The organism is Lacrimispora sp. (genome assembly GCF_046972725.1).
Taxonomy (GTDB): domain Bacteria; phylum Bacillota; class Clostridia; order Lachnospirales; family Lachnospiraceae; genus Lacrimispora.
Genome location: NZ_JBKVXF010000002.1, coordinates 230,686 through 346,028, shown reverse-complemented (window position 1 = coordinate 346,028; position 115,343 = coordinate 230,686). Strand labels below are relative to the sequence as shown.

Genomic DNA, 115,343 nt, shown 5'->3' with positions numbered 1-115,343 from the left:
ACATGATTGCAACGCCTTCGGTTACGTCATTGGCACCGTAGCAGTTTACCTTTGCTCTTAAGCCTTCAGAATAGGATTTTCTGAAAAGTTCTTTGACTTCTCCTGAGTAGTAATCCATCTCTGTTTCTACATATGTAAATCCGTTGATTCTGGAAATAATCTGAGCCGCATCTTTTCCCAGACCATTTAAGATAACTCTTAACGGTTTCTGGCGCACCTTGTTTGCTTTTTCAGCAATTCCGATCGCACCTTCTGCTGCTGCAAAGGATTCATGGCCTGCAAGAAAACAGAAACACTCTGTATTCTCTTCCAAAAGCATCTTTCCCAAGTTTCCATGGCCAAGACCTACCTTACGCTGGTCTGCAACAGAACCTGGGATACAGAATGCCTGAAGACCCTCGCCGATTGCTGCTGCTGCATCTGCTGCTTTTCTGCAGCCCTTCTTGATTGCGATTGCAGCACCAACGGTATAAGCCCAGCAAGCGTTTTCAAAACAGATTGGCTGGATTTTCTTTACCTGCTCATATACATCAAGACCTGCATCTTTTGTAATCTTTTCCGCTTCTTCAATAGAAGCAATACCATAGCTATTTAACACAGAATTGATTTTGTCAATTCTTCTCTCATATGATTCAAATAATGCCATTACCTTGTCCTCCTTATTATTGGCCAATATCTTCGCTTAGATAACCGGAAACCAAATGTCTCCCGTCCAACCGATTATTCGTGTCTTGGGTCAATGATCTTTACAGCGTCAGCTACACGGCCGTACTGTCCTTTTGCCTTTTCCCAAGCGGTATTCGGATCATCACCCTTCTTGATAAAGTCGGTCATCTTTCCAAGGCTTACAAACTGATAGCCAATGATCTGATCTTCATCATCAAGAGCAATACCAGTTACATAACCTTCTGCCATTTCCAAATAACGAGGACCTTTCTTTAAAGTACCATACATGGTTCCAACCTGTGAACGAAGGCCTTTTCCCAAGTCTTCCAGGCCCGCACCTACTGGAAGACCATCTTCTGAAAATGCACTCTGAGTTCTGCCGTATGCGATCTGTAAGAACAGTTCTCTCATAGCAGTGTTGATTGCATCACAAACAAGGTCTGTATTTAACGCTTCTAAAACAGTTAAACCTGGCATAATTTCTGCTGCCATAGCTGCAGAATGTGTCATACCGGAGCAACCGATTGTCTCTATTAATGCTTCCTGGATAATACCCTCTTTTACATTAAGAGTCAGCTTGCATGCACCCTGCTGTGGAGCACACCAGCCAACGCCATGTGTCAAACCGGAGATATCTTTAACTTCTTTAGATTTTACCCATTTCGCTTCTTCTGGGATTGGAGCAGCGCCGTGATGAACGCCCTGTGCCACTATGCACATCTCTTCTACTTCCTGTGAATAAATCATGTTAAAACTCCTTTCGAATAAGTAATAATTGTGAAAAGTACTTTGTTAAATATATCACATCATACTTGATTACATTTTCTCATATAATGTCGAATTCCGCAAGTGTTTTTTGTTCCAAACAAAAACCGGAAAACGGGATTTCTATTACTCCGCTTTCCGGTTTTTTATATTATATGTAACTTATACAATCCTTCTGACCGATAAAATAGTACGATAAGTGGCTGTTCCTACTTTAATTCCTGTCTTGGGAGTGCTTGCATGGACGATCTGTCCATTGCCGATATAAATGGCTATATGTCCTGCATAACAAATCAAGTCTCCCGGCTGCGCTTCTGAGTAGGGCACCTCCCTGCCTGCGGAACGCTGCTGTGTGGATGTTCTTGGCAGATTGTAACCAAAATGTCTGTAAACACCTTGTACAAACCCAGAACAGTCTGCACCGCCAGTCAGGCTGGTACCTCCAAAGACATAGGGATTTCCTAAAAACTGAAGTCCGTAATCTGCAATGGCTCGTCCCTGAGCGGTTCCGCCGCTGCTTTTTGAAGCGGAAGGGCCAGAATATTTGTTGCTGGCACTGGAGGATCTTCCAGTGGTTGAAGCGGCTTTCTTCCTCGCATCTGCTTCTGCCTTTTTCCGGGCTTCCTCTGCGGCTTTCTTTCTTGCTTCTTCTGCCTTCGCCTTTTTGATCTCTTCATTCTTCTTGGCTACAGTCTTCGCATATACAGCAGCATCCTGCTTTGCCTGTGCCAGCTGGCTGTCAAAATTGGAAACTTCCTTTTTCTTCTTGCTGATAAGAGTTTCAAGCTGGTCCTGCTGTTCTTTATATTCCAGCTTCATGCCTTCCATCTCGGCCTTGTCCTCTTCAAGGTCATCCTTGTAGTCAGCAACCTTCTGTTTGGTTTCCTGAAAGTTTACTAACATCTTACGGTCATAAGTATAAATGCCTTCCACATACTCCGCTTTATTGAGAAGATCAGACATGTTTTTTACATGTAGAAAAATATCCAGATATTCGGTATCTCCTTTTTCATACATATACTGAATTCTCTTTTTCATGGCATCATACTGTTTTTCTTCTTCTTTCTTTGCTTCTTCATAGTCGGCTTCTGCCTGTTTGATCTCAGCTTCTTTATTTGCCATATCATTTTCAAGAACCGTAATATCTGACAAAAGTGCGGTCAGATCGGAGGTAAGCTTGGTGACCTGGCTTTGAGCTTCACTTTTCTTGCTTTCCGCTTCCTTGGCTTTTTGATTCGCCTCTTCCATCTTTTTTTGTGCTTCCAGCTTTTCCTTCTCGGCCTTTGAGGTCGCATAAGCCGGGACGGTCTGGCTGAAAACCATCATTCCTATCATCATACTGAAAAAAAACTTTCGAAGTACCTTGGCATTCTTTTTTGCATCATTCATGAGTATTTTTCGTTTCATCATCAGTTCCTTTTCACCGTATTTTCTACTCTATATGTTAACGTAAAACAGGGGTATAATTCAAGTCCTATTTTATAAATTTTAGACTTTTTTTATATTTGAATGAAACTGGACCACAGGCCTTTTACCTTTTGAAAGCTTTTTTGAAACCAGAAGAAAACAAAAGAAAAATAATATTCCTTTTATTATGCTGGAGATAGCAATTGCCCACCAGATTCCATCAAGCCCCAGGGAAGTATTGCTTAAAATTATGGCAAGAGGAATTCTTGCGGAAGTAAACAAAATACTGATGACGGAGCATAACAAGGTTCTTCCCAACCCGGAAAGAGCTCCGATGGTCGTTAGTTCGATACACATGAACATCTGTGACACTCCAAGAATCACCAGATAACGGACCCCCAACGGAATTACATCCGCCTCATGTATGAACACTCCAAATATCTGAGAAGGCAGGAAAATCAACAATGCAGTGCACAATAATCCCCATACTGCCATCAACCTGACTGCTGTGGCATATCCTTTCTTTACCCTATGATACTGCCCTGCTCCGTAATTCTGTCCGATAAAAGAATTGATGGCGGCTGCAAAGCCATCGGCTGTCATCCAGGAGATGGATTCAATCTGATTTCCCACCCGGAGAACCGCCACTGCCGTATCTCCAAATCCAGCCACAAACCGGGTCAGTATCATGGATATGCTGGTATAAATCAGATTTTGTATGGAGGCAGGAAGCCCAATTCTAATGATCTCTTTCCTGTAATCCCAGGAAAGGCGCTGAAATATCTTAACTTTATCAAAGAGCAAACGGTCTTTTCGTAAGAACAATAAAAATACCAGAGTAACAATAAGCTGAGCCAGTACGGTGGCTATCGCAGATCCTGCCACTCCAAAGCCCTTCCATGGACCAAATCCAAATATCAGCAAGGGATTCAGCACAATATTCAAAACCAGTCCCACAACATTGGCAAATAACGGAGTCCTGCTGTCCCCCATTGCAGTCATGATCCCGGTAATTATCGCATTTAAGAAAGAGAAAAAAATAAGCCCGCAGGTAATCTTTAAATAGATCTGGGCATTATTGACAATAGAAGCATGCTTTAATCCAAAAAAACCAATCAAAGGCTTTGCCCCAAAAAATGAAACCGCTCCAAAAAGAAGAGCGAATAGAATTCCCATCTGCAAAGCGGCAGATGCGTATCTTGCTGCCTCTTCCGGCCTTTTGCTGCCTAAAGCATGGGCAACCTTAACCTGACCTCCCATTCTGGCAAGCGCAGACACTCCCTGAGAGAGCCAGACATACATACCGGCAGCCCCTACGGCAGCAACCGCATCAGATCCCACAAATCCAAGCCAGGCCATATCCGTTAAGTTATACGCCATCTGCAGCATGGCAGTAACCATAATGGGAAGAGCAAGTCCTGTTAAAGAGGAGAAAATATTTCCGTTCAGTAAATCAACTTTTTTGTTCATAAATAGCTGTACTCCGTTTCAAAAAAAGGCCGCCAGACGGCGGCCCTCTTTAAATATATTAATTATTCTTTTGCAGAAAGGTATTCATGAATGCCTCTTGCACCGGCACGTCCGGCTTCCATTGCAAGAATTACAGTTGCAGCTCCAGTTACCGCATCTCCGCCTGCATAGACCCCTTCCTTGCTGGTCTTTCCAGTAGCTTCCTCAGCAATGATGCATCTGCGCTTATTGATTTCCAGTCCTTTGGTTGTATTGGAAATCAAAGGATTCGGTGATGTTCCCAAAGACATGATCACCGTATCTACATCGATGACAAATTCAGATCCTTCTACCTCTACCGGTCTTCTTCTTCCAGAGGCATCCGCTTCGCCAAGTTCCATTCTTACACACTTCATTCCATTGACCCAGCCCTTTTCATCGGTAAGGATCTCAACCGGATTCGTAAGCAGATCAAAGATAATGCCTTCTTCTTTTGCATGGTGCACTTCTTCGGCTCTGGCAGGAAGCTCTGCTTCACTTCTTCTATATACAACATGAACTTCTGCGCCAAGACGAAGAGCAGTTCTGGCCGCATCCATGGCTACGTTTCCGCCGCCTACAACTGCAACCTTTTTGCCTGCTGCGATGGGCGTATCATAATCATCACGGAATGCCTTCATCAAATTGCTTCTGGTTAAATATTCATTGGCTGAGAATACACCGTTTGCATTCTCTCCAGGGATTCCCATGAACATGGGAAGACCAGCTCCTGAACCAATGAACACAGCCTGATAGCCTTCTTCTTCAAAAAGTTCATCAATGGTGACTGATTTACCTACAATTACATTCGTTTCAATGGTTACACCAAGTTTTCTAACATTATCGATCTCCGGCTGAACAACGCCCGCTTTTGGAAGACGGAATTCCGGAATCCCATAAGTCAAAACACCACCTGGCTCATGCAGTGCTTCAAAGATCGTAACTTCATAACCCAGCTTCGCAAGATCTCCTGCACAGGTAAGTCCCGATGGGCCGGAACCTATAACAGCAACTTTCTTACCGTTTTTCTTTTTCGGAGCTTCCGGCACGATACCGTGCTCTCTGGACCAGTCTGCTACAAAGCGCTCCAGCTTTCCGATGGAGATCGGTTCCCCTTTGATTCCACGGATACATACGCCTTCACACTGGCTCTCCTGGGGGCATACACGTCCGCATACTGCCGGAAGTGCGGAAGACTGTGCGATAACTTTCGCTGCTGCTTCTATATTGCCTTCTTCCACTTCTTTGATAAATCCCGGAATGTTTATGGATACAGGGCAGCCGGCTACGCATCTTGGATTCTTACACTTGATGCAGCGGGCTGCTTCTTCTCTGGCTTCTTCTTCATTATAACCCAGACAAACTTCTTCAAAGTTCGTTGCTCTTACCTTTGGATCCTGTTCTCTTACAGGTACTTTCTTTAAAACGTCCATTACTCTTCACCTCCACATTGACCACAGCCGCCATGATGGGTATCCCCTTCAATTGCTTTTAAAATAGAGCGGCCTTCCTCCGACTTATACATCGTCTGACGCTTCATGGCTTCATCAAAGTTCACCAAATGTCCGTCAAATTCAGGTCCGTCTACACAGGCAAACTTCACTTCACCGCCAACCGTGATCCGGCAGGCACCGCACATACCTGTTCCGTCTACCATGATCGGGTTCAAGCTTACAATGGTTGGTATCTCTAACTCCTTTGTTAAAAGACAGACGAACTTCATCATGATCATCGGTCCAATGGCTACGCACACATCGTACTTTTTCCCCTGGTTCTGTACCAGGTCCTTGATCACTTCTGTAACCATTCCTTTTCTTTCATAGGAACCATCGTCTGTGGTAACGTATAAATTACCTGCCTGTTCTCTCATTTCTTTTTCAAGAATAAGAAGATTCTTAGTTTTAGAACCGATGATAACGTCAACATCAATGCCGTGTGACTTCATCCATTTCACCTGTGGATAAACTGGAGCGGTTCCAACACCACCGGCTACAAATAAGAACTTTTTCTTCTTTAATTCTTCTATATCTTCATGGACAAATTCAGATGGGTTACCCAAAGGCCCTACCACATCTTCAAAGCTGTCACCGGCTTTTAAAACGGCCATCTTTTCCGTACTGGAACCCACGGTCTGAAATACAATTGTAATCGATCCTTTTTCACGATCATAATCACAAATAGTCAGGGGAATCCTCTCCCCTCTGTCATCCACCTTAACGATAACAAATTCACCAGGCTGGCAGGCTTTGGCAATCCGAGGTGCTTCCACATCCATCAGATAGATCTTGTCAGCTAACATCTCCGCTTTTAAAATCCTATACATCTTTATCCTCCTAAAGTCTTCATGAATATACCCGTACCCCTTTACAGAGCGCTTTTGATACGTTCCGGTCCGTGCTACTTCTATCATCTTACCATTTTTAAAGAACAAAGACAATATGTTTAAAAAATATCATTAAATTTTTAACAAACATTTTTTCTGGATTTTATACCATATTTTTTCTTTGGTACATGCGAAACGTATAGCACAAGTCAAAATAAGTCTGTTCTTCACTCTCTGCTGTCAGTGCCCATCCCCTATCTTCATCCAGATTTGGGAAATGAGTATCCGCACTGTAAAGATAATCAATATATGTTACATGCGCCGTATTGCAATATGGCAGAAACTGTTCGTAGATGCTCTGGCCGCCAATAATAAAGCAATCTTCTTTCCGGTACTTTTTCAGTTCCTCCATAACCTCCAAAAGACTGTGGCAGATAAGGGCACCTTTTGCTTTATAATCCTGATTTCTGGTCAGCACAATATTGGTTCTTCCATATAAGGGCTGCTTTCCCGGAAGACTTTCCAGGGTTTTTCTTCCCATTACAATTACTTTTCCAAGGGTTTCCTCCCGGAAAAGCTTTTTGTCTTCCGGAATGGAAACGAGCAGCTGGCCCTGATTGCCGATGGACCACTGTTTATCCACTGCAACAATAAGATTCATAAGCCGATTTATCCTTTCCTTTACTTATTCTTCTGCAAGAATCAATTCCTTTGCGTATGGAAGACCTTCGATCCAGCTGCAGAATGTGTGCCATTCCAAAAGCTTGTGGTTCTTCCTTGCAAAATACATATTGATCAGCGTTTCATAATTCAAAGTGCATGTCCGCATCTGATTGTAGCTGGAAGGAAGAAGCTGGATCATGTCATACCAGTCTTCTTTGCTTTTTGTCTCCAGATAACGGAGACGGATCTTCTCAAGCTCAGCAACTACCGTATCCATAAATAAAAGAGTCTGCTCCGTCATATGATCATGACTGAAATCATTCCGTTCAAAAGGCTTGCTGTGAATCTTATGCATGGTGCTGGTTGAGTTTGCTACCGTTGATACCTTATAAGTATCATATTCCTTCCACCAGTACAGGGGAGCCGTAATATCCACAGATACGATTATCTGGCGGATGTATTTGCGGTGGTCACTTCCTGCTTTCCTGAGCCTTCTGGCCAGTCCCAGATCTTTGGGGCCCAATATGTAATTTCCTTCTTCATCGTAGCTGCTGTCCATACGGTCCCAACTGTTCATTGGGTTTCTCGCTCCACGGATCGCATTCTCTATATTCATTACGCTGCTTCTCTCACATTTTAACATCGTATCGTTCCTTTCTATGGGTGAACTCTTGTTTGCTGCACCATATATTATAGAATAGATTCCTTGTTTCGTCCATTCCTTTGTAGCAGCAGAAGTATATCATTAAATGATTCAATAACCCTTCCCGTCCAAATCAAGAAAAATCCTGCTTCCCTTTTCATTCTTCTTTACTATAATCTTTTTTCCGATCTGTTCTTTTAATTCGGTCACATGAGAAATAATACCGATCAACCGGCGCTCCCCTGCCAGTTCTCTCAGTATGCGCACTGCTTTCATTCTGGATTCCTCATCAAGGGAACCAAAACCTTCGTCAATAAAAAGGGCATCCATGGATACGTTCCCTGCGGTTCTCTGTATGATATCTGACATACCAAGTGCCATGGCAAGCGCTGCCATAAAAGATTCTCCGCCGGAAAGAGTTTTTACATCACGCACCCTGCCCGTTGCCATACTGTATACATCAAGATCCAGACCTACCTCTCCCTGCTTTCCAAGGGCCTCAAATTCTCTGCATTTAAGCAGGAACTGCCCATCCGTCATCTCGTTTAACCTACGGTTGGCCGCCTGTATCATCTGGTTGAAATACTGCCGCTGAACATAGGTCTGAAAATCAAGACTGACAGTTAATTTTCCGTTGGCCGTCCGGTAAAGGTTATGATAAAGCCCATATTCTTCTTCCAGCCGCTCTCTCTCCTTCCACAGACGGTTCAGCGTTTCGTAAGCCTGTTTCATCTTGCTGCAGATACCGGCAACTGCAGACTCCTCTTTTTGCAGAAGCTGCTGCTTTTCTTGAAGAGCCTCTGCTTTTTCTCTCCACGGAAGAAGATCGATTCTTTCCCGCCCTTTTGTCTGTTTTCGATATTCTTCCAAAATGGTTCGGCTCCTTAAAAGGTCATTTTCATACTTCCCAATTTCTTTTTCCCATGCTTCCATGATATGTGCCGGCTGTTTCGCTTCCTGATATGCTTCTTCGCTTTCAAAGCCCATGGCCTTTAACGCTTCCTTATAATCATCTGCTGCCTGCTTTGCAAGCAGGTTTCTGGATTCCAGGTTCTCCATTTCTGAAGAAAGACGGCCGGTTCTTTCTTTCACTTCTTCTGTAGCCCGGCGGTATTGTTCATTCACAGAATCTGCAGACCTTTGAAGTTCACTGATCCTGTTCTGGAGCATTTTTATGTGATTAGCAGCTTCTTTTTCTTCCGGATACGGCAGCCGTTCTTTTAATTGATTGACCTGCACCAGAGATGCGGCGGCTTTTAAATTCCTTTCCTGCCAGAAGTTTCTTGCCTCCTCTATTTTGGGTTCCAGTTCATCCAGTTTTTTTCGGTCGGCTTTTAAATTCTCCAAAAGCTCATTGAGACGTTGACCGGCTTCCTGGGATGCCTTTTCACGTTCTCTCACTTGAATCAGCAAATACTTTCCCTGATTTATTTCCTCCGTCAGCCGGTTTTCCAACTGATGAAAAGAAGAATCGTCTTCCAGCCACTTTTTCATTTCTTTTTTTATGTATTCTTCCTGGTGCCGGCAGTTTTCCAATGCCTTAATGCTGGCTTCCACTGCCGTCGAACGGAGGCCATCCGCCCGGTTTCTGGCTGTTTTGGCCTGTTCTACCATATCCTGAGTAACTGGGTCATGAGATAAGCTGGCTTTTTGCGGATGATGGGTGGAGCCGCACACCGGACATGGATTTCCTTCCATTAAAGTATCTGCCATAATTCCTGCCTGAAGTGCCAGAAACACATTATATCTGTCATTGTAAATTTCTTCGGCCTGCATATAGTTCTTTTGTGCTTTTGCCGCTGCTGCCTGACACTGTTCGGCATTCATCTGCGCCTTTAAATAATCCGTCCAGGCGGATTGGAGATTCTCCATTGCCTGCTGCCGTTCTGTGAGTTCATGCTTTTTTTGAATCACTTCCGGCAGTTCATTTGCCTGTTTCTCCAATGCCTCCTTTCCGGCTTCATGAAGGGCAATCCGGTTTTTGCATTCCGTAAGCTCTGCTTCATACCGCTTTAATAAGGTGACGGCCTCTCTTTCTTCCTTTTTTAACTGCTCATATGCCTTCCATTCCTCTTTCCATCTGGCATAAAGAGGCATGGCTTCCTGCAGCCGGTTGATACTTGCCTGAAGACCGGGAATTTCCCTGTCCGCTGTTTTCTTTCGGTTTTCTGCTTCTGCCCTGACTGTTTCAAGCCCCTGAATGAGAGATTCCAGTTCCCTTTTTAACAGCTCCGTCCTATGATAGGCGCTTTCATATTCCCTCTTCTTTTCAGCCGCTTGCCTGGCCGCTCCGCTTATCTTCTCCGCCAGTCCGGCTTTTTTTAAGCGTTCCTTTTTTTGATGCCATAACTCCTTTTGGTCCTCCAAAAGCATTACTCGGTTCTGGGCTTCCCCCAGTACATCAAATAACTTATTGGTCTCTTCGGCAAGGCTTAGATGGCCTTTTGTCTCCAACAGCAGGTTTCCTGTTTCTTCCTGCTTCTTATGAAGCTTTTGTTCCTTTTCCTGTATTTCTTCTAAAACCTGATTTAAAAACTCTTTGATTTTCTCTGTCTTTGTTTCTTTAAATTCCAAAAGCTCCTGCCATTCGGAAAAATATTTACTATCCTCCAGAAATTCCATATGCTTCAGCTCATGAATACAAAGCATTCTGTTATCTTCCAGCTTTCCGTAATAGAAATGATTCTTTTCTTTTAATTTCATCTGGATCCGGCTGAAGATACCTGTATTGAATATCCTGGAAAAAATTTCTTTTCGTTCCTTTGATGACGCATGAAGCAGCTTTAGATAATCTCCCTGGGCGATCATGGCAATCTGGGAAAACTGATTCTGGTCCACACCAATGATCTCCTGAAGTTTTAAGTTGATATCCCTTATATTTCCCGGATATTCCGATCCGTCAGGAAGAAACAGGGCAGCTTTTGCAGGGACCAGCACCCCCGTATACTCTCCGTTTTTATTCTTTCTCTTGCTGATTCTGGTGTAAGAAGGACTTCTGTTTATCTCATAGACCTTCCCCCGCTCAGAAAACACGAAAGAAACACAGGTTTCCTCATTCTCTGAAGCATACTGACTCCGCATCATGGATGGCTCCCGCCTTTGACCGCTGGTTTCTCCGAAAAGGGCAAAGGATATGGCGTCAAATATAGTGGTCTTTCCCGCCCCTGTATCTCCGGTAATCAGAAAGATGCCATGACTGATCGTTTCAAAATCCACGATTTCCGTTCCTCCGTATGAACCGAAGGCGGACATGACCAGTTTCAGTGGTTTCATAAGCCTTCCTCCTCCTTTGCTTCCTGGACGATTTCCTCCATAACCTTCTGAACCGCCGGTGTCATCTCTTCATTCCTTATGGCTTTGTAAAACTGCCGGAAGGCTTCTAAGGGATTTAAAACAGGAACCATATCGCCTTGTTCCGTAAGAATCCTTCTGGTCCGTTCATTGTCCACCCGAAGTTCCAGCAAATGGTCGTAAACTTCCTCCAGACGTTCTCTGATACGGTATGGTTCCTCATCATCTGTCAGGGTAATGCTCACAAAATCGTGTCTTTTATCCTCTGTTGCCCGCTCCAGAAGCTCCACAAGACTTCCCCGTTCCCGCCTGACATCCTGAATTCCTGAAAGAGGAAGAAACTCTAATTCAGGAGCATCTCCTTTTTTATTTAAAGTTACCACTGTGATTGATTTTTTGTGGTGTTCCTCACTGACAGAGTATTTATAGGGGGTTCCGCAATAGCGGATGGTATCTTGCAGTACCTTTTGGGAACCGTGGATATGACCCAAAGCTGCATAATCAAATTTAGATAAAACCGAAGCATCTACCCGGTCCAGGCCGCCTGCCATAATCACGGCCTGCTCGGATTCACAGGTCTCCGGGTCTTTTCCGCTTCCTGTATAAAACTGGTGGGACAAAATCACATTTCTCTCTTTTTCATCTATCATTTCCCGTTCAAGGACTGCCCGTACTGCACTTTCATATCCATCCGGCGGATTTTCCACTAATAGCTGCCGGACATATCCGGGCTTTAAAAACGGTAACAGATAAAAGTTGACGGGTCCATATTCATCCTGCAAAACCACCTTTTTTAAATGTTCCTCCGGACGTTTGGGCGGAAACACGGATAAATGAATGCTGTGTTTTTCTAAGAATGAACCGGCATAAGAAAGCCGTTCCGGAGAGTCGTGATTTCCTGCTATGATAAGGACCGTAATCTTCGGTTTTATTTCTGAGAGAGCATCCAGAAAATTGCCGAAGATGGTATACGCTTCTCCAGACGGCACTGTTTTGTCGTAGATATCTCCGCAAATCAGAACTGCCTCCGGATGAATCTTATCTGCATAATCCACGATCTGCTTTAATACCGCTTCCTGATTTTCCTTCAGGCTCCGTCCAATCAATTGTTTTCCTATATGTAAATCAGACAAATGAAAAAATTTCATGCTTCCTCCTTCTCACTTGGTTTTTTTCATAATAACACAGTTACCGGCCATTGAATAGAAGGAGACAAATTTAAAGAGGCAAAAATGAATGCTTCCACTTTCGCCCCTTCAACCGGTTAATTCTGTGTTTCAATGATTCTATTTAAAAGCTCGCCCAGCCCTGGTGTAAAACTTACCCGGACAATTTCTTCAAGATCCCTGGCCTGCTGCATCTCTTCCGGTGTTAATTCAGTTATGGTCACTCCTTTTTCCACCAACTCTTTCATAAGCCTTGCTTCCTCTTCTACAATGGCAGCCTTATTCCATTCGGAAGCTCTCCGCCCCGCCTCTAAAAGGATCTTTTGATCTTCTTCGCTTAAAGCATTCCATTTTTCTTCTGCCATCAAAACAATTCCCGGGCTGTAAGCATGCCCGGTCAATAAGTAATAAGGTGCAATCTCATAAAATTTATTGGACATATAGGCGGTTAAAGGATTTTCCGCTCCTTCTACATTGCCATGAATCAAAGCATCCTTTAACTCATTGTAGGGCATGGGAATCGGACGTGCCCCCAGGGCAGAAAGAATGTCCATCACAAGAACCGATTCCGGAACACGGATTCTCATTCCTTTTAAATCCTCTAACCCGTTTATCTGTCTCGTGCTAAATAAATTCCTCGCACCCTCATCCGTATAAAACAGGCCCATCATATTAGCACCAACCTCTGTACCTTCTGACAGGAATGCCTGGCCAAGTTCTTCATCCTCTAAAACTTTCCACATTCCCTCACGGCTGTTAAAAACGTAAGGAAGAGCAAACAGATTGAGATTTTTAAATCCATATCCGGTCAGCGCATTGGTATTGGCACGGTACATATCAATGTTTCTGCCGCCTCTGCGCAGATCTCTCAATGATGTTCTTTCATCACCCAAAGCATGATTGGGATAGATCTCAATATTGATACGTCCATTCGACAGCTCATCCACATATTCAGCAAATTTATATCCGGTTCGGGTATTAATATTATCTTCCCCGTTGACTTCCCCATAACGAAACGTCAGCTCCGGAGTCTGGTATCTGGTAGCAGCAGCCGCTGCTTCTGCTGTGGCCTGGGCTTCCTTTGCCGCATTGGTCTCAGCCGATGACCCTTCTGCTTTTTTATTGTCTTTGCCTGAATTATAACTGCAGCCCGTAAGACTCACCGCAAGGGCTGTCACAAGCATAATCATCATAAACCGCTTCATGTTCATTCCTCCTGTACCTTAATACAGGTAGTCTTTCCATGAACTGCCTCATTTATTTATTCTTTAATTACTTTTCTATTTTAAAAAATCTCAAGGAAGGAATGCCCATACTTCTCCACCTTAAATTCTCCCACTCCGGATACGGAAAGCATTTCTTCTTTTGTCTTTGGCTTTATAACAGCCATATGTAACAGGGTTTTATCTGAAAATACGATATAAGGGGGGACTTTTTCCTCTTTGGCGATTTTCATACGCAGATTTCTCAGCTTTTCAAAAATGATTTCATCTTCTTTTGTAAGCTCTGCAGCTGCACTGCTAGATTTTTTTATTTTTTTGCTGCCTTTTTCTTTTGATGCAGGCTCCTGCTCCTTTGCCATCTTCATGACTATGGTTTCCTGATCTTTCTGTATGGTTTCTGATTGCTCCGTCAGTTTTACGATGGCATATTCATCGTTGGTTACCGCCAGGTAATCATTTAAAAGCAAATGATTCATGACCTGCCGGAGCTTATAGGAAGGAACCTTTGAAAGGGAGCCGTAATAAGGGTTTTTATCCATCTGGTAATTACGGATCTTCACAGTGTTGGCCCCATGGACGGTATCAATGATAACTGTAGTGCCATAACGCTGTCTGCTTGACTCCACACAGCCAATCAAAGCCTTGGAAATTGCCGTCACATCCACAGATTCAAACTGGCTTAAACAATTGGAACAATTGCCGCAATAGTTCTCGCCATATTCCCCAAAGTACCTTAAAATATAATCTCTTAAGCATTCATTGGTATAGGAATAAAATGTCATCTTTTTAAGCCTTTCCCGGTCACGTTCTATTACGATCCGCCGGGTCAGAGGATCAAGCTCCTGGTTGTCCTGATTATTATCCACAAACATCTGATTGGTCATTACATCCTGCCCGCTGTACAAAAGAATACATTCTCCCGGTTCTCCGTCTCTGGAGCAGCGGCCGACTTCCTGATAATAGGATTCCAGATTCTTCGGCATATTATAATGGATGACAAATCTTACATTTGATTTATCGATTCCCATACCGAATGCATTGGTTGCCACCATAATGGGATTTCTGTCAAAGATAAAATCATCCTGGTTCTTTCTTCGTTCTGCGTCACTTAGTCCCGCATGATATCTGGTTGCTGAAAATCCATCTACATTCAGCTTATCGCACACTTCCTCCACCAGCTTTCTGGTCAGACAGTATATGATTCCGCACTGGCCCGGATGGCATTCCACATAATTTTTCAGGGTGGCATACTTATCCTTTGGAGTCTGCACGCCCAGATACAGATTGGGCCTGTCATAACCGGTGGATACGATCACCGGTTCACGCAGCATCAGAATATCGATCACATCTTCCCGAACCTCTTTGGTTGCAGTGGCAGTAAATGCGCTGATCACCGGCCTCTCCTGAAGCTTTTCTACAAAATTCAGGATCTTTAAATAACTTGGCCTGAAATCCTGTCCCCACTGGGAGACACAATGGGCCTCATCAACCGCAATCATGGAAATCTTCGTGTGAAGCGCAAAATCTAAAAACTCGTCCGTCATAAGACGTTCCGGTGCTACATAAATAATGGGATATCGCCCTTCCCTTGCATAGCTAAGGGCCTTATAGTACTGATTTGCAGTCAGAGAACTGTTAAGATATGCGGCGTGAATGCCTGCCTGATTGAGAGTTGTTACCTGGTCCTTCATAAGGGATATCAAAGGGGATATGACCAGTGTGATTCCTTCCATCATAAGAGCCGGAATTTGAAAACACAGAGACTTTCCCGAGCCGGTGGGCATAATTCCAAGGGCATCTTTTCCTTCCAGAATCCCGTCAATGAGCTGCTCCTGGCCTTCCCGGAAACAATCGTAACCGAAATAATGCTTTAGTGCTTGAAATTTATCCATATATCGTTTATTTTTTGCTCCTTATCCTTTGCATTTTCTTTTATTATACCACTCCTATTTGGATTTTGCTACGCCAAACAGAAAAAGACCTGGCAAGAATTCCATGATTTTGATCCCTTCCAAGTCTTTTTCTATTATTTTATAATTTTACGATCCAGTAATTTCATGGGACTTTTCATATAGGTGGCAAGCTACCCAGTGCCCTGGTTCTGCTTCTTTCAAAGAGGGTGGTTCATGCCTGCATCTCTCCATACAGCTTTGACAGCGGTTTTTAAATTTGCAGCCTCCCTCTGTCCGTTTCTGGACGCCGCTTTCTATTACAATTTCATCCAGAGCATTTACCGTAGGATCAGGCGGAAGTATGGAGGAAATCAGCATTTTCGTATATGGGTGCAGCGGTTTTTTATAAAGAGCAGCCGAATCCGAAGTTTCCAGAATACTTCCCAGATATAAGACGCCGATCCGGTCACACAGTTTCTGGACAACCTGCAGCTGGTGACTGATGAATAAGTAAGTCAGTCCATACTGATCCTGAAGTTCCTCCAGCAAATGAATGATCTGAGCCTGCAGGGAAACGTCAAGGGCTGAGATCGGTTCATCACATACAACAAATTCCGGCTGTACCGATAAGGCACGGGCAATGGATATTCGCTGCCTTTGCCCACCGCTGAATTCATGTGGATATTTATAAAGATCAACCTTTTTTAATCCAACCACTTCAATCAGTTTTTCCGCTTTTTCCTTTCTTTCTGCGGCCGTATAAAGTCTGTGGATTTCCATGGGTTCGCAAATGATCTCCCGAATGGTGTGGCTTGGATCAAGAGAGGAATAGGGGTCCTGAAAAACAGACTGCATCTTTTTGCGGTAAGGAAGCATCTGGCTCTCTTTTCTGTGGCCGATTTCCGTTCCCTGATAATAGATCTCTCCTCCGGTGGGCGTATAGTACCGAAGAATCGCTTTCCCGATGGTGGATTTCCCGCTGCCGGATTCTCCCACCAGCCCAAAGGTCTCTCCTTTTTTTATGGTAAAGCTCACTTTATCAACCGCTTTTAAGCAGTCCGAATGAAAGGAAAACAATTTGGAGGATTTCTGCTTAAAATGAAGTTCTAAGTCTTTTACTTCTATTAATGTTTCTCCCATTTTTCACTTTCTCCTTTTCTATGGCACCGGATATAATGGGACTCATGACCCTGATAAAATTCAGGAAGGCTTTGCTCGCACCGCTTATCTGCTTTACTGCACCGATTCAGAAACGGACATAAATCCCCTTCCTTATCATAAACCGGTTTTTCCAAGAAGGGGACAAATGGCTCATCTCCTACTTTGGGCATACTTGCGATCAGCGCCTGTGTATATGGGTGATACGGATGAAAAAAGATATCCTCTGCCCCTCCCTCTTCTACCACGTATCCGCCGCACATGACAGCAATCCTGCTGCACATCTGTGCAACAACTCCAAGATCATGAGTAATCAAAATTACACTCATTCCAGAGCTTTTTTGTATTTTTTTTAACAAACTTAGAATCTGAGCCTGAATGGTCACATCAAGAGCCGTGGTGAGTTCATCTGCAATCATCAGCTTCGGACTGCTGCTGATAGCCATTGCTATCATAACACGCTGGCGCATTCCTCCGGATAACTCATGGGGATAGCTTTTTAAGTGTTTTTCCGGATCATTGATGCCAACTGCCGCCAGTAATTCAATGGCACGCGCTTTTGCCTGCGACCTTGTCATCTTTTGGTTGCGGCGAAGCAACTCTATCAGCTTGTTCCCAATCGTATAGACCGGATTTAATGCAGAAAGGGAGTCCTGAAAAACAATGGATATTTCCCTGCCTCTGACTGCCTGAAGTTCTTTTTCACTTTGATTTAAGAGATCTCTCCCCTCAAACTGAATCAAACCGCCATTTATTCTTCCGTTTTTCGGTAATAGTCTTAGAATACTTTTGGCAGCTACGCTTTTGCCGCTTCCAGACTCTCCCACAATCCCGAAAAATTCCCCTTTTTTTATGTGGAAACCGGCATTTTTTACTGCTTTCGTCTCACCAGATTCACTGTAAAACGATACCGCTAAATCTTCGACTTTCAATAATGTATCCATGGTGATCCTCCTATTTAGGTTCAAATATTTTTCTTGTTACCTCACCCAGATAATTAAAGCTGATGACGGTAAGCAGTATAAGAAGACCTGGAAAAAAAGCAAGGTAGGGAGCTGTTGCAATATATCCTTGGGCTTTGCTTAGCATGCTTCCCCAGGAGGCTGTGGGCGGAACGATTCCAAGACCGAAAAAGCTGAGCGCCGATTCCATTAAAATTGCATTTGCAATGTTCATGGTAGCTGAAACAATGATGGTAGGCATGATGTTTGGAATAATATGCTGAAAAATGATATGCCTTCTTTTCTGACCGGAAATCCTGGAATAGATGACATATTCCCGCTGGTTCAGGGAAATTGTCTCTCCCCGGACAATACGGGCAATATTCATCCATGTCAGAAAACCGATGATAAATATCACATTTTTGATTCCCGGCTCAAAATAAGCATTCATTACCACCATGATCAAAAAGGTTGGCAGGCTCATAAGAGCATCTACAAGACGCATTAGAACCGCATCGGTTTTCCCACCGATAAACCCGCTGACTGACCCGACTGCAACGCCTATAGAGGTTGACAAGATCATGGACAGAAAGCCAACCAAAAGGGAAGATCTTCCTCCGTAAAGACACCTTGCAAAATAATCTCTTCCCATATCATCGGTGCCAAAGGGATGCCTAAAACCAGGAGCCGCCAGCCGGTTCGTAACACTGATCGCGTTAGGGTCTACAGGATAAAGAAATGCAAACGCAGAAAACAGAGTAAACAGGACAATTACTGCTGCGCCAAGGACTGCCAGCCGGTTGGTTTTAAAACCTGTTTTTAAATTTTTTAATAGATTCTCTCTCATTTGTCTGTCTCCTTAGTAGTTTGCTTTCCGAATCCTCGGATCAAAAACAGCATAAAGAATATCAGCCAGCAGATTCCCAATCACCACAAGGAGTGCAGTGAACATGGTAATTCCCATGATCAGAGGATAATCAAACTGGGTAACGGCAGTAACTGCAAGCTGTCCGATCCCCGGCCAGGCAAAAACCTGCTCGGTAATGATTGCACCGGATACCAGAGACTGCACGCTCATTCCCAGTACGGTGATCATAGGGAGAATGGCATTCTTTAGTACATGCCGGAAAAGAATGCCAGACCCCTTCATGCCATATGCCTTTTGGACCATGACATAATCGGAGGATAATTCAGTTATGGTGCTGCTTCTGAGATACTGAATGTATTGTGCGGAATTTACAAAGGTAAGCACCGCACAAGGCATGATCAGATGTAAAAGCAGATCCGAAAACGAGGTGACACCTTCACTGTGCATCCCAATGCTTGGAAGAATCCTCTTATTTACACTGAATACGTAAATGAGAAGAATCCCAAACCAGAAGGTAGGTACTGAAATCCCGGCATAACACAGGATGCTTGTTATTTTATCGAACAATCCGTTCTTACGCTTTGCAGCATAAAGCCCCAGAAAAACGGAGATCAGGAATCCAAGAACCATACTGGTTCCCATTAATATAGCAGTTGCTGGCAAGCGTTCGAGAATCTGGGACAGTACCGGACGGTTATTCATAAGTGAATTACCAAAATTGCCATGAAGTATTTTAATAAGCCAGATAAAATACTGCTCATAAAGCGGTTTGTTCAGTCCAAGGCTTTCCCTCAGACTTTCGATATACTGTTCACTCATATTTGGTTCCACATAGATTAAAACCGGGTCTCCGGGTGCTGCTTTTACCAAAATAAAACATATGACTGAAACAATGAACATGGTTAAAATACATTGAAAAAGACGGCTTGCTGCTTTTTTCATGGTCTGCCTCCGAAACTAAGAACCTTATTTTTAAAAATTAGTGCTTATATCCATGATTTATTGCCCTGATGTGGTGTATATCTGGGAATAATCATAATAAATTGTTTTCAGAATGGCCTTATCAAATCCTTTGAAGGCATTATCCACTGCATAAAATCCATTGGAGTATGCAATCGGATAAATATACATATTATCATTGATCAACGTCTGAATATCTCCATATATTTTGGTACGTTCTGTTTCGTCAGAAACTGTATTGCCCTTCTGCCATAAATCATCCAGCCCACTATCTTTTATGCGGGAGTAGTTCGAGCGGCTGTCAGAAGAGGCGATATCAGAATATAGGCTGGGCTCTTCTCCTAATGTATAGTAATGAAGGACAAGATCAAAATCCGTGGAATCCGTTTCCTGTATTTTATTTTTAAAGGTTGATTCATCCATAGGTTTTAGGTTGATCGTAACACCTGCTTCAGCGAGCTTTGACTGGATATACAGTGCTTCGTTTTCCATTGTTTTATTTGTGGAAATGTACATGATATTCAAGCTTAAGTTACTATGTCCTGATTCCTGCAGTAACTGTTTTGCTTTCGCCTGGTCATTGTCGTATTTCGTCAGATCATCTTTGTAATATAAGGTATCCGGAGTCAGTATGGAATAGGCAGGCGTCGCAAACTTCGAGGAAGTAAATGCAAATTGTGTTAGTTCTTCTTTATTAAGTGCATAGCTGATCGCCTGACGTACCCGCACATCCTGCAGCGCAGCATTATTCTGATTCATAAATAATGCATTGACACGGCCAGAGTTATAGGAGTAGATGGTTACATTTTTATAACCAGATACCGTCTCATATTCTTCCGGACTGATCAGGCGGGCGTTGATATCTCCGCTTGCTAACGCTGCATTTGCTGAGTTAGCATCCTTTACAATCTTAAAGGTGATGCTGTCAAGATATACCGGATTAAACCAGTCGTCAAATCGTTCCACTTTAAAATATTGTCCTGACTTATATTCCGTAAATTTAAACGGGCCGCTGCCTACCGGACGATTGTTTAAATCGCTGGAACCGATGTCTTTTACACCGTCATATATGTGTTTGGGTATGCAGTAAATCTGGCTTAACCCTCCTAAGAATCCGGCAGAGGAAGCAGGAAGCTTGATTTTAACCGTTAAATCATCTACCTTTTCTGCTTCAATGGGCTTGCCGTCGATCATACCGTAGGAAGAATAGGGTACCTTTTGATCAGGATCAACCAGAACCTGCAAGGTAAATACCACATCGTCAGCTGTAATCGGCTGTCCGTCATGCCACTTTAAGTCTTTCTTTAAAGTCAGGGTGAACTCACTGCTGTCATCGTTTGAAACTACATGTTCAGAAATGCCGTTTCCATAATATATCTTCCCGCCTACAATTTCAAAAAATGGGCTGTAAAGCGCCTGCTGCATATCAAAACTTGTCTGATCCACCACAAACAATGGATTCACATTCTGAGGGTCTGCAGTCTCTGAAATTATAATATTTCCGCCTTTTGTAATCGCAGATGGGTCAGTGCCAGCTGATTTGCTTTCAATACTTACTTCATTGCCTGCTGCAGCTGCAGCAGAGCCATCAACTGGCTTTGTTTGAGAACTATTGCTGCAGGCTGTTGTCAGCATCGCTGCGGCAAATAGTATTGTTAATATCTTTTTCTTCATTTTTTCCTTGTATGATAATTAGGAAGTTAATTATCACACGTTCCTTTCTTTTTAATATCGTGGTTATAATACATTCAGATACTGTGGACTTTTGATTTTTTCCTGTAGCTTTGACTACTCAACTGGAGTGTATTGCCGCTACCTTTATCTGAATTGTTTATATGCTGGATGTACCGGAGCACTTTGTTCCAATGAGTACTTATTTCAATCAAGTCTACGATGATAATCGCTGGTGGATATCACGGTATCAGATCTTACGAAAGGGAGGTACAACCTCATGATTTACGTTGGTATTGATATTGCCAAACTTAACCATTTCGCCGCTGCCGTTTCTTCGGAGGGCGAGATACTCATTGAGCCGTTCAAATTCACTAATGACGCTGATGGCTTCCAACTGCTGATTTCCAAAATCGAATCATTCGATAAGGACAGCACCATCATCGGTCTTGAGTCCACGGCACACTACGGTGACAACCTTGTTCGATACCTTGTTGCCAATCTTTACAAAGTGTGTGTTCTCAACCCTATTAAGACGTCTCAGATGCGAAAGAACAACATTCGCAAAACTAAGACAGATAAGGTCGACACTTACGTTATTGCTAAAACTCTAATGATGCAGGATTCCTTACGGTTCGTCAGCTTCTATGATCTTGATCTGATGGACTTAAAAGCTCTTGGACGCTTTCGCCAGAAAACGATAAAACAGCGAACCCGCCTTAAAATCCAACTGACAACCTATGTTGATCAGGTCTTCCCGGAATTGCAATACTTCTTTAAATCCGGTCTGCATCAGAATGCTGTCTATGCCCTTCTTAATGAAGCACCTTCTCCTAACAAGATTGCTTCCATGCATATGACTCATCTGGCAAATCTGCTCAAAGTGAAGTCTCATGGTCACTTTACAAAGGAGCAGGCCAAAGAATTAAGAGTTCTGGCACAGAAGTCTGTCGGTGCAAACGACAGCGCTATATCTATTCAGATAACCCAGACCATTCAACAAATCGAGTTACTGGATAGCCAATTAAATAAGATTGAAGCAGAGATGACGGACATCATGAATTTCAATGAATCAGTCATCATGACCATTCCTGGTATCGGATACATAAATGGCGGAATGATTCTTGGTGAAATAGGTGATATTCACCGTTTCTTAAGTCCTAACAAGCTGCTTGCTTTTGCTGGTTTAGATCCGTCCGTATATCAGTCTGGAAACTTTCAGGCTAAACGAACTCGTATGTCCAAACGTGGCTCTCGTGTACTGCGATATGCCTTAGTAAATGCAGCTTGGAACGTTGTAAGAAACAACGACACCTTCAAGGCTTATTATGATGCCAAGAGGGCAGAAGGCCGAACTCACTATAATGCCCTTGGGCACTGTTCCGGCAAGTTAGTCAGAATCATCTGGAAGATGCTCACTGACGAAGTTGAATTTAACCTCGAATAAGAGGTCTGTATACCAATATCGATAGATTTTGAAAAAGCACCCTCAGGGAGCTCTATTAAAGTTACCCTATTTTACCATCGATACGAAATAGAATTTTTTGCTAATTTATGATTGACTTTTCATAGCTGGTCTCCCGTTGGCATTAGATGGACTATATCGATAATATCCGTTTAATCAAATGCCCCTGTTTGTTTTATATTCCGCGCAGATATAAAACCTATATCTACACATATTTAGTATGTTAATAGATATTATCAAACTTGAACTGGAAAGTCAATATGAATGGGGGAAACTTTATGAAGGAGATTATTTACATTCTGAAAGATAAACAGTTAAATAAAGAAGAAAGCAAAAGCGCTGCAAACATAATAGTATGCGGCGCTCTGCTTTTATAAACTTATATTCTTTTATCACTTTGATAAATATTTTGACTGGCTAATAGATTTTATACAATAACTGGATACCTGTACAAGCCAAATAATTGATATAACAGCAACAGGCATCAGACCAAAATCCCAGATATTGGCTCCAACCACACAAAACACCCATAATGCCAGACAAGCTACAGTTACAGCCCGGAAAGACGTGTATGCAGCTTTATAAATACGTAACTGCTCTGCCTCATCGCAGCTTTCCTCCCACTCCTTTGCAAACTTTTGATCAAAAATGCTTCCTTGTTTTTCAGGATTCATTTCCTTTTGAAAATTAACTATCTTCTGCTGAGATACAATGGTGCAGACCACCGCAAGAATAAATCCTGCAAACCAATAAATCAGATCTGCTGTATTGATATTTTCAGAGAAATGGACGCTAAAATAAGCACCTGCCGCAAAGAAGAAAAAGGACAAGATCAGTAAAATAGAGGTGAACCATAACCCATAGCTTAAACCGGTTTCAATTTCGTTCATCTCCTCCTCCCTCTCGCCATCCCACAACTGATAAAGCTTGCGGCATTTCGTATACAGATAAATAACGGGGAGCATGAATATCACTGTAAGCACTATGTTCGCCACCGGGTAAGATCCTTTTAGAAAATTCAATACATTATCTGCTATATTAACAGCCATTCCATTAGATATCATGTTGGATAATCCACCAATTAATAAACCTGTCAGCAATGAAAGCAGGATTATTATGGCAAATTTATGCAAAGCCTTTTTATCCTCTTTTTTTATCTCATTAATTTTTTCTTTATTCATCTGAATCTTCCTCCTCATAAATGAATATATCTTCTACCGCTACCTGAAACACTTTTGCTATTTTTAAAGCTAAAGTTACAGAGGGTGAATAATCTCCGCGCTCAATCTGGCTGATTGTCTGCCTTGAAACTCCTACCAGCTTTCCCATTTCATACTGGTTTATTTTAATATCTGAACGATATTCTTTTAAGCGGTTGTATAATGGCACTTTGTCTCCCCCTTTTGGTTTTTATATTTTTGACAACTTTTCTTGTCACCGTAGTGCCATTATATCATTGACAACTTTTCTTGTCAATACCTATTTTTTGAGCCATTTTCGCTAATTTCTGATTTATGGGTAAGGCTTTATCACTATACATGAATATGCTCTAACAGAGAAATCACATGGTATACTGGTCCCTTGGCTTCCCATGAATACATAGAGTGAGGAGAATGGATTTGAGGAATGTATTATTATTAATGAAAGCACAGGAATAAATTGGAATTATGAAACGTCTGATTAAAAAGTGGCATTTTAATGGTTTATGGAAACGGATCGGATTCATGAAACGATACCTTGAAAATCTCTTGCCATATTATAATGCGGGTGGGGTAGCCGGATGGTTAAAGTAAATTTCATGATTTTTCAGGTATTACATCGGTATTTGGAGTATCAAAGACAAGGTTTCTCTGAAACATCCGTTGGTGTAAAACAGAATACATCCAGCTAATTTATTTATACTATAAACAAAAACGGAGATGGTTTTTTAACCAGTCTCCGTTTTTGTAATTAAATCTGTATGTCACTCTTCTATTATATTTTTTTCAGCCACAAAAGAATTTGTACAACGCAAATTCCTATTCCAAGTATTAAGGCTATTCCTCCCCCAATTTTTGCTGCCATTGGCGATGGTATTTTAGGAAATTGCCGGATTAACTGGTTTACCGGTGTTATTATTAGTTTTCCTCCAAATAAAATCATTACAATTGCCATAATAAAATTTAACATTTCTTTTTCTCCCTTTATTCTATTTTTTTGCTCACGACTAATAGTTCTTTTTCACGAAAACATTAAGTAATTATTTTATATAAATAAAGTTTATCCGTCAGGGCTCTTGCAACATGCCTTTTCATGCACACCTTATAGCATGGATAAGTTTGAATTTATGCTGTTTTAACATAGAATGGCTAAACTCTATACAAACATTATCACATAAATTTCCTTTTTTTATTGAAGGGATGTTTCACGGATTTTCTGTAAGCATTTCTTTAAATGTAAATAATGGGTACTGCAAGAAATCTTAAGTACCTTACGCATTTATTTCACAATATATTGATTAAGATTTGTTTGAATAAAGAACACTTCCTCATCTATCGATTTTTGGCAAATATGGCAGTGGTTCTTTTAATATTTCATTTTATTCTAAAGAGCCTTTTACTTCTTCATAGAAATAGTCTCTATTTTCAAAATATGTTATTGAAGAAAGAGATTCTATTCAGATAGAAATTGTGCTTTTTGGTACATTATATTCGTCAAATGATTCTGCGATGCCTTCGCCTGCTTTCCTATGCAGTTCTATAATCTACTAATTGAATTCAAAGTTATAAGATTTTTGTTTTTTCGCCATGCTGAATACTCCTTTGTCTTTATTATAGAGTGTTCAATTTTTGTGTCCCTACTTATATACGAGCACCATTTTCCATTATTCAACTTAGACCTTGGCTCCACGAATAAAACTCATTTTCGTCTTTTTTCTTATTGTATCCAACATGAATCTTATGTTTTTAAAAAGGAATTCAACTCCGTTCATCAATTTTTGAAAATAATTGGGCGGATATTGACGTAAATATACTAAGATGATAAACTATTTAATATAAATTTACAACTATACAAAGGGAGAAAATTATGAGTATTGAAAAAGTAGGTATTGTTTTTAAAGAGTATTGTTCCAGTAATAAATTTCTAAAGATATTGCTTCCAATAAATATTCCTTTATTATTTATAATGGCAATTTTAAGAAATGTACAAAATTTTATTTCTATGGGTTCTGTAACTGGTACAATTATATATGTCGGTTTTTTACTTAGCGTTTTGCTGACATTTGCAAAATCAGAATATCGTATGTTAAGTATTGGTATTGGTATTTATGCCATAGATTATATTTACACCATCCTACATTCATTATTCAAGTATCATAGACTAAATTGGAGCAGTATTATTTACCTGCTAATTTGGGGTTATTTTTCTTTTACGGCTTACAAAAAATCATTACAAATTCACTCTTAAGGAGAAAAGTTAATGGGATTCTTAGATAACATAAAAACAAAGGGCGCACAAGCTGTTGAAAAAGGAAAAGAATATGCTGAGATAACAAAACTCAATATACAAATTTCTGGCTATGAGGATCAGATTAAAGAATATAAAGTAAAAATTGGTGACATCGTCCTTGTAAACGGACTTCCAATCATGAATGATAATATAGAAATCAAAGAATTACTTGAGAAAATAGAAGAACTTAATCAAATGATTGGGGAAAACAATGATAAAATCAATAATTTAAAAAATGTTATTGTATAATTAATTAGAATGTTAAAAATAAGTTTCGACTAATTGGTTATGACTAGAGTTTAGTGTAAATAGAATAATAAGAGACAGGGGTGCGTAGACTATCCCAAAGTTTGACTGATCTTGCTAATTCAAGGTTATGTCTATAATCCACTGGAATCAGGTCTCCAAGTGAAATTTTTATCCGTTTTTTATTATACCACTTAATGTAACTATTTAGATATTGTACGAAGTGTTCTATGGGAACGCCGATCCAAAATTTCCCATAGAACATTTCATTTTTTAATCTGCAAAAAAAACCTTCGCAAACCGAATTGTCAGGTGAGCATCTTTCTCTTGACATAGAACAGGATAAGCCTTCCTTTTCCATGCGTTCAATCCAACCAGGCCACTTATAATGACAGCCACGGCCAATATGTGTGATTGGTAACTCATCTGTTTTTAATCTCGAAACCGATGTATCAAGCATACTGTTTACGATATCTGCTTTTGGACTTCTTCCAATAATCAAACTCAATATCATTCCAATAAAACGCTCAAGCATTGGTGACAAATATACTTTTCCAGCCTGAAGGGCAAATTTAGTATTGTCGGTCGGCCACTTTGTGCGTGGAGTATCTGCATGAAAATTTCGGGATTTGATATTTTTTATTTCTGTACTGATTTTTCCTCAATAAGACTGATATTTTCTTTTACTTACAAAGCAAACTCCAAAGATTGTTCTTTCATAATCTTACGCACTAGCTTTTCAGATATAATAAGCCCTTGATTTTGTAACTGCTTCCATATCCTTCTATACCCATAGCAATCCCTACTTTTATGAAATGTATTTTTTATAATAATCCGAAGTATAGCATACTTATCCGTTCCCGATAGTCTACAACTTTCTCAGAAATAAATGGTTCTTGTACATGCTTTGAAGCCAAAGGCTTTCTTTTGATATTTTTCTTAGAGGACATAAGACCGATTGCTCCTTTTTCCTGATAAATACGCCTCTATTTATATATGCTACATCGGCTGTATCCTATTTTCCTTGATACATATTCTACATTTTCTCCAAGTTCAACGCAACGATGAAGTGTATTTAGTTTAAGCTCTGTAGAAGGCTGACGAATTTGATCAGTTGTATTGCAGAAATGTGTTTTGTTTACATCATTTCCAATTGTCCAAAATATCCACTCCAGTTTTTTACCTTTGCTTTTTGATATTCATACCATCGGTGTAGGATTGCTGGTGAGAGATATCCCAGCTTTTGTATGGTAGCACTGATAGAGCCTGTTCGTTCAAATTCTTTTATTGCTACTTTTCTTGTTGATTGGTGTACTTAGAATGCATCTTGACTCCTTCCAGTATTCAACTTTATTTCCGCCCATCCCTCCCTAATTAATATTTGCTCACTTTTTTATACTGTTCTGCTAATTCTACTAACTCCACTCCTAATAAATCTGAATAATCCCAAGAATCTATTATTATTCTTGGATAACTTATTATTAATCCTTTGGCTTTTTCCATTGAATCAAGTTCTTTCAAAATAGTTTGCAATTGAGAGATACTCTTTTCACTCAATCCTTTATTTACTTTATTTATTTCAGCAGAAACTTTGTTCTGTAATTCAATATTCTTTTTATATAAATTTTCTACTAATGACATTTTATTATACATATCCCCTTAATTGCTTATGCCTTATTTGATGCATTTTTAAGATATCTATCCCCTTCCCTTCAATAAAGAAGTCTTCAAAAGTATCTCCGAATTTAGTCGCTTCTTCAAAAAAGTTTCCATCACCTGATCCAACAACATACAATCCTACCCCTTCTTGCCCCTTGCCATAATAATACACATTACCACCTAAGTCTGTAGCAAAATTTAATCCTTCCTTAATATCTACTTTAAAATACGGATAATTGTCACCAACATTGATAATATATGTAACATACATGAAGTTTATTATTGATGTACCCTTAATTTTAAATCCATAAATTATTCCTTCTTCCAAAATATTTATTAACATTTTAGGTAGAGGTATTTGGGCTAATTCAGCAACTTTTTGTATGTCTCCTGGTGTCACCTTAATCCGTTACATTTCACTTTCGTTATACAAATTTAAAAATTGGCTGTTAACTACAGACAATAAATTCATTTTGAACCTCCTTATGGACATTTTTCTGATTCTGGTTTGTCATTATGTCCTTCTATACTACTTTCTATCTCTTCTCTCGAATAGCTGAGTATTTCTAATTCTCCGCTTGCAATTTTATCTACATTGTTCCCATTTAATTTGTCTATCATTTTATAATTATTTGCTAAATCCTGCATGACAACATCTTTTGATATTCCTGCATTTAACTGTTGTTGTGCCCCTAATATCAATCGTTCTTGTAATGTTCCTGATGTTGAACCATTTTGTCTGTTATAAGCATTTTGCTGATTTGTAATCACGGTATGAGAGAGATTTTTTACACCATTGGCATTAGTTTCCAATGTTATTGTTGGTGCTAAATCTGGATTATATCCATAAGCACTTAAATTACTAGATGCCCATTTTTGCTGCAGTCCATGATGCGATTGTAGTATTCTAGAAAAATCATCAGAACTAGTGTAACCATATTTTATCGCAGTATCATGGTCATGATTCAAAACATACCTATTGCCATTAGAATCTGTTCTTAGGGCACTTAAGACTTCACTTAATGAATAAACAAATCCACTTGGATCATAATATTTTATTGGATTATTATGGCAGTACGCATACAGATTCAGTCCATCTCCTCGATATACATCTTCCTGTAGGAATCTTCCCACCACTGGATTATAGAACCTTGCCCTTAGATAATACTGACCCGTTTCCTGATCGTATTGCTGACCCGTATACAGAATTCGGTTCTTAATCTCTTCGGACTGGCTTCTTATGGATCCAAATGCATCATACTCATAGAAGTTTTCAATCTCTCTCTTGTTCCCAGTTATATAAGCCGTACTGTTCTGTTCGTCCAGATGATACCCATGGTATCCTTCCCGGCCTTCTGTCTCACTTCCAGCAACACCATATCCAAGAATATACCTGGTTTTCACAGATTCATTCTCATATGTTTCTGCCTGAAGTTCTCCATTATAATAGAGGAAACGGGAAACTTCTCCATTGACAGATGTCCCGGCTCTTAAAAACTCTCCGTCATAGAAATTTTCTAACCGGAAATCACTCTCTTCCACCTCCGTCTGCTGGCCAAACGGATTGTACCCATACCTCCTTTTCTTTCCATTTTCCTTCTCTTCCAGTACATTCCCCTGTAAATCATACCGGTATTCACAGGTCTTTTCCTGGCTGGTTCTTTCTATTAACTGGTTTTTTCTATTATAACAGTACGTTTCTTTTCCTGCAACTGACTCCTTTTCTTTACGGTTTCCACAAAGGTCATATTGGTAGGAAATGGACTCTTTCTCATAGGTTTCTTTTAATAAACGGTTCATGGAATCATAACGGTATTGAATATCAGTTACAACTGTATTTCCTATGTTTCCTGTATTTCCACGTATGTTCTCTCCGCTTATTGTTTTATCTGAATCATATTTTCCTAAAATGATCCGGCTCCCTCTTTTGGCAGTCCGGTTCCCATTTAAATCATACTCATACCGGAAATCAAACAAGGGCTGGTTTTCCGAAACATACGTTGCCAGACGGCTGATATTTCCATCCGTATCCTACTCATAAGCCGTCCTTACTCCATTGAGATGGCAGATCGTCTTTAACTTCCCATCCGGCCAGTGGCTGTATCGTACGATTTCATTTCCGGCCTGATCTTCGATGCTTGACAGATTTCCTCTCCAGTCATAACCATAGAATAACGTTTTCCCCGTAACATCCGTCAGGGTTTTTAACGAGCCATCGGTATCGTAGGTACAGGAAACAAGATTTCGCCCTGATGATGACTTCTTTAACAGCTTTCCATCCGGCCGGTATTCATAAGTATAGCAAAAACCGCCGGACACCGCCTTTTTCTTTCTTCCAAAGGAATCATACTCCCAGCTTCTGATGACCTGATTTTCCCCTTTTTCATTACAGCCGGATTCATAAACCGGATTGCCATCTACATTGTAAATGGTTTTTACCTGATTTCCATTCCGGTCTACATGAAGGATTCTTCTTCCTTCCCGGTCATACCGGAAGGTCTCGCTGTTTCCTTCCTGATCGATGATCTCACAGACCTTTCCCTGGCTGTTATACCGGTAGGTGATTACACCTCCATTAGCATCTGTAGTGCTGGTCACAAGGCCCATGCTGTTATAGGTATAGGTCTCTTTTCCTCCATCTGCGTTCTGTACGCTTTGAATCCGGCCCCAGCTGTCGGTTTCCATTGCCGTATGGTTCTGGTTTCCGTCCACAATTCCTGTCATACGGCCATTGGCATCATAGCGATAAGACTGTGCGGCTTTTCCTTCTTTCCTGCTCCTTGAAGTATAAACCTCTGTTTCCAGTCCATGGATTCCATAACGGTAAGTGAGTTCATTTCCGTCGGCCGTCCGTTTTAAGGAAATATTTCCATCGGCAAAATACCGGTTCTCCTCTAATACTGTTCCGGCTCCATTGGTTCTTGACAGAAGATTCCCATATAAGTCATAGGTATAACGAAAACTGTTTTCTCTTTCTGCCTCCTGTTTTTCCTTATGGTTGTTTTCTTGCCCTCCCTGAGGCAGGATCTCCTTTTCCAAACGGTCATTCAAGTCATACTCATAATGGAAAACAGGACCCAGGCAGTCTTTGACATGAATGATCCGGTTCTTCAAATCATACTGATACTCCAGTTCCCAGACTTCGTTTTCCTTTCCCTGTCTGGCGATCTTCGTGATATTTCCTGCCTGATCATAAGAAACACACACCGTCCGGTCAATGCCGTTTTGCTTATCCAGGGTCCGCTCTAATTTTAAACGGTCACAGCAGTCATACTCCCGAATAATCTCATACCCCTCCGGCGTCTGTATCCGGGTCCGATTGCCATTTTCATCATACTCATACCTGGTTATGGCTGCTTTTGCTTCTCCCGGCAGCGGAGACAGCCCGCTAGCAAGCTCCTCCTTTGTCTCTGTCAGCCTTCCTGCCCGGTCGTAGCTGTAATGAATGATCTGGCGGACTCCCTCGGAAATGGTTTTTTCTTCATAAATCCTCTTTCCCTGTACGTCATAGCGATACTGCACCACAGCTCCCAGCCCATCCTCTGCACGGATCAGGCGGTCCCGTTGATCATAGGAAAACTTCAGATGCAGCTCTTTGCCTTCCTCTTCCTTTAACTGGCCGTCCAGGCTCCAGTAGCCTCCATAACGCTGTTCCCCGGTTTTATTTCCATTGGTATCATAGGTATAAACAGTTCTCTGGTAAAGAACCTCCTGACCGGTTTCCTTTACCGGGCGGTAAGTCTCACAAAGCCGGCCTTTTAGATCATAAGTATACCATTCGGTACGCCCGGATGCATTGGTTTTTCTGGCAGGATTTCCTGACAAATCACATAAACATCATAGAATCCTAGTATCACGTGTCTGATCCGATTTTTGTTTGCATGGTAACAAAGTCTCTCTATTGTATTTCTTTTTTGACAATTTATTATCCCCGTTTAGCTTTTATTAATTCCTTTACTTTGAAATCTCCTTTTGGTGAAAGAAGATGATAATTGTTTTTCTCTTCTTCACTGATTGGTTTTTCATTTCCCCATATATCTGTTATTTTACAAGAATGACCTAGACCATAAGCAAAATAAACATTCTCAAATTTCTCAGGAACATATTCTTCTTGATGACCTATGATTCTCCAGTCACCTTCTGCTTTTCTGTCAAACAGGCTATAAGAATCTAATATTACAGGTTCAATTAGTCTAGAAGATTCAACTATTTCTTCTTCATCTATTATCGGTTCTGATGACATATGATTAAATATCTCTGCTACATGACCAAATGTTATTTTTGCTACAATTCTTCCAAAACAATAGCTCTCCTCATCAAAACTAAAACAAAAAATATCTCCTGGTTTAATATAGCGCAACATTGTCCTTTTTTTCTTTTCCCAACCCCATATCTTTTCATGGAGATTTTTCACCGCTAATCCCTTCATATTCTTTTTTGCTATTATAAGTGTTTTGATCAAAACCGTTCTTTTTTATCAGATGACTGTCAATTAGGCAAAAGTCACCTGTTAGGTGGTTGCACTCGCACTGAAACCAGCCAAGTTCAAGATTTTTAAGGTGTCTATGTAAGTACACCAAATAAATTATCATCACTATTTCTCACAGCAATAACTTCATCAACACGTAATGAAATTTAACTATTAGAAACAGAATAAAGCTATATCCAATACGTCAACTTATTAACATATTCATTTCTTTCAACACAAAGACCAAATTTTAATTCTCGGTCTACTAAAATTAGATCACTATAGCCATCTTTAAATTTTGTAAAATACGCCAATTGTTCTATATTCTCAAAGAAATCTTTAATGAATATTTCAAGAGCTCCATAATCACATGATTTATGATAAAATAATACCGCTTTTTGACTTAAATAATTCTTAAAAAAATTTTTCAAGCTATATACTTCTTTTAAATTATCGGAAATGTCTTTTTCTAAAACTTTAAAGCTATTTAACGAATCAACTTTCTTAAATAATTCAGTTTGCAAAATAAATGTTTCATCTACGCTTAAAAAAGAATCTGGTTGAAGAATTAAATATTTACTTAATTCTTCTACTATTCTTTTTCTATTTAAATTTATTTTTAGTTCTTCTTTTCTTTTTTTCAGATCTGGATTCATATTCTTATAATTCCTCCTTAACTCAAAGTATAAATCATTAGCAAATTTGAACTGAACCACTACTAACGGAAAGCAGCAGTGGCTCAGTTTTACAATCTTTTTTACTTTATTCCTCTATTTAAATCCATTAAAATCATCAGGATAATGTCCAGGGTACTGATTATATCTTCCCTTATCAAACGGATTACCCTTTGCACCATCCGCACCATGAAAATGTGCCCCTCTTCCCATCTTATCTTCCGTATGCAATATTACATATTTTTTCTGTCCATCGACGGTAAATTGATACACTGTCCTATTTTCTGATGTTCCGTCATAAACATACGCATGCGTATCCGGCTGAGCAGATTTGGGTATACCAGCACTTTCCTTTGCTTCTCTAAAAGCTTGCTTGCGTGTAATTTTGCCCGAATCTTTATTAGTACTACCATCTCCAGGCGTTGCACCTTCCTTATTGCAATTACTTACTTGTGTATACCCACTAGGATCATAATAAACCACCGGATTATTCCCACAATATGCATACAGATTCAGTCCATCTCCTCTATACACATCTTCCTGCAAGAATCTACCAACCACTGGATTATAAAACCTCGCTCTTAGATAATACTGGTTGGTTTCCTGATCGTATTGCTGGCCGGTATACAAGATACGGTTCTTGATTTCTTCGGAGTGATTGCGTATGGCACCAAAAGCATCGTATTCGTAGAAGTTTTCAATCGCTTTCTCATTCCCGGTTATGTACACGGTACTGTTCTGCTCGTCCAGATGATACACATGATATCCATTTCTGCCTTCTGTCTCGCTTCCGACTATACCATATCCAAGAATATACCTGGTTTTCACAGATTCATTCTCATAGGTTTCTGCCTGAAGTTCTCCATTATAATAGAGGAAACGGGAAACTTCTCCATTGACAGATGTCCCGGCTCTTAAAAACTCTCCGTCATAGAAATTTTCTAACCGGAAATCACTCTCTTCCACCTCCGTCTGCTGGCCAAACGGATTGTACCCATACCTCCTTTTCTTTCCATTTTCCTTCTCTTCCAGTACATTCCCCTGTAAATCATACCGGTATTCACAGGTCTTTTCCTGGCTGGTTCTTTCTATTAACTGGTTTTTTCTATTATAACAGTACGTTTCTTTTCCTGCAACTGACTCCTTTTCTTTACGGTTTCCACAAAGGTCATATTGGTAGGAAATGGACTCTTTCTCATAGGTTTCTTTTAATAAACGGTTCATGGAATCATAACGGTATTGAATATCAGTTACAACTGTATTTCCTATGTTTCCTGTATTTCCACGTAAGTTCTCTCCGTTTATTGTTTTATCTGAATCATATTTTCCTAAAACGATCCGGCTCCCTCTTTTGGCTGTCCGGTTCCCATTCAAATCATACTCATACTGGAAATCAAACAATGGCTGGTTTTCCGAAACATACGTTGCCAGACGGCTGATATTTCCGTCCGTATCATACTCATAAGCCGTCCTTACTCCATTGAGATGGCAGATCGTCTTTAACTTTCCATCCGGCCAGTGGCTGTATCGTACGATTTCATTTCCGGCCTGATCTTTGATACTTGACAGATTTCCTCTCCAGTCATAACCATAGAATAACGTTTTCCCTGTAAGATCTGTCAGAGTTTTTAACGATCCATCGTTATCGTAGGTACAGGAAACAAGATTCCGCCCTGAAGATGACTTCTTTAACAGCTTTCCATCCGGCCGGTATTCATAAGTATAGCAAAAGCCACCGGACACCGCCTTTTTCTTCCTGCCAAAGGAATCATACTCCCAGCTTCTGATGACCTGATTTTCCCCTTTTTCATTACAGCCGGATTCATAAACCGGATTGCCATCTACATTGTAAATGGTTTTTACCTGATTTCCATTCCGGTCTACATGAAGGATTCTTCTTCCTTCCCGGTCATACCGGAAGGTCTCGCTGTTTCCTTCCTGATCGATGATCTCACAGACCTTTCCCTGGCTGTTATACCGGTAGGTGATTACACCTCCATTAGCATCTGTAGTGCTGGTCACAAGGCCCATGCTGTTATAGGTATAGGTCTCTTTTCCTCCATCTGCGTTCTGTACGCTTTGAATCCGGCCCCAGCTGTCGGTTTCCATTGCCGTATGGTTCTGGTTTCCGTCCACAATTCCTGTCATACGGCCATTGGCATCATAGCGATAAGACTGTGCGGCTTTTCCTTCTTTCCTGCTCCTTGAAGTATAAACCTCTGTTTCCAGTCCATGGATTCCATAACGGTAAGTGAGTTCATTTCCGTCGGCCGTCCGTTTTAAGGAAATATTTCCATCGGCAAAATACCGGTTCTCCTCTAATACTGTTCCGGCTCCATTGGTTCTTGACAGAAGATTCCCATATAAGTCATAGGTATAACGAAAACTGTTTTCTCTTTCTGCCTCCTGTTTTTCCTTATGGTTGTTTTCTTGCCCTCCCTGAGGCAGGATCTCCTTTTCCAAACGGTCATTCAAGTCATACTCATAATGGAAAACAGGACCCAGGCAGTCTTTGACATGAATGATCCGGTTCTTCAAATCATACTGATACTCCAGTTCCCAGACTTCGTTTTCCTTTCCCTGTCTGGCGATCTTCGTGATATTTCCTGCCTGATCATAAGAAACACACACCGTCCGGTCAATGCCGTTTTGCTTATCCAGGGTCCGCTCTAATTTTAAACGGTCACAGCAGTCATACTCCCGAATAATCTCATACCCCTCCGGCGTCTGTATCCGGGTCCGATTGCCATTTTCATCATACTCATACCTGGTTATGGCTGCTTTTGCTTCTCCCGGCAGCGGAGACAGCCCGCTAGCAAGCTCCTCCTTTGTCTCTGTCAGCCTTCCTGCCCGGTCGTAGCTGTAATGAATGATCTGGCGGACTCCCTCGGAAATGGTTTTTTCTTCATAAATCCTCTTTCCCTGTACGTCATAGCGATACTGCACCACAGCTCCCAGCCCATCCTCTGCACGGATCAGGCGGTCCCGTTGATCATAGGAAAACTTCAGATGCAGCTCTTTGCCTTCCTCTTCCTTTAACTGGCCGTCCAGGCTCCAGTAGCCTCCATAACGCTGTTCCCCGGTTTTATTTCCATTGGTATCATAGGTATAAACAGTTCTCTGGTAAAGAACCTCCTGACCGGTTTCCTTTACCGGGCGGTAAGTCTCACAAAGCCGGCCTACTAAATCATAAGTATACCATTCGGTACGCCCGGATGCATCGGTTTTCCTGGTAGGATTGCCGGACAGATCATAAGTGTATTCTGCCTGCACACTCCCGTCCGGTCCTGTGATTCTCTCTAAATGGCCTCCGTCATCATACGTATACTGCCAGCCAGCTCCGTCATCCGTCCTGGCATCGTAGGATTCCGGCATTACATGCTTGATCCGGTTTCCGTTGGCATCGTAAAAGAGTCTCTCGCAGCCTCCGTCCGGATGATGGATCCGGATCTGGTTCCCGTCACTGTCATAATCATAGGTAATTCCTTCGCCATCATCGCTTTCACTTAAATAGGCATTGGGATGAATCCTTTTTATTACATTTCCTTCTCCGTCCAGTACCAGTCTCTCGTGACTTCCATCGGGACGTACCGTATCCGTACGGCGGTCCAAGAAATCGTATTGGTACGTATATTCCCCTTTCTGCGCCTTCCACGCTTTAGGTGGATACATAGCAAGAAGTCTTCCCATTCCATCGTATAGGTAACGGGCTTCGTTTCCTTCTCCGTCCCGCACCATGGTTCTGTAGTTTCTGGCGTTATAACCATACTCCCTCCGGCCGCAGGCATCTTCTTCTGCCATCAGCCGTCCCATGGCATCGTATTCCAGATGGACTTCCTCTCCGTCCGGGTAGGTGATTATAGAAGGCTTTCCCTCATTTTCGTTATATTGATACCGGGTCGTCTTTCCTAAGGAATCTGTTTCCTCTAAGATTCTCCCTTTCCGGTCATAAACATAAGAGTGGGAGAAATGCTCCCCGGCAGAAGATATCTTTTCCTCTGTCTTTATCAGGTTATGGTTATGATCATATTCATAAACGATTTTCCGGCCTGCATTGTCTTTCTTTTCTGCCAGATCTCCGGCTTCATTATATTGGTAAACCGTGCTCAGCCAGCCCTTTTTCTTCTCCTCCGTAATACGTCCGGTGCAGTCATAAGACCAGTCGGTCTCATGTCCCAGACGGTCCTTCTGCCAGATACGGTATCCCTCCTCATTGTAGCGGAAGGCTTCCTCCGTTCCATCCGCATAAACAACCGAAAGGATCTCCATTTTTTTCCCATACACATAGGTAACTTTTTTATTCCCCACGCTGCTGAACACATGGACCTTTCGTTCCTCATCCACATAGTCTGCCTGGTAAAAATCTCCATTGGCAAGGGTCTGGTGCACCATTCTTCCGGCTGCATCGTACCGGTTTTCCAGATATGCCACCTTTGCCTGGTCTACCGCTTTTGTCAGATATCCGTTTTCATCGTATTCATAATGGGTCACTCCCTGATCCATATGTACCACGTCGGTCAGACGGCCGTTTTCATACCGGTACTGCATGGTCCTTCCCAGCAGATCTGACAGCTGGATCAGACGTCCCTCTCTCATGGTTACATGGATTATATAACCCAGAGCGGTTGTTATCTCTTCCAGATTTTCTCCGTGATAGGAAAAGGTCATGGCTTGTCCATTCCTGTCTTTGACGGACTGTAAAAGACCGTTTGACCGGTAATGATACGTCCGGTGCTCCTTATGGTCTTTGATGATCCATTCTTCATGATCCTTTAAAAGCTCAAACCAGCCGCAGCCATAGGTTTTGTTTACTGCCTTTTCTCCATCCCATTCAAAAATCAGATGGTAGCCGCTGTCTAAAACGGTGTGGAGTCTGGTTCCATCCTGATAAAGTTTTCCCTCATAGGAAAAGGTCCAGCCCGCACCTAAAATCCCTTCCCGGGTCACTGTGGAATTGTATCTGCGCTCCATTCGTATGGCTTCTCGGAAATCAGGCAGAATAAAATCTGTAGCAGTGATTAAAAATGCTCCGGAAGCTGCATCCACCGGTTCTCCAAAGAGCTGCCCCAGTCCGCTTGAGATAAAGTTTTCCTTGAGAGAGCCCACCACATCTACTTTTCTTCCCGGCAAGACTGCATCGACCGCCACATCTATGACGGTTCCATACACCGTCTGTACAGCCGCACCTACAACCTTTTTTCCAAGATTTGTATTCACCAGGTTCTGTGCTTTTCCCATAAGGACATTGCCCGTACCTCCCTTAAACATACCAAGGGCTGCGTTAAAGGCTACATTTTTCACATCCACTCTGCCGGTAACCTGATATTCATTGATTGCTCCAAAAATAACAGACCCTCCCATTTGGCTGACCAGATTGGAAACCTGGGATTTGGGGCACATAAATTTACTCATTTTTCCCAGACTGGCTGCATTTTTCAGCGCCTTTCCGCTGACCACATCAAATACGATATCCGTAACCGCTGAGGCAAAATTGTAAGCGTCTTCATTTCCCCCAAACACCGTATCCCGCAGGAAATTGGCAGGCCTTGATGCATCCAGGTTATTGACCTTACTGTAGCCGTCTAATCCTTCTGCCATATCGGCGACTGCAAAGGTTGCTTTCACTCCTGCGGCTACTAAAAGCGGAGCGGTTGCTCCTCCGGTACATACGGTTAAAGCAGTAAGACCCACTACAGTAGCAATACTTAAGACACCTTTTAAAAATTTTGATTTACTTTCCTGTTTTCTTTGAATCAGACTGTCGGCTAAGTCAATATTTTGCTTCTTCCGCTTTTCTGCATCATCTTTTGTAAGCTCCGCCTCAATCTCTCCTGCCGCCGGCACTGCTTCCGGGTGGGAATCTGCCAGGTGCGTCACAAGCCCGGATTTGACATCTGCCTTTTCCTCCAGACTGATACTGTCATCCCCATCTTCGCCCACCTGAAGTGTCACTTTATTTTCCCCTGAAATCATCAGGTTCCTAACAGGCGTTTCCCCTCCGGTCATCATTCCCTTCTGGGTTTTTATGTTGATGTCTTTTCCAAGTATTGACAGAAAACCTGACTTATTGAGACTCAGCAGGATGGAACCGCTGGAATCAGGGGCATAGCTTAGGGAGTCCTTTGTCATATCCATGGCACTTCCGCTTGGATCGGAGAAATTTTTATTATCCGGATTTTTTCCTCCACCGCCGCTTCCTTCTCCGCTCCCGCTTCCTATGGCATGGACTGCCACTGCACTCTGCTCGTCATGCTCCGGAAAATAAATATGTACCCGGCTTCCTTCCTCCGGCATGCAGTAAAAACTACTGCTTTCTATGGCATAGGTGAAATATTTCATCTGTGCAGAGGGTTCGTACACCGGATCAATGTCAAAATGGACCCGTATCCGGTTTCCGCTCCGTTCTTTTACCGTAGCAGGAATGCTCATTCCGTAGATTCTGGGATTTTTCTCCTTTTCTCTCCGGATTCCTTCCTTTCTGGCAAGGGTATAACGGTACACCAGTTCTCCTTTTAGGGTTGAGAACTCCATTCCGGTTACGATTGCAGGAATTTTGTTAAACAATACAGTCTCTCCCATCTGCAAATAACGGCGCGTCCTGATGTTCCACCGGGACGCTTCCTGGGAAAGAATTCCCTGGGGCTTTAGTACTCTTGCATAGTGTGCCATATCCTTTTGAAGAACATAATCCTCCCGCTCAAGCTCAGTCCCGTAATTCATATCCGGAATTCCGAAAAATACTTTTCCGCAGCTATCCTTTGCATCCACCATCAGATATGTTCCGAAATGGCTGGCAAGCCTGCGGAGGAACACCCAGTCACTTTCCTCATACTGCAAAAGCATTTCCGGTATGATCCCGTCACAGCCGGACTCTGACTTTATATCAAACCTTCCATAGTCGGAAAGGACCTTTTTTGCAACCTCCATATAGGTCATGGCTCCGTTTAAAAAGCTTCTGCTTTTTTGTTTCCGTTCCCAGTCTTTTGTGTAAGAATAAGCCTCCACATACAAAAACGGAAGTCCCTGTTCCACTTTTGTGTAAACTGTTTCAATTTTCCCCTGAAATACTACATCTCCGCCTGAATGTTCTGCTTCCCTTACGATTACGGGAAGAACAGAAGCCCTGTTTACAATTTCCTCCGCCATATCACCGTCTACCAGCAGTTTCAAGGCAAGAAATCCGTGATTGTTTAATTCCTGTGTGAGCCGGAATGTCTCCACCTGAATGATGCCTTCCAATGAGAACTCTATTTTCAGTTCCTTGTATGCTAATATCATATCTCATTCCCCCTGTCCATGAGGTAACTGTTCATTTGTACCTATCTTTTTAAGAACTCTTATGTATTAGATATATCAATATTTTTGCTTATTTACCCTTTCCAAAGCCATATTAAACACCATATAATTTAAAAGTGAATTTACTGAGTTTTACATTGTGCCAAAAATCTTCAATCCTTTCTGCGAATCAAATATTCATTATTTATCATTTCTTTCATCCGTTCAGTTGTCATATAAGTTTTCTGCAGTTCTTCTTTTGATATGATTTTTTTTATATCCAGATCTGCCTGTAAGTAATCTCCCCAATCCGGCTTAATTTCATAAAAATCCGGAAGATAATAACAAACCTTAGTTTCGTATCCCCCGTCATAACTAGTTGATACTTGAGCAGTATTTTTGCTTCTATCTATATTGTTAATCTCCAAATCCACCAAATACTCATTTGAGTAATATCTCCACAAAATTTGGGTCTTAATTTTTATTAAATCTGGTCCGTATACAGCCTCAATGCCGGAATCAAATATTATTTTTAAAAACTCTTTACCATTGTTTGTTACAATTTGAGCATTTACATGTTTATCTTTAAAATACTCTTCATAATCAGCCATGTTTTTTATGACATCTTGTATGCCATTATTACCGTTTATATTTTCAGTTTTTTTTGAAGAATTCTCCTCTATATAGAAGATCAATAAAAGAAATATTATTAAAGCCAGTAAATAAAAATGAATTATATTAATTTTTTTCATCATACCACCTTTCAATATACATTCTAAAAATTTATTATTTTACTTGTTTCTACTTTCATTTTTATTGTCCATTTCTCTCATTACTATAGGAGCTCTCTTAAATAAAATCAGATACACTGTGCTAAACTGCATTTTAATTTCTATAAATTTATCTTAAATATATACCTGCATCTATACTATGATTCTGGAATAAGAATACAGCGAATTACATTCACATCATTTCCTATATCCTGTTCTGTAAATGAAATAGTTGGTAATCCCTTAAACATCTGATAACTTATTTTATTTTTAAAATCTGTTATTTTTATAAATCTTTGTTTTTTATTAAGATGGGAATCAATTTCAATCTTCCTCCAGCCTAAGTTCTTAGCCTGTTCTTCATTACCTGACATAATTCCACACCAATTCCAATAACCAGGAGAATAAGTTTCATTTCCGTGGTAACCGTTGTAAGACAATTCTGTTATATTACTAAAAACCTCATTTTTAATCTTGTACGTTCCAATAGGTATATCACTTCCAATCTTGTACATACCAGAGGGAAAAACCATTTTCCCTTTTCCTTCACCACTCCCCTGGTACTTGACTGGGTGAATAACAGGTTTCTTTTTTATTGGTATCAAAATACAATCATCTAAATTTATAGCCACATCATTATCTATTGATATATATCCAAACCTGCTAACACTAGCTCTTAATTGATTCCGTTCGTTAAAAACTCTAGCACCTCCTGTATCTGTATCTATTGACAGTATAAAGTATTGTCCTTCTGGCAATTCTTTACCAACTTTATAAGCACCTTCGTAAAATATACCTTCTTGATTTATTTGATTATCTAAAAATTGATCAACATGTATTATTTCAGTGTTCTCATTAATAACAATTACATCACCTTTGTCCAGTTGGGTATAGACCATAAGGTTAAAAACATAATAATCTTGATTTCTAACATCATTGGATCCTTTCCGCTTAATCATTAGATTAGGATTTGATTTATCTTTACTTTCAATAGTTTTTTTACATAAATAGAGGCCTTCAGGAATATCCTTTCCAATATTATATTCTCCGTCCTTTATCCATTCCCCAGCCTGCTGACTTAAAATATTAATTTTAGTTACCTTTTTTTCTTCATTTTTACGAAAATAGTCCCAATATTCTTTTATCTGATCTTCTAATTCTCTAACATCAAAGCTATCACGGTTTTCATAATCATCTGGCTTTTCTAACATATAATCAAATTGCTCCTCTGGAGTATTCGTTTGTTGAATTAAATTATGAAACAAGAAAAAAACACCGAGTACTATTAAAATCAGAATGAATAATCCAATCAAAAACTTATTGACTCTTTTTATGTGCATTAATTCCCTCCTGTATCATATCCGCATCAGACGGTCCATCCGCATTTAGATTATCTCCATATCCCCCGCTCAAAATACTGTTAATATACTTAGCCGCAACTTCTTTATAATCTTTTAAATCTTCTTTACTATTAACTGCCTTTAAATCCGATAAAAACTGTGCCGTTCCTGCACCATACTTTAATATTCCATCATCTACTGGAGTCGTAAAATATTCATCCCCAACATATCCATACAACCAGTTTCCTGCATAATCTTTCTCAAAAGTTTTGCCTTCTCCTTTTGGCCAGGGAGCCGCCCATATTGAAAAATTATATTCTAATCCTGTCCGTGTATTTACGAAACTTCTAGACTTTAAATCCAAGGGATTATTAGTATTCACCAGATTCACAAAATTTACCAAATCATTCTTATGTCCCGTTACAGCCTCCATAGAATTCAGTTCTTCTCCCATCTCTGTCATATAGTTCATAATATCTGTATCTTTAAATAAATTTCTTTTTTTTAATTCTATTTGTTCACGTACTCCTTCATCCAAATATTTATCTGGATTTTCTTTTTCATCTTTTCTTAATTCCCAATACTTGTCAATCTGTTTTCTATACTGCATGTATATCTCATTTTCATATTTTCTTATAACCTTATCTATCTGTGTTAAATCTTTACTTTCAAAATATTTAGACTTTGAGGACACCGATTTTACTGGTATCATCGAAAAACCCATTTGTAAACTCCCCAATATATTTTCACTCGGATTTAATAACTGATGAATACGCCTATTAGCCACCGCATCTATATTTTCCAGAGCAAGCGCTATTCCAGCTTTTCCTAAATTTGCAATACCCAACCCCAGGTTTTTTGCAGCCGTTAACAGTTGATCAGCCATATTATTATTTTCAGACTTATCTTATTTTTTCTAAACCGCGCCACTTCCTGCCTCCGGCTGCCCCGATTCAACAATCTCAATCTCCCCGCCATACATACAGTACAGCTTTGCTCCCCCCATCAAAGGCCGTTCTTCCTCCGTGTTCACTCCATCCTGCCCATGATCCCACTCACTGGCAATGATTTTAGGAGTGCAGACTCCCACCACCTTAGAGATCTCACTATCAGAAGCCTCTTCCTGCTTCTTTTTCTTTTTCCCTCCGGTAAAGAAGTTCATGACCTTGTCTGTAAAGGTCTCGGGACATGCTTCCTCTATCTTTTTCTTGATTTTTTCTGCTTCCTCCTGTGTACTGGGATTTTCCATGCTATAGCAGCCGCCAAAGCAGACCACATTGAGCTCTCCCTTACAGTCTTTCACGGTCATCTGTGCCTGGCCTCTTAAAAATACTCCATGGGTTTCCTGAAGGACTGCCCGGCTGGGCCTCATCCCCTGGCTGCAGGTACAGCATGCACCGTGGACCACAAAGGTATCGGTTAATTCTGCCATACTTCCACCTCCGTTTCTTTAAAAACAATGCCCATTACATTCCTTCGCAAAAGGCTTTCTACCACTTCAAGACTGATAAAGGGATTGGGAAAACGCTTGTCATTTAAAAGAAACACCTTATGCTCACCGATTTTCTTCGGATCAAGGACAAGACGCCTGACACTTCCGTTAGAATAAAACTCCGTCCGGTCTGAAAATACTTCCAGCTGTTCCAAAAGAAGATGATGATAAACGCGAATCGTTTCACGTTCCTTATCTGCAACCGTAACCGTCTTAAATACCATGTCATCCTCATATAAATCAAGCACCTTTTTCACTTTATCAGAGACCAGGGAAACCGGACTTTGTATGAAATCAGGAGCCGCTTCCCCACTGTCCTTTGTCAGATACATCATGGTCGATTCATCTATGTCCTGTGCATCTTCTTTATAAAATATATGCCTAGGTCCGCAGATATCAAAATCACGGAAGCGGATCATATCCGGTAAGGTTTTATCTTGTTCCATCGTAAAAAATCTCATCCTTTGGCCCTCCTGTCGATCAGTATGGTCTGCAGCTGCTCCGGTTCCATATGCAGGAACGGAATATCCTCTTCAAAAAAAATAGAATTGGTTAAGTCTGCTCCGGAAAAATCATTGTCTTCCCATTTGCAGTTTTCAAAATCCGCCTGCCTTATAACTGCATTCTGAAAGCTACACCCTTTGATGGTACAATTTCTGAAACGGGAGCCGGAAAAATTGGTATTATCAAATGCAATTTGCGTTAATGTACAATTTTCAAATTCATTAAATAAAAAATATGTTCCGCTTCCATCCGAATCTCTGATCTCCATATCATACCAGTATTTGGATATCAGTGCTTCTTCCTGGTCCCTGGAAAGACGAAGGGCCCTTTCCCAGTCTTTCTGGTACTTTTTCTCCCTGTCCACAAAAGCCACAAGCTCACTGGCATCCCGGTATTCTCCCCAATAGATCCCCCAGGTATCAAGCTTTGGTATATCCGAAAAATCCTTGTTCTCTTCAATATCCCGGAGCAGAAAGCGCAGTTCTCCTGCCAGGATCTGATTCCATTCCATGGCGTTATTCTGCAATATTTCGGATATGTCATAACGGTTGACCTTTCCCATATACTTTCCTGCGTCAAGCGTAAGCTTTTTCTTTACATCCTCCAGCATGGAAAACAGGAATTTCAGGGTAAATGTTGTCTCTGCCGGTTCCGTATCCATATACCATCTGGCATCAAAGGCCTGGACGAAAAACCGGTATTCCTCAAGAAGTAAATCCACCCGAAGCAGAGAAAAATGGAAAAACATGATTTTCTCTTTTTCTAACCGCTTCACTTCCTCCTTCAGTGCTTTAAAAGCGTCCCGGAGCACACCGGAAAGTTCCTCTGTCTGCTGCTGCATTCCCTTATAAAACTGAAGTTTCTTTTCTTCCAGAAATTCTGTCTCTTCCTCATGAAATCTCTGAAGTGCTTCCTGTCTTGTCATAAGCTCCTCCTAATTCACCTTTACTTCCGTTCCCTGGATATAAAGCTTTCCATCCGCCGGCATCTTTATGGATGCTCCCTTTACACAGGTTAAAGCAGTGGATTCAAGCGCTTCAAAAGATACCGCCTCTTCCGCAGTAATTTCAATGTTGTTTTCTGCTTCGATCTGAATGGTTCCTCTGGCGCTTAAGGTCACATCCCCTCCGTTACCGATCTTTACACTGGCGGAGCCCCCGCTGGCAGAAAGATAGATTCCGTCGGCTGCCAGCTTCATCTCCTGCCCGTGAGGATTGCTTAGGTATTTGGTGGAAGGGCTCCCCATACGGTCAGGAACTCCCCCGGTCTTTCCGTCATAGGAGCTTACCGCGCTGACTGCAATCACATCCTTTGTATATTTGGAAGGAAAGTAAACACGCACATTGTCCTGTTTTTCCGGCATATAGTACCAGCCGCTGCCATCAGGAGATGCTGATAAGGTGGAAAACGGAAACCAGTACACATCTTTCCCTCCCTCTTTATCAATATCCAGATGTATCTTAATTTTGGTGCCGGATATCTCCAAAACCTTTCCTCCCAGAGCCACACCGATCAATTGCATGGGATATTGGGGCTTTGAAAGAATTCCCTCTTTTTTCTGCAGTTCCAGACGGCAATGGATCAGTCCCCGTTCCAGTTCACAGAAGATACGCCGGATTACAAGATTTTTTCCCTCAGCCTGTACCTGTTCAAAGATCTCCGGTACATGACTGGTTTCCACTTGAAGAACAAGAAAATCATTATCGTTAACAGGAGCACCTTCCATGAGCCAGTAGCTGTATTCTCCCATTTCCTTGCGGTAGCCGTTTTTTTCAAAGCTCCAGCCCCCCCATGGAATGTCCGGAACTCCACCGTATAAACATATGGCCTCAGTGGCTGGGCGGCAGACCAAAACGGCATTAAGTATGGACAGCATCCGTTTTAGGAACTGCCAGTCTGTCTCCTGATACTGAACAGCGATCTCTCCCAAAGGTTTATCCGGAATGGAAAGCTTTATCTCACTGCCGGGATAGTCTCCTAAGATTAGCTGAAATAACTGGCTGTAGGACATGGAAGTGTCCTGAAAGGTCCGGGACTTTTTTTTCTGATCCATAAGAATGCTTCGGCTCTTTGCCTCTGCCTGAAGCCTTACGGTCCCTCCCTCTCCGGATACAAGAACTTTGGTCAAAATACCGGAAAATATGGTTATCCCTCCGTCTGTACAGACTGATATGGAATCGTTCTCAGAAAATTTAAATAAAGTCTCTTCCCCCTGTTCCGATGGCAGAAAGCCATTTAACCTTAAAATCCCATGTTCCCCAGGCACGCAGTCCAGGGTAAGTTCATTTAGCTGTTCAACCGGAATCCCTTTGATCACGATCTGTTCCGCTGCATATGCCATATAACCGCCTCCTAATTCTCGTGAATCTCATTTCCATGAAAGTTAACCGTTCCTTTTTTTATCTCAACATCCGCGCCTGACTGGCAGGCCACTTTTACGGAAGTCTGGGACTTGATGGTCAAGTCATTTTTGGCTGATATGTTTAAGTTTTCTGCCGCCGATACTTTTATATCTTTTATGGCATTTAAGATCACTTCTCCGTTTTTCTTTAACAGAATGCTTCCCTGACTGTCTCCTGCAGCAATCAAAACCCCATCCGCAGTCATCTGTACCTGATTTCCCTGGGCAGTCTGTATATTCCGGGTGTTTGGATTGCCCATGGAATCGGAAGGATTTCCTTCTTCTGGTTTATGGCCCTTGACATTAGTCACCACATAGGCTTCCTTTTCGTCGTTCACAGGAAAATAAACACGAATACTCTCTCCCTGTTCCGGCATGCAGTACCAACCGCTTCCATCGGAAGAAGCTGCCACTGTGGAAAATGGAAACCAGTATTTTTCGCCGGTACTAGCCTCAATTTCCATGTTTACCTGCACAAGATTTCTCTGAACAGCTGCTATGGTTCCTTCTATAGAGACTCCTGTGATCTTACCATTGTAATAAGGCAGTATTTTAAGACCTTCTCTTTGTCTTAACCGGTACCGGTTCTTTAAAAGTCCATCCTCCAGGACTCGTACGGCGGATTCAACAAACCAGGGATTCCCTTTGTAGGTAATCTGACTTCCGATGGATACAATGTCATAAGATACTACCTCATAAACCGCATTCTGGGCACGGGTAAGTTCCTGAAAGCCATTTTCCTTCATGGCTTCAAAGGAAATAAAATCCTGGGTTAAAGTAAATGGAAGGTCATCCCAGTTTTGTTCCTCCGGCTTATTAGAAAGCCCGGCTTCAAAACGGATATCAGGAAATGCCGGATCGGGATATAAGCTTTCCCCGTACTTGGATAAGAAACGTTTTAAAAACTCCCAGTCTGTTTCCTCATACTGGACTACAAGCTGGCCGATGGGAGTGTCCGGAAGATGAACCATATGGTCAGATCCCGGATAAGTTTCCATCACCTTGCCGACCAATTTATGTACTCCCATCTGGGGGTTCTGAAATATCCGTTTTTTCCGGTCCACATCCATCTGACGGGTTCCATCCCATGCTTCGATTTTTACCACATATTCTTTTCCATCCCTGTCCAGAGAAATGTTGTGGAGGACTCCGTAAAAGAGCACATGGTCCTTCTCCTTCTGCCGGTACACAAGAGAAATCGTATTATTAATCTGATGAAAATCATTTTCATCCATTTCGCTGTCAAGAACTGCTTCCACCAACAAAAACGCATGTTCTCCCGGCTTTTCCGTAATTTTGATCTTACGAAAATAAGCAATTCCCAATGTTTCTAAATAAAGGTCCTTATAGGTAACTGCTGCTTTGTTCTCCAAAAAGGCCGCCCCCTTCTCTTTGTGCAAACCACTGGTCAAGTGCCACTACCATTGCTTCTAAGAAAATTCCGTATGTATCCTTATCTTCTTTGAGGCAATTGTAATTTCCCGTAAGTGACTGTTCCTCTCCCTTTCTTCGGAATACAATATTATAAAGCCAGCCTTTTCCGGTAGGCACATCAAAGCAGATGTATTCCACATGATCCAGCTGTTTTTTCTTTCCTACTCTGGCATGAAGTCCGTTTGATGCCATGCCGTTCACCAGCTGATTGCTCCACTGGCTAAAGGTTGCAGGCTTGATCTGCGTTTTGGGCCAGGAGAGTATCTGGCTGACTTCTTTGGTGTGATTGATATAAATTACGCCTTCCTTGTCCTCCTTTAACGCCTGATGGAAATTTTTGAAAATGATCATGGGAACGTTCTCTTCGGAATAGAAATGGGTCTCAAATTCCAGATGCTCCCCTTCCGGAAGGCGTATTTCACCTGCATGGAGACCTTCCAGTGCCTCCTGCAATGTAAGCTTTTTCCCGGGAGCATCAGCCTTTTTCTCCTCTGCCGCTTCCCGCAGCGCCTTTTCTTTCTGTCGTTTTTCCCGTTCCATAAGTGCAATTTTTTCATCCAGATTCATGGTATTCCTCCTTTTATAAAAGCATCATTCCCCGTTTTCCCTGGCTGCCCTGTCCTCTTTTTATTTCTCCGCTTTTTTGTGTTCTCAAAACCTCCAAAAGTCCCCGGTAAATTGCAGAATTTCCCTTTTCTCCATATTCCTCTCCCTGTCTGCAGGTTAAATATTCCCGGATCAGTTCTGCGGTAACATGTCCGTGATTTCCTAGAGCTGCCGTGGAAAAACTGATATCGTATGGATCAGAAGACCGGCTTTTCAGCATTTCTTTGGAAAACTGCCTGATAATGCGGGGATTTAACGTGCTTTCCCCGGCGGCTGCGTAGGGCTGATAAATGAGGTTGACCGTATCAAATTCCGTAGAGTAGTCCTGAAGGTTTTCATGACTGTCTCTTAATCTTGCTCCCTCCTGAAGCCGGAATCTGCAAAGCTCCATTTCACAGGCAGGATCCGGTTTTTTATCTTCCAGAACGATTCTGGTATTGCCCGTAATTTTCCCCGCCTCCCGGATCTCAGCCAGAAACTGCACCTTTAAATACCGGACCGTATCCTCTGCCCTGCACTCCATTACAAAAGGCTGTTCCATAAAATAAAGATTCTTCTTCCAGATGATCATACCCGAAGAAATGGTCAGCCTTCCGTCATCCCAGGTAATATTACAGCCTTTCACCACTCCGTCTCCATACTCCTGAAACCACAGATCCAGGAAATTTTTAGGGTAGTCTCTCAGCTTATCAAGCATCTCCACTCTCAATAAACGCTTCTTTTCAAATTGGGGATAATCGTATTGAAACATTTTCTCTCCTTCCGTCAGCACAAGATTATTTCGTCCATGGACATGGTTTCCTCGATACCCATAATTCCAAAATGATACTCATAATAAATTTCCACATGATAGGGAAGCTCTACGAACATCTTGATCAGAAAATCCATTTTATCCACCAGACTTTTTTCTTTTTTCCGTCCGATGAAAACCAATATTTCATAGGAATTCTGACAGCTGTGATACACAATGTTATTGGGAATCAATGCCTCCATCATGTCCTTAAACATATCAAGAGAGCTTCCGGTTTCATATTGCTTTAACAACCCGCTTAAGATAAATTCCCTTTCATCCCGGTCAAATAAAGCCACCGCTTCTTTGGCATCGGCCCCAAAGGCATAATCCATCAGATCCTGATACAGAAGTTTTTTGTGATATTCCTCTCTGGACATACCTGAAAGTGCATCATTTTGAGCCAGCATATGAAAAATCAGATGAAAGAGGTTTTCCCTGAGTTTTGGAAATTCAGTCAGATCCGGACGAAAAAAGTCCTTGAAAATATTGTAAAAACGGTAATAGGGGTTTATTTCAATGACCTCCCCTTCTTCTATGGTTTCCTGATTGATACAGGAGGACGACAGCTCCATATAAGCACTGAATTCAGAAGGCATCTGATAACGGATGCTGTTTTCCGCCATTCCCTGTTTTCTCACCTGCAGCATGACTTCCCACAAATAATTCATACAAGTTTTCCTCCGCATTCATATTCAGGATACAATTCCTGCACTTCCGAGGTCACAAAGCTTGCCAAATCCCTCAAGAGCCAGCGCTCCTTTCCTCTTGGCTTAAAATAGATCAAAAGCCTCTTTTTTCCTTTCCGGTCCCTGATCTCATCTTCCATAAAAAAATTCATGGGATACGTCTCCAATCGTTCCCGGCTTCCTTCTTCCAGAATGCAATCCTGGTACTCAATATAATTTTCCAGTCCGAATCCGCGGATAAACCGTTCCAGTTCTCCTTTTGTTTTTACCATCTGTCCGGTCTTTCCCTGAAAACGTTCTGCAAACCCATCTTTTCTTAAATTCTCCATAACCGGATAGGTGTAACGGTCAATTTTATGGTCAGAGCCGATTCGAATCATGTAAACATCCCATTTTTTAGAATTGGCCACCTTACCTGTCACCAAAAGCTTTTCTCCGCTTTGACGCACACTTCGGATCCCCGCCTTTTCTTCTACCAGATAGGCATGTCCGGTTCCGTAATCCCGTATGGAGATCACATGTTCATAGTTCTCATGATCGCTGCAGGCCACCGGAAATCCTACGCTTTCCAGCTTTAAATGCCAGACGTTCCATATAGGGATCAGATCATAATGTACAAACTGGTTGTATTCCCCAAAATCTCCGCCAAAATTCGTTACCGGTTCCTTATCCTCCGCCTCATCCGGAAGACTTGTGATGCAGATATCCATCATCTTAAATAAATACGGTGCATTGATGGTCTTCCATGGGATTCCATTTTTCATGAACAGATGGTAAAGATGCTCCATCTGTTCCAGGTAACGTTTGCTGGGTTCCAGGCGAATTTCAACCGGATATTCTTTCCCGGCCTTTAAGATTCCGGTAAAGCCTTCCTGATTTTCCAATAATTCCCGAACCTTAAGGGCATCACACTTCAAAAAAACAGTTGCCACACGGAATTTGCCTTCTTCCTTTAGCTTTCTGCGCACATCAGAAACTTCATAGACCGGATTTTCCATATCTTCCTCACACATGGGTGCCATAAGATGATGAGACTTGTCCATATAGGTCCGCTCCATCAGTCCGGTGCGGATCAGATAACGGTTAATGTCATAGACAAGATCATTCATGACCCGTTCCTCTAACATCCGGTACATCCTGACGTTGGTCTCATATAACTCCAGAAATACCCCCTCCATCAGATTTTTAAATGTGATGCGTTCTTCCAGATTGCTGATGGACTGGATTTCTTCCCGTATCATTGCTTTCATCTCTTCGATCTGGTCCATTTATGTACCGCCTCCCCTTACTTCCTATTTTTTCTTTCCATTTTTGTTTTCTCCATAGGAAAACGAATCAAATAAAGCATTGCTGTTTTGAAACAAGCCTGATTTTATTAGATTATCATCCAGTTGGCTATCGTTACCAAGCGATACAGAAGAAGCACCCCCGGTAAGCTGGCTTAGGATTTTCCCTGCAGCTCTAAAATCCATATTTCCCGTAACTGCCCGTGAAACAAACTCGGTCCCCGCAAGTGCCAAAGTAACATCCCTTGAACCAGATGCAGAGCCGGCTATGCCTGCCTGCAAAGAGCCTTTATTATTCTGGGATCCCTGTTTCTTATACATAACATTTCCACTGCATCTGCATTCAACATTGCCAGACTCATCTATTTCCACCACATTATTTCCTGTCTTACCTGCTTTTAATTGAATACCTTTTTCCGCCCTCATTTTAAGGTGCTTAAGACCCGCTCCCATTTGAATACATCCTGCTGAAGACACAGACATAGAGTCAGCAGCATTCAGTTGTATGATTCCATCCGGAAAAAATTTAAGTGAAGCATTTTTCTTACCTGTAAGAAATCTCAGGCTTTTTTTATCCATACAAAGCTCATTTCCTTCTTCATTTTTCATAAATTGCATCCCAGAAGGAAAGCCGGAGACCGGCACTCCTGCTCCCTCCCTCATGGCAGACAGTACAACTGCATTTTGTTCTTCTTCATCTGGGAAATAAACTATAACCCTTGTTCCGATATCAGACATATAATACCCTATTTGATTATTTTGTTCTCCCTCAAAAGGAAATAAAGGACTATTGGCTCCGGTTACTTCCTCCATGGGAAACTGAAGTTTCAGTTTGTTTCGTTTTATATCTGCAACGAATGCCCATTCCCGCTTATGAGCGATTCTGTTATTTGGTATGTAAGTGAATTTCTCTTCCCTGTTAGAAACCAACTTTATAAAATACCGGATTTCTTCATGATTTGTTACCATATCTACGGATTGTATAAAATAAGTTCTTCCCTGATTTGTTACAGTGTCTCCAATCTCGTACTTTTCATAAGAGTCAATCCAATTCGTCTCCTGCCTGTTTATAAGATTTGTTTTCATAAGTTCAGGCTGCTGATTTAACGTATGAACCTTTTCGTGAAGTGGTCTTCCAACAGAAAACTGAATGGTCTCCGAAGACATATCCGGATAAATACCATCTTGAAAGTGTGATGCCAGCCGTCTCATAAATTCCCAATCAGTTTCATCATACTGGATTATTATATGAGGAATTTTTCTATTTTCCGTTACTTTATCTACAAAAGACGCTTTATTATATGGTTCCAGAATTTTACTTATAATTTCACAGTAGGTCATATCAAGATTTTGAAATACTCTTTTTCTTTTTTTATAATCCATCTGACAGGTGAAAGAATTCGCCTTTAAAGTGATGGTACCGACCTGTATCTTTTCATCAATCATCAGATCTGTTATAAGACCGCAAAACAGCAGATTACCGTTCTGGCTCCTGACTGTGATTTTTCTTTCTGAATCAAGCTGTGCAACTACCTGATCAAAATGACCTTCCTGGCAAATCCCTTTTAACATCAGACAGGAATGCTGATTGATCTCTTCCGACATTTTCAATTCAAAAATTGATGCCAGTTCTATTTCCGCAGAAATTGTTAATTCTTTAAAAGTATAATCCACGTTACTCCTCTCCACTGTGAAAACAGTACCTTTTTTTATTATGCTATTTTGTTATGGCATTTATATAGTTCCCTATGAACATTTTCTTTTCCTCTTCCAGATTTTTCATTACACTGCTCACTTCCGCATTGATTTTATGTAAAACACCGTCTTCTTCCTGTTTTGTCTCCTGACGGGAATGAAACAACCCATTGACTGCTGCTTCTGCCACATCGATTGCAAGATTTATATTATCTGTCATTGCTTTAAGTTTATTATTTGAAAAAGGATTCTCAAGCCTGTCCTTTCCTTGACGTATCAGATATTTTACTGGTTTTGACTGAAGAAACTTGTTATCTTCCATAGATTTTTTAACTTTTTCAGCAAAAGAAAGCTTCTCAATATCACTTAAATCCATCTGTCCATTATGCTCCACCGTAATAATTCCTCCCCGGCAGCAGCCCAGCACCGACTTTTTCAATACGGCCTCGACCTTTTCTCCATTTATAAATAATGCTTTATCCGCATCCGTAAGCACCCACTCATGAAAAATCTCCGGCTGACACAAAACTACTCCATCTGATTTGTTATTATCCAATAGCAGTTCCGGTGCATTTGCAGAACAATTACAATCCTTCATGACAATATTTTTTCCTGCTATATTGTCCCTTTTTGATGCAACAGCTTTTTTCTGGATCAGGTTTCCATGATTTTCAATATTTTTCAGATCCCCGATATTACTGCTGTATGGACACATAAGAATAGCCCCCTCCACTACAAAGCTGGAATCCTTCTGGTCTAATTTATATTTGGAAAAATCCACATGAAACAGGTCTGACAGCTTTCTGCATAAGGCATCCTCTCTGCTTTTATTTACCTTTGCGTAGACTTCCTCTGCTTCCAGTACACAGTCCCAATAATCCTCATCCCATTTGGTTGTATCTGGAAGAGTTTTTCCGTCTTTACCTTTTTCATATATAAGTCCTGATAATTGCTGTGCAACCTTTCTTTTCACATATTCAGGTAAAGCATCAATTTCATTCATCATGGAGATGGTGTTCGCAAGCCTGGAGGGCACATAGGATCTGTCTGTCTTCTGAACACCTGGTTTTAAATAGTAGTTAGGTTTATGTACATGAAATAAATATAATTTCATATTAAAGTCTTTGTCCTGAAGATCTGCATTATAATAATCTACACCCGAATCAAAATATATTGTATTTTTGTTATAACCTGTTTTTATAAGGAGCTGGCTAACCGGATCTCTATATTCATTAATGTTATAAATTATGTTTTTTGCAAACTTCTGCTGGGAAGCTGGAATCTGATTTAGAAAGGAGCGTGAGGCTCCTTGTCCATCAAAGGAATATACTTTATCAATTAGTCCCTGAGGCAATAAATAAGCACAGGAGGCCGCCATATTCCCTCCCTTTGAATGTCCTGCCAATGTGACATGGTCCAGGCCGGAATTGATTACATATGCTGCTGCTTCCTTCTGGGATGGGGTCTGGGAGGAAAAGATTGCAGCAAGGTTATCGTCCCATTGACTGTCCCCCGCTGTTCCACGGAACACAATTACCGGCTTTACTTTGTTTTCAGGATCCACAAGAGTCATGGCTCGAAAGTCGGTTTTTCTATCTAAAGAGCTGTCTTCATTGGTATCTGTAAAATCTCTTATTTCCATTCTCATTAACGTATCAGATTGCTTAATCTGGTCAATGACGTCAAGAAATTCTTCTTTTGTCATTTCACCGCCGATTTTTTTATTAGGAGGTATATCTGATATACTTTTTTCCATGTTATTAATCAATTCACTTAGCTTATTACTTCTCTTATTTTTTAAATCATTATAAATTGTAGTTCCATAAATTATACTAACAAGTTTAGCAACATCTTTATCTCCCATTTCTTCCATATTCAATTCCCCTTTTATAATATTTAGCTAAATATCACTTATCACCTGTATCTATCATTAATTGAAATTTTAATTCCTTATCCATATCACCTACAGCTCTATAGGTACGATATATATCATTGTCATATAACCTCAAATGCTCTCTTGTTATATCTATTGCATAAAAATCTTCGTTTTTTTTCATTACATAATAGCTGAATGTTATATCTACATGGTCGGATTGTTCTTTTATTTTATCTAATAGCTGAGATATTTTTTGTTCTGTTTTTATTTCCAATTTCTTTGCTTTTTGAGTTGTAAACATGTCTATATAAATAGCTGGACTTTTTCCGTTGCCATTAAAATAGTCTTTAATTGATGAATCAGGTTTTATATTATTTTCAAAAGTCGCACTGCTTGATAAATATAATATTAATTTATAATCTCCATCAAAATCACCATTAAGAGTTTCTTTAATTTCATTATTCAGCTTCTCTTTCAAAAATTTCCAACAGTAACTATCTCTTATTTCTTTTATTTCATTATTCTTTATTGACACTGGAACCACATCTACAATAAAACGAAAATTTGGATCATCTTCTGCATATGCCTCATAAGTAACTGTATAATAACCGCTTGAGAAGGGAATCGGAGAACCTCCTCCATCCGTTCCATCCGAATTAATAACAAACTTTTTTTCATACTTCTTTTCCAAATGTCTTTTTACTACTTCCAGCCTTTGTTCCTGTTCCAGCTTAACTTCTTCTTCCGTTACTTTTGGAGTTGTAGAAAAACCTTTTAAAAAAAGTACTATAAAGAAAATTATTGAACCACCAACAATTACACCATTTATAATTGCAATCACCACCAATATTTTAACTATGATCTCTGCTGCTTTATTACACTTTTTTTTATTCAAATGTATAATCCCTTCCTAAAAATTAATCAAAATCTTCTATTTTAAATTGCAAATCAAAATTCTTATCCCATGATACATATTTGGAAGAAGAATAGTTCTCTATTGTTACAAAAACATTATCTTCAATTTTTTTTCATTTAATTCGTTAAAATCCTGTGGATTTTTTGCCTTGTAGCAAACAAACTCCATAAACATATTCTTGCTATATTCTTTATAAATTTTTTTTAATTCTTTATCCAATTTACCTTTTAGTATTTCTTGATCATTTTTATCCTCTGCAGTTAATACTAAATTTAATATCAACTGCAACTTCTCATTACCTGGATCAAAATATGATGTTAATGGTGAATCCGGACTTAAATCATTATTAAATGATACATCTGAATCAACCTCAATAACTAATTTGTAGCCCCCAGGAATAATTTTCTTTACTCTATCATCAAATTCTTTTCTTATTTCTTCTTTTAAAAACTTCCAGCAATATCCATCCCTTATCTCTTTTCTTATATCTTCTTTCAACTCTTGGTAAATAAATGCGCGAAAAACATAATTGGGATCATCTTCTGAATAAGCTTCACAATAACTTGGCGAATTATCTACCATACCTGGGATTGGAGATCCTGGGCCAGTTCCATACCAATCTGAACCCACAATAAACTTTTTGTTATACTTTGATTCTAAATGCTCTATTATCATTTGTCTTAATTGTTCTCCTCTTGCCAGCCGTTCTTCATCTGTTTCTTTATGTAAATCACCTGTTTCACGTAAAAGCAATATTGTTAATGCAAGTATCATTACTCCTGTTGATATACCAAATATAATTATAGCCTTCATAAAGACCTTAACTTTTTTATTCTTATTTTTATTCATATATGCTACACATCCAAACCAATCTATATTATTTTTAGATACTTCATACTCGAAACAGTTAAGCTCATTCCATTACTTCAGAAATCTTATAAACTCACAGTAGGTCAATTTTTCACAGTTTTATTAATTCAAAGATTACAAATCTTTGAATTAATAAAAATCTCCAGTTTCACTCATCTCCATAATTTTTACCTATTTTCTTCAACACCATTAAACTCAAAATCCTCTATGGTAAATAATGTTTCTAAATTTACTCCCCACGGATTATTTTTCTTTTCAAAAAGTTCTTTAGATTCTACAAATACACTGTTTTCTCTTTTTATTTGATTTATACTATTAAAATCTTTATCCGACATTGTTTTGAAACACACTAAATATATATACATGTTTTTATCATATTTTTCATAAAACTCACTAATAATATTATATAACTTATCTTTCACTTCATTAATATTGTCATCTGAATTTAATATCAGATAGAAATTAAGGCTTACTTTTCTATTACTATTATTAAAATATAATTCAATTGGAGATTCAGGTTTTATATTATTATTGAATGTAGTTCTTGGATTTATGTCAATTACTAACTTATAATTATCGATTCTTAAACTTTTTATTTGTTCTTCAAAAATATTTTTTATTTGTTCTCTAAAAAATTTCCAACAATATCCATCATTTAAATTAGGTACTTTAGTATTTTCCTTTGAATTTTGGAATTTATAGACACGAAAACCATAACTCAAATCCTCTTTCGAATAAGCCTTATAATAAACAGTTGGATTACCTACATTTCCGGGTATAAAAGAACCTGCATTACTTACATAATCAGGATCAATTATAAATTCTTTACTATATTTCTCTTCAAGATATTTTTTCACTTCATTAATGTCATTGTCATTAGTTTTTTCAGTCTTTAAATCATCTTTTTTTGTTTCTATTTCTAATTTCTTAAATGACATTATTGATACAATAATTACTCCAAAAACAAAACCGATTACTATTAATACTGCAATTGCTTTGATACCAGAATACTTAAACATATTTACACCCCCATATAAAATTTCATTGACATACCTTTGCAAATCTGGCCCTATCTTTATAGCCTATTTCTCCCATTTAATTCACCTCACATACTTATATGCAAATTAATTTTTAGTATCTATTTTTACTACAAACTTTCTTTCCATTTTTATCTCTGAAAATAATTCAGGGTAGTTATCTCCATATATTATCAAACTTTTTTTCTCTAATTCTTTTGTATCAATACGAGAAAAATTTTTTTCATTTTCAACTGAATAGTAACTAAAGTTCATGTTCATATTATTATACTTACTCTTAAACTCCTCAAAAAGTAAAGAAATCTTTTGTTCAATATTTTTTTCATATTTTTCTTTACTATCCAATGCATATACATTAATAAATATAATAGGGCTAGCGTAATTGCCATTAAAATACTTCTCTAATTGAGAATCTTGTCTAATGCTATTATCAAATGTTATATCAGAATAGGTATCAATAAATATTTTATATTCTTCTGGAAATTCATTAGGTAACGCACTCTCTATAGTTTTTTTTAACTTTTCTTTTAAAAACTTCCAACAATAACTATCTTTTATTTCTTCTTCGCTGTCTATATTATGAGATTCAGAATATTTATAAACACGGAAAATAAATTCTGGGTCCTCTTCTGAATATGCCTCATAATAATCCGGAGAAGTATTCACAGCCCCAGGAATAAAAGAACCAGTATTTCTTTTTCCATTAGGATTAACAATGAATTTTTCTCCGTATTTATTTTCTAAATGACTTTTTACTGCTTCCAGCCTTTGTTCCTGTTCCAGCTTAACTTCTTCTTCCGTTACTTTTGGAGTTGTAGAAAAACCTTTTAAAAAAAGTACTATAAAGAAAATTATTGAACCACCAACAATTACACCGTTTATAATTGCAATCACCACCAATATTTTAACTATAATTTCTACCACCTTATTATACTTTTCTTTATTCAAATGTATAATCCCTCCAAATTATCATTAACTTAACCTTCCCATCAGATATTTCCAATCAAAGCCTGTATAAACGATGCTTGAAATATTTTTCAATCAATCACTTTACGATTTATATAAGATATGATATATGCAAACAATATTAAAATGTGTTCCACAGACAAAGCCGTAATACTCAGGAAATACTTTAGTTTACCCTCACTGCAGCCTTTTCCACACATATTCCAGTAAATGGACGCCTTAATATACTCTCAACCACATCAAGACTGGCAATAAACCTTTTTTCTCTTATTCCAGCCACTTGAAATATCTTTCTGTTTCCAATCCTTTTCCTATCCAGTATCAACTCTTTTATAGAGTGATCAGGATAAAATTCACTGTCTGTCCCAAGACAATCTGCCATTTCCAATGCACAAAACCAATATACTTTTTGTATCTTATTCCCTCTGTCGCTTAAAATTGTGCAATTGCATGAAAGATTGGACTCATAACTGATAAATACTTTTTTCAGCTCGTCTGAGATCAGCAAATATGGATTCTCTATAAAATCGGAATAATAATTATCGGCATTACTTTTAACAACTAAATTAAAGCATTTATCTCCAGAAATACTATTATTCCATTCAGAATAATTTTTTCTCCGCGGATATCCCAGTTGCCGTAATTCCTCCGGTAAGCGGCTTTTATCAATAACGACCTGATTTCTGAATGTTTTATCTTGTGATAATATATAATATCCCATGAAATTCCTCCCAGTTTAATCACATATCTGAATTTCCCTTAGTTGGTCTTCTGTTAAATACAAAAGAGGTAATGCTTCCTTTGAAAATCTTGCTCCACGTAATCTGGTTCCAGTAAACAATGTTTGGTCGAATATGGCATTTCTAAAATCAGCTCCACTGAAATTTGCTCTGCTGAAATCTGTTTTAGAAAGGTCTGCACCTGAAAAATCCGCTCCAATGAGACTGAAGATATTGCGGTTAAACACACCCGGTTCTGTTACAGAAGCCATTGAATTTGTAAAATTTCCTCCTGATAAGTCACTGCCAGAAAAATCTGTATCAAACAATAGTCCTCTCTTCCAGGATATGTTTCTTAATATGCAATCAATAAAACTTGTCTTTAACAAATAGGCCTCCTCCAAATTAGAATCTGACATATCCATTTTATAAAAACTGCTTTTGGAAAAATTAATTCTTTTTAATTCATTATTGGTAATTATCATATTTTCATAGTTTCTGCTGTAAAACCGGGCAGAACTCTCTTTACGATTTTCCAATAATTCTAAAAGCTTTGAATGATGATCCCCTGGTTTTTCAGATATGTAAACTTCATCAAAGCTTCCCCTATACTCCCCAACACTTATAATAAAATCTTCTGTCAGCGATAACTCTTTGAATCCATAAAGATATTCTTTTCTGATTCCATATCTTATAATTTCTGTCAGGCATTGAATAATATATGGAACATATTCAGTAAGCATAATCTGTTTTAAATCATTGCTTGTAAGAATTCCCTTAAAATCTGAAAGGCTTTGACTAAGATGATCCTCCAAATCCCAAATATACTGAAACAATATACTGGCATCCCACTCCGTCCGGATTGGGTCAGGATCCAGATGAAAACGTTTATCAAATGCACAAATCCGTACGTTTCCATCTCTTTGAAGATATAAAGTTCTTAAAACGCTGAAATTGATACAAAATATATATCTTCCTGGTTCTTTTCTCTGAACCTCTTTTCCATTACTTATCAAATGTTGGAATTCACCGTTTATTTTTTCACATAACAATTCCATATTTTCACGGCAATACTGGTACAAAGCCTTTACCTGTTTTGTTCCTTCCGGTAAAACATAACCATATCTATATTGATTTAGCAACTCTTCCCGATTCACTTAAGCCCCCCAATTAATTCGTATATACTTCATTCCCTTTCAACTCAATAATACCTTCCTTACTGATATTGATTTCTCCTTTTCCTCCGCATATCATCTGAATACTGTGTGCAGCATTCACTTTTATCTGATCTCCTGATTCAATTACAATATTTCCTTCTGATTGAAGAATTATTTTAGATTTTGCAGACAGGGTCAGAACTCCATTTTGATCCAGCGTTGCTACGCAGGCACCATTGGAGGAAATATTGATCTGCTCAGGGCTCCAATCCACTTCCATTCCCTGTGGATTGCGGATATATCTGTTCTTATAATCTGCCATCCTGTCTTTTTCACTGGATTTTGGTTGATATTCGCTTATAGAACCGGTGGAATATGCATTTTTTTCATCAGAATCAGGAAATATTAATCTTACCTTATCCCCTATTTCCGGCATACAATACCAGCCGCTTCCATCTTTAGACGCATATACGGTTGAATAGGGAAACCAACCGGCCCCTTGATCGGTTAATTTATCAACCTTCTGTCCGTTTGTTTTTTCCTCTACCTGGATTTTAACACAATCTCTGCTTACCGCTCTGACAACACCTTTTACCGATATCCCTGATAATAACTCATTGTATGCCTTTTTTTGATACAATCCAACTTTTACACATAATTCATAATAGTGGACCAGTACGGCATGTTCCAGGACACTGTAAGCTGATTTTACCCAAAGCGGCATTCCTCTGTAGGTTATTTCTTCACCTAAATCAAGCCAATTCTCCATGCAGACAGTATAAGTTATATATCCTGCATCTGTTGCTGCAAACTCAGATGATTCCACTGCCTCCTTATACGATTTTAAATCCTTTTTGACCTGAAATTCACCTTCTGATTGATTCATATCTCTATGCAGATTGGGAGTTCCGGCATAATAAGCAGGTCCAATAGACGTGCAGCCTGCAAAAAGTCCCTGAGATTTTTGGGAGGCCAGCCGTTTTAAAAAAGCCCAGTCAGTTTCCTTATACTGCATAAAAAGCTGTTGGACTTCTTCCTGATATATATCATTTATTATTACATTTGCACCTGAATATTCTGAAGATATCCATTGAAATAAATCCGTGTAAGTTTTTGCAACATCATGAAATGGTCTGGTTTTCTCAGTGATATCCATCAAAACCGTATAAGAACACCCCTGAATACAAACGGAATAAAATGCCCCCTGATGCTTTACTTCTACTTGTGTAAGCAAACCTCTAAAGAGAATATTACCGTCTGTATGCTTAACAACTAATTCCGTACCGAAATTTATTTCATGAGAATAATAATCCTTATCCTCCTCATCGATCCTTCCTGATGCTTCAAAAAAAACGTGTTCATTTATTTTTCTGTTGATTTTGATTTCATGGATCTCTTTTAAATGAAACGGTTCAATTATTATTTCACCACAAGTTATCATCTCTTTATTCATCATGATCTCCCCCCTGCCGTATTGTTCCGATGATTGCATAAATGATATCAGCCCAGTAAGAATACTCTTTTTCCCTTATATTAAAATCAAGGATAATCGTCTTATTTTTAAGATTAAATAAAATAATGTAATTAAAATGCTTTTGTTCCGGCATAGAATGAGAAGCCGAAAAATAAAAAACCCGGATTCCATTAACCATTCTGCTCTCTGAAAGACAAAGCTGCGTCTGCTGTTTTGATTGCTTCATTTGTGCCTCATAACTTTTTTTGATATCTTCAATATTAATTATATATTCATTATCTATCTTCTTTACAACCAGAACCAAATGTTCTGGCTGTGACCGAAGTACAATTATATTATCCTCTATTATCTCATTTTCAAGCAAATCTGATGGAATACAAATCGTAAACAGCTGTTCAAAAAATCCCTTTCTCTCCAATTCAAGATTTACAGCTTTTTGAACTTCTCTGCGGATATTTTCCAATTTTACTTCACTTTCTTTTCTGAGATTCTTCAGGCCCTCATTGAGGGGGTCTGCCGTAATATCTGCCTTTTCCATACAGGCTAATTGCAGATCAAGTTCATTTATTTCCATACGCCTTACTTTCTCCCATCAAAGAAATTTTCTTCCCACGTATCATCCTCAAAATCAAAAAATGTCTCTTTTCCCTTATAAAGCACCTCATTTTCTCTGAGGACCGGAAGCACAAGAAAGCCCCACCGCTTTCTGGATACCCACACAAAGAATTTCATTTCCCCTTCTAAGATGGTATCTGTCTCCTCCTGAATCACGCTTCCGGCATAATCTTTGTCTATCTCCTCCTGAGTGGTCCGGGTAAAGGATTCCGTATCGTATTCAAAGTAATAGGTTTTTAACCGTTTTCCTTTTTCATCGCTTAAATAAAGATCCAGCTGTTTTCCTATCATAAACCGGGAAATACAGCCAATATGTTCTTCCTCATCAAGACTTCGTATCAGGATCTTTTCCTGGTTTTCGTGAGTATAAGCCATAATCTCATAAGGAAGGGTCCGTACCTGATAATTCTGGTTCACCTTCATGTAACCCCGTTTGCAGTTCATAAAGTATGCCAGCGCGCCTTCCAGACAGCACATCTTCAGTTCTGCCTCATCAGCTTCCCGTTTTGCACTCTGAATCAGTTTTCCAGGAACGTATTGCTTTAAGGCTTCTGTAAATAAACTGGATTTGCAGGACTGTCCGGTCAGCTTAAGCATTTCGTATTCCTGAAGTTCCCCCTGTTCAAACTTCTGGTCTAAAAACCGCTCCATCACGTGGTAGATATCCGGCCTTAAAGTGGATTCAATTTCATTTAAATAAAGCGAAAAACAGATTTCCTGGTCAATGTGTGTCAGACCGCCTTTGCTGCGTACCGAAAGCTTCCATTTATCCAAAAACATTTCATCCGGTTTTCTATACTTTTCCGTATTGATGGAAAGTTCATACTGGAATCTGGTCTGGAAAAAGGATTTTTTCACTTCCTCTGCCAGTTGGAATAAATAATAATAATTATTTTTCACCTTAAAATACTGATCTCTGCTCCGGTCTTCGTATTCCTTAAAACGGGTGGGGAGGAAATTCTCTGCTTTCCGGTATCGTTCAAAAAGAGAATCCGCAGCATCTCCTTCTCCGCTTTCTTCAAACAGCTCTTCCTCCAGATAACCAAGTGCTTTGGCAATTTTGACTTTCAGCATCTGCAGAATGCGGAAGGTTAAGTTATTGCCTCCAAAATTGGTGTCTCCGTTTTCATACCGGGTCTCTAAATCAATGGTGTAGGATACCCTGCTGTTGTCAATAAGAAACCGTCCGGAAGTAAGGTCCGTGGTTCCCCCGCCGCAGTCGATGATGAGGGCCTGATACCACCGTCCCTTTTCATAAAGATTCTGCCGGATCATTCCGTAAATGCTGTTAAAAAGTACGGCCATCCCCTCATCAAGCTCACAGCTTACGTTATATTCGGGAAGGAGACTTTTAAACAGCTCCTGAAATTTTTCTTTCTGACGGATCGGAGCCAAAAACTGAATATTTTTAAACCGGCATTTAAACTGCTGTTTTGCAAGGTCCATTAAATACTCCAAAAAACCTCTCAACATATCCCGCCTGGAAATCTGATATTTAAATCCGCTCTTTAAAATGACTCCTTCCAACCGGTCCGGGTCACTGATCCAACGCTTGATATCAAAGAATACCGGAACATCTTCATCCTGGTAGTTCTGTTGTGCCAGTGCCAGTGCTTCATATCCAAATAAGAATCCATGTTTGCCTTCGCCTCTTTCTTCCACACCGATCACACTGGGAATGATGGGACCGTTTCCTGCTCTGGCAATTTTTGTAGTCCCATCGGAAAGACTGATGCCCATGGTGGTATTGGAGCTTCCAAAATCAATGACTAAGGGAAGGTCTGCGTCCGTCACCTCCCGGACCTCAATATTAAGAAGAGGAATGCGGATAGCTTCCATATGACCAGGGATATTTTTTGCATTTCCGTAATAGCAGTCATATAAAAACTCCGAATCCCGTTCATTTGGAAAATAAAGAATGGAGTACTGGTGCTTTAAAAGGGGCTTTACAGGCATACCCGCCCCCTGAAACAGATTCCACACATTTTGTATTTCTTTGATATAAAAGCAGGTATATATCTGGAAATTCTCATCAATGAGAAGAAGATTCCCCTCATAGAGAGCAATATCCGATTCCACCTTATACTGATCCAGCTCATTCAGTCCGGTTCCATGATAGAGAATGATGGTACCGGGAATGATCACATCCTGGCTGGAACTGATATCTATATCATTCCGGTCAAAGTATCCCTGAAGACGTTCGATTCCGCCTTCGCAGGCCTCAGCAATATGCCGATAATCCTTCTGCCCCCGAAACCGCATGATCAGACGTATCAGACCCTCCCGGTCCATGGTATTTTGGGAGGGCATTACCAGCTTTTCTTTCCGGCATATTTCTCTAAGCTGAAATGTCGTCATCTTTTCCAGTTTGCTTCTTTTATAGGTGCCCTTTTCCGGTTCTGTCTTTCCCGGGTGTAAGGTATAGGTATATCGGCTCATGTGCATTTCCTCACTTTGCTATTTATCGGACTTTTTCTCGCTCATTCCAGGGCCACTTTCCCCAGTATTTACTGTCTCGGCAGCCTTCTGCTTTGCTTCCAGGACCGCAGTTTTTGCAGCCTTGATTTTTCCATTGATCCCATCTGCCAGTTCTGTCATTTCCAGCCGTACATAGATGGCCTGAGCTGTCTGGTAATAGGTTATGGCACTCTCATATTTGCCTTCTGAAAAAAGCTCGTTGGCTTTATTCTCCAGATCAATGGCATTTTTCTGATCGTTTAACTTCTGCTGGTTTTCCAGTTCCCGCTGCTCTTCTTCCTCTTTTTTGGCTTTTTCTTCCTCCGCCTGTTTTGATTCCTCCTCCTCCTGTTTTGCTGCCTGGGATTCCTCTTTGGAGGCAGCTGCGGCTGCGGCTGTTTTCTGACTGTCTTTTTCCATCTTTTCTTCCAGCGCCATCTGCTTTTTCAAAGCCTCTTCCTTTCCTTCGGAAAAATAAAGAGCGGCTGCTTTATCTCTGGCCTGATGGTAAGAATCTATGGCACCGCTTAAGTCCCCGTATTCTTCCTTTTGCTGTCCAATTTCCATCAGATCAAACACATGAATGTAATCCAGGGTTTGCTTCAGCTGTGCATCTATATACTTTTTCCCAATATTTCCAGCTTCTTTCGATAAATCTCTGGCTTTTAAGTAAAGGCTTTGGGCTTTCAGATAATCACCGGCTGTCATGGCTTCATCGGATAGAATAATCTGTTCTGCCAGTTTTTTATACTGATCCGCCTCTTTGGAAACCTCTTTATTCTTTAAAGCGTCTGCAAGCTTTTTTGCTTCTCCGTAATCCTCTGATGCTTTTATATAGTTATCGTATTTTAAATATTCTTCTCCGCTGGCTAAATGCTGCTCCAGACTTTCTTCCTTGTTCTTCACACTTTTGTTCTTTAAATAAAGTCCAAGACTGATACCTCCTGCCAAAAGAAGAACAGGCAGAGCGATCAGCAAAACCTTTTTTAAGGTGATTTTCTTTTTGGGGGACTTATAGACCTTATCAACAAAGGTGACTGCAAGGCTGTAATTATCCACCTCCCCGGTCTCCTGCTTCCCCAGAATCATGTCTTCTGCTTTTTCCAGGATCTCCTGAGGCTCTTTGGCATCCTTGGAGATTTCCAGGAATTCGTCTTCACTTAAATTCTCCCAGGCACCTCTGGTAAAAAGTGCAAAGCTGTCTCCATTCTCCAATGGAACCTTTTTAGACACAAGTATTTCCGGCTGTCCCCGGTCTCCTAAAAAGGAATACAGATTGTTGCGTTCTTCGTGGGCCGCCGCCTGGTCTAAGGTGATCATTTCTTCTTTAAGAAGGTTCTGGGTAAGAGACTGATCCTTTGTTTTAATAAGAATCCTGGCATTCCGTATCAAATAAAACCTGCTGTTTCCAACATAGCAATAACAAAGTTTTTTATAGTCTGTGACCACCATGATAACGGATGCCTTTAAATGCATTCCGCCCCGCTGCTTTAACAGCTCTTTATGGGCCTGGTTCATGTAATGCTTTAGCTTTTGTGCATTCATGGAAGGACCTTCCACAAAACTGCGGATCAGGCTTTCCACTACAAATCTGGCACTGTTTGTCTCAAGTTCCCCATCAAGACTGTCCGCTAATATGTAACAGGCGTAATCATCCATCTCTACAAAGCCAAAATAATCCCGGTTGGTCAGTTTCTGCCCTTCTTCCGAAATATACTGTGTCCGGAACTCAGAATTAATTCGTCTCATAAAGCACCTCCGCCTTCAGAAGCAGAACGCTTCCGTTTTCTTTCTCCATGCCTTTTCTTCTTTCCGTCTCCATTACGATGGTATCTGCCTTTTCCTTTAATGTAAAATCCTTTAAAAGAATGTCCTCAATATCAGCCCAGGACAAGACCTCATAAATTCCCTTTGTAAGAAGCAGGATCAAATCTCCCGGCTTTAAGCAAATGGGCTGCTGTGCAATTTCGATTTCATGAAAACCATCTAATCCAAGATAGTTCCATACCCGTTTTTCTTCCATCGTCCAAATGGCTTCTGATCTTGTCAGAAGCCCTTCACGAAAGGCGTTTTGTGCAAGTACATCAAGGGTCTGTCCTTTGCTTATGGGAATCAGTTCCTGATTTCTCATCAATGCCACCCGGATATCCCCCGCCAGTCCATAATGAAAGGTCCGGCCATTGATAAAAACAGCGGCCAGGCAGGCCCCGCCCTTTCGTTCTCCAATGGTCTTTTGAATTCTGGAATTTGCCTCGTAAAATGAGGTCTTAAAAAAATACTCCGGATTATGAAGCACCCGGTAAGGAAGATAGGCGTCAAAAAGAGTATCCACCGCAATCTGTGCACAGACTTTTCCAGTATTTGCCTTTCCAATTCCATCTGCTAACACGGCCAGAGTGCCGGCAGAACTTCTCATGGTTCCTGCAGCATCTGCCTGGATCTCCTGATCTCCTGTCGTCTGGCATAGGGCTTCTGCCCCAAAGGATTTTCTGTTCATCTTTTCTTTTGTCTTTTTATCACCTGCCGAAAGCAAGATTCTTCCCAGGACAGAAACAGATAAAATTACGCCCAGACCACTCATTATCGTCATTGTCATTTCTGATCATTCCATTCAAAATTTTCTCCGCACAGGGGTACAAACAAAAAGCGGCTTTTCCCCAGCTCGATTACATCATAAGGCTTTAATTCTGTCGGTATATATACAGCCTCTTCATTTAAATAGGCAAGACCAGCCGCATCTCCCGGCAATATGACGGTATTTCGCTTCTTCTGGTCATAGACAATGATCGTATGATTTTTCCGGTTGATCTCATTGTCTCCTAAAATCTGTATATCCATATCGTCTCCCCGGCCCACAAAGTTTTTTCCGCTGTGGATCTTATAATCCATCCCCACTCTTGCACCGGATATGCATACCAGCCAGCCGCAGACCGGAAGCACCTCCTCCTCAAGAAGCTCCATGGAGGGCTCAAAGCCTGCGGGCTTTTTATCCTCGGCTTCTTCCTTCAGCTTCATCTGGCAGTAAGGGCAGGTATTCCCGTAACGCCTTGCGTTAAAAACATGTCCATTGGGGCATCTCACTAAGCTCATGTTTCAATCTCCAATCTTTGTTCTTATGTAAGTAAGAGGCGGGTACTTGCAAGGTATATCACATCTCCCGCCGAAACTCTGCATGGCCGGTTGGTCACCTGATAACAGCCGCCATCCTCCACCTTTTTGATCTTTACACCATTTTGGGAGCCTAAATCTTCCAGATACCAGGAATCCAGACAGAAATTAAGGACCGCATGCTGATCATTGATGAATGTACTGTATTCACACTCCGTCAAATCCACATCAACCTCTTCCCTGTCATTCTTTTTTCCCAGAATCAGTGCTGTTTTTCCGGCTAAGTCCCAGGACCTTACCGGTTTATCATGTTCGTCTAACAGCACCAGCTGGCCTGCTTTTGCATCCTCATAATTCCATGAGGTTTTATATATTTTGTGATCCTTCGCTTTCAGCTGGATTAGCAGATCCACCGCAGAAATTAAAGCGCACAGATAAATAAGAATCCGTATCCAGATTTGGGTGTCCAGGATAAGAAGGATAAAACTGATACACACCGCACTGATTAAAATTGCACCGTCAAAACCTATTTTTAATTTTCTACTGCGTTCCATAAGCAATTCGGCCCCTTCCTTATTTTTTTGTTCGAAAGAAAGCGGCAAACAGGTCCTCTGGATTCACAGGACCAGTCTGCTTTTTTTCTCCATTTCCTGACCCGCGGTAGGTCTCCATTCCTTTTCCCGGCTGAAATCCAAAAAAGTGTTCAAACTGGCTCATATCAGGAGCTGGCTTTGCCGGCTTATCTGCTGTCTCTCTGCTTCTCTCCCGCTCCCCGGTCCGGACTGAATCATATTGTTTTCTCTTTTCTTCATCTCCCAGGACTCCATAGGCTTCCTGGATCTCATACATTCTTTTATTTCCATCCGGATCATCCTTTATCACGTCCGGATGATATTTTTTTGCCAGCCTCCGATAGGCTGCCTTAATATCCTTTTCCGTTGCTTTGGAAGTCACCTCAAGAATCTGGTAATAGTCAAGCATCTTTCATTTCCTTTACAGAAAGGGGCTGCCATTTTGGCAGCCCCTGCATGTTTACACGCTGTATCCGCCTTCCACAGCGATTTGCGCCATCTTGTCTTTCTTCTGTTTGATGATCAGCCGGAATGTTCCAACTCCTTCTGTATCACCGTAATCTTCTTTATAATCCACAACAAATGCATTCGGATATGTATATTTACGTACCACCTGAGAAGCTGCAATCACTTCAATGGTAACTTTCCGGTAGCAATCAGATTTCTCTGCAGGAACCAGAGACCAGAGGCCAAGCTGTCTGGTAGAGTCAAACGGATCTCCATCCACTGCTGTTAAAATCTTTCCTGTAATTTCCACCGTGCTTCCTAAATCTGTGGAACGAGCGTTGGAATCGTGAGGAATATCGGTTTGAAACTTAACTCCTATAATACTGATGGTTCCCAGGTCGATGGTAGACGGCCCTTCTACTTTTAATGTAAATCCCATAATTATCCCTTCCTTTCTCTACATGTTTTCGATTATTCGCCGCTGAATCCGCCTTCAAATTTCAATGTGGACATCTTGTCCTTCTTCTGTTTGATGAGAAGCTTGAATACTCCGGTTCCTGTTTCATCCGTAAAGTCTTCGGTGTAATCAACCACAAATGCGTTTGGTACTGTGATCTGTCTTACTACCTGTGAAGCACTTACAACATCGATCTGAACGTTCCTGTAGCAGTCGGAATTCTCAGCCGGAACCAAAGACCATCTGGCCAGTTTGCTTGTGTCATCTGCGGCTTCCCCGCCTACTGATGCCAGTATCTTTCCTTCAACCAGAACCGTTGAGCCAAGATCGGTTGATCTTGCGTTGGAATCATGAGGAATATCTGCCCCAAATACCACTTTGATGATGCTGGTCTCACGCAAATCAACGGATTCGCTACCTGTGATTTTCATTCTAAGTCCCATATTTCATCCTCCATTCTTAATAAATGTTATTTTGTAATCTATAAGCCGGCAGTGCCAGCTTTCAGATACCTGAATTTTAGAATCCTCTCTTTTCCCTGTTGCTTCCAGCCTGTGGATTGATAAAGAGAGGAGGCGAAAAGCAGTTATATTCTTCTGCTGCTTTTCATTTATCAAATAAAATCTCAAAGCCCACTCATATCAGGAGCATACGCTCCCCACCCTGATGCACGTCATTGCCCGGAGGCATCATCCGGTTTTTATGCTGTCTGTCCTTTTCTGGTCAGCTCCACCTTTAAGTTCCTTGTCGTGTTGCTAAAGGTCAGAAGAACATTGCAGATTCCGTTCTTTTCATCGATGTTAAAATCCAATTCATCGCCATCCTGTAACAAAGAATTCACGTACTGGCGGTTTGCATCCCATTTGCTCTTCTGGCTGTTGGGATTGTTGCTGAAGAATTTAAGGATCTTGTCCTGCTTAAAATCTCCGCTGTAAAAGCGCAGCATACGCTCAATGTAGGTAACCACAAGAGTTTTATAAATCGGTTCAAACTCCGTGCCATTGCTCATTAAGTTTCTGGCCTTGTAAACCATGATATTTTTGATCTCACGCCCTTTATACTGTGCGTTATCAGAGGTAAATACAAAGCCAAATCCCGTGTTGTTAATGGAATTTTTAATGGCATTGGTAAATCCGGAGATTTCCTTTGTCATGCTGGTCGTCACCAAAAGCGCATTGTCATCAGCTTCTATGTCATAGCGCACACCCGGATATTCCATGGTGGTATTGCCAAATCTCTGCTTTAAATATTCCGGGCACTGCCATGCAGCTGTAATTCCTGCTGCTCCGTATGCTGCCCCCACATAAACGCCTTCGATCCACATCTTCATTACATCTTCTTTTTCCTCAGAAAGCGCTACATTCCCATCATCATCAATGACCATTCGTTTATCCAGGATCAATCCTGACTTGTCTTTTGGAATGATGGTTACATTTGGAATACAGGGAACTACAAACTCACTGTAATCCTTTTTCATCAGCGGCGTACATTTATCCTTAAAGATACCGATTCCTTCCGTTGCCACATAATTGAACGTGCTTTCTTCTCCTGTTGAAAAGCTGAAGAAGGTGGTGATCTTGTAAGGGCTGATGGCATTCATTAAAGTTGCCAGGCTTTCCATCGTATTGGTTCCAGGCTTCTTTTCCTTCTGGTTACCTGCGAAACGCATTCTCTGGAGCTTTCCGCCGCCGGACTGATTGAATTCCACATCCGGTACAATGCCAAACCAAAGCGTATTTTCAAATTCATTTTTATCGTTAGTCGTATTCAAGTAGGTAAGAAGTCTGGGAAGATTGCTTGATTTTACCATCATCTCCAATGGAGTGTTGGTAATCAGAAGCTTTGGCTGCATCCCTTTTTCTTTTACCTGATACTGGTCAAAGAACGACTTCACTCCTAATATTTTTTCAATCAGAGGTTTTACCGCCTTTACAAAGTCATCCTTGCTTTTTTTGTAAAATTCCAGATAGGTGTTATAGTTATGTACTTCCACTTCCCGGTCCACACTGCTTTCAACAGTGGAGGTGAGAGGACAGAAGGTCCTTACTACCAGCTCCCGCACATAATCGGAGGTATTTTCATTGAGTGCATCGTAGTCATCCCGGAACGTCTGGACCAGACTGGTATTGATATGGTCATCCACAACAGCCAGCTGGGTTCCTTCCTCCTGCTTCATTTCCAGGATTTTTAATTCTCCGTCATCGCCCATGCTTAAAAGGCCTGCTTTGAATTCCTGGCCGCCTTGTGCGGATTCTCCGCTTCCCAGCAGCAGACGTGTCTTGATATCCTCAATAGCTAGCGGAAGCATAGCCAGTACATTATTGTAATTATGGCTGGCCTGTTCAAACTGATAATTCAGCTTATCCCCAAAATCAAGACGTTTCGGATCCTCCTCGTCAAGTTCCATATATTTTCCATAGGTATACTGGATTTCCCTGCGCACCTGGCGGATATCCTCCATGATTTTTTTCGGAGAGATCATGTCCAGAACATTGCTGAATTTAAAATCCACGTTAGCGACTCCCAGAGAACCCTTTGCCCCCTGTAAGGTGATCAGCATGTTTAATAAGTCATTCATTTCATTGAGAGGTATTTCCGTAATACAGTTATCCGGTATATTTTCCGGTTTAATGAGGCTGTACTGGATACTACCAGTTTTCGCATCACACCAGGAATATACGACCGGTGCGAATTTCTCTAAAAATTCTTCAAAGCTTTCCACCAGAAGTACTTCATTGATTTCCTTAATTTTGTCATCATCCAGGCTGGTCTTTCCTCTCACATCCCCGATCAGTGTTAAAAGATTCAACTTTTCAGGATTAATTTCGGAAAACAGAATTGTCCGGTTTGTTTGTGTAATTGTTTCCATCGGCGCTCTCCCTCTTTCTTACTTCTTACTTTTTTATTTTTTCACTCCTTATCTCTTCAATGGATAAAAAGTGTAAACAACATGATTGCAGATATAAATCTGATTACTACTGAAGCATGGAGATATAGTGGATCTCCAGCTCATACCCTCCATCCGGTGAGGTAATGGATATAATATCCCCAAAGCTGACGCTGTATTGAATCTTTTTGCATACAATGGAACTTCCCAGCATAATGGATGCATCGGAAGAATGGTACAAAATCATTCGCCGGTCTTCATCTGCAATGAGGAAAATACGGTCAAGCCCCAGAGCCTCAGAAGCTTTCGGATACTCTCTCATCAAATCGCCAAAGCTGACCCGGTTGTCCTTGATCTTATACATCGGAAAGGTAAGGGGCGGTATCTCTTCTTCCTCTTCCGGCTGACCGATAAAATAAGCATCCATCTTTCCCTGAAAACGATTCTGTGCCTTTTTTTCCGTAATGACCTCAAGCTCAGGCTTCGGTTTGTGGAAAATCCGCCAGATGACAGCTCCCAGTATCAAAGCGGCAAGCACAAACGCCCACCAGTATGCCTTCCACAACGGAATGACGGCAATATTGTAACTGTAAGATATTGCTGCTTCTCCATCAGAAACTTTAATAACAAGAGGCTGACTGCCTGCTTTTAACGCCTTGACCGTAAGCACACCGTTATCGAGACTGACGTTTGCTTTTTTTGTCTCATTCTTTTCCAGAGAATAAGTAAGGGTATCTCCGTCGGTGTCTTTAAAGTAATCATCAAGCACCAGCTTTTTTTCCTTGCTCAGAGGATTCAGTCCCAATGTTTCGGGAAGTTCTCCTGCCGGAGGTGTATTGACCACCTGTAAACGTACCGTGTCAAAGACACAGGATTCCATCACATCATCCAGGCGGCTGTCTATGTAATAAGTACCTGACTGGGTCAGTTTCACTTCTCCCGTAATCACACCGCCTTCAATGGCTGTTTCTAAAGCAGTGCGTCCATTGGCAGATTGTCCATCTGCGTAAAGCTCTACCTTTGGAGTGAAATTTTTATAAAATGCTTCATCGGTTATGACTGTACCGCTTTTATCCTTAAAATAAATCCGGTAAGGCAATGACTTATTTCTTCCTGCTGCCGTTTCTATTTCAAGAACCGGAGTCAAATCCCGGTAGCTGATCAGATAGATCTTTAAGCCCTGATCCTTCAGGGTATTGGTCTGTATGGTCAATTCCCTGATGTCCTCTTTGACATCAGATAGCTTGGCAACCGAATAATGGACCAGGTTCACCGGCTTTATCTGCTGGTCCCCATACACAACCGTAGTATCTCCGATCTGCTGGGGGGAAATCATCAGCACATCCATCTCATCCAGATAGGCATCATCAAGTTTTACCCGGATACTCTGATTCCCTGCCCCGTAAATGCCATTGGTGATTTCCTGAATCCGGTAAGCCATGTTGGAATTAAAGATTCCGTAAAGGACTTCAATGAGTGCTTCCGGCATCTCCACCGTATAGCTTTCGGCATTGGTCTGTTTTGCAATCTCTTTTAAAATCTCTTTGTTTCCATCGTATTTTCCAAAGGCTACCGTATAAACGGGAATTCCCTCGGCCTGGCAGGCAGCCACGGTGTTCCTTAGATCAGAATTGGAATTATCCATGTTCCTTCCTGTTGTGGAACCTTTCAAATCAGTCTCACCGTCAGAAATAAGGACAATCATACGTTTGCGTCCGCTGTCCTGCCCTGACAGCCCAAATGCATAACTTAAACCCAAACCTATGTCCGTATTCCCGGAATACCCGGCAGAGTCGATCTGGCCTTTTAAGGAATCCCGTTCCTCCTGGGTCTTTACAGATACCGGTGCGGCCGACGACACGATCCGGTCATTGTATGCCACAAAGCCGATTCTGATATCCGCACTGTGAACCGTGTCCACAAATGCCTTTACCATCCCGGTTGCCGTATGATCCCTGTCATTTGCCGTCATGGAACCGCTGTAATCCATAACAAATGTCACATCAAGACCGTTCTGCTCACTGGCAATCTCCTCTGCCAGCGTACGATGGGAGGTTGTAATAAAACTAAAACAAAACAGTACAAATAGAACTTTTTTTAATCTCTTCATATATCTTTCTCACCTTTGTCTCTGCTTTTTATTCAGTATACACGAAAAATCGACAGAAAAAACGTTCATGTAAGAAATAACAGCTTACATGTATGTTTTGGTAATAATATGTCATTTTTGCATATTTTTACCCATAACCTTATAACTTTATTTTTGGATTAACATAAAAAATGAGATATACAATGTTTTCCATCATACATCCCATTTCCCATTAAATCTTTCTTGGTTCATACAATATGGCCTTTAAGGTAAAAACTCCGTCTTTTCCTTCCGTGACCAGAACCCCGTTATATTTTTCCGCTACTTTCTTCATGGAACGGATTCCAAGTCCATGGATTCCTCCCTTTTTCCCGGTAAGTAATTTTCCATCCTTCTCAGTCTTCAATTCCCCGGCATACCTGTTCTTGACACAGAAAAGAAGACAGCCTCTATCGTACTTCATCTCGATCTGCATTACCCGGTCTTTTTCTTCCACACCTTCCAGCGCTTCCACTGCATTATCAAACGCATTTCCCTGGAGAATGCATAAATCCGTATCCTTGATCCCCAGTTCTTTGGGAAGATTGATCCTGGTATCCAGACGGATGTTCCTTTTACGGGCCTCCCGGTATAAGTGGTTCACTAAAGAATCCACCACCAGATTCCCTGTCCATTCCTCCAGATATTCTTTTTTTACCGTCTCTCCGATCATCTGATCCAATACTTCCATCAGCTTATCCTTTTCCTCCTGATTCACCAGTTCCTGGATATAGATCAGCTTTTGTTTTAAATCGTGACGTTTCGTATGAAGTTCCATATTTTCCTGATCTTCTAATTGCTTTTGCTGCTGGAACAATTCCAATTGTTTTACATACATGCTCTCATTACGCCTGATCAAGGCTTCCTCCAGCCGCATGAAATAGGCAGGATAAACCAGGAAGTGAAGCAAAATCATCCATGCAGTACCAAATAAAAACCATTGTATATCATTTCTGCTCCGAAGGACAGATTGTTCCGCTGCCATATAAAAGGCAAAATACACCGTCATGGCCGCCACAAACGGCATAATATAAAAACCTCCCTGCTCCCCAGCTTCATGCTCTGCTCCATTGCGTTTCATATAGATTCGAACGCCCAGAATCATAAAAGCCAGGAAGAGCTTAGACAGCCACAGGGAAACCATGATCCAGATATGGCCTCCCCCTACCCACAGCTTTATTCCAGTCAGGCAAAACACATCAAGCAACAGCCAGAGAGAAGCAAAAAGAGCCGAGAAATCGATTCTCTTCTTAAGAGGCGAAGCATAAGCGGTAATTCCTGTAATTACTATGATCACCAGCGTTCCAAACAGGTAAAACACTGGATAATTTTCGATAATACGCATACTGCCGTACACTTGCCATAAAAAGAAAAGCAGCCATCCTGCTGCCTTTCCTTTCCCACCTTTTTCAGTTAAAAAAATGCCCAGATATTCCCTGGCAAGCAACACACTAAAGAGGGAAAAAGAGACGGTGCCGGCAATCCATAATTCTTCCTTCATACGTGGCACCACTCCATCGCCTCATATAAATTTACTTCCACTTCTTTTTTGCGGCTTCGGCTGACCGGCAGGCAGATTCCATCCATTAATTCGACAATATCCGCAGAAAACCTGGAAATACGCCAGTAACTGACCAGATAAGATTTATGCGTCCGCACAAACCGCATCTTCTGTCCCCTTAACTCCTCTTCGATAGCCTCCAGATTCTTATAAAGCCTGTAACGTCCGCTCTCACAGACGATTTCTGTCATACGCCCTTTGCTTTCAAAATAAATCACTTCTTTCAAAAGCACCTTATAATCGGACCGGTCATACCGAAAACGGTAATACTGATCTTCGGCCCCGATCATCTTCAATATGTAATTAAATGTGCCGGTAAATTCATCCTTACTGACGGGTTTTACAAGAAAACCAATGGGAGCTGCCATAAATGCTTCTTTCATATAACTTTCATGACACGTTACAAATACAATCTGTACGGTACGGTCCAATTCACGAATCATCTTTGCCGCCGTCATCCCATTTAAACCCGGCATTTCGATATCTATGTATATGATATCAAAACGCTTTCCTTTCATCACTGCTTTAACGATCTCATCCCCATCTGCATAGGTGGTAACCTCCAAACTTCTCCCGGTTTCACACCCCAGTTCCAGCAGATACTTTTCCATTTCCCACAGCAGCAGATGGTCATCATCACACACACCAATTTCCAACATGGCCTTACCCCCTACTATATGGATAATAGTATAAATCTTGTTACATTTTCCAACTTTTCTAACTTTTTCAGCATATAATGAAATTCGACATTTTTCAACCCATGTGCTAAAATTATACACTTTGAGTGCCAAAATTTGCACACTCACGTTACGATTCCAACGCTTATAAATATACACAAACAATACTAACATATAGTTTTTATATGTATATTTAAAAAAAAATAAAACTGAAAGAAAAAAATCTCTCAGTTCTATCATTTATTACGAATCCGTGACCCGGAGCATTCTGTAACCAATGCCAATGTGGGTCTGAATATACTTAAAATCAGAATCCGACTTTTCTATCTTTTTTCGCAGCGTTGCCATGAACACCCGAAGCGCAGGAATGTCACTGGAGTAATTTCCCCAGATCTCATGAAGAATAAAGTTGTGGGTAAGAACCTTTCCCACATGCCTGGCCAGAAGACAAAGAAGCTTGTATTCAATTGGCGTTAAATGAATCGCCTCTCCGTTCAGCCACGCACATCCGGCTGCGTAATCGATTTTTAAATTACCATTCAGGAAAATGGTGGAATCCCTCATCGGTCTGTCCTGTTCATACTGGATCCGGCGGAGACTTACCCGAAGCCGGGCCAGCAATTCGTCCACATAGAACGGCTTGGTTAAATAATCATCGGCCCCAGCATCAAGGGCATCTACCTTATCCTGATTCTCACTGCGTGCACTGACCACAATGATGGGAACCTTGGACCATTCCCGAACCTTTTTAATGATATCAACACCTTCCATGTCCGGCAGACCAAGATCCAGAATTATAATATCCGGCTGGGCATTGGCTGCTTTTAAAAGGGATGCGACTCCTGTTTCTGCGGTTTCATAAAGATATCCCTGTGTTTCAAGAGTTGTGGTAATGAGCTTGCGGATCGCCTTGTCATCTTCCACAACCAGAATAAGCGGTTTATTCATGTAAAATCACCTCCTCTGCCTGCAAGGTAAAACCAAGTATGGTCCCTGTGGGGACGTTGTCTTTTATATAAATTCTTCCGCCATGGGCGTGAATAATGGATTTGCAGAGGGACAGCCCCAGACCGATGCCGCGGCGTCCGTCTCCCCTTGTGTTATCTGCTGTATAAAACATGTCAAACAGCTTTTCTTTTGCCTCATGGGATACCCCTTTCCCATTGTCTGCGATCTCCACACAGACTGACGTTCCTTCCCGTCTTGCCGTAATTACAATGACAGAGCCTTTTGGTGTATATTTAATGGCATTATCAATGATATTTACAATTACCTGCATGATCAACTGGGAATCCATCTTGGCCATCAGCAATTCATCGCTCACCTCTGTCCGGATCACATGATCCACATGATTCCGGTTGATGTGGAGAAGCGCCTCAGCGATGACTTCTGAGATCAGATCGGGATGCATGGTCAAATGTAAGCCCCCATTGTCAATTCTTGTTATGGAAAGCAGATTTTCCACCAGATTGATCAGCCACATGGAGTCATCGTAAATATCCGTATAGAGATTTCTTTTTTCTTCCTCGCTTATTACTCCGCTGTTGGATATTAAAATTCCTGCATTCCCGGATATGCTGGTAAGGGGCGTGCGCAAATCATGGGAAATTCCCCGCAGCAGATTCGCCCGCAGCTTTTCCTGCTGCATCTGCATGGAGATTTCCTTTCTGGTTTCATTCAGTTCTTCTTTCTCAAGCGCCAGAGAACACTCTCCCAGAATGGCAGTAACAATGCTTTTTTCAAAGGCCTCTAAATGGTTTTCTCCTTCCATGGAGATTCCTGCAACAGCAAGGACCTTACCGCCTCCCTGAACAGCAAGATATAAGCATTTCGCTTCGGAAAGGGTTTCGGTGGCGGCTCCTGCCTGTTTGTTGTTTTTAAAGACCCACTCTGCTACTGCCCGCTCTTCGATTCCCAGATATAACGCTTTCTGTTCCTCAGATCCTTTCTTTAGAAAAACCTCCGGCATTTCCAGTCCCTCCTGATTGGCGGGATAGAAAATGATGGTCCGGTCCAGTAATTTAAGCATCTGATGAGCTGTCTCTTTTAAAATATCCTTCCGGTCCTTTGCCTGCTGCAGCTTCTGGCTGGTTTCCAAAAGAACCTCTGTCCGAAAAGCCTTTTCCGATGACTGCCTTGCCTGCTCCTTGATCTGCCTTGTTAAGGTACTGGTGATGAGGGCAGCGGTCAGCATGATCAGAAACGTAACCGGATAACTGGGAAAGGCCGCACGAAAAGAAATGCGGGGATCTGTAAAGAAATAATTTACGATCAGCACACTCAGTATGGAGGAAACTACACTGTATAATCTTCCTTTTGTAAATACCGCATTGACCTGGACGCCTAAGATATAAACGGTTATAATGTTGGCCATGCTAAAATCCAGTATATCAAACAAAAAACCAATGCACGTGCAGACTGCCAGCAAGGCCAGCGATTTGAACGTATCCGCCAGAGAAAGCCGTTCAGGCTCCCCAAACTTAAAAGCATAGCCGGTAAAGGCGGACTGGGTATCAGGGATGATATAAATATCCGCAGCCGGTGCCAATTCCGTCAGCGTATCCATGTAATTTCTTTTCAACCAGCGTCTGGTCCGCAGAGAACGGCCCATGACGATTTTGGATACTCTGCCTATTTTGGCATATTCTGCAATCTGTACCGGAACATCTTCCCCGTAAACCGTAGAAATCTGCGCCCCCAGCTGTTCTGCAAGCCTTAAGTTCTCCATAAGAGCCTCTTTATATTTTTCACTCATTTTTTTGGCTGCCGGAGTCTCCACAAACAAGGCAGTGAACGTCCCTTTAAAAGCCTCTGCCAGCCGCGCGGCCGTGCGTATTACCTTGGCATTGGAGGGAGCCGATGATAAGCATACCAGAATATGCTCATTGGAATAACCTCTGCTATTACTTTCATTCTCAATCCTGGCCGCAATCCGGTTCACCTTATCGGCCGTAAGGCGCAGAGCAATTTCCCGCAAAGCGATCAGCTTTTCTTTTGTATAAAAGCCTGTTAATTCCCTCTCTGTCCTGTGATCCTTAGATACCTTTCCTTTATTCAGACGGTCGATCAGATCATCCGGCTCAATATCCACCAGCTCGACCTGGTCTGCCTCATCAAATATACGGTCCGGAATCCTTTCCTGCTCGTAAACTCCGGTAATGGTTTCCACAATATCAGTCAGGCTTTCCATATGCTGGACATTGACCGTAGTATAGACATTGATTCCGGCTTTAAGCAGTTCCTCCACATCCTGGTATCTTTTTTTATGCCGGCATCCTGACCCATTGGTATGAGCAAGCCCGTCCACCAGAATCAGCTCCGGATGTCTTTTCAGCGCAGAATCCAGATCAAATTCGCTCAGCTTGTGGTCTTTTTCGGAAATATCCAAAGGATCAAGACTTTCCAGTCCTTCCAATAAAGACGTGGTTTCCCGGCAGATGTGAGGCTCTATATATCCGGCAACCACATCAATGCCGCTGTCTTTTGCTTCACGAGCGTCCCGCAGCATAGCGCATGTTTTTCCTACTCCAGACGCATAACCAAAATAGATTCTCAGCATTCCCCGTTTCTGACCAGAAGGCAGCGTTTTAAGCTGTTTCAGCAGGCTTAAGGAATCTGTCTGATGAATCGCCACCATGAACCACCTCCTTTTGGCTTCTATTATAGCATTTAAAAAACCAGTATAGTATGATTATTTTCATTTAAACATATAAAATTGCATTAAGACGGCAAAATATACAATACCAAAAGAATCACTGATCTTCCGGCATATACTTGCTTTATTTCTGTGATATAATGGAGAAAACTTAAGAAATGGAGACCCGGACTTATGAAACTTGACCGTTTACTGGGAATACTTACGACTCTGCTTCAGAATGAACGGGTGACCGCCCCTTATCTTGCCGGGAAATTTGAAGTAACCAGACGAACCATAAGCAGAGATATTGACGCCCTGTGCCAGGCCGGAATTCCGGTGATCACCCATCAGGGAAGCGGTGGAGGCATCTCCATTGCAGAAGGATTCAAGCTTGACAAAAGCGTCCTGACCGCCGATGAACTTTCCGGAATCATCGCTGCACTCAAAGGAATGGGAAGTGTCATGGACAAGTCTCCGATTGAGAAGACCCTGGACAAATTATCTGCAAACAAGGAAGCAGTACTGTCCCTGCGGGAGCCGATCATCATCGATCTTGCATCTCATTACAAAGGGAGCCTTACAGAAAAAATCAAGCAGCTGAAAACTGCCATTCAGGAAAACCGGTTGGTGGAATTTGACTATTATTATGAAAAGGGAATGACCCACCGTCACGCGGAACCATACTTTATTATCTTTAAGTGGACCTCATGGTATCTCCTTGGTTACTGCAGGGAACGGGAGGACTGGCGTCTGTTTAAGCTAATGCGCTTATGGGATCTGACTCTCTGCGGGGAAACCTTTCTTCCCCGGGAAGTTCCTACCGAAAAGAGGAACCTTAACGATACTCTGCCCGATGATAAAAAGCTGGTGGCACTGTTTGATCCTTCTGTCCGTTACCAGCTCATTGAACTTTATGGTCCCACATGCTATACGGAAACAAATGAGGGGCTGCTCCGCCTGGAGACCGGCTATACAAACAGGGAATACACAATCTCCTGGATTTTAAGCTTTGGAGATAAGGCCAGAGTATTGGAACCGGCAGACATGGCCATTCAGATCAGGCAGATAGCAGAAAATCTTTTAAAGCATTACTAAACAGGACATTCTGTTGTCCTGTTTGCTGTGGTATGATTATATAAAAGGAGGACATCTCATTGATAAGGAAACAGATAAAAAACTATAATGATTTTTTGGATGCTCTGTTAGAGGCCGGTTTTTCTATGGGGGGAGGAAACAGTGAAGGGATTTATTCGGTTATTCCCTGGAACTGGAACCAGGACCCCCCTTATGAAACAACGGTACGCTGGCATACCGGCCTTCCTGATACCGACCCATGGGAATGGCGTATCCGCGTACTGGACGAGCATAAGGGCATTGGCTATTCCAAAGTATTCTTTAAAAAGAGCGGATATATTACAAAAGAATGGATCCCCTATTTTCTGGCTGTCCGGAGAGGAAACCGGACACTGGAAGAGGAATACGAAAATGGTGTTATCAGCAGTCAGGCAAAACGAATCTATAAAACCATTTCCGAACACAAAACACTGCCCCTGCATTCCATGAAGGAACTTGCCGGCTTTGGCAGGGAGAACAAAGCGCAATTTGAACGGGGACTGGTGGAATTACAGACAAAAATGTTTATAACCATGTGCGGAAGACAGCAGAAAAGATCTCAAAAGGGGGAGGAATACGGCTGGTCCTCCACCGTCTTTTGTACCACAGAACACTTCTGGGGGGAAGAGATGCTAGAGAAAGCGGACCAGATCAAAACAGAGGAAGCCATTGATAAAATATCAGAACGCATTCTTCTGTTAAATCCCAGTGCAGAGAAAAAAAAGATATTAAAATTCATAAAAGGTTAAACCGCAAAATCCAAGGGACTTTAACGGAGCATCATTCTATTGGTCCTGATGCTCCGGAATCCTGAGTACTGCGTTTTCACACAGAGCAGTACAATCTTTGGAGCGGTGATAAAGACGCCCGGAGCTTCTTATAAAGGTTCAATCCGGATCACCCCTCCGCACAGGCAGGATAAGACGCTGGTACTGTAAAGCACCGGCTCTCCATTTAATTTATGGTCCTTATTTTCTATCAGCCATGGAATCAAAACCACCGGAACACATGGCTGAGGAGGAGTCATCCGGCTGCATGTACCAAAACAGCTATAATTGGTGCCGGGCTTGTAATCCATGACGGTGGCCTGATTTTTACCCTCAACAGCTGCACCATGACTGACCGGAACCTTTAAGCAGCACCCGCAGCTGCCCATGGAACATTTCAACGTAACCCCTTCAACCACCTCAAACTTTTCACTCATATGTAATACCTCTCTCAATATAAATTATATCATTGTAAAATCTCATCCTAATAGTGCAGGCTCCAAGAAAGCCTGCTGATTCCTTTCATGTCCTCCACATCATTGTGAAAGGCACAATCGGAAAAAGCAGACTTTGAAGGAATCGCTGTTCTCCAGAAGGAGCCCGCGCCGGATTATACTATCAATATATACGAATTTTTGAAAAAATGGAGCATCATGTAAGAAATAACGGTTTATATGTAAGAATAAGTGTAATTTTTATACCGGGAGGCCTTCATCCGCTTGCAGCACTTTTACAATTTCCCCTACAAAGCATTGATGATAGTCTTTTTCCGGATAATATCTGGATTCCAGGGATTTATCCAGAAAACCGGCCGGATTGATGCTCTGCTTATAAAGCTTCCGACAGATAAGCACAAGCTTTGCCTCTGAAAAATAGGGAGCATCTCCGTCAAAGAACGGGGTAAGTCCGGTTTCTTTTTTCTTATTCACATCACGGCCGGAATTGGAACCGCAGTAAGAAAGGACCGGCCGGTACTTCTCATCGAAAAAGTTGAGCGCATAATAGTCTTCCCTGTCCGCAAATTCCAGCGTATACCTTTGAGGGCGCAAAACAATCGTGGATACGTTTTTGCCCCACATCACTCCGATTCCTCCCCAGCTGGCAGTCATCATATTAAAGCTGTTTTCATTTCCGGCAGAAATAAGCATCCATTCCTTTCCAATTAACGTAACCGGATTTACCGGCACATTGAAAAGATCTGCTTCTTTTAACATCCCACTACCTCCATCTCTGTAATCATTTATATACTTCTCTACTCTATTATAAGACAGGGACAGTAACAAAATTCCTCTTCAATAGGAAAAAGTTCCGGATGGGCAGGTGGCTAAATTCAGCCATATATGGGATAATTCATTTATTTGGCGAATATATACTACTAATTACTGATACAGGAGACTGCCTATGTCTGCAAACAGAAGAAAGCTGCTGGCCTATATTATATTCCCTCTGGCTGTTGGCGGAATCTCAGGATTTCTTACAAGAAACAGCATGAATATGTACACTTCCTTAAACAGGCCGCCCCTTTCCCCTCCCGGCTGGGTCTTTCCATTGGTCTGGACTATTTTATACCTTCTAATGGGTATTAGTTCCTATCTGATTGCCTCCTCTTCATCTCCTAAGAAACGGGAAGCTCTGCTGCTGTATGCAGTCCAGCTGCTTCTTAATTTTATCTGGAGCCCCATATTCTTTGGATTGAGGAACTATTTACTGGCATTCCTGGTTCTATTACTTTTGTGGTATGCAATCTATAAAATGATCCGGTCCTTCTTTCCCATTAATTCCACAGCCGCACTGCTTCAAATCCCCTATCTTTTGTGGGTCACCTTTGCAGGGTACTTAAATCTGGCCATTGTTTTTCTTAACTAAGGTTTGAAAAAACAGGGGCCGGCGGAAATATCACGAAAAAGGATAATACCATTTCCAGTGATGTCTCCGCCGGTCCCTGTTTTGATTTATGAAACCGGTTAAATCAATATATATTTTAGTACGAATAATACGGCCAGGATATACATGAGAACACTGATTTTTTTCTCTTTGCTCTTTCCTGTTACCACATTAATGAATACATAGGAAATAACTCCCATGGAAATCCCTTCGGAAATGCTGTACATAAACGGCATGGCAATGATGGTAATGTAAGCCGGGATCGCCTCTGTAAAATCATTAAAATTGATTTTGACAATGGAGGTCAGCATCAGAAACCCTACCACTACCAGAGCCGGAGCCGTCGCAAAGGATGGAATCGCCAGAAAAATCGGAGACAAAAACAGGGACAGGCCAAACAAGATAGCTGCCACGACTGCTGTAAGACCTGTTCTTCCGCCTTCTGAAACGCCTGCCGCACTTTCAACAAAGGCGACAACTGTGGAAGTTCCAAACACTGCACCTGCAGTCGTTGCAATGGCATCTGACAGCAGGGAACCCTTCACATTCGGAAGTTTTCCGTCTTTATCTAGCATATTCGCTTTTGAGGCGACACCAATGAGAGTTCCCAGAGTATCAAACAGATCAACGAACAGGAACGCAAACATGACCACTAAAAAATCCAGGGAAAATACTCTGGAAAAGTCCATCTTCATAAATGTAGGCGCCATGCTCTTAATTCCAAATCCAGAACTCAGATCAGGAAATACGCTGTACATTCCAAGCTCCGGATTGGGCTGATACAGGCCAGTAGCCTCACAGATCATTCCAAGAATCCAGGTAATTAAGATTCCCCATAACATATTGCCCTTTACATTCTTAACTACAAGTACGGCCGTAATGAGAATCCCGATAATGGAAAGCAAGACCGTGATGCCCACGGTATGGAACGATCCGTCTGACAAAGAGCCTTTAAAAGAATAAAATGAAACAAGAGTGGTGCTGTCCACAACGATCTTTGCATTCTGTAAACCAATAAATGCAACAAATAAACCGATTCCAACCGATACCGCATGTTTTAAAGTGATCGGGATGGCATTAAAAATTCCTTCCCGGATGCTTGTAAGGGAAAGAATGATAAAGAGAAGACCTTCCAAAAATACTGCTGCCAAAGCCATCTGCCAGGTATATCCCATATTCAATACTACCGTGTATGCGAAAAAAGCATTGAGCCCCATACCCGGAGCCAGTACGAACGGATAGTTTGCAAGACATGCGATCAACAGGGTTCCAAATAAAGATGCCAGCGCCGTTGCCGTAAATACAGCTCCGTGATCCATGCCTGCCGCACCTAAAACGCTGGGATTTACCGCCAGAATATAAGCAGTTGTCATAAACGTTGTTATACCTGCTACCACCTCGGTTTTAACATCTGTTCGGTTTTGTGATAAGTGGAATGTTTTGTCCAGAAAACTTCCCCTTTCTTTTGTTGCCATACTTCGTACCTCCTGACAGCCGGAAACTGTCTCTAGAATATCCGGCTTCCTTCTGTGAATTTTCCTTTGATATGTCTGTCATCTGACAGGTAAATAAAACGTTCCAGCCTTTCCTTTAAGGAAAGAGCCTGAGGATGAGGCAGACTGCTGTCATCCAGAATCAGAGCATCAAACTCATAGCCTTTTAAAAAGCTTCCAACCTTTCCAAAGAAAGCTCCTCCGCCTAAGGTTCCCATATAAAATGCCTCTTCCACAGTAACCGGCTTTAAGCTTTCATCAAGAAGGCGCCACCTTAATTTTGATGCGGATATGGCATCCACCATGGCCCGGAAGATGGATTCCCCGCTGCCTCCTGCCACGTCGGTTCCAAGTCCGATATTCATCTCCTGCTCAAGATAGGTCCTTACGGGAGCGACTCCGGAAGCTAAATTAATATTGGACTGTGGACAATGGGCAATAAAAACTCCACGCTCCTTCATCAGCCCGATCTCTGTTTTTGAAGAGTAAACGCAGTGAGCCATCACCGTTTTCACCTTTCCCCCAAACATTCCGAACTGATCGTATGCATCTCCGTAGAATCGGGAGGCCGGACATAATCCTTTGACCCATTCAACCTCACTTAGGTTCTCCGATAAGTGGGACTGGACTGGAATCCGGTATTTTTTCTGTATTCCGGAAAGCCGTTCCATCAGCTCATCCGTACAGGAGGGAATAAATCTGGGAGTCAGAATGGGACTGACATTTGTATATTTTAGCATCACATGTTCTAACCATGCCTCCGTGTCCCGCGCTGACTCTGCCGCACTGTTTTCACAGTAATATTCCGGAGAATTCCGGTCCATATTCACTTTTCCCACCATGGTCTTTAAGCCGGTTTCTTCCATTATGTCCATTAAAACCTCTGTGGCCGGACCGTGTATGGTGGCAAAGATGCAGGCCCTCGTCGTTCCGCTCTTTTTCATTGCATCCGCAAATATCTGATAGGCTTTCTTTGCATAATCCAGATCTTTGTACCTGGCTTCCTCTGGAAATGTATTGGTATTCAGCCAGTCCAAAAGCTCCAGATCCATATGGAGCCCCCGGAACGAAAACTGGGGCGCATGGATGTGGAGGTCAATAAGACCGGGAATGATCATTTGGTCCCCACAGTCTGTCAGAGGAAGATTTACAAACTGCTCCGGCAGTTCTTTAAATACCCCTTCCGACTTTCCTTCCAAACAAACAAGATATCCCTGTTCTACGGTCCGCAACAGATTCCTGTCCTCGCTGTAGCAGATATCCCCCTTTAAGACAAAACTTTTATCACCAGTCATAGAACCTCCTGTCCGCATTCTGCAAAATAAAACACGGCAGTTCCGATTGCAAACCACCGCTTTTTTCTATCTCTTTTGCGTATACACCACAAAACACAGCCCATGGGGCTGCGTCATAATCCATGGGAAAACTTATAGACAACTATTCCGGTAGCTGGTAGAAACACTCAACCAATTATGAGCATATATAAGTTCCTTGCATCTGACACTATATAAATTTTGTGACCTCTGACAGGTCGACTATAACATATGGTACAACTTTTTGTCAATGACACTGTGTCATATTTTAAACCTTTTCCCCTCTATCCGCACTTCCTTTTGAAGCGCAAGAGAATAGATCACCGCTTCTTTTACCTTGTTCCCGGTCATCTGCTCCAGAGCACGGGTATAATAATCCATCTGCACCCGGTAACGGTCAATCAACACCTGTTCCTCTCCCTTATTGATGTGATCGGTCTTATAATCCACCAGAACAAGTCCATCCTCTTCTTCCATATAAGCATCAATGATACCCTGAATTAAAATAAGCTCCCCAGAATCTCCGATATCCATTTCCCGTGCAGGTATTCCAATAACGAACTGCTGTTCTTTTTTTAACCGTTTTTCCTGCTGGGCCTTAGAAAGGCGCTTTCCCAGGGGGGAATTCAGAAAGTTCAGAAGCACTTTTTTTGAGATGAGGGAAATGCTCTCCTCATCCATACGCTTTTCTTTTTGAAAGCTCTCTATGGCCTCTTCCAGTTCTCTTTCCGTTCGGACAGAACCAAAGTCCAAAAGCTCCAGAATGCGGTGATATGCGGTTCCCCGAAAGGCACCTCTGGCTTTCTCACCGGCCCCCTCTTCTTTTAAGAACAAAGGAATGGTTGGCAGAAATTCACTCTCCTCATCATCAAGAAACTGTCCCTGTTTTTTTAATTCCGATACGGATAGCTTTGTATGAAGTCCAATATCAGCTTCATAAGGATACCGGTATTCAAAAGCCGCTTTCAGCTCCCGTTCAAACTCCTTATCATACACCCGTTTTGTATCAAGAGATAAAAGGCGTTCTTTTGTAAGCTTTTTCCCGGCCTGCCGCTCTACCTCCCGTCCCACAAGCTCTGTAACAGAAAGCTGACGGACCACCACGCTGCCCGTATCCTGCCCCTCATCGGATAAAATGGCTGTTTGGGAATACTTTCCGGAAAGGCTCATGATCATCCAGTCCAGATAAGAATCCGCCGTAGAAAGAATGGTAAACGGAATCTCTCCATTTGCCCGAAATACCTCCGCATACCGATCCAGCTTTTTTTCCAGATACCGGTCCAGACCTGTCATCACCAGCTTTTCCCTGGCTCTGGTCATTGCTACATAAAGCACACGCAGCTCTTCGCCCATGGCTCCCAGCTCTGTTTTTCGTTTCAGGACATGTTTTTTCAAGGTAGGTGCCTTTATGCGCCGTTCCAGATCCAGATGGTCGGTTCCGATTCCCAGATCCGGGTCGATCAAAATCTTTCCGTAAGCATCCTGCTTATTAAACTTTTTCCCCATTCCTGCAAGAAAAACCACAGGAAATTCCAGTCCTTTGCTTTTATGGATGCTCATAACTCGAACCGTATTCTCTTCTCCAGCCAGAGAAGCCTCCCCAAAATCCGTATCATACTTTTTTAAATTTTCAATATAGCGGATGAAGTGGAACAAACCGGTATAACTTGTCTTTTCATAGGCAGAGGCCTTTTCCACCAGCATGGAAAGATTGGCTCTGCGGACCTCTCCCGCCGGCATGGCAGAGACATAATCATAATATCCGGTGCCTTCATACAGGTCATAGAGAAGCTCGTGGATGGAAAGGTAAGCTGCTTTTGCCCTGTAAGAAGCAGTCATATCTGCAAAACGCTTGAGCTTTCCATAAAGCTCTGGATAATCCGGATCCCGGTCACTTTCATAATCCTTTAAGTACTGCTGCCATGCCCCATAGATGCCACGGTCCTGGCCTTTTTTCGCTGCCTTTTTAAACAGAGCCGTCATATGGGCCATCTCCTCATCCGTCACCTGGCCGATGGGCGATTTAAGCACCGCAGCCAGAGGGATATCCTGCATGGGATTGTCGATGATATTCAGAAGGGAAAGAACGATTTCCACCTCAATGGCCGTAAAGTAACCGGTTTTTCTTTCCGCATAGGCAGGGATTCCCTCATTCATCAGAACATTGACGAAATCCTCTGCCCAGCCGCTTAAGCTTCGTAAGAGAATCACCATATCCCCATATCCGGCAATGCGGTAGCCGCCTGTTCCATTTAAATTCTTATCCCAGACATAAAGACCTTTTTTTGGATGAACGAACTCCCGGATTCTGGCTGCAATGGCTTTTGCCTCCAGTTCCCTGCTGGTAAAGTCCCCGCCGTCGTCATCCATCTGCTTTAATAATTTCCCTTCTGCATGGATCATAAGAAGTTCCGGCTTTTCCCCTGCACGCCCCTCAAAAGGAGCATATACGGCACCGGGGTGAAGGGCTGCATCCTTTGTATACCGGATATTCCCCAGATTCTTCGTCATGATCTGATAGAACACCTCATTGATGCTTTTAAGGACCACTTCTCTGCTTCTAAAATTCTGATGGAGTTCGATCTTCTGATAATTTCCTTCTTCCGTCTGATAGGACTCGTATTTCTCTAAAAACAGCTGGGGCCTTGCCAGACGGAACTGGTAGATGCTCTGCTTTACATCACCAACCATAAAAACATTGGGTGTGCCAAACCGCTCTCTGGAAATACTGTTGATCAGAGCTTCCTGCACATCATTGCTGTCCTGGTATTCATCCACAAGGATCTCGATAAACTGTGCACTCAGCTCATCGGCTGCATCAGAGGGAATCCACTGATCCTCTTCCTTTTTTAAAAGAATCTCCAGGGCATAGTGCTCCAGATCATTAAAATCCACCAGATTCTTTTCCCTTTTTTTCTCCTGATATCTCCTTGCGTATTCTTCCGCCAGATCAAGAAGCATGGTGACCGCTTCCCTGGTTCCCAGAATATCAGAAAACACCTCATCAGGAGATTCAAAGCAATACAGCTCAGCCAGCTTTCCTACCGCCTTTTTTACCCGGTCCCTGACTCCCGTTACGTAAGCCTTTTTCTCCGGATCAATCTCCTTGCTCCGTATGGAAGCGAGGCGCTCAAAGGATACGGATTTCAGCTGCTCATTAAGGCTTTCATAATTATCAGCCCCAAGAATACGTTTCAAAAGGTTCAAGTCGCTTGTCAGCATGGGAAGATATGCCGCCGGGCCGTTTTCCTCTTCACAGACCTCTGCCGCTGCCTGGATCTGGCTGATGAATTCTGTAATCTGAAGGGCGGCATCGTGCATGAGGAACTTCATCCACTCCGTATTCATCATCTGTCCTTTATCTCCCGCAGCAAGCTCGTCTCTGCAACGGGCCAGCCATTCCCCCGGCCACGGATTGCTTTGGGAAAAGGTATATACCTGCATAATGTAATCCTCAATCCCATGATCCGTCTTACCGCTTGCATAGGTTTCCACGAACTGCTCAAAAAGAGGATCACCCGACTCATAGAATGCTTCCAACATCTCTTTCATCACATCCGCCCTTAAAAGGATAAGTTCTCCTTCATCTCCGACACGGAACGCCGGATCAATGTCCAGCTTGTTGTAATGCTCCCGGATCAGCCCCAGGCAAAAACTGTCTATGGTCGTGATCTGAGCATAGGGAATCAGTGCCGCCTGCATCTGCAAATGGGAATTATCCGGATTTTCAACCAGTTTTTCATCCACTGCCTTTAAAATACGTTCCCGCATCTCATCAGCCGCCGCCTTTGTGAACGTCATAACAAGGAGCTGGTCGATCCTTACAGGCTCTTCTCCCTCAGTGATCATGCGGATGATCCGCTCCACCAGCACTGCCGTTTTTCCGCTTCCTGCCGCCGCTGATACAAGCAGATTCCGGTTCCTGCTTTCAATGACTGCTTTTTGTTCATCCGTCCAGCTTATCGCCATCGTCTTCTGCCTCCTTTTCTCCTTCAATCACCGGCCAGATTTCCTCGGATTTCAACGCCTTAAACTTGCGGTAGCCATACCCTTCTGTCTTTAAATCAAAACCGCAGACCGCATGATAGGGACAATAATCGCAGGCGCTCCGGCTGCCCTGTTTATAAGGGCTTACATCGATCACGCCGTCTAAAATCTCTCTTCCCTCTGCCTTTAGCTTTTCCTGAACAAACTCCCGCAGGGCGGCAAACCTTTTTCCCCCTGCCACAGAGGATCTGGCCTCCTGAATGATGCCGTTTTTCATGGCGACCGGAATCACATCGGACTCTGCCTCAATCTCATGATCCAGATGGGATATGGAATTTAAATCCGTATTGACCAGTCCGTTCATACGAAGCTGCTTTAGCATTCTGCGGTTGATTTCCTCATCTGTCATCTCCCCTTCTTTGTCTACTATGGGATCCCCGATGTTATAATAGAAGATTCCGGCCGGAACCACAGGCTTTTCCGGCTTCCGCCGTTCCTCCATTTCAAGAGCCGCATCCATGTAGACCACAAGCTGCAGCTGGAGTCCGTAGTACAGAGCCGTCAAGTCAAAAGCCGTTGCCCCTGACTTATAATCAATGATCTTAACATAAACCGCCTCTTCATCCTCGCATAAATCCATACGGTCGATTCTGCCTTTTAAATGAATGGCCTCATCCCCCGAAAGAGGGATCCGCATGGCCCTTAAATGATCAGACGCGGAAAAAGACACTTCAAATCCAACCGGAGTAAAATCTCCTTTTTTCAGCTGTTCCGTAAGCGCCCACATGGTCCGGTCTGTAATCCGTTCCACCTTACCGGCCAGATAGGCATTCCTGGCGGAGCTTTTTAAAATGGTATTGCCGTAATCCCCGGTCACCTGAACCACACAGTCATGAACCAGAGCCTTCCGTTCTTCTTCTGTCAGGGACTTAAAATCCTTCCCTTCCTCCTTTATCCGCTGAAAGCACAAATCTATGGAATCATGGAAGAGATTGCCGATATCCATGGCTGCAAGCTCATATTCCTGCCGTTCCATCAGCTCCAGGCCGTAATTTAAAAAATGGGCGTAGGCACAGGAAGCATACTGTTCCATTCTGGTCACACTGCCGCTGATGACAGAACCATATAATGCCCTTGCCGCAGCCTTTCCGATGCCCTTCTGCTCATAAGTATAAAAGGCCGCATCCAGCAGCCGTCTTCCCTCCTCACTGTGCCGGTCAGATAAAAGAAAGGCTTTAAAAAGCTCAAAAAAGGTTTCATCTCCCCCGGTCAGCTTATATTCCCGAAGTCCGTCAGATAAAAAAGCCCTGGCTTCCCGCATGGAAAGGGGCACCCGCCCCCTGGCAGGAATAATCTCAGAAAGTCCCGGAAACAGCTTTTTCAGTTCTCCGACCAACGTAGAGGGACGCATGCTTTTCCCTGAGCCATCCATTGATGAATAAGAAAGGATCAGCTCCTGCTCCGGTTTTGTCAGGGCAAGGTACAGATAGAACCTCTGCCGGAATCCTTCTTCTTTTGCAGTAGGAGCCAGTTCAATGGCCTGATGGCCTAAAAACTCCCGTTCCCTGTCCGTAAATAAGCTGCTTTTTTCCTTTTTTACAGGCACGATCCCGTCATTGACTCCCACAAAGAACAGCATTTTTACATGGTCAAGTCTGGTTCTGGTAATGTCTCCCACCACCACACGGTCCACAGAAGCGGGAATAAGACCTACCTTTATCTCTGAAAAACCGGCATCAAGAATCTCCGCATACTCTTTCCTGCTTACATGCTCTTCTCCTAAAAGTCCGGCCAGACGGTCAAATAAATCCATGACCAGCCCATATACCTGGCTGTATTCCTTTGCCAGAATAAACTCCCCCATATCTTTGAACCTGGCTTCAAAAGCCAGCAGCTTTTCTTCGATCCCTGTCTCCATAAGCAATGCAGTCACTGCTGCTGTCATGGATCTTACGGTAGACTCCTCTTTGCCAAACGCTTCCCGAAGGCGCCTTAAAGGGGCAAGGATCTGTTCCTTAAATTCATTCAATTCTTCCAGATTCAGTTCCCTGGCTCCCCTGTACCAGCCTTCCCATACGGAATCCCACCGTTTATATCCCCGGATTCCCATGGCAATGACATAGTTCTCCAGACGGTCCGTCTTTTCTTTTTCCTCTTCTTCTGTGACCAGAGCCGTCTTCAAATACCGGAAAACGGATTCATAGGAAAAATCCTTCTCCAGGATTTGAAGGGCCGCCCGAATCAGCTCCACCATGGGGTTTTTTAAAATACTTTTTTTATCATCAAGAAAATAAGGGATGTCATTTAACTGGAACTGGTGAATGATTTCATTGGCATAGCTGCCAAGATTTCCGGTAACTACCGCCATATCCCGGTACCGGAGCCCCCGCATTCTTATGGCTTCTTCCATGGAATGGACCAGACAGGTGATTTCCTCTGTTGGATTTAAGGCTTTTACCAGGCGAATGGATTCCGGCTCCCGGCAGGTCTTTCCTTTATACCGGTATAGATTCTGTTCCAGAAAATCAAGGGCATTCTCCGATCCCATGCCTGACCTTTTAAACCGGACCGCCGGATGTTCCGTAAGAAGGATATCCTTTTCTCTGGAGGTTTGAGCCTCTTTTGCCAGATCATTCAGCCTCCATATCATCTGACGGCTCATATAAAACAGCTCCTGAACGCCCATTTCCCGGCTCATGTTCTCCGATGGATCGATGGTTACGGTCACGATCACCCGTTTGCAGAAACGAAGGAACAGGCTTAAGATGCGGTACTGGACAGGTGTAAATCCGGTATAGCCATCCAGAGTGATCACGCTGTTCTTTATCAGCTCTGACTGGGGCAGGACCCGGCAGAATACATCAAGAATCTCCTCTGTCGTGATATACTTATCCTTAATGTAATCTTTAAACCCCTGATACATCATGGAGATATCCGAAAGCTTCTGCTTTAACATCGGACTCATGGTGTCCGGAAGATTTTCACTGAGCATAGCCGGAGTCACCCCATACTGGTAAAGCTCCGACAGCATGGACTTTAACTGAGAGATAAAACCGGACTTGCCTAAATGCTCTTTATATAACACCAGCTCCTTTTTCTTACCGGAGGCCACCTTGCGCAGCACCATGGATTTCCCCATGTCATCAAGAACCTGGGGATTTTCTATGGCAAGCTCCTCAAAGATCCGGTAAGCCAGGCGGTTGAAGCTGACAATATCAATATTCATGACCCCGTGATTGGGATGAAGCGAGACAATCTCTTTCTGGGTCTGCATGGTAAACTGTTCCGGTACAACAGCAATATATCTGGTATCCGGCTCTTTCATGGAAAGCCGGATAAGTTCCTCATAAAGGCGGTAGGTCTTTCCGGATCCTGAACCGCCCAAAATAAACTGAAGGGACATAATCTCTTTGTCTCCTTTTTTAATAATCCTTTTTATGTAAAACAAAACACACGTTTGCTTATTATCTTAACACATATTTCCCCTGACAACAACGAAATCTTAGGCATGAAACCCCAATCTCAATAATACACTATAACAAAACTGTACGGAGGGCTTTTTATATGAGCTCAAAAACAAAAATCGTCGTATTACGAATGAAAGAAATCATTTACACTGCAATCTTCGTCGGCCTTGGAATTCTTCTTATTACTTTGTTTTTAGTCATGTTCCGCCCGAAAAAGGACTCGGTTCCCACGTCAGGCGACGCCGTGCACTATGTTCCGGGGGTCTACACCTCTGCCATAACGCTGAACAACCAGGACATCAATGTTACAGTCACCGTAGATTCAGGTAAGATTACCTCTGTGAGCCTGGTTCCTTTAAGCGAAGCTGTCACCACCATGTATCCGCTCATGCAGCCTGCCATGGATAACTTATCGGAGCAGATCGTAAAAAACCAGTCTACGAAAAACATTTCCTATTCATCGGACTCCCGCTATACCTCAGGTGTCCTTTTAAAGGCAGTGGACCAGGCTCTTTCAAAAGCAGAGAAAGCGGATTAGACGGGATTGTGTTTTTTTCTTTATGATTGTATAATGGGGAAACGGAATACATACTTACATGAATGAGGAAAACTACATGAATCAAACTACAAAAGCACAGGATGCAGCGGGGCATAACGGGATTACAGAGGGAGTGATTTGGAAACAGCTTCTTCTGTTTTTCTTTCCCATTTTATTCGGCACCTTTTTCCAACAGCTCTACAATACCATAGACGCCGTCATTGTTGGAAGATTTGTGGGCAAAGAGGCACTTGCAGCAGTAGGAGGTCCTACAGGAACACTGATTAATTTGCTGATCGGTTTCTTCATAGGGCTTTCTTCTGGTGCTACCGTCATTATCTCACAGTTCTACGGTGCGAAACAGGAGAAAAGGGTAAGGGAGGCTGTTCATACAGCCATCACTTTCTCTGTGATCACCGGTATTCTCTTTACCTTTATCGGCATCATAGGCGCCCCGTTTGCTTTAAAAGCTATGGGAACTCCTGACGATATCCTCCACTACGCGGTGGTTTTTATGCGTGTCTATTTTGCCGGCGTTACCGCGAATCTGATTTATAACATGGGAGCCGGGATCTTGCGCGCCATCGGAGACTCCAAACGGCCCCTTTACTTCCTTATTGCAAGCTGTTTTACTAATATTATTCTGGACATCCTGTTTGTGGTGTGTTTGCACATGGGAGTCGGGGGAGCTGCTCTTGCCACTGTTCTCTCCCAGCTTTTAAGCGCGGTACTGGTAATTCGTCTGCTGGTCCGTACCAGAGAATCCTACCGGCTGATTCCAAAAGCCTTAAAAGTCCATCCGGACATGCTGAAAAGAATTATCCGAATCGGGTTTCCTGCCGGTCTCCAGTCCGTCATGTATTCCCTGTCAAATATTATTATACAGTCAAGCATCAACACTCTTGGTACTGATACGATTGCAGCCTGGACCGCATACGGTAAGATCGACAGCATATTCTTTACCATTGTCAGTGCATTCGGAATCGCCATTACTACCTTTGTGGGGCAGAATCACGGAGCCGGAAAAAAGGACCGGATCTATAAGGGAATCCGGGTATGCATGACCATGTGCATTGCTTCTTCCATCGCTTTAAGCTTTTTGTTCTATACCTTTGGAAACCATATTTTTCTGCTCTTTACTGCAGATCCATCGGTGATCTCCATTGGAACTGAGATTCTCCGCTATCTTGCGCCGGTCTATGTTACCTATATCTGTATCGAGATTTGTTCCGGCTCTCTCAGAGGAACAGGGGACTGCTGGATTCCCATGCTGCTCACCTGCTTAGGCGTATGCGTACTCAGAATCGTATGGATCTGGGTGGCCGTTCCTCTGCACCCCACCATTGAAACGGTAATATTCAGCTATCCAATGACCTGGGTCACTACCTCAATTTTATTTATCTTTTACTTCACCTTCTTCAGCAGGCTGAAATGGCGCCGGCTTCCGGTCCTCTTAAGAAGACAGGCGCCCTGACGGAGCATCTATTCCATAGGAGCCCGGTAAAAGGTACCAAAAAACTGCTCCGTCCGGAACATATTTACGATTACATGTCCATCCACCTCATGAAACAGGGAAATGATATCGGCTACTTCATAGGAAGAGACAACTGTATGAAGGAGGTACATCTTTTTTTTGCTGTAGCCGCCTACCGCATCCACACAGGAGATTCCGTGATGAAAGGCTTTTATATATGCCTGGACAAGCTCCGGCCCTTTGGAGGTGGTAATCTGAAGGGTCACCCGGTCATACCTGTGATGGAAGGTGGAGATGATCTTCGTTCCTACAAACTGGAATAAGATGGAATACCCTGCATATCTCCAGCCAAAGATTGCACCAAAAGTACAGAGAAGAATCACATTTCCTATAAATACATAGGTCCAGATAGAATTGCCTGTTTTATTGGAAACATAAAGGGCGATAAAGTCCGTTCCTCCGGTAGAAGCATTCCCGCGAAGCGCAATGACAATGGAAAATCCGTAAAGAACTCCTCCATATATTACATTCAATATCTCATCGTCAAAAATCGGATTAAAGTGAAATACCCGTAAGAAAACACTGGCCAGGAAAACCTGCAGCAGCGAAAAAAAAGTGAACCGCCTGCTGATGCTTTTGCTGCATGCAAAAGCTACAGGAAGATTCAGTATGATCATACCAAGGGAAGTAGATATATTGATTCCAAAAAGGGACGTGACCCGGTCAATCAAGATGGCAATTCCTGTAAATCCTCCGGATAAAAGTCCTGCCGGCTGGATAAATGCCTGTATTACATAAGTCTGCAAAAGTGCTGATATGACAACTGCCAAAGTTGTCATTACATTTCTCACCCGTTTATCTCTCCTCAGTTTTTTCAGCATAATTTTCCTCCTCGTATCATTAAATGATATTATATGTAAATTCTTCTTCCATATCAATCTTTTTTTATAATAGGATCCCGCCGCCCCACTGCGCTCCTCCAAAAGATTTTTACCGTACAGGACCGAACTTTTCCATACAAAAAAAGAGGACTGCCCTTCCCCCACAGAAGGCAATCCTCCGTCACGGTCCAAACCGTCACATTATATTGTTTTTGCTAACCGGCATCCCCATGCCGAAATCAAGCACATAAGACACCTCTTTGTGCTTCTCACATGGATGATAATACCATAATTCAAATTAAAAGTCAATAATTTTGGTCTATTTTACCAAAAAATTACCTGTTATTCAAAAATCATTGCTACATTTTTTCGTATAGATTTTCTTTCTGCTTCTTTATGTTGCGTACAAATTGAATAAAACATATTTTCCGGAAAATTGCATATACTTTCCTTATTACCAAAATGCTTCTATTTCATTTGTAAGGAGATATATGTCATGGATTTTTCAAGCAGTCTCACAGATAACATGAATTATTTAAACAATAAGCTGGATGTAGACAAAAACTTTGATCTGGTTTACCGCACGTTCTATATCGGAGAAAGGGAAGCCTGCTTATATTATATCGAAGGTTTTACAAAAGGGGATGTGTGGCAGAAGATCATGGAGGACTTTTCAGCCTTAACCAGGGAGGACATGCCCTTTGATGCCCATGAGTTCTCCAAAAAGCTCTTTCCTTACAGCCAGGTAAACCTTGTCAAAGATGATGAAACCATGATAAAAGCTGTGCTTACCGGCCTTGCCGGCCTTTTTATTGACGGTTACGATAAATGCCTGGTCGTGGATAGCAGGAGTTATCCTGCAAGAGGCATATCTGAACCGGAAAAAGATAAGGTTCTCCGAGGTTCCAGAGACGGTTTTGTGGAAACTCTAACCTTTAACACAGCTTTAATCCGCCGGAGAATCCGTGACCCAAAGCTGACCATGGAAATCATGCATACCGGAGAAAGCTCTCATACCGATATTGCCATCTGCTATTTCAAGGGACGGGTGGATGAAAAACTTTTAGCCACCATCAAGGAACGGATCAACAAGCTGAAGGTAGACGCTCTGACCATGAACCAGGAAAGTCTGGCGGAATGTATCTATCCCCATAAGTGGTTCAATCCTTTTCCCAAATTCAAATATTCGGAACGTCCGGACACCGCTGCAGCCTCATTGCTGGAAGGAAACATCATTATCCTAGTGGACAACTCCCCCTCCGCCATGATCCTGCCTTCCTCTGTCTTTGACATTATTGAAGAAGCCGATGATTATTACTTCCCCCCCATAACAGGAACTTATTTAAGACTCTCCCGGCTTATCATTTCTATTTTAACACTGTATTTGACCCCGACGTGGCTGTTTTTCATGCAGAACACCGAACTGATACCCTCCTGGCTCCAATTCATACAATTATCCGAGCCTCCCCAGGTTCCTCTCTTGTTCCAGCTTTTAATCCTGGAATTTGCCATTGACGGACTAAGGCTTGCAGCGGTCAATACCCCAAGCATGCTGACCACTCCCCTCAGTGTGATCGCCGGTATTGTATTAGGAGAATATTCAGTAAAATCCGGCTGGTTCAACAGTGAGACCATGCTCTATATGTCCTTTGTCACCATTGCAAACTATTCCCAGTCAAGCTTTGAACTGGGCTATGCCTTTAAATTCATGCGGATAATCATACTTGTAACTACGGCTCTCTTTAACTTCTGGGGCTTTGTGGGCGGTGTCCTGCTTTCCATTTGTGCCGTTGTCTTTAACAAGACCATAGCCGGAAAGAGCTATATCTATCCATTGATCCCTTTCCATGTGTCTGAGCTTAAGAAACGGTTTTTCCGGGGACGCCTTCCTCACAGGGAAAAATAAATGACAGGCGGAGATTAAAAAATCTCCGCCTGTCATCTGTTTATTCGTCAATACTGTAGTTCGGTGCTTCTTTTGTAATATGGATATCATGAGGATGGCTTTCCTTTAAGGAAGCAGCTGTAATCTTTACAAATCTTCCATTATCCTGCAAAGCCTTTATATTCTGTGCCCCGCAATATCCCATACCGGAACGTAATCCGCCTAACATCTGGAATACGGTATCTTCCACCATTCCCTTATATGCAACACGGCCTTCCACGCCTTCCGGTACCAGCTTCTTGGCATCTGACTGGAAGTAACGGTCCTTGCTTCCATTCTCCATGGCTGCAATAGAACCCATTCCCCGGTACACTTTGTATTTTCTGCCCTGATACAGTTCAAAGGTTCCAGGGCTTTCATCACATCCGGCAAACATGCTTCCCATCATACATACGCTTCCGCCTGCTGCGATAGCCTTTGTTAAGTCTCCGGAATATTTGATTCCGCCGTCTGCAATGATTGGAACACCGTATTCTTTGGCAACGGCAAAGCAATCCATAACGGCTGTGATCTGAGGAACACCAATACCTGCTACCACACGGGTGGTACAGATGGAGCCAGGACCGATACCGACCTTGACCGCATCAGCACCGGCTTCAATCAGCGCTCTGGTGGCTTCTCCGGTCGCAACGTTGCCTGCAATGACCTGAAGGTCAGGATAGGCTTCCTTGATCATCCTTACGCAGTTTATAACGTTCTCAGAATGTCCGTGAGCAGAGTCAAGAACCACCACATCCACCTTTACATTCACAAGCGCCGCCACACGTTCCAGTACATTGGCCGTAATTCCAACACCAGCTCCGCATAAAAGTCTTCCCTGTGCATCTTTTGCAGACAAAGGATACTTGATCTGCTTTTCGATATCCTTAATGGTTATAAGACCTTTTAAGTTAAAATCATCATCAACGATCGGAAGCTTTTCCACTCTTGCCTTTGCAAGAATCTGCTTTGCTTCCATAAGAGTGATTCCTTCTTTTGCCGTTACCAGATTTTCCGATGTCATGCACTCTTTGATCTTTCTGCTGAAATCCTCCTGAAACTTCAAATCACGGTTTGTAACAATTCCGACCAGCTTTCTTCCTTCTGTGATCGGAACGCCGGAAATACGGAACTTTGCCATAAGTTCGTCCGCATCCTTTAATGTATGGTCCGGGGAAAGGAAGAATGGGTCCGTTATGACGCCGTTTTCTGACCTCTTAACCTTATCAACCTCATCCGCCTGCTGTTCTATGGTCATGTTCTTATGGATGATGCCGATACCCCCCTGTCTTGCCATGGCAATTGCCATGCGGTGCTCGGTTACGGTATCCATACCTGCACTCATAAGCGGAATATTCAGCTTGATGGTTTTTGTAAGGTTGGTCGTTAAATCAACCTGATTGGGAATTACCTGTGAATATGCAGGAACTAACAGCACATCATCAAAAGTAATGCCTTCGCCAATAATTGTACCCATTAATATTTCCTCTCCTTCTTTAGATTTTTATTAACATCGCTAATATACATTTTGCTTGTTAGTTACCTAGTTTAACAAATTTTACATAGGTTGTCAACGGACATTTTTTTGTATTTTTCCGTCATAGGTGGACAGTAAAGAAGGCACTTTTCACATAGAAAAAAGGGCAGGAACAGTTATTCACCATTCTTACCCTCTCTTCTGTTATATCTTATATCTGTGTAATCACCTTACGGGGTGCAGTCATCTTCATACAATGAAGAAGTTTCTCATTAGGTTCAAAAATAACCTTTGTTCTTTCGGAACCGGACTGGCTGATCATTGTATAAGTCTTTGCCCCCGGCAACTGAGAAGAAAAATCAAGTACCTTCATGCCATTTGTTTCGTGATCCCTGGCTTCTGTGGAACCTGTAGGAGCCACGATCTGTATCTCCTCCATGGAAGCCTCCCAGGCTTTTTTCCTCTTGCTTTTGCCGTAGATCCGGTCAATGGACAACGAATTCGTCACATAAAGATATTCAAATTCCACCTCACTGTTTCTAAATACCAGATATGTGGCCCCTCCGGCAGCAAAAAGTATGATTACTCCGAAAATCCCGAAAACCGGGGAGATGGAAAGGAAAAATGCGATTACACACAAGATTCCCATCACGATTTTTAACACCATGGTATAGGCCGGCGCTTTGCGCTTCACAAGCCATTCTGCATACATTTCATTCATAATGATACTGGATCCTTTCTTCCCTGCATCTTACCAGGGCATAAAGGTATACCTTTCTGGTTCTGCTTTTTCTTCCCGTGTTTTCCAGGGCATTAAAGGCTACCTCTCAGGTGATTCTTCTGTACAGATATGTTTTACATCATATCCATTCCGCCTGGTGCTGGCATTGCAGGTGTCTTTTCTTTAATATTAGCAACAACAGACTCTGTTGTCAATAAGGTAGATGCTACGCTGGTTGCATTCTGAAGCGCACTTCTGGTAACCTTTGTCGGGTCTAAAATGCCAGCTTCCACCATATCTACATATTCTTCTTTATAAGCATCAAAGCCAATACCTACTTTGGATTCTTTTACTTTATTAATAATAACGCTTCCTTCAAGACCTGCATTGGCTGTAATGTGATATAACGGAGCTTCCAGAGCCTTTAAGATAATCTTTCCGCCTGTCTTTTCATCACCTTCCAGTTCCTTAACAAGTCCTTCAATCTCAGTGATTGCATGGATATATGCAGAACCGCCGCCGGCGATTACGCCTTCCTCTACAGCTGCTCTTGCTGCAGATAAAGCATCTTCCATACGAAGCTTTGCTTCCTTCATCTCAGTCTCTGTTGCAGCACCTACACGGATCACTGCTACACCGCCGGATAACTTAGCAAGTCTTTCCTGTAATTTCTCACGGTCGAAATCAGAAGTAGTCTCTTCGATCTGGCTCTTGATCTGACCGATTCTTGCATTGATGGCATCCTTATCACCGCATCCATCAACAATTACAGTGTTTTCCTTCTGAACCTTAACGGATTTTGCTCGTCCCAATAAGTCAAGAGTTGCATTCTTAAGCTCATAGCCTAATTCTTCAGAAATTACGGTTCCGCCTGTTAATACGGCAATATCCTGTAACATCTCTTTTCTTCTGTCGCCATAGCCCGGTGCTTTAACACCAACAACATTAAAGGTTCCTCTTAATTTATTTACGATCAGAGTGGTTAAAGCTTCTCCTTCAATGTCCTCAGCAATAATTAAAAGTCTGGAACCGGACTGAACCACCTGCTCTAATAAAGGAAGAATCTCCTGAATGCTTGAGATTTTCTTATCTGTAATCAGGATATAAGGATCATCTAAATTAGCTTCCATCTTTTCCATATCGGTACACATATAAGCGGATACATATCCTCTGTCAAACTGCATACCTTCTACCAGGTCAAGCTCTGTTTTCATGGTCTTTGACTCTTCAATAGTAATAACGCCGTTATTGGAAACCTTTTCCATAGCGTCAGCTACCATCTCTCCGACTTCATCATCTGCAGCGGAGATTGCTGCTACTCTTGCGATGGATGCTTTGCCTTTGATCGGCTCGCTCATCTTTGCAATGGCTTCTACTGCAGCTTCTGTTGCTTTCTTCATACCTTTTCTAAGAACAATCGGATTGGCACCGGCTGCCAGGTTCTTCATTCCTTCATTGATCATAGCCTGAGCCAGAACCGTTGCGGTTGTAGTACCGTCACCGGCTACATCATTGGTCTTTGTTGCAACTTCTTTTACTAACTGTGCGCCCATGTTTTCAAAGGGATCTTCCAGCTCGATCTCTTTTGCGATTGTAACACCATCGTTGGTGATCAGAGGTGCTCCAAATGATTTATCAAGAACTACATTTCTTCCTTTTGGTCCTAATGTCACACGAACTGTATCTGCTAACTGGTTGACTCCTGACTCAAGTGCTTTTCTTGCATCTACGCCATATTTAATCTGTTTTGCCATAATTCATACCTCCAGTTTTCTTCTAAAATTATAGAAAGTCCTTAAGGGCTTCCGGTTCTTTACAACAGCCTGCTGCCGTTCTATTTATTCGATCACTGCTAAAATATCATTCTGCTTTACGATTACAAACTTTTCTTCATCATTACCTGTTTCAACTTCGGTTCCAGAATACTTGGAGAAGATTACCTTATCGCCGACCTTAACCTGCATGGTAACTTCTTTACCGTCTACCAAACCGCCAGGTCCTACTGCGATGACTTCCGCCTGCTGTGGCTTTTCTTTTGCCTGACCCGGCAGAACGATACCGGACTTTGTTGTCTCCTCTGCAACTAATGGTTTTAACACAACTTTGTCAAATAATGGCACTAATTTCATTGCAATTCCTCCTCATATCTTTCTGATTAGTTCTTTCTTTTGGCCTCTAGAAAGAAGATTTATTTTATTCACATACTAAGTTATATCACTCATTATTAGCACTGTCAATAGTTGAGTGCTAATTTTATATTTTTTTTACAATTTTTCCATATATAATCGTTTTCTTGCCTTACTTACTTAGTTTATAGAAATTTTCTTATTATATACCTTTCTTTTTTCCAATAGAAGTATTACAATAACAAAGAGAATGAAAGGAGTGTTTTTTTATGGCAAAAAAGGGTAATGGTTTTGGGAAATTCGTGGCTTTTGCCACAATCGCCGGCGCTGTTGCTGCAGGCATCTCTTATTTTACAAAATACAGATCTTTCCACAAAGAACTGGAAGAAAACTTTCATGATTTTGAAGATGACGGTAATGACGATATTTCCAAAATTGACAGCACGATGAACCGCAATTATGTTTCCTTAAATGCCAACAAGGACGAGCTTAAGGTTGCAGCTTCCGATATGGCAGATGCTGCCAAAGATGCCGCCACTGCCGCTAAGAACCTGGTAAAGGATGCGGCCAGTATCGTTGGCGATACCGCAAAGGAAGCAGCCAATGCCATGGCGTTTACTGCAAAAGATATGTTTGACTCCACGTTAGAGAAAGAAGATACAGAAGAAGTAACAGAGGATATCACAGAAGACGGCGGTCTTGATTATACCGCTTCCAAAGATGGTCAGCCGGCCGGGAACACTTTTGAAGAACCGGAAGCTGTGACAGACTCTATAAAGGAAGCATCTTCCGATGATACCACTACCATCGTAGAAGATGATATTCAATAACAGACCTGTTTTCCACAGGATAAAGAAGCTGCTTTCCCTGATCTGGGGAAAACAGCTTCTTTTTTCTTCTGTCCATTTTCGTATCAGGTTTCTACATAATACTCGAATCCTGCGTCAGTGATCATCTGAATGGTATCATCAATTCCCTGTCCATCTGCAGTCAGATAGCCGGAAGCAAAAATAGAATCAACTGCATAAAACATCAATTTTTCTTTTCCTTTTAGATATACTTCCCTTCCGGCTGCACATCTTATATCGGAACCTGGATTTAACAAACGGGCAAGGCATAATACTTTTAAACAATATTCAGCAGATAAATAAGAGGTATCCATATTCTCTAAATCTGTTCCTTCGATTGGAATCAAAAAATTGATGGGAACCGCTTTGGGGCCGATTGCCTGAATCTCAAAGAGCATATCAACAATATCACCTTTTTCTTCCCCAAGACCTGCAATGCCACCGCAGCAAATTTCAAATCCCATACTTTTCAGCATTTTTATATTGGATATGCGCTGGTCATATGTATGAGTGGTACAGATATTCGGATAATAATTTCTGCTCGTATTTAGATTATGATTGATTCTGTCCACTCCTGCTTCTTTAAGGATTCTTGCCTGTTCTGGCGATAAAAATCCGATGGAACAGCATATGGGAGATTGGGATTCCTTCTTAAGCTTTCTTACCTCATCTGCAAATTCATTTATTTCTGAATCCTGAAAACTTATTCCGCTTAATCCGATACAATGGCGTGCAAGATGCTTGTCTTTTACAATATAGCCGTCCTTTAACAGCTTATCGTAGGCTACGAGCCTGTATTTATCAATATGGGCTCTGGATTGGTGGGACTGTGCGCAATAGGTACAGTTTTGGGAACAATTGCCGCTGCGGGCATTTGTAAGAAGCTGGATGGATACGGTATTCCCTTTGTATTTTTTTCTAATGGAATAAACGACTTCCAAAAGGCCGGGAAGTTGTTCGTCAGGCAAATTAAGAATCCATAAGGCTTCCTCTTTGGAAAGATTTTTATAATCAAACGTCATTTTTATATCTCCCTGTATATTTTTCTTCACAATGGTTTTCACCGAGAGTTAGAGGATAGGACCGGGCTCAACTTTTTAATGAGGAAAATGCTTAAACATGTTTTAAAGCAATCTCCCGGCAAAAAGGGAACCACACAAACCATAAGTGCTGCGGCAAAATTTGTATGGGTGATATAGGAATACCATAACGTGCCGAATAAGTAAGTGACGGTCCAGCCGGAATAGATGGCGGCTGTCAGAACTGTCATCGTCCTTTTGCCGGACCGCTCAATGACAAATCCGGTTATAAAAGCAGCTCCAATATAAGCAATGATGTATCCTCCGGTGGGACCCAGGACCCTTAAAAGTCCTCCGGTAAAGCCGGAAAAGACCGGCAGCCCTACTGCACCCAACAGAACGAATACAAACTGACTCAAAGCCCCATGCCTGGCCCCTAACAGACCGGCAGCCACAAAGGTAGATATATGGGCCAGATTGATGGGAACAGGACCGATCGGTATGGATATTTGCGATAGAATGGCATTCAGCGTGGCAAATAATGCACATAACGTAAGTTCTCTTGCTTTTATTTTCATTTAAAATCCCCCTGTAATAAACTTAAGTCCACATGATTATACAAAGATACAGTCCAATTGTCAACCATAATTATATTAAAGGTTTACAATTAGTGCTGATCTTACAGGATTTATACTTCACCAGCCTTCTCCAATCACACAAAGAAACCAAATGCCTGGGACTCTGCCGCACAACTCTATGAAAAGTAATTAACTACCAGGATTAATTCCCTCCCTATAAACAGGAATACCAGAATAAAAATTTTCAGACACCAAAAGAACGTACAACCGCCAGGCTTTTACGCCCCGCTGCTGTACGTTCCTTTTATTTGCGTTTATTAATTTAAATGGAAAAACAATTATTTTTCATAAAGAAATTCTTCCGGTAATGTCACTTTAAAATCACGGGCCAGATCACGGAAATTTCCTGGAGTGATGGTCTGCAGCTTGTCAGGTCTGATAGAAAGAACCTTTACTAAGATTTCCGCAGACTTTTCAATGGTATGCATCAGCCCGAAGGTCAAATCAAAGTCCTCACCGGAAACAAATAAGCCGTGGTGCGCCCAGATCGCTGCATCGTATTTCTTCATAAGCTCACTGGTCGCAACTGCGATCTCACGTCCGCCCGGCACCATCCAGCCTACCACGCCGATTCCACTTGGGAATACAACCGGGCATTCTGTAGCCATTTCCCATAATTCTCTGGTAAAAACCTTATCCTCCAGAGGAAGAACAAAGGTAAGTGCAATGGTATTTGCCGGATGACCATGATAGATCACTCTGTGCTTTCCGCCGGTAGCTGCTTTTTTTACCTCATGGTTCATTAAATGGGAAGGAAGTTCGCTGGTAGGACGTCCTCCGTTGCAAAGTCCCCATAAGATTCTGTAATTTTCTCCGCTTTCATCCACTTCTATGATGCAGGTGTTGGCTTCCGGATCAAGGATCACGTTACGGAAATACTTTCCGCTTCCTGTGACCATGAAATACTCTCCGGAAAGCCCCTTAACGGTTGTACCAATCGGCTGCCAGGAATTGTCAGACTTCAACTCCTCCCTTACGGATTCCACCTCTTCCGGTTTGATGCGGTAGCTTAAATTGCCGCCGTTTCTTTCATGCCAGTTCTGTTTGAATCCATCATCACATAAGCGGATAAAGCCTTTTACAAATTCTGCATCTAAAATTTTCATGTTTATTTTCTCCTTATTTCCGGTTTAACAGTACTTCTTTTTCATAGCTGCGTATCTCTTCAAACCAGTCTTCTTTTGCAGGTACTCCATGTAACTCACAGAAGTAATTCCACACATCACCGATGGGGTAAAGCTTTAATTCTTCCTGAAGCATCATCAGCTCTGTAAAGCTGCGGGAATTCTGTAACTGTGCCAGCTTTTCATTAGGAAGAAGCAGAGCGCTTAAAAGAGCCTTCTGCATGTTGCGCATACCTACCACCCATGCGCTCAAGCGGTTGATGCTTGCATCAAAGAAATCAAGAGCCAAAAGGACACGGTCTGCACCGCCGCGCACGATTTCTTTTGCGATTTCCTTTGTTTCATCATCGAATAATACCACATGGTCACTGTCCCAGCGAACCGGTCTCGTTACGTGAAGAGCAACTTTATCAAAGAATAAAAGCATGGAAGAGATCTTATCAGATACCACTTCCGTCGGATGGTAATGACCGCTGTCAAGAAGGCAGAGAATATCATTCTTAGAAGCATAATTCATATAAAACTCATGGGAACCGACGGTACAGCTTTCCATTCCGATACCAAATACCTTTGACTCTACTGCAACCAGTACTTTTGTTTTATCATAATCCATGGAAAGGATCTGATCAAGAGAATCTTTTAAACGGGCCCTTGGAGAAGTACGGTCAGCCGGAATATCTTTAAAGCCATCCGGAATCCAGATATTCATGGTACATGGTGTTCCCTGTTCACTGGCCAAATATTCAGAAATGCGCAGGCATGCTTTTACATGGTCGATCCAGAAGCTGCGAATCTCCGGTATTTCGCTTGATAAGGTGGCATTCTCTGCTTTCTCATGGGAGAACAGGGTGGGGTTAAAATCAATGCCAAGGCCTCTCTCCTTTGCAAACTCCGCCCACTTTTTAAAATGCTTTGGTTCCAGTTTATCTCTGTCTACCCACTCACCTTCTTCAAAGATGGCATAGCTTGCATGAAGGTTAATCCGGTGTTTTCCGGGAATAAGGCTTAAGGCTTTATCCATATCAGCCATCAGCTCTTCCGGATTTCTTGCCCGTCCCGGATAATTGCCTGTGGCCTGGATTCCGCCGGATAACGCACCTGCACCGTCAAATCCGATCACATCATCCCCCTGCCAGCAATGCATGGAAATAGGAATCTGTTTCAATGCTTCAAGTGCTGCATCTGTGTCTACGCCAACGGCCTTATATACTTCTTTTGCTGATTCATATCTTTCTTTTAATGTCATGGTTTCCTCTTCTCCTTTAATTAGATTAATCTAAATGAAATACCGGTTTCAACCCATCAGAAACAGGGCTGTTATCCGGGTTGGTTCTCATAATATCCGCCATAAAATCCCACCATTTGCGGTTGATCGGCGTGTCCGCTGACTTTGCCCATCTCTCTTCATCTTCTATTTCAATGTATCCGTAAAGCACATTGGTTTCTTCGTCTAAAAATATGGAATAGTTATGGCCGCCGAACTGGTGGATCATCTCCTTCATCTCCGGCCAGAGCATGTTGTGTCTCTTTTCATATTCTTCCGCCATTCCTTCATTTAAGTACATTTTAAAGGATTTTCTTATCATAGGATTCCCTCCGCTTCTTATAAATTATTCCGTGGCTTATATTCTTTAACGGCAAAAGACTTATAAACAGCTTCTCTTGCCTGTTTTAAACCGTCAAATTCATGAAATGCCAGCATCTGTGCCAGTAAATTTCCGATGGCAGTCGCCTCTCCCGGTCCTGCATATACGGTTCTGCCGGTGCAGTCTGCGGTCAGCTGGTTTAAATAATCCGCGTTGGAGCCTCCGCCGACCACATGAATGGATGGATAGGACTTTCCCGTAATGGATTCCAGCTCCTTTATGGTATCGCCATAGCATGCCGCCAGACTGTTGTATATGACAGCAGCAATCTCCCCCGGTGTCTGTGGTACCTGCATCTGTCTGTCTCTGCAAAAGTCCTTGACGGCCTGTATCATGCTTTCCGGCGCTAAAAATACGCTGTCATTGCAATTCACAAGAGAGTTGATGGTCTCTTTGGAAGCCATCTCGCAAAGCTCTGCAAAGGAATACTTCTCCCCTTTTTCAGACAGTTCTTTTCTTACCGACTGGATCATCCACAGTCCCATAATGTTCTTTAAATAACGGTAACGGAATTCATATCCGCCTTCGTTTGTAAAATTGGCTTCCATGCTCTTTAACGAACAGTCTGCCTTTAAAAGCTCTGTTCCCATTAAGGACCAGGTTCCTGAACTGATGTATAAGATATCTTTCATGGAATCCTGATCACCGGGAACTACAGGAACTGCCATAACCGCAGAACCGGTATCGTGGGTGGCCGGAAGAATCACCTGGCAGGAAAAGCCTGCTTCTTCACGGATCTGCTTTGACAGTTCTCCTACCACAGTACCTGGCATGGAAAGCGGCCCAAACAGCTTTTTCGGAAAGCCCAGTTTTTCAATGAGCTCATAATCCCAGCTTCCGGTTTCCGGACTAACCAACTGTGTGGTGGTGGCATTGGTATACTCCTGTTTTTTCACTCCGGTCAGCCGGTAATGGAAATAGTCCGGAATCATCAAAAAGGATTCTGCATTGGAAAGCTGGTCCGGATTCTTCTGTTTCTCTGCCATAAGCTGATAGACCGTGTTAAAAATCTGTTTCTGGATTCCGGTTCTTTTATATAAATCCGGCAAAGAAATAATACGATATACAAGCTCATCCATTCCCTTTGTTCTGTCGTCCCGATAGCCTACCGCATTTCCTAACAAACGGTCTTCCTTGTCCAAAAGAACGTAATCCACAGCCCAGGTATCAATCCCCATGCTGACTGGTATCTTTCCGATCTTTTTACAAACCTTCATTCCTTCTTTGATTTCGTCAAATAAGGACTCCACATCCCAGCATAACTGACCCCCGGTCCGTTTCATTCCGTTCTCAAAACGGTAAATCTCTTCCAGATGAATCGTTCCGTCCTTTACGGTACCAAGAATATGACGTCCGCTGGAAGCACCGATATCAACAGCAAGATAGTATTTCTCCATGCGTTCCCCTCCCATGTTTTTCTGCTTCTATCATAATAGATTTCCATACAAAAAATAAGGACGCTGTTTATTTAAAACTACGTCCTTATTTGCACTTTTTTTATTTCATTGCCTTATTCTTCTGATTCCGGTTTTGAAGAAATAAGCAGTTGTTTTAAATCCATGATCGACATCTCATGCTCGTCCAAGATCGTTGATACCTCTTTGAATTGTTCCAGCTTTATTTTATCCAGAATTTCTTTTTCTTTTTCATCTAATGTAATGAGACAATCCTTGTACTGTTTGATGGATTCCCGCACCTCTTTTAACTCTTCCTCCAGTTTTTGAAGCGGTGTTTTTCTTACTCCTCTTGGCATATCGGTTCTCTCCTTTTCAGATTTATTTACCAACCATATATTACCAAGTATATGCCCATCCGCTTTCTTTTATTACATTCAAACTTCATTTTGATCTCATTATATTTTAAACTTATGAGTGATTGAAAGCTAAAATAACAACATTAAAATTCTTTTTTCCTTTGATTTTAATTGCTGCATAGATTCTTTTCTTTTCTTACCGTTGCCTGGTTCAAACACTTATTTTCTGTGTTCCGTTAAACCGGCTGTTTTATTCTTTTCCCTGTACTCTTTGGGGGACATGCTGTAATAGCTTCGGAATATCCGGTAAAAATAGCTGGTATTGTCATACCCCACTGCAAGGGATATATCCGTTACGGAAAGTCTGGTATTTAATAGAAGAAAGGACGCCTGGTTCAAACGCTTGATCTGTAAAAGTTCCTTATAAGTTCTTCCGGTCAGCCTCTTGACCGCCCGGCTCAGCCAGTAAATATTATAGCTCAAACGCTCTGCCAGTTCCGTCAATTCTCCCTCTTTATAATTCTCATCGATAAACTTTAATACCTGGAAAATAAGCTTTTGTTCAAAGCCTTCTCTGGTATGGCTGATCTTATCGGTATAATGCATGAGCTGAAGGAACAAAAGCCCCATAGTGACCTGATTGATGCTTCTTTTGTTGGGGTGGTCATAAAGCAGTGTCCAGACCATATTTTCCACCAGATTCTGTACCGGAAGCACATCAGCTACTTCAAAATGGAGATAACTGGCATAGCGGGGATTAAAACAAAGACAGCCCACAAGGAATTCCCGCAAAAGATTTTCTTCCTCTCCCATCATTTCAAAAGCAGTATCAAAAAATTCCGGCAGAATAATAAAATTAACGGCAATGTCGCCTTCCCCTGCCGGAAGTATCTCCTGGGTGGCATGCTGATTTAAAAACAGCAGTTCCCCTGTTTTTAAAACCACCTTATCCCCATCAATAATATGTGTGGTCTCCCCTTTGCACATATAGATAACTTCTATATAATTATGTTTGTGCCTTGGAAAATGCACAAACCTTGTATGAGGTCTGATGCGTATCAACTTTCCGTGTTCCAGCATCTTTTTGCTGTCAATGACCAGCTCCCGCCCCTCGGTATAACGTTTCCGGTCTATCTCTGTCCGTCCGTTTATGATTTCCCGTTCCTCATCCGTAATAACGCCCAGACGGTTTATGATTTCCTGATCCACCCGTTAAAGCCTCCTTCTAATCCAAATCAAACCCGATAAAATTCTTCCACCGGTCTTCCTGCAAATCTGCTTCACTCAAGGTATAGGCATGATTGTTTTCATCGTTTGCCATCAGTTTATACGTAGTTGTACCAGAACTGTCCACATCCCTGATCCAGCGGTCATCTAAAACAATCCGTCCATCCGCCGTCATCAATCTCCACTCAGCCTTCTCTCCTGCTGCATTGGTGCTGGTATATGTGACCTCTCCCTCCATCCGGTCGTCTTTAAAAACGCCTTCTTTGGCACTGAGTTTATTGATTTCTTCTCCAACTCCGTCATAATAATTATAACCGCTGGCTCCGCTGCCGTTCATTTTTCCATTGACCCAGGTTCCGTAGGAATAATCATACCGTTTCCCTTCTTCCAGGGAAATCACCTGCAGTGCCGTACACGTTCCGTTTGGAACTCCGTCTTTAAAATCCCCGTAAAAAACGGTGGAGGTCTTTAAAAATACCAGCCCCCGGCCGGCAGTAAGCTCCGTTCTCAAAGCGTTTCCGTCATACATACAGGGAAACTCCTTCCACGGAATCTCATAACCGCTTAAGAGTCTGGCCGCTCCCTCTAAATCTCCCTCGTTAAACCGCTCCGTCAGGCCCTTTAAAAATTCCTTATCCTCTAATGTAAGAGAAACCTCTGTATCTGGTTCTTCCTCAGAGCTTTCCTCCGCCAGTGCCTCCGGAGACTGTAGCATCTCCTCTTTGGCCAGCTTCCCACTCCGGCTGCTGCCTGCATAACCAAGCAGGAGCAAAAGAACGGCGGTCAGTCCGATGACCATCAAAGTCCGAAGGTTCTTCTGATTTTTGATGATTTTCCAATCCTTATTCACAGCATCCCTCCTTAGGCTCATGCACCGCCCAGGCTTTTTTAAGAAGAGCAAGTCCTCGAATGATCTCCTCTTCTGTCAGACTTGCATATCCCAGAACAACGGTAGGCGGATACGTATTATGTTCCTCATGAATAAAGTAACCTGACATTCCGTAAACTTTTACCCCGGCTTCCGCCGCCTTTTTTATCAAATCAGCCTCAGAGCTGTTCCTTTTGTCTGTAAGAAGCAGATGGAGACCTGCATACTCCCCACGGATTAAAAAACGGGATTCAAAAGGCTTAAGCCCTGCAATCAATACATCATGCTTTGCCTTATAGACAGCCCTCATCCGGTTCAAGTGCCGCTCATAGTGTCCTTGAGCCATAAACTGGTAAAGAATGTTCTGGTCAATGCGGGAAACGGTAGATGCATAGAAGTTCACCCGTTCCCGGTATACGGAAAGAAGGGATTTTGGCAGCACCATATAGCTGACACGAATGGCCGGTGCTATGGATTTTGAAAAGGTACCGATATAGATTACCCTGTCTTTCTGATCCATCCCCTGGAGCGCCGGTATGGGCTGACCCTTATAGCGGAACTCGCTGTCGTAATCATCTTCAATCAGATATCTTCCCTCTTTTTTATAAGCCCAGCCCAGAAGTTCCTGCCTGCGTTTGACAGGCATGACGATGCCGGTTGGATATTGATGGGAGGGCATGACATAAGCGGTATCCGCTCCGCTTTGCTCCAAAAGCTCTGCATTTAATCCCTGCTGGTCCATAAGGACGGGAACCACCTTGTAGTGCAGGCTTTGAAATACACGGTATGCCTGCTTATAGGTGGGATTTTCCATGGCAATCACCCGGTCATCAGATAAAATCTGAGACAGAAGCATGAGCAGATATTCGCTTCCTGCTCCCACAATGATCTGCTCCGCATAACAGTTTACACCTCTGGCTGAGTGAAGGTATGTACGGATGGTTTCCCTGAAAACAGCCTCTCCCTGGGGATCGCCGGTCACAAACATCTCCCGGTTGTCATCGACCAGCGTATTTTTGGATATTTTTCTCCAGGTGTTAAAGGGAAATGCACAAAGATCGATTCCTCTTGGAGAAAAATCCACACTCCAGTTTGAATCACCTTCCCCATCCGAAAAACCGGAACTCAAAAAGGAGGTTCCCTTCTCACCTTTTTCCTGTCCGGTATGAACCAGACCATCAATTTGCAATACAAAATATCCCTTGCATGGAACAGCTTCAATATATCCTTCCGAAAGCAGCTGTTCATAAGCCATCTGTGTCGTGCTTCGGCTGATCTTTAAATTCTCCGCCAGACGTCTGGTGGAGGGAAGCCTGGTCGCCGGTTTTAAATTTCCTTTTTTTATTTCTTCTTTGATATAGCGGTATATCTGACTGTAAAAAGGCAGTCCTGCCTGATTTTTTAAAGGTATCATCAGTTCCATAGAAAGAGATGCCTCCTTTCTTCCCGGAAAGGAAAGAATGCCGCACGTCCTCTTCTTACTCGGTCATGCAGCATTCTTCCTTTGACCGGCATCCCAGCCTGTCACCATTATTTTGTAATTTTAAATGAACTCTTCAAAGAAACGATCCGATTGAAAACCAGATGTTCTGGAGTGCTGTCTTTGCAGTCCACGCAGAAAAATCCGTTTCTGACAAACTGAAAGCTGTCATATGCTTTTGCTCCTTCAAAGCTGGGCTCCACATAGCAATTCTTTATGACGGTCAAGGAATTGGGATTTAAATTCAGGCTTCCGTCTTCGTTCAACTTTCCTTTTTCTTCATCAACGATATTTTCATACAGGCGGCACTCTGCCTGTACTGCTGTAGCTGCTGCCACCCAGTGAATGGTGCCCTTTACCTTTCTTCCCTCAAAGCCGGAACCGCTCTTGGTCTCAGGGTCGTAGGTACAGTGAACTACGGTCACATTCCCGTCTGCGTCTTTCTCGCAGCCGGTACAGGTGACAAAATAAGCATTCATTAAACGGACTTCATTGCCTGGGAACAGACGGAAATACTTTTTAATGGGCTCTTCCATAAAATCTTCCCGTTCGATGTAAAGCTCTCTGCCAAAGGGCAGCTTTCTCTCTCCAAGCTCCGGATTCTCC

The 115,343-nt window shown here is 42.0% G+C and carries 97 protein-coding genes and 1 riboswitch (2 of these 98 only partly in view); of the genes, 10 read left to right on the top strand and 87 right to left on the bottom strand.

The window, feature by feature from the left end:
* The 17 genes from ACLTWA_RS09740 to ACLTWA_RS09660 all read right to left on the bottom strand — a co-directional run.
* On the bottom strand, positions 1-646 hold the 5' portion of the coding sequence (locus ACLTWA_RS09740; RefSeq protein WP_412327510.1) for a GGGtGRT protein. Its footprint begins 365 nt before the window's first position; the window shows 646 of its 1,011 coding nt (coding positions 1-646); the start codon lies at positions 644-646; its stop codon lies off the left edge, out of view.
* Between the two features lie 74 nt (positions 647-720).
* The gene (locus ACLTWA_RS09735) at positions 721-1,413 is read right to left on the bottom strand and encodes an iron-sulfur cluster assembly scaffold protein (RefSeq protein WP_412327509.1); all 693 of its coding nucleotides are present in this window, start codon (positions 1,411-1,413) and stop codon (positions 721-723) included.
* 180 nt (positions 1,414-1,593) lie between these two features.
* Positions 1,594-2,841 carry an NlpC/P60 family protein gene (locus ACLTWA_RS09730; RefSeq protein WP_412327508.1) on the bottom strand — a complete coding sequence of 416 codons (1,248 nt, stop codon included), beginning with the start codon at positions 2,839-2,841 and terminating at the stop codon, positions 1,594-1,596.
* Positions 2,842-2,919: 78 nt separating this feature from the next.
* Complete coding sequence (locus ACLTWA_RS09725; protein WP_412327507.1) at positions 2,920-4,308, bottom strand: MATE family efflux transporter; 1,389 nt, start codon at positions 4,306-4,308, stop codon at positions 2,920-2,922.
* A gap of 62 nt (positions 4,309-4,370) precedes the next feature.
* Positions 4,371-5,759 carry an NADPH-dependent glutamate synthase gene (gene gltA / locus ACLTWA_RS09720; protein WP_412327506.1) on the bottom strand — a complete coding sequence of 463 codons (1,389 nt, stop codon included), beginning with the start codon at positions 5,757-5,759 and terminating at the stop codon, positions 4,371-4,373.
* Positions 5,759-6,649, bottom strand: a complete 891-nt coding sequence (locus ACLTWA_RS09715) for a sulfide/dihydroorotate dehydrogenase-like FAD/NAD-binding protein (protein ID WP_412327505.1) — start codon at positions 6,647-6,649, stop codon at positions 5,759-5,761. Before ACLTWA_RS09715 ends, gltA begins: the two co-directional genes overlap by 1 nt.
* 163 nt (positions 6,650-6,812) lie before the next feature.
* Positions 6,813-7,310 (bottom strand): dihydrofolate reductase, encoded by a 498-nt coding sequence (locus tag ACLTWA_RS09710; RefSeq protein WP_412327504.1) that lies wholly within the window; start codon positions 7,308-7,310, stop codon positions 6,813-6,815.
* Between the two features lie 24 nt (positions 7,311-7,334).
* Positions 7,335-7,955 (bottom strand): hypothetical protein, encoded by a 621-nt coding sequence (locus tag ACLTWA_RS09705; RefSeq protein WP_412327503.1) that lies wholly within the window; start codon positions 7,953-7,955, stop codon positions 7,335-7,337.
* 111 nt (positions 7,956-8,066) lie between these two features.
* Positions 8,067-11,228, bottom strand: coding sequence for an AAA family ATPase (locus tag ACLTWA_RS09700; protein WP_412327502.1), 3,162 nt, complete (start codon positions 11,226-11,228; stop codon positions 8,067-8,069).
* Positions 11,225-12,394 (bottom strand): exonuclease SbcCD subunit D, encoded by a 1,170-nt coding sequence (locus ACLTWA_RS09695; protein WP_412327501.1) that lies wholly within the window; start codon positions 12,392-12,394, stop codon positions 11,225-11,227. The genes ACLTWA_RS09700 and ACLTWA_RS09695 overlap by 4 nt, the downstream gene beginning before the upstream one ends.
* Before the next feature lie 116 nt (positions 12,395-12,510).
* Positions 12,511-13,617, bottom strand: coding sequence for a TRAP transporter substrate-binding protein (locus ACLTWA_RS09690; RefSeq protein ID WP_412327500.1), 1,107 nt, complete (start codon positions 13,615-13,617; stop codon positions 12,511-12,513).
* Positions 13,618-13,697: 80 nt separating this feature from the next.
* Entirely contained in the window at positions 13,698-15,527 is a 1,830-nt protein-coding gene (recQ, locus tag ACLTWA_RS09685) for a DNA helicase RecQ (protein WP_412327499.1), read from the bottom strand.
* Positions 15,528-15,674: 147 nt separating this feature from the next.
* Entirely contained in the window at positions 15,675-16,667 is a 993-nt protein-coding gene (locus ACLTWA_RS09680; protein WP_412327498.1) for an ABC transporter ATP-binding protein, read from the bottom strand.
* Complete coding sequence (locus ACLTWA_RS09675; protein WP_412327497.1) at positions 16,652-17,629, bottom strand: ABC transporter ATP-binding protein; 978 nt, start codon at positions 17,627-17,629, stop codon at positions 16,652-16,654. Before ACLTWA_RS09675 ends, ACLTWA_RS09680 begins: the two co-directional genes overlap by 16 nt.
* A 10-nt stretch (positions 17,630-17,639) precedes the next feature.
* Positions 17,640-18,473, bottom strand: coding sequence for an ABC transporter permease (locus ACLTWA_RS09670; protein WP_412327496.1), 834 nt, complete (start codon positions 18,471-18,473; stop codon positions 17,640-17,642).
* A gap of 12 nt (positions 18,474-18,485) precedes the next feature.
* Positions 18,486-19,436 carry an ABC transporter permease gene (locus tag ACLTWA_RS09665; protein WP_412327495.1) on the bottom strand — a complete coding sequence of 317 codons (951 nt, stop codon included), beginning with the start codon at positions 19,434-19,436 and terminating at the stop codon, positions 18,486-18,488.
* Between the two features lie 57 nt (positions 19,437-19,493).
* The gene (locus tag ACLTWA_RS09660) at positions 19,494-21,128 is read right to left on the bottom strand and encodes an ABC transporter substrate-binding protein (RefSeq protein WP_412327494.1); all 1,635 of its coding nucleotides are present in this window, start codon (positions 21,126-21,128) and stop codon (positions 19,494-19,496) included.
* 277 nt (positions 21,129-21,405) lie between these two features.
* Between ACLTWA_RS09660 and ACLTWA_RS09655 the strand changes: the two genes are divergently transcribed.
* Entirely contained in the window at positions 21,406-22,572 is a 1,167-nt protein-coding gene (locus ACLTWA_RS09655; protein ID WP_412327493.1) for an IS110 family transposase, read from the top strand.
* Positions 22,573-22,982: 410 nt separating this feature from the next.
* Here the strand turns inward: ACLTWA_RS09655 and ACLTWA_RS09650 are convergent, their stop codons facing one another.
* From ACLTWA_RS09650 to ACLTWA_RS09640, 3 genes are all read right to left on the bottom strand, one after another.
* Complete coding sequence (locus ACLTWA_RS09650) at positions 22,983-23,771, bottom strand: DUF3169 family protein (protein WP_412327492.1); 789 nt, start codon at positions 23,769-23,771, stop codon at positions 22,983-22,985.
* Positions 23,764-23,979, bottom strand: coding sequence for a helix-turn-helix transcriptional regulator (locus ACLTWA_RS09645; RefSeq protein ID WP_412327491.1), 216 nt, complete (start codon positions 23,977-23,979; stop codon positions 23,764-23,766). Before ACLTWA_RS09645 ends, ACLTWA_RS09650 begins: the two co-directional genes overlap by 8 nt.
* Before the next feature lie 585 nt (positions 23,980-24,564).
* Entirely contained in the window at positions 24,565-24,759 is a 195-nt protein-coding gene (locus ACLTWA_RS09640; protein WP_412327490.1) for a hypothetical protein, read from the bottom strand.
* Between the two features lie 897 nt (positions 24,760-25,656).
* On the opposite strand from ACLTWA_RS09640, the gene ACLTWA_RS09635 reads away from it, so the two are divergent.
* Positions 25,657-26,037, top strand: coding sequence for a hypothetical protein (locus ACLTWA_RS09635; RefSeq protein WP_412327489.1), 381 nt, complete (start codon positions 25,657-25,659; stop codon positions 26,035-26,037).
* 12 nt (positions 26,038-26,049) lie between these two features.
* Positions 26,050-26,328, top strand: coding sequence for a hypothetical protein (locus ACLTWA_RS09630; protein ID WP_412327488.1), 279 nt, complete (start codon positions 26,050-26,052; stop codon positions 26,326-26,328).
* A gap of 43 nt (positions 26,329-26,371) precedes the next feature.
* Here the strand turns inward: ACLTWA_RS09630 and ACLTWA_RS09625 are convergent, their stop codons facing one another.
* The 45 genes from ACLTWA_RS09625 to ACLTWA_RS09405 form a co-directional block, all read right to left on the bottom strand.
* On the bottom strand, positions 26,372-26,860 hold the full coding sequence (locus ACLTWA_RS09625; RefSeq protein WP_412328115.1) for a transposase: 489 nt from the start codon (positions 26,858-26,860) through the stop codon (positions 26,372-26,374).
* 152 nt (positions 26,861-27,012) lie between these two features.
* A complete protein-coding gene (locus ACLTWA_RS09620; RefSeq protein ID WP_412328114.1) occupies positions 27,013-27,153 on the bottom strand; it encodes an IS3 family transposase in 141 nt (46 codons plus the stop codon).
* Positions 27,154-27,699: 546 nt separating this feature from the next.
* Positions 27,700-27,966 carry a hypothetical protein gene (locus ACLTWA_RS09615; RefSeq protein WP_412327487.1) on the bottom strand — a complete coding sequence of 89 codons (267 nt, stop codon included), beginning with the start codon at positions 27,964-27,966 and terminating at the stop codon, positions 27,700-27,702.
* Between the two features lie 4 nt (positions 27,967-27,970).
* Complete coding sequence (locus ACLTWA_RS09610; protein ID WP_412327486.1) at positions 27,971-28,384, bottom strand: hypothetical protein; 414 nt, start codon at positions 28,382-28,384, stop codon at positions 27,971-27,973.
* Positions 28,385-28,467: 83 nt separating this feature from the next.
* Entirely contained in the window at positions 28,468-29,961 is a 1,494-nt protein-coding gene (locus ACLTWA_RS09605) for an RHS repeat-associated core domain-containing protein (RefSeq protein WP_412327485.1), read from the bottom strand.
* A gap of 54 nt (positions 29,962-30,015) precedes the next feature.
* Complete coding sequence (locus ACLTWA_RS09600; protein WP_412327484.1) at positions 30,016-31,809, bottom strand: hypothetical protein; 1,794 nt, start codon at positions 31,807-31,809, stop codon at positions 30,016-30,018.
* Positions 31,810-31,909: 100 nt separating this feature from the next.
* On the bottom strand, positions 31,910-32,413 hold the full coding sequence (locus ACLTWA_RS09595; RefSeq protein WP_412327483.1) for an immunity 26/phosphotriesterase HocA family protein: 504 nt from the start codon (positions 32,411-32,413) through the stop codon (positions 31,910-31,912).
* A gap of 230 nt (positions 32,414-32,643) precedes the next feature.
* Positions 32,644-33,108: a hypothetical protein gene (locus ACLTWA_RS09590; RefSeq protein ID WP_412327482.1), complete on the bottom strand. Its 465-nt coding sequence runs from the start codon at positions 33,106-33,108 to the stop codon at positions 32,644-32,646.
* A gap of 114 nt (positions 33,109-33,222) precedes the next feature.
* The gene (locus ACLTWA_RS09585) at positions 33,223-40,404 is read right to left on the bottom strand and encodes an RHS repeat-associated core domain-containing protein (RefSeq protein WP_412327481.1); all 7,182 of its coding nucleotides are present in this window, start codon (positions 40,402-40,404) and stop codon (positions 33,223-33,225) included.
* Between the two features lie 170 nt (positions 40,405-40,574).
* The gene (locus ACLTWA_RS09580) at positions 40,575-41,153 is read right to left on the bottom strand and encodes a hypothetical protein (protein ID WP_412327480.1); all 579 of its coding nucleotides are present in this window, start codon (positions 41,151-41,153) and stop codon (positions 40,575-40,577) included.
* Between the two features lie 176 nt (positions 41,154-41,329).
* Positions 41,330-42,511 (bottom strand): hypothetical protein, encoded by a 1,182-nt coding sequence (locus ACLTWA_RS09575; RefSeq protein WP_412327479.1) that lies wholly within the window; start codon positions 42,509-42,511, stop codon positions 41,330-41,332.
* On the bottom strand, positions 42,489-43,397 hold the full coding sequence (locus tag ACLTWA_RS09570) for a polymorphic toxin type 44 domain-containing protein (protein WP_412327478.1): 909 nt from the start codon (positions 43,395-43,397) through the stop codon (positions 42,489-42,491). The genes ACLTWA_RS09575 and ACLTWA_RS09570 overlap by 23 nt, the downstream gene beginning before the upstream one ends.
* Positions 43,398-43,427: 30 nt before the next feature.
* Entirely contained in the window at positions 43,428-43,943 is a 516-nt protein-coding gene (locus ACLTWA_RS09565; RefSeq protein WP_412327477.1) for a DUF4280 domain-containing protein, read from the bottom strand.
* Positions 43,931-44,464 (bottom strand): hypothetical protein, encoded by a 534-nt coding sequence (locus ACLTWA_RS09560; RefSeq protein ID WP_412327476.1) that lies wholly within the window; start codon positions 44,462-44,464, stop codon positions 43,931-43,933. The genes ACLTWA_RS09565 and ACLTWA_RS09560 overlap by 13 nt, the downstream gene beginning before the upstream one ends.
* Positions 44,461-45,432, bottom strand: a complete 972-nt coding sequence (locus tag ACLTWA_RS09555) for a pentapeptide repeat-containing protein (RefSeq protein WP_412327475.1) — start codon at positions 45,430-45,432, stop codon at positions 44,461-44,463. The genes ACLTWA_RS09560 and ACLTWA_RS09555 overlap by 4 nt, the downstream gene beginning before the upstream one ends.
* A gap of 9 nt (positions 45,433-45,441) precedes the next feature.
* On the bottom strand, positions 45,442-46,848 hold the full coding sequence (locus ACLTWA_RS09550; RefSeq protein WP_412327474.1) for a contractile injection system protein, VgrG/Pvc8 family: 1,407 nt from the start codon (positions 46,846-46,848) through the stop codon (positions 45,442-45,444).
* A gap of 11 nt (positions 46,849-46,859) precedes the next feature.
* Positions 46,860-48,281, bottom strand: coding sequence for a contractile injection system protein, VgrG/Pvc8 family (locus ACLTWA_RS09545; RefSeq protein ID WP_412327473.1), 1,422 nt, complete (start codon positions 48,279-48,281; stop codon positions 46,860-46,862).
* Positions 48,253-48,909, bottom strand: a complete 657-nt coding sequence (locus tag ACLTWA_RS09540; protein WP_412327472.1) for a hypothetical protein — start codon at positions 48,907-48,909, stop codon at positions 48,253-48,255. Before ACLTWA_RS09540 ends, ACLTWA_RS09545 begins: the two co-directional genes overlap by 29 nt.
* Positions 48,910-48,922: 13 nt before the next feature.
* Positions 48,923-49,699 (bottom strand): hypothetical protein, encoded by a 777-nt coding sequence (locus ACLTWA_RS09535; protein ID WP_412327471.1) that lies wholly within the window; start codon positions 49,697-49,699, stop codon positions 48,923-48,925.
* A gap of 14 nt (positions 49,700-49,713) precedes the next feature.
* Positions 49,714-50,409: a hypothetical protein gene (locus ACLTWA_RS09530; RefSeq protein WP_412327470.1), complete on the bottom strand. Its 696-nt coding sequence runs from the start codon at positions 50,407-50,409 to the stop codon at positions 49,714-49,716.
* The gene (locus tag ACLTWA_RS09525; RefSeq protein ID WP_412327469.1) at positions 50,406-51,695 is read right to left on the bottom strand and encodes a hypothetical protein; all 1,290 of its coding nucleotides are present in this window, start codon (positions 51,693-51,695) and stop codon (positions 50,406-50,408) included. Before ACLTWA_RS09525 ends, ACLTWA_RS09530 begins: the two co-directional genes overlap by 4 nt.
* Positions 51,696-51,719: 24 nt before the next feature.
* Positions 51,720-53,387, bottom strand: a complete 1,668-nt coding sequence (locus tag ACLTWA_RS09520) for a contractile injection system protein, VgrG/Pvc8 family (RefSeq protein ID WP_412327468.1) — start codon at positions 53,385-53,387, stop codon at positions 51,720-51,722.
* A 43-nt stretch (positions 53,388-53,430) separates the two neighbouring features.
* On the bottom strand, positions 53,431-55,281 hold the full coding sequence (locus tag ACLTWA_RS09515; RefSeq protein ID WP_412327467.1) for a PAAR-like protein: 1,851 nt from the start codon (positions 55,279-55,281) through the stop codon (positions 53,431-53,433).
* Positions 55,282-55,315: 34 nt separating this feature from the next.
* Entirely contained in the window at positions 55,316-56,179 is an 864-nt protein-coding gene (locus ACLTWA_RS09510) for a hypothetical protein (RefSeq protein ID WP_412327466.1), read from the bottom strand.
* A gap of 105 nt (positions 56,180-56,284) precedes the next feature.
* Positions 56,285-57,049, bottom strand: a complete 765-nt coding sequence (locus tag ACLTWA_RS09505) for a hypothetical protein (protein ID WP_412327465.1) — start codon at positions 57,047-57,049, stop codon at positions 56,285-56,287.
* 188 nt (positions 57,050-57,237) lie between these two features.
* Positions 57,238-58,089, bottom strand: a complete 852-nt coding sequence (locus tag ACLTWA_RS09500) for a DUF5037 domain-containing protein (RefSeq protein WP_412327464.1) — start codon at positions 58,087-58,089, stop codon at positions 57,238-57,240.
* A gap of 105 nt (positions 58,090-58,194) precedes the next feature.
* Positions 58,195-59,055, bottom strand: coding sequence for a hypothetical protein (locus tag ACLTWA_RS09495; RefSeq protein ID WP_412327463.1), 861 nt, complete (start codon positions 59,053-59,055; stop codon positions 58,195-58,197).
* 184 nt (positions 59,056-59,239) lie between these two features.
* Positions 59,240-59,794, bottom strand: a complete 555-nt coding sequence (locus ACLTWA_RS09490; protein WP_412327462.1) for a hypothetical protein — start codon at positions 59,792-59,794, stop codon at positions 59,240-59,242.
* Between the two features lie 15 nt (positions 59,795-59,809).
* Complete coding sequence (locus ACLTWA_RS09485; RefSeq protein WP_412327461.1) at positions 59,810-60,949, bottom strand: pentapeptide repeat-containing protein; 1,140 nt, start codon at positions 60,947-60,949, stop codon at positions 59,810-59,812.
* 13 nt (positions 60,950-60,962) lie between these two features.
* A complete protein-coding gene (locus ACLTWA_RS09480) occupies positions 60,963-62,405 on the bottom strand; it encodes a phage baseplate assembly protein V (protein ID WP_412327460.1) in 1,443 nt (480 codons plus the stop codon).
* A complete protein-coding gene (locus ACLTWA_RS09475) occupies positions 62,395-62,997 on the bottom strand; it encodes a hypothetical protein (RefSeq protein ID WP_412327459.1) in 603 nt (200 codons plus the stop codon). The genes ACLTWA_RS09480 and ACLTWA_RS09475 overlap by 11 nt, the downstream gene beginning before the upstream one ends.
* A gap of 5 nt (positions 62,998-63,002) precedes the next feature.
* Complete coding sequence (locus tag ACLTWA_RS09470) at positions 63,003-65,477, bottom strand: hypothetical protein (protein WP_412327458.1); 2,475 nt, start codon at positions 65,475-65,477, stop codon at positions 63,003-63,005.
* Between the two features lie 18 nt (positions 65,478-65,495).
* The gene (locus ACLTWA_RS09465; RefSeq protein WP_412327457.1) at positions 65,496-67,244 is read right to left on the bottom strand and encodes a hypothetical protein; all 1,749 of its coding nucleotides are present in this window, start codon (positions 67,242-67,244) and stop codon (positions 65,496-65,498) included.
* Positions 67,231-68,091: a PP2C family protein-serine/threonine phosphatase gene (locus tag ACLTWA_RS09460; RefSeq protein WP_412327456.1), complete on the bottom strand. Its 861-nt coding sequence runs from the start codon at positions 68,089-68,091 to the stop codon at positions 67,231-67,233. Before ACLTWA_RS09460 ends, ACLTWA_RS09465 begins: the two co-directional genes overlap by 14 nt.
* Positions 68,088-68,585: an FHA domain-containing protein gene (locus ACLTWA_RS09455; RefSeq protein ID WP_412327455.1), complete on the bottom strand. Its 498-nt coding sequence runs from the start codon at positions 68,583-68,585 to the stop codon at positions 68,088-68,090. The genes ACLTWA_RS09460 and ACLTWA_RS09455 overlap by 4 nt, the downstream gene beginning before the upstream one ends.
* Before the next feature lie 23 nt (positions 68,586-68,608).
* Positions 68,609-69,157 (bottom strand): FHA domain-containing protein, encoded by a 549-nt coding sequence (locus ACLTWA_RS09450; protein ID WP_412327454.1) that lies wholly within the window; start codon positions 69,155-69,157, stop codon positions 68,609-68,611.
* A gap of 19 nt (positions 69,158-69,176) precedes the next feature.
* Complete coding sequence (locus ACLTWA_RS09445) at positions 69,177-69,584, bottom strand: DnaJ domain-containing protein (protein ID WP_412327453.1); 408 nt, start codon at positions 69,582-69,584, stop codon at positions 69,177-69,179.
* A 51-nt stretch (positions 69,585-69,635) separates the two neighbouring features.
* Positions 69,636-70,061: a membrane-associated protease 1 gene (locus tag ACLTWA_RS09440; protein ID WP_412327452.1), complete on the bottom strand. Its 426-nt coding sequence runs from the start codon at positions 70,059-70,061 to the stop codon at positions 69,636-69,638.
* A 32-nt stretch (positions 70,062-70,093) separates the two neighbouring features.
* Positions 70,094-70,522, bottom strand: coding sequence for a membrane-associated protease 1 (locus ACLTWA_RS09435; protein ID WP_412327451.1), 429 nt, complete (start codon positions 70,520-70,522; stop codon positions 70,094-70,096).
* Positions 70,523-70,779: 257 nt separating this feature from the next.
* Positions 70,780-72,948: a transcriptional regulator gene (locus tag ACLTWA_RS09430; protein WP_412327450.1), complete on the bottom strand. Its 2,169-nt coding sequence runs from the start codon at positions 72,946-72,948 to the stop codon at positions 70,780-70,782.
* Positions 72,949-73,054: 106 nt separating this feature from the next.
* The gene (locus tag ACLTWA_RS09425; RefSeq protein WP_412327449.1) at positions 73,055-75,076 is read right to left on the bottom strand and encodes a vWA domain-containing protein; all 2,022 of its coding nucleotides are present in this window, start codon (positions 75,074-75,076) and stop codon (positions 73,055-73,057) included.
* 211 nt (positions 75,077-75,287) lie between these two features.
* Entirely contained in the window at positions 75,288-76,595 is a 1,308-nt protein-coding gene (locus ACLTWA_RS09420; RefSeq protein WP_412327448.1) for an ATP-binding protein, read from the bottom strand.
* Positions 76,592-77,314: a LytR/AlgR family response regulator transcription factor gene (locus ACLTWA_RS09415; RefSeq protein ID WP_412327447.1), complete on the bottom strand. Its 723-nt coding sequence runs from the start codon at positions 77,312-77,314 to the stop codon at positions 76,592-76,594. Before ACLTWA_RS09415 ends, ACLTWA_RS09420 begins: the two co-directional genes overlap by 4 nt.
* A 261-nt stretch (positions 77,315-77,575) precedes the next feature.
* Positions 77,576-78,280, bottom strand: coding sequence for a response regulator (locus ACLTWA_RS09410; protein ID WP_412327446.1), 705 nt, complete (start codon positions 78,278-78,280; stop codon positions 77,576-77,578).
* Positions 78,273-80,969 (bottom strand): DUF4118 domain-containing protein, encoded by a 2,697-nt coding sequence (locus tag ACLTWA_RS09405; RefSeq protein ID WP_412327445.1) that lies wholly within the window; start codon positions 80,967-80,969, stop codon positions 78,273-78,275. Before ACLTWA_RS09405 ends, ACLTWA_RS09410 begins: the two co-directional genes overlap by 8 nt.
* Before the next feature lie 192 nt (positions 80,970-81,161).
* On the opposite strand from ACLTWA_RS09405, the gene ACLTWA_RS09400 reads away from it, so the two are divergent.
* Both ACLTWA_RS09400 and ACLTWA_RS09395 read left to right on the top strand, forming a co-directional pair.
* Positions 81,162-82,064 carry a helix-turn-helix transcriptional regulator gene (locus tag ACLTWA_RS09400; protein ID WP_412327444.1) on the top strand — a complete coding sequence of 301 codons (903 nt, stop codon included), beginning with the start codon at positions 81,162-81,164 and terminating at the stop codon, positions 82,062-82,064.
* A gap of 59 nt (positions 82,065-82,123) precedes the next feature.
* Positions 82,124-82,831: a hypothetical protein gene (locus tag ACLTWA_RS09395; RefSeq protein ID WP_412327443.1), complete on the top strand. Its 708-nt coding sequence runs from the start codon at positions 82,124-82,126 to the stop codon at positions 82,829-82,831.
* Positions 82,832-82,959: 128 nt separating this feature from the next.
* Here ACLTWA_RS09395 and ACLTWA_RS09390 read toward each other — a convergent pair whose 3' ends face one another.
* Together ACLTWA_RS09390 and ACLTWA_RS09385 are read right to left on the bottom strand one after the other, a co-directional pair.
* The gene (locus ACLTWA_RS09390) at positions 82,960-83,286 is read right to left on the bottom strand and encodes a DUF4280 domain-containing protein (protein WP_412327442.1); all 327 of its coding nucleotides are present in this window, start codon (positions 83,284-83,286) and stop codon (positions 82,960-82,962) included.
* Positions 83,287-83,544: 258 nt separating this feature from the next.
* The gene (locus ACLTWA_RS09385; RefSeq protein WP_412327441.1) at positions 83,545-84,063 is read right to left on the bottom strand and encodes a flavin reductase family protein; all 519 of its coding nucleotides are present in this window, start codon (positions 84,061-84,063) and stop codon (positions 83,545-83,547) included.
* Positions 84,064-84,250: 187 nt separating this feature from the next.
* On the opposite strand from ACLTWA_RS09385, the gene ACLTWA_RS09380 reads away from it, so the two are divergent.
* On the top strand, positions 84,251-84,715 hold the full coding sequence (locus ACLTWA_RS09380; protein ID WP_412327440.1) for a TspO/MBR family protein: 465 nt from the start codon (positions 84,251-84,253) through the stop codon (positions 84,713-84,715).
* A 98-nt stretch (positions 84,716-84,813) separates the two neighbouring features.
* Here ACLTWA_RS09380 and ACLTWA_RS09375 read toward each other — a convergent pair whose 3' ends face one another.
* The 4 genes from ACLTWA_RS09375 to addB form a co-directional block, all read right to left on the bottom strand.
* Positions 84,814-86,208: an NCS2 family permease gene (locus tag ACLTWA_RS09375; RefSeq protein WP_412327439.1), complete on the bottom strand. Its 1,395-nt coding sequence runs from the start codon at positions 86,206-86,208 to the stop codon at positions 84,814-84,816.
* A 32-nt stretch (positions 86,209-86,240) separates the two neighbouring features.
* Positions 86,241-87,521 carry an amidohydrolase family protein gene (locus tag ACLTWA_RS09370; protein ID WP_412327438.1) on the bottom strand — a complete coding sequence of 427 codons (1,281 nt, stop codon included), beginning with the start codon at positions 87,519-87,521 and terminating at the stop codon, positions 86,241-86,243.
* Between the two features lie 115 nt (positions 87,522-87,636).
* Positions 87,637-87,732, bottom strand: a riboswitch (purine riboswitch).
* A 68-nt stretch (positions 87,733-87,800) separates the two neighbouring features.
* Positions 87,801-91,508, bottom strand: coding sequence for a helicase-exonuclease AddAB subunit AddA (gene addA, locus ACLTWA_RS09365; protein ID WP_412327437.1), 3,708 nt, complete (start codon positions 91,506-91,508; stop codon positions 87,801-87,803).
* Positions 91,486-94,929: a helicase-exonuclease AddAB subunit AddB gene (gene addB, locus ACLTWA_RS09360; RefSeq protein WP_412327436.1), complete on the bottom strand. Its 3,444-nt coding sequence runs from the start codon at positions 94,927-94,929 to the stop codon at positions 91,486-91,488. Before addB ends, addA begins: the two co-directional genes overlap by 23 nt.
* Positions 94,930-95,090: 161 nt before the next feature.
* On the opposite strand from addB, the gene ACLTWA_RS09355 reads away from it, so the two are divergent.
* Complete coding sequence (locus ACLTWA_RS09355; RefSeq protein ID WP_412327435.1) at positions 95,091-95,531, top strand: hypothetical protein; 441 nt, start codon at positions 95,091-95,093, stop codon at positions 95,529-95,531.
* Positions 95,532-95,607: 76 nt separating this feature from the next.
* Complete coding sequence (locus tag ACLTWA_RS09350) at positions 95,608-97,005, top strand: MATE family efflux transporter (RefSeq protein WP_412327434.1); 1,398 nt, start codon at positions 95,608-95,610, stop codon at positions 97,003-97,005.
* Between the two features lie 8 nt (positions 97,006-97,013).
* On the opposite strand, the gene ACLTWA_RS09345 is transcribed toward ACLTWA_RS09350, so the two are convergent.
* Complete coding sequence (locus tag ACLTWA_RS09345; RefSeq protein WP_412327433.1) at positions 97,014-97,886, bottom strand: YitT family protein; 873 nt, start codon at positions 97,884-97,886, stop codon at positions 97,014-97,016.
* 496 nt (positions 97,887-98,382) lie between these two features.
* Between ACLTWA_RS09345 and ACLTWA_RS09340 the strand changes: the two genes are divergently transcribed.
* Positions 98,383-99,792, top strand: a complete 1,410-nt coding sequence (locus tag ACLTWA_RS09340; RefSeq protein WP_412327432.1) for a spore germination protein — start codon at positions 98,383-98,385, stop codon at positions 99,790-99,792.
* A 40-nt stretch (positions 99,793-99,832) separates the two neighbouring features.
* Here the strand turns inward: ACLTWA_RS09340 and guaB are convergent, their stop codons facing one another.
* The 4 genes from guaB to groES form a co-directional block, all read right to left on the bottom strand.
* Positions 99,833-101,287: an IMP dehydrogenase gene (guaB, locus tag ACLTWA_RS09335; RefSeq protein WP_412327431.1), complete on the bottom strand. Its 1,455-nt coding sequence runs from the start codon at positions 101,285-101,287 to the stop codon at positions 99,833-99,835.
* 211 nt (positions 101,288-101,498) lie between these two features.
* Complete coding sequence (locus ACLTWA_RS09330) at positions 101,499-102,008, bottom strand: DUF6106 family protein (protein WP_412327430.1); 510 nt, start codon at positions 102,006-102,008, stop codon at positions 101,499-101,501.
* A gap of 134 nt (positions 102,009-102,142) precedes the next feature.
* Positions 102,143-103,762, bottom strand: a complete 1,620-nt coding sequence (gene groL / locus ACLTWA_RS09325; protein WP_412327429.1) for a chaperonin GroEL — start codon at positions 103,760-103,762, stop codon at positions 102,143-102,145.
* An 84-nt stretch (positions 103,763-103,846) separates the two neighbouring features.
* The gene (gene groES / locus ACLTWA_RS09320; RefSeq protein ID WP_412327428.1) at positions 103,847-104,137 is read right to left on the bottom strand and encodes a co-chaperone GroES; all 291 of its coding nucleotides are present in this window, start codon (positions 104,135-104,137) and stop codon (positions 103,847-103,849) included.
* A 266-nt stretch (positions 104,138-104,403) separates the two neighbouring features.
* Between groES and ACLTWA_RS09315 the strand changes: the two genes are divergently transcribed.
* Positions 104,404-104,964: a hypothetical protein gene (locus ACLTWA_RS09315; protein ID WP_412327427.1), complete on the top strand. Its 561-nt coding sequence runs from the start codon at positions 104,404-104,406 to the stop codon at positions 104,962-104,964.
* Positions 104,965-105,047: 83 nt separating this feature from the next.
* Here ACLTWA_RS09315 and bioB read toward each other — a convergent pair whose 3' ends face one another.
* The 11 genes from bioB to ACLTWA_RS09260 all read right to left on the bottom strand — a co-directional run.
* Positions 105,048-106,004 (bottom strand): biotin synthase BioB, encoded by a 957-nt coding sequence (bioB, locus tag ACLTWA_RS09310; protein ID WP_412327426.1) that lies wholly within the window; start codon positions 106,002-106,004, stop codon positions 105,048-105,050.
* Between the two features lie 38 nt (positions 106,005-106,042).
* Positions 106,043-106,579 (bottom strand): biotin transporter BioY, encoded by a 537-nt coding sequence (locus ACLTWA_RS09305; RefSeq protein ID WP_412327425.1) that lies wholly within the window; start codon positions 106,577-106,579, stop codon positions 106,043-106,045.
* 338 nt (positions 106,580-106,917) lie between these two features.
* Complete coding sequence (gene rhaD / locus ACLTWA_RS09300) at positions 106,918-107,745, bottom strand: rhamnulose-1-phosphate aldolase (RefSeq protein WP_412327424.1); 828 nt, start codon at positions 107,743-107,745, stop codon at positions 106,918-106,920.
* Positions 107,746-107,758: 13 nt separating this feature from the next.
* Positions 107,759-109,009, bottom strand: coding sequence for an L-rhamnose isomerase (locus ACLTWA_RS09295; protein ID WP_412327423.1), 1,251 nt, complete (start codon positions 109,007-109,009; stop codon positions 107,759-107,761).
* Positions 109,010-109,034: 25 nt separating this feature from the next.
* Positions 109,035-109,349 (bottom strand): L-rhamnose mutarotase, encoded by a 315-nt coding sequence (rhaM, locus tag ACLTWA_RS09290; protein WP_412327422.1) that lies wholly within the window; start codon positions 109,347-109,349, stop codon positions 109,035-109,037.
* A 17-nt stretch (positions 109,350-109,366) separates the two neighbouring features.
* On the bottom strand, positions 109,367-110,806 hold the full coding sequence (gene rhaB / locus ACLTWA_RS09285; RefSeq protein WP_412327421.1) for a rhamnulokinase: 1,440 nt from the start codon (positions 110,804-110,806) through the stop codon (positions 109,367-109,369).
* 113 nt (positions 110,807-110,919) lie between these two features.
* Positions 110,920-111,162 carry a hypothetical protein gene (locus tag ACLTWA_RS09280; protein WP_412327420.1) on the bottom strand — a complete coding sequence of 81 codons (243 nt, stop codon included), beginning with the start codon at positions 111,160-111,162 and terminating at the stop codon, positions 110,920-110,922.
* 219 nt (positions 111,163-111,381) lie between these two features.
* Entirely contained in the window at positions 111,382-112,371 is a 990-nt protein-coding gene (locus ACLTWA_RS09275; protein ID WP_412327419.1) for an AraC family transcriptional regulator, read from the bottom strand.
* A gap of 16 nt (positions 112,372-112,387) precedes the next feature.
* Positions 112,388-113,239 (bottom strand): hypothetical protein, encoded by an 852-nt coding sequence (locus tag ACLTWA_RS09270; protein WP_412327418.1) that lies wholly within the window; start codon positions 113,237-113,239, stop codon positions 112,388-112,390.
* Positions 113,232-114,680 carry a PLP-dependent aminotransferase family protein gene (locus ACLTWA_RS09265; protein WP_412327417.1) on the bottom strand — a complete coding sequence of 483 codons (1,449 nt, stop codon included), beginning with the start codon at positions 114,678-114,680 and terminating at the stop codon, positions 113,232-113,234. The genes ACLTWA_RS09270 and ACLTWA_RS09265 overlap by 8 nt, the downstream gene beginning before the upstream one ends.
* 107 nt (positions 114,681-114,787) lie before the next feature.
* Positions 114,788-115,343, bottom strand: partial view of a glutamine--tRNA ligase/YqeY domain fusion protein gene (locus tag ACLTWA_RS09260; protein ID WP_412327416.1) — the 3' end only. The gene runs 1,118 nt beyond the window's last position; the window shows 556 of its 1,674 coding nt (coding positions 1,119-1,674); its start codon lies beyond the right edge, outside the window — the gene reads right to left on this strand; the stop codon is at positions 114,788-114,790.

Bases quoted from the DNA above. Each gene is read 5' to 3' on its own strand.
- ACLTWA_RS09735 (WP_412327509.1), bottom strand. From the start codon at position 1,413: ATGATTTATTCACAGGAAGTAGAAGAGATGTGCATAGTGGCACAGGGC.
- ACLTWA_RS09730 (WP_412327508.1), bottom strand. From the start codon at position 2,841: ATGATGAAACGAAAAATACTCATGAATGATGCAAAAAAGAATGCCAAG.
- ACLTWA_RS09725 (WP_412327507.1), bottom strand. From the start codon at position 4,308: ATGAACAAAAAAGTTGATTTACTGAACGGAAATATTTTCTCCTCTTTA.
- gltA (WP_412327506.1), bottom strand. From the start codon at position 5,759: ATGGACGTTTTAAAGAAAGTACCTGTAAGAGAACAGGATCCAAAGGTA.
- ACLTWA_RS09715 (WP_412327505.1), bottom strand. From the start codon at position 6,649: ATGTATAGGATTTTAAAAGCGGAGATGTTAGCTGACAAGATCTATCTG.
- ACLTWA_RS09710 (WP_412327504.1), bottom strand. From the start codon at position 7,310: ATGAATCTTATTGTTGCAGTGGATAAACAGTGGTCCATCGGCAATCAG.
- ACLTWA_RS09705 (WP_412327503.1), bottom strand. From the start codon at position 7,955: ATGTTAAAATGTGAGAGAAGCAGCGTAATGAATATAGAGAATGCGATC.
- ACLTWA_RS09700 (WP_412327502.1), bottom strand. From the start codon at position 11,228: ATGAAACCACTGAAACTGGTCATGTCCGCCTTCGGTTCATACGGAGGA.
- ACLTWA_RS09695 (WP_412327501.1), bottom strand. From the start codon at position 12,394: ATGAAATTTTTTCATTTGTCTGATTTACATATAGGAAAACAATTGATT.
- ACLTWA_RS09690 (WP_412327500.1), bottom strand. From the start codon at position 13,617: ATGAAGCGGTTTATGATGATTATGCTTGTGACAGCCCTTGCGGTGAGT.
- recQ (WP_412327499.1), bottom strand. From the start codon at position 15,527: ATGGATAAATTTCAAGCACTAAAGCATTATTTCGGTTACGATTGTTTC.
- ACLTWA_RS09680 (WP_412327498.1), bottom strand. From the start codon at position 16,667: ATGGGAGAAACATTAATAGAAGTAAAAGACTTAGAACTTCATTTTAAG.
- ACLTWA_RS09675 (WP_412327497.1), bottom strand. From the start codon at position 17,629: ATGGATACATTATTGAAAGTCGAAGATTTAGCGGTATCGTTTTACAGT.
- ACLTWA_RS09670 (WP_412327496.1), bottom strand. From the start codon at position 18,473: ATGAGAGAGAATCTATTAAAAAATTTAAAAACAGGTTTTAAAACCAAC.
- ACLTWA_RS09665 (WP_412327495.1), bottom strand. From the start codon at position 19,436: ATGAAAAAAGCAGCAAGCCGTCTTTTTCAATGTATTTTAACCATGTTC.
- ACLTWA_RS09660 (WP_412327494.1), bottom strand. From the start codon at position 21,128: ATGAAGAAAAAGATATTAACAATACTATTTGCCGCAGCGATGCTGACA.
- ACLTWA_RS09655 (WP_412327493.1), top strand. From the start codon at position 21,406: ATGATTTACGTTGGTATTGATATTGCCAAACTTAACCATTTCGCCGCT.
- ACLTWA_RS09650 (WP_412327492.1), bottom strand. From the start codon at position 23,771: ATGAATAAAGAAAAAATTAATGAGATAAAAAAAGAGGATAAAAAGGCT.
- ACLTWA_RS09640 (WP_412327490.1), bottom strand. From the start codon at position 24,759: ATGTTAAATTTTATTATGGCAATTGTAATGATTTTATTTGGAGGAAAA.
- ACLTWA_RS09635 (WP_412327489.1), top strand. From the start codon at position 25,657: ATGAGTATTGAAAAAGTAGGTATTGTTTTTAAAGAGTATTGTTCCAGT.
- ACLTWA_RS09630 (WP_412327488.1), top strand. From the start codon at position 26,050: ATGGGATTCTTAGATAACATAAAAACAAAGGGCGCACAAGCTGTTGAA.
- ACLTWA_RS09625 (WP_412328115.1), bottom strand. From the start codon at position 26,860: ATGCTTGAGCGTTTTATTGGAATGATATTGAGTTTGATTATTGGAAGA.
- ACLTWA_RS09615 (WP_412327487.1), bottom strand. From the start codon at position 27,966: ATGTCATTAGTAGAAAATTTATATAAAAAGAATATTGAATTACAGAAC.
- ACLTWA_RS09595 (WP_412327483.1), bottom strand. From the start codon at position 32,413: ATGAAGGGATTAGCGGTGAAAAATCTCCATGAAAAGATATGGGGTTGG.
- ACLTWA_RS09590 (WP_412327482.1), bottom strand. From the start codon at position 33,108: ATGAATCCAGATCTGAAAAAAAGAAAAGAAGAACTAAAAATAAATTTA.
- ACLTWA_RS09585 (WP_412327481.1), bottom strand. From the start codon at position 40,404: ATGATATTAGCATACAAGGAACTGAAAATAGAGTTCTCATTGGAAGGC.
- ACLTWA_RS09580 (WP_412327480.1), bottom strand. From the start codon at position 41,153: ATGAAAAAAATTAATATAATTCATTTTTATTTACTGGCTTTAATAATA.
- ACLTWA_RS09575 (WP_412327479.1), bottom strand. From the start codon at position 42,511: ATGCACATAAAAAGAGTCAATAAGTTTTTGATTGGATTATTCATTCTG.
- ACLTWA_RS09570 (WP_412327478.1), bottom strand. From the start codon at position 43,397: ATGGCTGATCAACTGTTAACGGCTGCAAAAAACCTGGGGTTGGGTATT.
- ACLTWA_RS09565 (WP_412327477.1), bottom strand. From the start codon at position 43,943: ATGGCAGAATTAACCGATACCTTTGTGGTCCACGGTGCATGCTGTACC.
- ACLTWA_RS09560 (WP_412327476.1), bottom strand. From the start codon at position 44,464: ATGAGATTTTTTACGATGGAACAAGATAAAACCTTACCGGATATGATC.
- ACLTWA_RS09555 (WP_412327475.1), bottom strand. From the start codon at position 45,432: ATGACAAGACAGGAAGCACTTCAGAGATTTCATGAGGAAGAGACAGAA.
- ACLTWA_RS09550 (WP_412327474.1), bottom strand. From the start codon at position 46,848: ATGGCATATGCAGCGGAACAGATCGTGATCAAAGGGATTCCGGTTGAA.
- ACLTWA_RS09540 (WP_412327472.1), bottom strand. From the start codon at position 48,909: ATGAATCTGGATGAAAAAATTGCACTTATGGAACGGGAAAAACGACAG.
- ACLTWA_RS09535 (WP_412327471.1), bottom strand. From the start codon at position 49,699: ATGTTTCAATACGATTATCCCCAATTTGAAAAGAAGCGTTTATTGAGA.
- ACLTWA_RS09530 (WP_412327470.1), bottom strand. From the start codon at position 50,409: ATGAATTATTTGTGGGAAGTCATGCTGCAGGTGAGAAAACAGGGAATG.
- ACLTWA_RS09525 (WP_412327469.1), bottom strand. From the start codon at position 51,695: ATGGACCAGATCGAAGAGATGAAAGCAATGATACGGGAAGAAATCCAG.
- ACLTWA_RS09515 (WP_412327467.1), bottom strand. From the start codon at position 55,281: ATGGAAGAAATGGGAGATAAAGATGTTGCTAAACTTGTTAGTATAATT.
- ACLTWA_RS09505 (WP_412327465.1), bottom strand. From the start codon at position 57,049: ATGAATAAAAATAAGAATAAAAAAGTTAAGGTCTTTATGAAGGCTATA.
- ACLTWA_RS09500 (WP_412327464.1), bottom strand. From the start codon at position 58,089: ATGTTTAAGTATTCTGGTATCAAAGCAATTGCAGTATTAATAGTAATC.
- ACLTWA_RS09490 (WP_412327462.1), bottom strand. From the start codon at position 59,794: ATGGGATATTATATATTATCACAAGATAAAACATTCAGAAATCAGGTC.
- ACLTWA_RS09480 (WP_412327460.1), bottom strand. From the start codon at position 62,405: ATGATGAATAAAGAGATGATAACTTGTGGTGAAATAATAATTGAACCG.
- ACLTWA_RS09475 (WP_412327459.1), bottom strand. From the start codon at position 62,997: ATGGAAATAAATGAACTTGATCTGCAATTAGCCTGTATGGAAAAGGCA.
- ACLTWA_RS09470 (WP_412327458.1), bottom strand. From the start codon at position 65,477: ATGAGCCGATATACCTATACCTTACACCCGGGAAAGACAGAACCGGAA.
- ACLTWA_RS09465 (WP_412327457.1), bottom strand. From the start codon at position 67,244: ATGAGACGAATTAATTCTGAGTTCCGGACACAGTATATTTCGGAAGAA.
- ACLTWA_RS09460 (WP_412327456.1), bottom strand. From the start codon at position 68,091: ATGACAATGACGATAATGAGTGGTCTGGGCGTAATTTTATCTGTTTCT.
- ACLTWA_RS09455 (WP_412327455.1), bottom strand. From the start codon at position 68,585: ATGAGCTTAGTGAGATGCCCCAATGGACATGTTTTTAACGCAAGGCGT.
- ACLTWA_RS09450 (WP_412327454.1), bottom strand. From the start codon at position 69,157: ATGGAACGCAGTAGAAAATTAAAAATAGGTTTTGACGGTGCAATTTTA.
- ACLTWA_RS09445 (WP_412327453.1), bottom strand. From the start codon at position 69,584: ATGCTTGACTATTACCAGATTCTTGAGGTGACTTCCAAAGCAACGGAA.
- ACLTWA_RS09440 (WP_412327452.1), bottom strand. From the start codon at position 70,061: ATGGGATTTACATTAAAAGTAGAAGGGCCGTCTACCATCGACCTGGGA.
- ACLTWA_RS09435 (WP_412327451.1), bottom strand. From the start codon at position 70,522: ATGGGACTTAGAATGAAAATCACAGGTAGCGAATCCGTTGATTTGCGT.
- ACLTWA_RS09430 (WP_412327450.1), bottom strand. From the start codon at position 72,948: ATGGAAACAATTACACAAACAAACCGGACAATTCTGTTTTCCGAAATT.
- ACLTWA_RS09425 (WP_412327449.1), bottom strand. From the start codon at position 75,076: ATGAAGAGATTAAAAAAAGTTCTATTTGTACTGTTTTGTTTTAGTTTT.
- ACLTWA_RS09420 (WP_412327448.1), bottom strand. From the start codon at position 76,595: ATGAAGGAAGAATTATGGATTGCCGGCACCGTCTCTTTTTCCCTCTTT.
- ACLTWA_RS09415 (WP_412327447.1), bottom strand. From the start codon at position 77,314: ATGTTGGAAATTGGTGTGTGTGATGATGACCATCTGCTGCTGTGGGAA.
- ACLTWA_RS09410 (WP_412327446.1), bottom strand. From the start codon at position 78,280: ATGAATAAACCGCTTATTCTGGTTGTGGAAGATGACAAGGCGATCCGC.
- ACLTWA_RS09405 (WP_412327445.1), bottom strand. From the start codon at position 80,969: ATGGTGGCGATTCATCAGACAGATTCCTTAAGCCTGCTGAAACAGCTT.
- ACLTWA_RS09400 (WP_412327444.1), top strand. From the start codon at position 81,162: ATGAAACTTGACCGTTTACTGGGAATACTTACGACTCTGCTTCAGAAT.
- ACLTWA_RS09390 (WP_412327442.1), bottom strand. From the start codon at position 83,286: ATGAGTGAAAAGTTTGAGGTGGTTGAAGGGGTTACGTTGAAATGTTCC.
- ACLTWA_RS09385 (WP_412327441.1), bottom strand. From the start codon at position 84,063: ATGTTAAAAGAAGCAGATCTTTTCAATGTGCCGGTAAATCCGGTTACG.
- ACLTWA_RS09380 (WP_412327440.1), top strand. From the start codon at position 84,251: ATGTCTGCAAACAGAAGAAAGCTGCTGGCCTATATTATATTCCCTCTG.
- ACLTWA_RS09375 (WP_412327439.1), bottom strand. From the start codon at position 86,208: ATGGCAACAAAAGAAAGGGGAAGTTTTCTGGACAAAACATTCCACTTA.
- ACLTWA_RS09370 (WP_412327438.1), bottom strand. From the start codon at position 87,521: ATGACTGGTGATAAAAGTTTTGTCTTAAAGGGGGATATCTGCTACAGC.
- addA (WP_412327437.1), bottom strand. From the start codon at position 91,508: ATGGCGATAAGCTGGACGGATGAACAAAAAGCAGTCATTGAAAGCAGG.
- addB (WP_412327436.1), bottom strand. From the start codon at position 94,929: ATGTCCCTTCAGTTTATTTTGGGCGGTTCAGGATCCGGAAAGACCTAC.
- ACLTWA_RS09355 (WP_412327435.1), top strand. From the start codon at position 95,091: ATGAGCTCAAAAACAAAAATCGTCGTATTACGAATGAAAGAAATCATT.
- ACLTWA_RS09350 (WP_412327434.1), top strand. From the start codon at position 95,608: ATGAATCAAACTACAAAAGCACAGGATGCAGCGGGGCATAACGGGATT.
- ACLTWA_RS09345 (WP_412327433.1), bottom strand. From the start codon at position 97,886: ATGCTGAAAAAACTGAGGAGAGATAAACGGGTGAGAAATGTAATGACA.
- ACLTWA_RS09340 (WP_412327432.1), top strand. From the start codon at position 98,383: ATGGATTTTTCAAGCAGTCTCACAGATAACATGAATTATTTAAACAAT.
- guaB (WP_412327431.1), bottom strand. From the start codon at position 101,287: ATGGGTACAATTATTGGCGAAGGCATTACTTTTGATGATGTGCTGTTA.
- ACLTWA_RS09330 (WP_412327430.1), bottom strand. From the start codon at position 102,008: ATGAATGAAATGTATGCAGAATGGCTTGTGAAGCGCAAAGCGCCGGCC.
- groL (WP_412327429.1), bottom strand. From the start codon at position 103,762: ATGGCAAAACAGATTAAATATGGCGTAGATGCAAGAAAAGCACTTGAG.
- groES (WP_412327428.1), bottom strand. From the start codon at position 104,137: ATGAAATTAGTGCCATTATTTGACAAAGTTGTGTTAAAACCATTAGTT.
- ACLTWA_RS09315 (WP_412327427.1), top strand. From the start codon at position 104,404: ATGGCAAAAAAGGGTAATGGTTTTGGGAAATTCGTGGCTTTTGCCACA.
- bioB (WP_412327426.1), bottom strand. From the start codon at position 106,004: ATGACGTTTGATTATAAAAATCTTTCCAAAGAGGAAGCCTTATGGATT.
- ACLTWA_RS09305 (WP_412327425.1), bottom strand. From the start codon at position 106,579: ATGAAAATAAAAGCAAGAGAACTTACGTTATGTGCATTATTTGCCACG.
- rhaD (WP_412327424.1), bottom strand. From the start codon at position 107,745: ATGAAAATTTTAGATGCAGAATTTGTAAAAGGCTTTATCCGCTTATGT.
- ACLTWA_RS09295 (WP_412327423.1), bottom strand. From the start codon at position 109,009: ATGACATTAAAAGAAAGATATGAATCAGCAAAAGAAGTATATAAGGCC.
- rhaM (WP_412327422.1), bottom strand. From the start codon at position 109,349: ATGATAAGAAAATCCTTTAAAATGTACTTAAATGAAGGAATGGCGGAA.
- rhaB (WP_412327421.1), bottom strand. From the start codon at position 110,806: ATGGAGAAATACTATCTTGCTGTTGATATCGGTGCTTCCAGCGGACGT.
- ACLTWA_RS09280 (WP_412327420.1), bottom strand. From the start codon at position 111,162: ATGCCAAGAGGAGTAAGAAAAACACCGCTTCAAAAACTGGAGGAAGAG.
- ACLTWA_RS09265 (WP_412327417.1), bottom strand. From the start codon at position 114,680: ATGGAACTGATGATACCTTTAAAAAATCAGGCAGGACTGCCTTTTTAC.